The sequence below is a fragment of the Acetobacter lovaniensis genome, from assembly GCF_014207635.1.
Classification (GTDB): Bacteria; Pseudomonadota; Alphaproteobacteria; order Acetobacterales; family Acetobacteraceae; genus Acetobacter; species Acetobacter lovaniensis.
On sequence record NZ_JACHIE010000011.1, the window covers coordinates 1 to 86105 of the forward strand.

An 86105-nucleotide genomic window follows, 5' to 3' on the forward strand; every position below is an offset into this window, starting at 1 on the left:
CTGACCGCTCAACTGTCCAAGAGACCTTCCGTGTCATTTCATTTCTGCCTGTGGGTCAGGGTAATCGCTTCATGGAGGTCAAGCTGAGTCTGATTTCCAATGTTGGAAATTAAGCCCGTAGGCTCCTGCTCAGGGCGGTCTAGGTCATCAGGGGTGTAGTTGGCTGCTTGTGCGTCTGTGAGGGCGGGGTTCCAGTTTGCTCACTGCGCTCGCCTGTAGTTGGTCTGCTGCTCAGAAGGTGTGTTACGAAAACTCTTTATAAGGGAACACTTGTATGGGACTTTTCGTAACGTACCTTTTTACATGAATAATTGGCAGCAAATGAAGCCCCTGACGGGCTTCTGTGATGCTTGCGGAATACCGCAGTAGCTTATTTCGTATTTTGGTCTCTTATATAATACGAAATAAGTAAGGCAATGGACTCATACAAGTAAACATTCAGTCCAAAAGACCAAAAAGTTTACGAATCAAAGTGCTCCGTAACATTAGACTATTTCGTAAGTTTTTTTGACGTGAATAATGAGATTCTAATTGGCATTTACTCACAGCAACACGGCAATAACTTAGCAAATGAAGCCCGTAGGCGTCTGCTCAGGGCGGTCTAGGTGCTCAGGGGTGTAGTTGGCTGCTTGATGAGAGAAAGCCCTGTGTAGTTCCAGTTCTCACCACAACAAGCTCGCTTCGCTCTATCTTTGGATGCCTCGAACAAGCACAATCGGCTAGTAAGTGCGCGATCTCAAATCAGTGTAGTTTCATAAGGAATATAATATTAATATGATACATATAATAAATGGAACTACACTGATTTGAACAAAAAACGCCATTTCAGTGTAGTTCCATAAGGATCATCTACACGCCAAATCAGTGTAGTTAGAGAACATTTTTTCTGGTTCCAACTACACTGAAATAGTGACGCAAAAACACCTCAGATTATAAATAGAAATACAATGAGAAGCAGACCCCACCAAGATATGCTTCCCAATAAATAAACATATGAAAAGCCGATTGATTAGCTGGTCCTGTGGTGGGGTCTTCCAGCTAATTGGTCGGCTTTTCCATTTTGAAAGACTCCACCATGCGTCAAATAACTCTCGAAGAATACAACAGCCTCTCCACTCTTGAACAGAATTGGATCAAGAGCCACAACATCAACGTCATCTCCCCGATAAAAACAGTCAGCTTAGGGATATCCATAGGCACGCCATCTCATGACATTGAACCCGATGAGGTTCCGGTTGCGCCGAAGCCAACAGCCGAGGTCGAAAAGACATTCGATCCAGACGTGATCGACGCAATGAAGGACGGAGAGTTCATCCCGGCGGTTCGCTTGAGGATGCCAGAACGTACCGAAGAAGAGATCGAAAGGATCTGGGCGACTATCCGCATTCAGCTTTGGAAGGGCCAGACTCCTATCGTAGAGCGCGGTGGAAAGACAGTCGGCGGCAATGAGAAGTTCAGTGCAGCGATCTACTTCAACTCATACATCGGTCATAAGGCAAACCAGCACGCAAGTCTTAAAAAGACTGTCCGCTTCTACAATGACGTAGCGACATGGTTCAAAGAAGCAAACCGAGCAACGCGAAACCAGCATTGTAGGGCATGGCGTGACCAGTTCAAGAAGACCGTCAAAGAGGCAATCAAGACCTACAAGCCGGAACAGGTTCTCATCGGCAACATCGGCGAAAGCAATGTGAAGGGAAAAGGTCGCACAAATGATGACTATACGGCCATCGCCATACTGAAAACTGGTGAGATTTACTCAGTCATGTACGCGAAAGCTAAGTGGTACTACGTTTTCGAGATAGAGGCATTTGCGCCAAGACAGCGCAATGGAAGCATTCTAGTGGCCGATGGTCAGTACACAAGACACTTGCAGAAGCTGCCTATTTGGGGCGGATAACATTGAACACGCATATGGAACATCAGCAGGGCTGCTTGATCTTAGAAAGCCTTCTCAGATCATAATAGCTTCCCATGCGTCGCCATTACTGCCATTACGGATCATAAAGCGTTCCAAGGCGTTCAATGTGGCCTTCAAGCCGTCAATCTTATCCTGAGGGGCACCTGGGTCTTTATCCACTAGGATCAGACCCCCATTACCCACACGAACAACCGCGTTCACGCAGTTCCAAACCAAGATGTCATGATGGAAGTGAATGCGCTGCTCAAGCACCAGTCGCTTGAAGAACTTAGACGCATCATTCAATCCACCCATCGACTGGTTTATCTGGCTCACAGCGTCACGACCGAACTGATTTTGAATATTGGTCATCATCTGATGCCCATTCCATCTATCGAAGGCGGTTTCAATAACTCGATGGCTACGGAACTCCTTGAAGATCATTTCCTGTAGGACTTCATAGTCAATCGTATCACCGGGCATCGTCTCAAGTAGGCCGTCTTTCTCCCACATCGTGTATTTGGGCTTTGACCCAGACGCCACGAGACGGCTTGGACTGAAGAACCTCGGGTAGACGTAGTAGTGCTTGCGGAAGACGCCCTCAGCCTCTTTCTCAATGCGTTCATAGACATTCACCAAGGCGGTCATGTCCTCAGTCCAGCCCAAGTCCACTCCGATAATACAGGGGATGTCTTTGAACTGCTCTTCTGGAATGGTCAGGTCATTACAAGCCGCGACTTTCTCAGGGGCAAGCCACTTATCACTGCTCTGGTACCAGATATTCAGCAGTTTGGTGAATGTCTCAGCTTTGGTTTCAGGCCAGTTGCGAGTTCGCTCAATGGCGTTGGCAAACTTGGTGTGATTGATCGCAGAGGTCCACCAAGAGGGGTTGGCCTTGATCCATGTGTCTTCTGTGTAGAGGTCATCGCCCTTGTCGATTGTCCACACGCAAGCGAAGGTTTCATCATCATGAAAATCCCCTCTGAGGAGTTTCTTCATGTAGGTAGATTGTTGGAATCCAAAGTTGGAGAAATTCGTACCAGCGGTCGTGATGCCAACCATCAGGGATTGAGCGCGCTTATTAGAACCTGAACTCAGAACGTCCCATATTTCACTATCCGGGTGGGCATGGATTTCATCGACCAAGGCACAATGAATGTTCATGCCATCGAAGCTCTTTGAGTCCTTCGACAGAGACTTAAATGTCCCACCCTGTAGCTTTGTTGAAATCAGATATTCACGTTTACGGCGGACTTTAATATGTTGGATGATCTTCTTGTTTGCCGGGAATTCGACCTGACGCACAACGGAGTTAAAGATCAAGTTCGCTTGGTCTTTCTTTGTTGCCGCAACATAAACTTCCGGTTCCCATTCACCATCCATCGACAACATGAAGAGGCCAAATAAGCCCATCATTGCCGATTTGCCTGAGCCTCGTGGCACCTCAAGATATGTTACTTTGTATTGGCGTTTATCCTTGTATTGCCCCTCTTTATTTTTCCAGCCTAACAGCATGGAAAAGACCCATATTTGCCACGGGGCTAATATGAATGGAGTTCCGCCTTTATCGCCTTTTAAGTGGTAGAAGTGTCGGCAGAAGGCAAAAAATCTAAAGCCCGGATGTGGATCGAAATAATAGAGACAGTTGGGATCAGATAACTTCGCGCGTTCACGTGCAATGGCATTTTTAACGAACTGACATGCGGGTATCATCCCGCTTTCGACTTGCCTCGCATACCACCAGCAATCAAAGTCTTCTTCTTCGATTGTCTTTAGGTATGTATCCATTTTGTCAAAGTCTGATTGTGTCTCCCTTTCTGTTAAATCGAGTAACATTCCAACTCCTTACTAAATAAACGATATCGAATATTTAGTGGGAGACCCCAATGACTACGGTTGAGATTACTAAAGATAATGCCCGATGGACTGCTGGAACTGTTGTTCGAGTTAAGTCCGTGATTGCCAAGGCTCTTGTGAGTGCAAATGTTGCAAAGGTCATTTCCGTTGAAGACACGGATGAAGGGCTTTGGGTGAAGTGATGCTCTACAGCCTCGTAACCAATGACGTGACCAAATACCCCGGTGATGTGAATAGCCTGATCGACTTCGTTGGAAGCGCTGGCCCTTATCGTGACGCCATTATTGAGCAGATAGGTGATGCCAACACGTCAACCATTGAAAAGTATCTAGGCACACCTCTTGGTAAGCGTTCGTGTCGCTTTGTCATTTCACGCAATGCCAGTGAGTTATCGGATGGCTACCACAATTCATGGTTAAGAACAGGAACTGCTTTTACGTCCAATGGCATCTCGACAAACCAGTGGATTGAATTGCCTTGCCATGTTGAAAGCATTCAGAATGTCACGGTTTCGATCTGGGGCGGTGAGAATATTGCGCTTGTTGAGGGCCAGGACTTTTATGTCGATCTAAGCTGCAAATACCCCAAGATCATGTTGGGCTGGAATATGTCCATCATGGACGCATTCTACAAATACAAGAATATGATCGTGGACTTTACCGGTGGCCTCTATGAAGTCGATGGAACTGTTCCTGCGCCAATTCTGCTGGCAATCAACATGGCGACCAAGGGCTTCTTCGAAAATCCCGGTGATGGGGTATTCAACCCAATGGAAAATGGGATGAACTTTCTACTCAGGAACTACCAAGTTCCTGCGATTGGAGGTTGATATGGATGACCTTCACAATCCAGCCCCGATACTTGATGCCGTTGCGGTTATTCAACACCTACAAGCCAATCAGAAAACCTTTGCTCAAGTTGGTATGGGGGCTTCTCCGAAAAAGATCATTGATCAGACCACACCACAGAAAATCCAGCTTCCTTATTGCGGTATATCTGTTGAGTTCGGGGATGTGACACCCAATCCAGCAAACACCACAACAGTTCAGGTCTTGGAAGTCATAGTTGCCTGCACGTGTGTCTATCACGCGCCAACTGATCTCACTGGAGCTGGGCAGCAGATTATGTTCATGGATAATGGCCTGAAAGACCTCATGCACTGTCTCTACAACTGGCAACCAAGTCAGAAGAGATACCTCAATGGCTTTAGACTGGAACGCTTTGAGCGGCTCGGTGATCTGTCTCAGGATGCCTATGAAGTCTATGTCGCATACTTCACCATACCAATGCAGATTGACTACCTTGATGGGTATTTGTCACCTGAAATCCAATTACAAGAAATCCAAACTCGAATGATATTGAATAACGACAAAAATAACTCCGTATCTATTCAGAACATTCGAGGAAACTAAATACCAGTGACTTTAAGTCACCTCAAATATATTTTAGGAGATTATTATGGCTATAATTTCGGGAACTCCGACTAGCTATACCCGCCCTGGGGTTACTGTAAACCTTAATATCAATGATTCATCAACTGGCAGTAATGAATTTCTAGTTTTGGTTATGGGCAATGCGACATCGGGAACCACTATGTATGGTAAGACTGGGCCATACCTTTTTACGACACTTGACCAGTTGGCAACTGACTTCGGTAAAACTTCTGACATCTACACAATCATCGAACAGTATCAGCTAACAGACAGTTCCACGTCTCTATATGCAATCAACTTGATCGCCACCAATGAGAGCACCAGCACTGTCTCTAATGGCAACATCAAGAGTATCACAGCAAACCTGAACAGCACTGCAAGCGCATCTGATCCGGCGGGAACTGGTATCACGGCAACTGGTGGCTCTGGCACAGGGGCAACATTTGACGTTACCTCAACACCATCGGCTTCTAAGTTTTTGCCCGCTTCGGTTGCAATCAATAACCCCGGTACTGGTTATAAAGTCGGTGACACTTTGACGATTACAGGTGTTGGTACACTCACTGTTGCTACTGTCGATGAGACAACCATAACAGGTGTGACCGATGACGTTCTTATGGAACAGACCCTAGCTACAGTCGGCGATATAGAGTTCGACCTTGTCATAGGAACACTTAGCAGTGCGGCAGCAATTCAGGGCTGGCAGACATATGCTGAGAAAACTTGGTCAGCAACATCCGAGCTCTATGGCATCTACATCACTGCAAAGCAAGCAGCTTCCGCTAATGCGTTTATCACAGCGGCAGGGGATTTTACGTCAGCGGATAAAACCGTTGTCTTCCCATGCCCAATGTCTTTGTCTCCGGCTCGTTTGATTGGTCAGGCAGCAGCCGAGATTGCAACACGCACACAGATCAGTCCAAGCCTTCCGCTTCGTAGTTGGGCATTGGGAATTGGCGTAGTGCCATTGGCTGAACGTATGCCTCAGAGCGTTCTCGATACTCTCTTTGCGAATGGGTATTCTACGATCAGCTATGACAGAGCGGGTAATCCGACGATCCAGAGAACACGCATTGCGGCAACTCTGTCTTCAACTGGTGACGCGATCAATGACACCTCGTTGGAAACTCCATTCCAGAGCGCATATGCGGCAAAATATTTCCGCACTCAGTTGACCCCCTACACCTCAAGTCCACACATTCTAGTTGATGATGGTCTTGAGACACCGAGCATCTATATGACCAGTCCATCGGCAGTTAAGGGCACGATGGTTCATGCCTACCAAGACCTCGTTGATCTTGGGGTTTGCACTGACATCAAGAGCTTCACAGCATCATTGGCTGTTGAGAAGGACACTCAGGTTATTGGGCGTCTGAATATTCAGGCATCCGGCACACTGACATGGGGTCTCAATCAGATTGCACTCAATTTGAGCCTATCGAAATAATTTAGGAGATATTTATGGATCAGTTTTTGAAAGGCGCATTGAGCGCATACATTGACACTGTCTATTACCCAACTGCCGAATCAGTGTCCTATAAGGCACCATTTGAATCCAACATTCCCGCAGAGTCTAATCAAGGCCCACTGGCTAATGTGGTGACTTGGCACAAGGAAGCTGGAACGATCAATCTGACCGTTTTGCATTATTCGGGTTGTGACTATGTGGGAAATTTCAGCAAGCCCGGCGGTTACAACATCACGTTGAATGGCCGCTCTGGTAACTCAATCATCGCTAAGGGGTGCTGGCTCGTAGAAGCACCACAGCACGATCAGGTTAATGGCACGACCGAACTCTCATTCGGTACATTATCCATGCAGTTCGTAATGGCATCTTAAGCAAAAGCCCCGACTGGTAAGGCCGGGGCTTTTCCATGACTGGTTGGATTCCAATGTTGGAAGTTGACTAAAACATTAGTTCCTATTTTGTTCTGATATGAAGCAAGATGATGAACGCCGATTCGTACTGACAAGCAAAGTCCGTGCCTACAAGGGCTGGTCATTTAAGGCCACTTGTCCGAAGTGTCATGAGACGCGCTCTGTAGCACTGTCACAGGTGCCACAGGACATAACTATTCAGGCAGCTAAAGATCGGCTGAGATGTCACAAGCACCATATTCTAGGAAAATTTATATGTCTTTCTGACACTCAGAATCGAGACGTGTTTCATTTTTAATGTGAAGCCGATCTAATACAAACCTAACACAGCCCATATTTTCTTTGAAAGTTCGCTGTTATATAAACAACCTTATCGTAGTGTTAATTACTTGTAAGCGGTAGGTCTTCAGTTCAAATCTGAATGGGGGCACCATTCTTTCCCGTAAAAAAACTGTTCGCGCCTGACCTCTCAGGCATTTGCCACTGCTGGTAGAGCGGCAAGTGGCAGTGTGGGCAATATACCCCGCTTTTATACTGCACAGGCCACGGACCTGTTGTGCCGTTGACCTGCCCGGCAAGCACTGCCACCAGAGCGGCAGGTCTTATGTCATGACCCAACCATCCTGCCGGAGCGCCACACCCGCCAGATACAGGCTGCCACAGATCAGTACGCGTGAGGGTTGGGGGCTGGTTGCCGCATTGGCAGCCAGTGCGCTCAGCGCGCGGGCAAGCGTGGGGCCGGTATGGGCCTTGCCGCCTGATGCGTCCACAATAGCCTGCGCAGGCAGGGCCAGATGCTGCTCGGGCTCACAAATGGCCCACAGGTCATCCGCATAAGGCAAAATCGGACCGAGAAAGCCCGAGGCGTCCTTAGTCTGCTTCATCCCCACCAGTATGTGCAGGGGCTGGTCCTTCCAGCGGCCCAGTTCCTGCGCCAGAGCGGCACCGGCTCCGGGGTTGTGCCCTCCGTCGAGCCACAATTCCCATCCGGCGGGCAGCATGGCCGCCAGTTTGCCGTGCAGGCGCTGCATGCGGGCAGGCCATTGCACCTGCCCCACACCCTGCCATGCGGCCTGTGGCACATCCAGACCGGACAGGCGCAGAGCCTCCACCGCCAGACCGGCGTTTTCCATCTGCCACGGGCCGGTCAGGGCGGGCATAGGCAGCGCGAGCGTGCCTTTGGCATCGTTCAGGCACAGCCCGGCGAGTTTGTCCGCATTGCCCTGGGGGGGCTGGGGCGCAATCGTCCATTCCACGCCACGGCGGGCCAGAACAGCCCCCACAGCCTGCGCCTGTTCCTGCAAAACCTGCATGACCTCGGCAGGCTGGCAGCCCGTAACCGCTGGCACACCGGGTTTGAAAATACCCGCCTTTTCCCCCGCGATTGCTGCCAGAGAATCCCCCAGAAAAGCCTCATGATCGCGCGAGATGGAGGTCACAATGCAGGCTGCGGGGTGTTCCAGCACATTGGTAGCATCGTACCGCCCGCCAAGACCGACCTCAATAATGGCCAGTTCCGCCGGGTGGCGGGCAAACAGCATAAAGCCTGCGGCGGTCAGCACCTCGAACACGGTAATGGGGGCACCATTGTTGATGCGTTCGATTTCCTCCAGCGTGGCCACAAGTTCAGCTTCGCTGACCAGCTTGCCTGCCACACGGAACCGCTCGGTTACATCCACCAGATGCGGGGATGTCATGACATGCACACGCCACCCGGCTGCCTCGGCTATGGCGCGCAGGGTCGCACAGGTGCTGCCCTTGCCATTGGTACCGGCCACATGAATAACCGGCGGCAGCTTACGCTCCGGGTGCCCCAGACGGGCCAGCAGGACCTCCAGCCGCCCGAGGGAAAGGTCGATCAGCGCGGGGTAAAGATGGTTCAGCCTTTGCAGAACCTCCCCCGTGCGACCGGTAAATTCGGGTACCGGAGCTCTCTCCCCAGCCTGCACCTGACCCACGGAGGGACTTACTCGGCTGCCGCAGCAGGTGCTGCAACGGGCTTGGGCGGGGGAGCCTTGACATCGGCCGGAGCATGGGTGAGCAGGCCGATCAGACGCGACAGGGTTGCAGGCATATCCTTACGGGCCACAACCATGTCGAGCATACCGTGCTCAACCAGATATTCGGAACGCTGGAAGCCCTCGGGCAGTTTTTCGCGCACCGTGTCCTGAATAACGCGGGGGCCGGCAAAACCGATCAGGGCATTGGGCTCACCGATCTGCACATCCCCCAGCATGGCGAAGGAGGCCGTAACCCCACCCGTTGTCGGGTTGGTCAGCACCACAATGTACGGCAGGCCCGCATCACGCAGCATCTGCACCGCAACGGTTGTGCGGGGCATCTGCATCAGGCTCAGCACCCCTTCCTGCATGCGCGCGCCACCGGAGGCGGTAAACACCACCAGCGGAGATTTCTGCAGGATGGCCAGACGGGCAGCAGCCACAAACCGCTCACCAAAGGCGGCCCCCATGGTGCCAGCCATGAACTCGAACGCCATCACGCCCACAACGGCGTTATGCCCGCCAATGGTGCCATGCGCGACAACAAGGGACTCGTCCAGATGGCTCTTGGCGCGTGCATCCTTCAGGCGGTCGGTATATTTTTTCTGGTCCCGGAAGCCGAGCGGGTCCACGGGGGCCAATGGCAGTTCAATACGGGTGAACTCACCGTTGTCAAAGGTCCATGCCAGCCGGTCGTTCACCAGCACGCGCATGTGGTGCCCGCAATGGGGGCAGACATTCTGCGCCTTGCGCAGCTCCTTGGTCAGGACCATCTGGGAGCACGAATCACAGGTGGTCCACAGGTTATCCGGCACATCACGGCGCAGAAGACCGCGGATTTTAGGACGGACGTATTCGGTGATCCAGCTCATTTTGAACCCTGTGACTGCACGAGACTAACGATGCGGACCCAGCCCGCCTGCGTGGTTGCATTACGCGGGCGACGCCAATCTGCCAAGTGATTATGAAAAAACGAGGCCATATCCACGCAGGCGGGCACGCATTTGAACGTGCACCCCCTGCGCGTATGGATGTGGCTTACAGCGCGCCTTCAACCCATGCCTTGAGCTGGCTTTTGGGCAGTGCGCCAACCTTTGTGTCCACAACCTTGCCATCACGCACCAGCATAAGGGTGGGGATGGACCGCACACCGTAGGTGTTGGGGGTTACGGGGTTGTCGTCAATATTGACCTTGGCGACCGTCACCTTGCCCTGCATGTCCTTGCCGATTTCTTCCAGTGCCGGGCCGATCATTTTGCACGGGCCGCACCATTCGGCCCAGAAATCGACCAGAACAAGGCCAGACGCCTTGAGCACGTCAGCATCAAAGCTGGAATCGCTGACAGCAAGCGTATGTTCACTCATGACATGTTTTCCTTAACTACCGGGTGCCTGCGCATCCCATGCTGTCCTAGTTAACAGGTCTGCGGGCACTGCACAGAGTGTGCACCAGCAGACCGGGCTTAGCTAACACTTAAGGTGGCCTGCGCCGTGGTCAAGATGCCACGCCCGCGCAAGGTTGCGGAGCGTGCCTGTCCAGCAGGTGCTCCGGCAGCCGGTCGGCACGGGGCAGTTCGGTCCAGACCAGCACGCACACAACCTCCCGCCCCGGCCACAGCCCTTGCAGCAGGGCGCGGTACGCCGCCATCTGGCGCAGGTACAGCACCGGCGTCTGCTCCACCGTGGAGGGAGCGTGGCGACCACTTTTGTAATCGCACACAATAACCCGGTCAGGCATGACACACATGCGGTCCACCTGCCCCACAATAACCTGCCCGCCAGCAATACCCGCCAGCCGCTGCTCCGCCCGGGCATGGGGGGCAAACAGGTCCACCAGTGCGGGCATACGCAGCACTGCCACAATCTGTGCAGCAAGCCGGGCGGCCTCCGGCATGGACAACCCCGATGCCGGGCGGGCCAGCCAGTCCGTGGCAAGCTGCTCCTGCGCACTGGCAGGGTGGTCGGGCAGGAACTGCAAAAGCGCATGCACCAGATTCCCCCTGCGCAAGGCGGCCTCCCGCGCCCTGAGCGGGGTAATGGCCGCCACATCCAGCGGGGAACGCGCGGGGGGGAGCGGGCCAAGCATGGTATCATCCGGCCGACTTGGGGCCAGTGGCCGGGCCAGTGGTCCTTCCACCTCCGGCAGGCCGGGCCGCCAGTGTGGGGCCTGCCCCATCCAGCCGGGGAGCGGCGGGAGAACGGGTGCATCCTGCGCGGCAGACGCAACAGGGGCTGCGGGGGCGGACAGGCTGGCGGGGGCTGCGTGCTCCTCCAGCACCAAAATCCTGCCCGACCAGTCCCCCACGCTCCAGTCGCGCGGCTGGGCACCTGCGCGCTCAAAACCAAGGCGGCAGCACTCGTACCAGCTTTCTGGCGGTACGGTGCGACCGGGTTTCCAGCCACACACGATCAGCCTGTCCGCCGCGCGGGTCAGGGCCACGTAGAGCAGGCGGTTGTATTCCTCTATCGTCTTTTCACGCAGGGTTTCGTACAGGCTGCGGGTCAACCCGACCGACAGGGCGTTGCGCGGCACATAAATGGGCACCTGCACCCCTGTTTTTTTGTCCGTGCTCCAGAACAGCCTGTCCTCAAACCGGGGCAGGCCCACCGTATCGGGCAGAATAACCAGCCGGGCCTGCAACCCCTTGGAGCCATGCGCGGTCATGACCCGCACGGCATTGCCACCGGCCTCGGCCTCGCGCTTGACACTCTCCTGCGAATGTCTGAGCCAATGCACAAACCCCTGAAGAGAAGGTGGGTGCTGCTCCTGATAACGCAGCGCGGCGGAGAGCAGCTCGTCTATTGGTTCCGCGGCCTCTGGCCCCAGCCGCGCCAGCAGGCGTGCCCGCCCGCCCTGCTGGCCCAGAGCCGCGCACAGCAGTTCATACGGGGTAAGGTAATCCACCCGGCCAAACAGGGCGTTGAGCATCTGCCAGGCCTGCGTCCAGTCCGCCTGCTCCGCATGGCGCTCACGCAGGATGGTCCACAGAGGGGCACCGGGGGAGCGCCCTACGGCAAGGGCCATCAGGCTGTCATCGGACAGGCCACCCAGCGGGGAGGTCAGCACACAGGCCAGTGTCAGGTCATCCTGCGGGAGCAGGAGTGCAGCACACAGGGCCATAAGGTCCTGCACCGCAAGCTGGTCGGCAAGGCCCGTGCGCACCAGTGTAGCCACGGGAATGTTGTGCCCTTTAAGGGCGCGCACCAGCAGCGGCACAAAGGAGGAGCGGCGCGGCACCAGCACCAGCACGTCCGCCGGTGTCAGCGGTTTTTGCCCCGGTTGGGGGGGAGCTGCCAGTTCACGCGCAATGGTGCTGGCCAGCGCATCCGCCAGTTTTTGCCTTGGGCTCTGCCGGGTGGCGTTCACTGCGGCTGGTTCCCACGGGCTTATGCTGTCCTGCGCATCCTGTGCCTCCGCCAGAGGCCAGAGTTCCACCCGCCCCCCCTGACCGGGGCGGGCCGTAATGTGGCGCAGGGGGCGGCCCTGCTCCTCCGCCACGCCACGCGCGGCCTGTGGGTCGGCAAAAACCGCATCAACCAGTTGCAGGACCGGCGCTGTGGAACGGAAGGAGACGGTCAGTTCCGGCTCCCGCCAGGGCAGGTCCGCCGCCTGCGCGCGCTGTTTGAATGTAGCCCGCCAAGCCCGGAACTCGTCAGGGTCCGCGCCTTGAAAACGATAGATGGACTGTTTGTAGTCCCCCACGGCAAAAACCGTTCTGGGGCCTTCCTCCGCCGCGTGTGCACCTTCACCTGCAAAAAACTCTTCGGTCAGGTCCCCTGCAATGCGCCACTGTTGGGGGGAGGTATCCTGCACCTCGTCCAGCAGCAGGTGGTCTATGCCGCCATCGAGCTTGTACAGCACCCATGCGGCCCCCGGCTCACGCAGGAGCAGGAGTGTGCGGTGGATCAGGTCATCATACTCCATCTGGCCCTGCATGGCTTTGCGCTGGTCAAACATGCTGGCCACGGGAGCCGCCATTTTGAGCAGCGCCACACCAAGGCGGGCCAGCTGGCGGGCGTTCATGCCCTCCTCCACCGCCAGTATGCGCTCGGCCTCCTTTTGCAGCGCATCGGCCAGATCGGTATATTTTTCCGCAAGCTTGGCCGAGAGCAGGCCTCGGCTGCGCAGTTTGCCATCCTTGGTCAGCAACCCGTTGCGCCATACCTCCCATTGGGCCGCCCGCTCGGTGGGAGGCTGGGCCAACCAGTCCAGCAGGGCGAGTGCATTGGTCTTAGTTGTGGCTGATCCTTCCTCCGCCATGGCCCGCAGGCCCGCGCGCAGAGTAGGCTCGGCCGCAAACCCGGTGCAGGCGGCCAGTAGAAAAGCCTCATCGGGTTGCCTGAGCGCTGTTTCCGGCAAAGCCAGCACCCGGCACATGAGACCTTCCGCCTGTTCGGGGTGAGCGCTTACACGTGCACGCACGGCCTGTGCGTGCTCACTGCGCCGCAAGATACCCGCAAGGGCAATAAAATCTCCAAGCCCGATCTGCCCGGCCAGCGGAGCCACCGTGCTGGCGGGCTGCCCGCCCAGAACACTCTCCACACAGCCCTGCAACGCCAGAGCCGCGTCTGTTTCCTCCATGACCGTAAAATGCGGGTTCATGGCGGCTTCCAGCGGAAAACGCCGCAGGAGCGACTGGCAGAAGGCATGAATGGTGCCAATACGCATGCCACCGGGCAGGTCCAGCACCTCCGCAAACAGGGCGCGCGCCTTGCGCCGGGTCTGCTGGGTGCAGGGCACGGCCAGAGCGGCCAGTTCCGCATTCAGCCGGTCATCCGGCAGGGTCACCCACCGGCCAAGGCGGGTTTGCAGGCGAATGGCCATTTCCGCCGCGGCAGCCTTGGTAAAGGTCAGGCACAGAATGCGCGCAGGGTCGCTGCCGGGTACAACGTCACCCCCCGCTTCCACCCGTGGCAGCATCAGCCGGAGCAGGCGGTCTATCAGCAGTTTGGTTTTACCACTCCCTGCAGAAGCGGACACAAAAACCGATGCCGTGGGGTCGGACGCCATGGCCTGCTGCTGGTTGGCCTGCGCAATGGCGGCGTCCAGCGCGCCCTGAGCCGTATGGTAGGTCATGTTTCGGTCTCCATACGGCCGGTATTCCATTCCGGCACACGGGCCAGACGGGCATAATCGGCAAAGCGTGGTTCCTGCCCCGGATGGGGGTGGGAGAGATAGGGTTGTGTCGGCTGGTCATACGCAGCAATGCGCGCCAGCAGGCGCTGCCATGTCTGTTCGGCCAGATCAGTCAGATTGTCGTGCTCCTTGGAAGATACGGCCACCTCCTCCCCCGGTTCGGCCCCGCCGGTCAGACGCCAGTAGATCAGCCCGGCAATGTCGGCCACATTGGGAGCATCGGCAAAGCCCCCGCGCAGCAGCATGGCGGCCTCCAGCGGCAGTTGCGGGCTCCAGCCTGACAGAACATCGCGCATGGCTGGCAGCATGCCGGTTTTGTAGTCCTGCACAATCACACGCCCCTGCGCACCCAGTTCCACCCGGTCTGCCCGCCCGACAAGGCGGAACGGCCCCCCCGGAGCATCGGGGACCAGCACGCTGCCTGCAATTTCGGTCAGAATAGCCTGCGGCACGCCGTGGGTGGCGCGGCGCTGCTGCTCCGCATGGGCAACCCATGCGGCAATGCGCTCCAGCCGGGGTGCCCACCATGCCTGCAAAGCCGGGCGCAGGGCCTGTTCGGCCAGGCAGGTTTTGAACACCTCCGCCAGCTTGCGCTGGGCATCTACCGGCCAGTCCACACCGTGGGTTTTAACCCAGCGTTCCAGCGCGTCATGCACGATCATGCCGTAATCGGAGGCATCGGCCCCTTCCTCCAACTCGGGCAAAGGCTCAAGCCGCAGGATGTGCCGGGCGTAAATGGCGTAGGGGTCGCGCATCCATGTTTCTATTTCCGTCACGCTCAGGCGGCGGGGGCGCAGGGAGACATCCGGCGTGGGCCGGGGTGGGGCCACTGGCAGTGCTGGCCCCTGCGGCTGGTCCAGCCGTGCAAGCCAGGACAGAACCGGATGCTCGGGCACACTGCCCCCCCAGCCAGCCAGAAAAGCATCCAGCCGGGTTAACCAGCGCGCAGGCACCACAGGTGCGCCATCACGCCTGCGGGCGGAGGACAGAACAACCTGTTCCGCCGCAGCCGCCATGGCAAAAAAATCGTGTGCCGCCTGCCCCACCGCCTGCTCGGGCGGGGGCAGGCCAACCCGCTTGCGCATGGGACGGCTCATCCACGGCCCGGCATCGGGGGCGGGGGGCCACACCCCTTCGGACAGGCCACCCAGTATAACGGTTTCCGCTGTTTGCAGGCGCGCTTCAAACAGGCCCCAGATCAGCACCCGTGGGTGCAGGGCCTGCGGATTGTTGCCCCGGCGGGTAGCAACACGCTCCTGCGCCAGAACCGCCGTAAGCAGCCCGTCCAGCACGGCGGGCGGCTGGGGGGGCAGCAGGGCGGTCGCCAGCATAAGCTCGCTCAGCCGGGAGGCAAGCAGGCTGCCGTCCTCCCCTTTCCACAACCGGGCGGCGGCGGGTTCTTCCTCCGTGCTGGCAAGGCGTTCCACCGTGGCAATCAGGGCTTCGAGCAGGTCGGGCACGCTGGCCTGATGCCGCGCCCCTTCCCCCCCGGCCAGCACCGCACCTTCGGCCTGCTCCCAGCCCAGAACAGGGGCCAGACAATGGGCCAGACGCTCCATAAAGGCCGGCAGGGGTTCGGGGCCAAAGGGGCGGTCCGCGCTCTCGCCCTGCGTCATGCGCTGGCGGTCTTTTTCGCGCTTTGGTTCCAGCCTGTCCCTTACGGCAGCACAAAGCCCCGCAAACCCCGGAGCGGGAGAAGGACCACGCAGCACCACACGCTCGAGCAGGCGGGCCGAGGCACGGCAGACGCCCGGAGCCAGACCACACGCCACCAGCGGGTGCTTGAGCACGGATAAAAGAGCAACAGGCGCAAACTGGCTATCCACCATCTGCGCCACCAGCCGCAGCAGCACGGCGGGGGGCGTATCCGCCAGTGTGGCGCCTGCGCTGTCATCGGCCAGAATGCCCCATCGCTCCAGCTCTGTGGCCACGCGGGCCGCCAGCCCACGGTCGGGCGTGACAAGGGCCACGCGGTGGCCGGGCTGCTCGATGGCGTTACGCATGACCATGCTGATGGCCACGGCCTCTTCCTGCTGGTCTGCGGCCTCAAACCGGCTGACATGGGCCAGTGCGACCGGGCCGGGCTTTGCCCAGTCATCCAATGCTGCGGCAGGCAGCATCACGCGGGAAAGCACGGCCGCGCGTTCAGGCTCACCCCCTTGCGCGTTCCAGACCTGCACATCCTCCCGCCGGGCCTGCAATGCCGCGAGCAGGTGGCTCATGCCCGCCTGCGGGTGGCTGTCTGGCAGGGTGGCAAACACCTCCTCGGGCATGAGCGTGTCCAGCCCCGGCAATACGACCCTGCCCCCCGGACAGGACAGAATAGCCTGAAGCGCATTGGCCGTGGGGGCCATGGCATGCGTAAACCCGGCCGCCCAGAGCGGGGCGGCGTAACCCTGCTCCCCCATGTTCCGCCACAACCGCGCCTGTGCGCCCAGAAGGGCCACCTGCCGGGCCACGGGGTTGATCAGCCCCTGTTCCTGCAACCACACGGGCCATTGTGCGGTAACAATGTGCAGAAAACCCAGAATGGTCTGCCAGTGCTGGGCGTAATCCTCCTGCACGGCATCGGGCAGGCGCTCGAGCAGGTTGACGCCAGCCCATTCCGCCTCGTCCATCAGTTCAGCCAGAGCGCGGGCCAGCGGCCATGCCTGATCCAGCGTGGGGCGGGTGCCAAAGGCGTTATCCGCCTTTAAAACAAACAATGTCAGCACGGCCAGGCGGGTCATGGCTGGCACGGCGGGGGGGAGCGCCAGCGCCTCTGCCCCACCACAGGCGGACAGGCCCAGTTCGGTCTCGTCCAGAGCGCCTATGGGCATGATGCGGGGCAGGAGCATGCTGCGCCCATCCATACGCCGCAGGAAGGCCTCGGTTAACGCACGCGCGGCCCGGCGGCCGGGAAGCACAATGGTCCCCTCACCCATGGCCTCCGGGTCATGCCCGGCGGCCTCTATCCAGCGCGCCGCCAGATGGTCCAGAAAAGGCAGATGCGCTGGAATGGTTGCGAGCTTCATACCCCGGGCTCCAGCAGTGTGGCCGGTTGCGGGAGAAGGCGGTCCGCCCAACCAGCCAGAGTGGCATGGCGGTTTCCATCCGCTCCGACCGTCAGGGTAATATGCAGCGCATCGGGGGGGGTCATGTCCTCCAGCCGTTCGGGCCATTCCACCAGCATGACGCCCTCGCAGGCATCATCCCACCCCAGTTCGTCCAGTTCCTCCACACTGCCCAGACGCCACAGGTCAAAATGGTAGGCCGTGGCCGTGGGGGAGTCGTAGGCCTGCACCAGCGTATAGGTGGGGCTTGGCACCTCCATAGCCGGTGCGGCGCAGAAGCAGCGCAGAAACGCGCGTGCGAACACGCTCTTGCCCGCCCCCAGCGGACCAGACAGCAAAATGGCATCCCCCGCACGGGCAAGGCCTGCCAGAGTTCTGGCCAGTTGTGCCGTATCGGCTTCGGTTTTCAGCAACATGACCGATTCCTGCTCCTGCTTCCGTGGCGGGCTCTGGCCCGTGCGTCAGATCACGGGATGAGCTTTTCCATATCATGCCGGAAGCGGGAAGAGTGAAGCGCCGGATTTGTAAATTTTTTATAAACATAGAATTTGTTAGGGAATAGTAAATATAATTAAGATCAGAATTCATTATTATTAAAAAAATTACTTTCTATTACTTATTATTCGTCCCTCTGGGAACTTTCTTACCATATAGTCTTTATCCACAGGATGATATGTTTTTCCTCGATATGTCCGATTGAGCCATACGAAAACCACATATCTGTTATTACACAAATCATAAAAATAAAATGAATTTGTGTTTATTTTTTTAGAAAAACACGCAAGAGTATAGTCAGAGCCATACAATACAACCACAAGATGTATCCCTCCACACCTGCAGCTATGTGAGGCCAGTCATGCGCATTTTGTTTGCCGAGGACAAGTTTACCTCCAGTCGGGCCATTCTTTCGGCCCTGAAAAAAGCAGGTTTTGCCGCCGATCTCGCCAGATCTGGCCAGAACACCATAGAATTGCTGCGTCATTATGATTATGGGCTTGCCATTATTACCATGACGCTGCCGGACATGGATGGATACACCATTCTCAGCACCCTGCGCACACTCAAGATCACCACGCCTATTATCGTTCTTTCCAGCATTGATACACCAGACGCCAAGATACGGGCCTTTACGCTGGGCGCTGATGATTATCTGGCCGAACCATTTGAATCCGCCGAACTGATTGCCCGCGTACAGGCCATTCTACGCCGCTCCAACGGATACGCCCACCCGATTGCCCAGGTTGGCGCGCTGACCCTGAACCTGAACAACCACACGGTTACAGTGGCAAACCACCCCATTCACCTAACCGGCAAGGAATTTGCCATTCTGGAACTGCTGGTGCTGCGCAAGGGCATCGCCCAGACCAAGGAAACATTCCTCAACCACCTGTACGGTGGCCGGGATGAGCCAGACATCAAGATTATTGACGTCTTCATCTGCAAACTGCGTAAAAAACTTCAGGCCGTGGGGGCCGGAGACCTTATTTCCACCGTATGGGGCCGTGGGTACATTCTGCATGACCCGCTGGCACAACCCCAGACGCAGACACCGCCCATGCCCGCAACCCCATTGGTGCCCTCCGTTGCGCAGCACTCCAGACTGCCAGAACCCGCCCTGCTTCAGGCCGTCGGGGACTAGCGGCCTGCCTGCACCCGAACGCGCCTGCCCCTAGACGCCAGCATTCTTCAGGACCTGATTGTGGGGCACCAGGCATGGGCATGCCATAATGGCCCCGCCCCCCTGCCGAGTCCGGGGGCCTGTGCAATGGCGTCATGCACATACTGGCAGGACTGCCGGACCGCATCTGGCAGGGCGAGTCCCTGCGCCAGTGTTGTTGCCAGCGCGCTGGCCAGCGTACAGCCCGTGCCATGGGTGTGCCGGGTTGTAATGCGCTGCCCCACAAATTCGCGCGTTCCTGCCGTATCCAGCAGCACATCTACCAATATTTCCCCCGCCAGATGCCCGCCCTTGAGCAGAACAGCCGCCCCCGTATGCTGGTGCAGCCATAAGGCTGCGGCCTTCATATCCTCCACCGTATGAATGGTGAGCCCTGTCAGCTTTTCCGCTTCGGGCAGGTTGGGGGTAATCAGGGTTGCAAGAGGCAAAAGCGTTGTACGCAGGCAGCCCAGAGCATCCTCATCCAGCAGGGCAGCGCCCCCCTTGGCCACCATGACCGGGTCCACCACAACAACAAGATCAGGGGCATTCTGGCGAGTCCGGGCAATTTCTACCGCCACGGCCTGTGTTTGCACAATACCCCCCAGCATGCCGGTTTTAATGGCATCCACCCCCAGATCATCCACAACACAGCGGATCTGGTCGCGAATAAACTGTGGCGGCACAGGCAGAATATCCTGCACGCCCTGTGTGTTCTGGGCCGTCAGGGCTGTTATGGCGGTCATGGCATACCCTCCCAGCGCCGTAATGGTTTTGATGTCGGCCTGAATACCCGCCCCTCCGCCAGAGTCGCTCCCTGCTATGGACAGAACTCTCGGGCGCTGGGGGGCGGGGTAGGTCATGCAGGGGGCTTTCCGGCTTCAGGCTGGCTGGGTTGCTTTTTCCAGCACGGCACACATTTTGCTTACGGCCTCTTCCACAAGGGCGGCATCTTCCGCCTCGGCCATAACCCGCACCAGCGGTTCCGTGCCGCTACGGCGTAACAGCAGGCGACCCTGACCGGCCAATATACGTTCCACCTCATGCTGGCGTTCACGCACTTCATCCGTATCCAGCGGGCAGGCTCCGGCGTAACGGACATTACGCAGTTTTTGCGGGAAAGGCTGGAAAATGCGGCAGACCTCGCTCGCGGGGCGTCCGGATTCCACCAGCACGGCCAGAATCTGCAAGGCGGCAATCAGGCCATCACCCGTTGTGGCAAAGTCGGTCAGCACCATATGGCCCGACTGCTCGCCCCCCACATTTACCCCACGCTCCCGCATGCGTTCAACCACATGGCGATCGCCTACAGCGGTACGTTCAAGGCCCACACCCATTTTTTCCAGAAACCGTTCAAGCCCCATGTTGGACATAACCGTGGCCACCACGGCATTGCCCACCAGACGCCCTTCCGCTGTCCATGACCGGGCGATAAGGGCCAGAATCTGGTCCCCATCAATCAGACGCCCGGTTTCATCCGCGATCAGCACACGGTCGGCATCCCCGTCCAGGGCAATGCCAATATGTGCACCGTGCTGCACCACGGCCTTGCACAGGGCCTCGGGGTGGGTGGAGCCACACTGTTCGTTAATATTCACACCATTGGGCTCACACCCGATGCGAATGACCTCCGCCCCCAACTCCCACAGCGCTGTGGGGGCAACCCGGTAGGCCGAGCCATTGGCGCAGTCGATCACGATTTTCATGCCGTCCAGCCGCAACTTGCGGGGGAAGGAGGATTTGGCACTTTCAATATACCGGCCAGCGGCATCATTCAGGCGCGAGGCGCGGCCGATCTGGGCCGGGTCTGCCATGTCCGCATGCAGGTCGGTCACCATCAGGTTTTCAATCGTGCGCTCATCCTGATCGGAGAGCTTGAACCCATCGGGACCGAACAGTTTGATCCCGTTATCACCAAACGGATTATGGGAGGCGGAGATCATGACCCCCAGATCGGCCCGCAGGGAGCGGGTCAGCAGGGCAATGGCGGGGGTGGGCAACGGCCCAACCAGTGTGACATCCATGCCAGCGGACAAAAAGCCGGAAACCAGAGCACTCTCGATCATATAACCGGATAATCTGGTATCCTTGCCCAGCAGCACGCAGTGCCGGTGGTCCCCACGCCGAAAATGTAGCCCCGCCGCCTGCCCCAGCTTCTGGGCAATTTCCACCGTCATGGGCGCAATATTGGCAGTGCCGCGAATACCGTCTGTTCCAAAAAATCGCTTCATAATACTCATTCCATTCCGCAATCGGCAATGGACCTGAATACTCTGGCCGTTGCTGGCGGAAACTTCTGTCCTGTCCTGCTGCTCTTTCCTAAAACGGTTTTGGATTGGAAGAAACCGTGTTCAGGCCACAAAAAACATTTTTGGCGCACCATGCTTACCCACCCTGCACCCCCTGCCAGACCCGAACCCCCTGCGCCATGCTGGCCACAGCGTGCACCCGCAGCAACGGGTTGCCAAAGGGCATGGCCATAAGAGAGGCCGCCACCGTACCGCTATCGCGCAGGGCGGGGTCTGCCACACCTGTTAGCGTACCAATCATGCGTTTGCGCGAGAGAGCGCACACCACACGGCACCCCAGATTGGCCAGCAACAGAATACGGCGCAGCAGAACAACATTCTGTTCCTGCGTTTTGGCAAAGCCAAACCCCGGGTCCACCATCAGCCGCTCACGGGTAATGCCCGCTTCCACTGCGGCCTCCACCCTCTGCCCCAGTTCCCGCACCACATCGCAGGCCACATCGGTATAATGGGTGTGTTGCTCCATGGTCTGGGGGGTGCCGCGCATGTGCATGAGCACAACGCCACACTGCTGCTCTGCCAGCAAAGGCAGGGCAGCCGGGTCGTGCCCAAGGGCGGAAACATCATTGATCACGCACGCACCCGCAGCCAGAGCGCGCTCCATGACCAGACTGTTCCGCGTATCGACCGAAAGCAGCACATCGGGCATGCTCTGGCGCAGCCCCTCCAGCACCGGGCCAACCCGCTCCCACTCCTGCTGGGGAGAAACAACGGCGGCACCGGGGCGTGTACTTTCACCCCCAATGTCGAGCACACCGGCCCCATCACGCACCATCTGTTCGGCCGCCTGCAGGGCAGAACCTGCATGGTAGTGCTGGCCTGCACAGCTAAAGCTGTCTGGTGTTGTATTCAGGATTCCCATAACCAGCGGCCCCGCAGGCAACCCGGCATCGGGCACGGGAGAAACAAGGCGCTGCATCACGGGTAGCCACGCATGCGGCACAGCGCCCACAGGCACGGGGCCAGAAGCGCTATCCCCTTCAATCAGCAAGACGGCTGTAAACGCGGCGGTACTGTTCTGGAAGGGTAGGGCCACGCCTTGCCGTATGGCCTCCTGCGCCATTGGTCCAAACAGGAACCCCATGGGTTCAACCAGCCTGCGCCACATCACCTGATCCTTTTTTACTGTCCCCACCATACAGAAGAGGCGGCACCGGGTGCCGCCTCTTCTGCTTCATATCCGTTGGCTGCCAGACCCTGCCCTTAACCGGGCTGGGGCGCGGGAACAGCACCGCCATCTTCCGCCGGGGTGGGGGCTGGCGCTTCCCCCGTAACCTGCGGCACGGAGGCGCGGCGGTTAACCGGGCCATCATCCGCTTCTTCTGCCCGTTCAATTGGCTGGCCGCGCATAATCTGGCGGATTTCCTCACCTGTCAGGGTTTCGTATTCCAGCAGGGCTTCGGCCAGACGGTGCAGCTCGTCCACATGGTCATGCAGGTAATTGCGGGCCTGCACGTAGGCTTCATCAATCAGGCGTTTGACTTCAACATCAATATCGCGCGCCGTCTGTTCAGAAAAATTGCGGGCAGCCCCAAAGAAGCTGTTGCCCTGATCTTCATCCGCATAGGCGATCATGCCCAGCTTGTCGCTCATGCCCCATTCGGTCACCATGCTGCGGGCAACACGGGTGGCCATTTTAATGTCCCCCATTGCGCCGTTGCAGATGTTGTCCTTGCCGTAAACCACTTCCTCGGCAACACGCCCGCCCATGGCCACCACAAGGTGGGCAATGGCGTTCATCTTGCTCATGGAGAGCCGGTCATCCTCGGGCAGACGCATGACCATGCCAAGGGCACGCCCACGCGGGATAATGGTCGCCTTGTGAATGGGCTCGCTCTCGGGCACCAGCACGGCGGTAATGGCGTGCCCGGCCTCATGGTAGGCAGTGCGTTTTTTCTCGTCCTCGCTCATCACCAGCGAGCGACGTTCAACGCCCATCAGCACCTTGTCCTTGGCGTCTTCAAACTCGCGCATGGACACCGTGCGGCGGCCAAGGCGGGCAGCGGACAGGGCGGCCTCATTGACCAGATTGGCCAGATCCGCACCGGAAAAGCCGGGAGTGCCACGGGCAATAATGCGCGGGTCCACATCGGACGCCAGCGGCACCTTGCGCATATGCACCCGCAGGATTTTTTCACGCCCGCTTACATCGGGGTTGGGCACCACCACCTGCCGGTCAAACCGGCCGGGACGCAGCAATGCGGGGTCCAGCACGTCGGGGCGGTTGGTGGCGGCAATCAGGATCACGCCCTCATTGCTTTCAAACCCATCCATTTCCACCAGCATCTGGTTCAGGGTCTGTTCGCGCTCATCGTTACCGCCGCCCATGCCCGCACCACGATGGCGGCCAACGGCGTCGATTTCGTCAATGAAGATAATGCACGGTGCGGATTTTTTACCCTGTTCGAACATATCCCGCACACGGGAAGCACCAACACCGACAAACATTTCCACAAAGTCGGACCCGGAGATGGTGAAGAAAGGCACATTGGCCTCACCCGCAATGGCGCGGGCCAGCAGGGTCTTACCCGTGCCGGGGGGGCCAACCAGCAGCACACCTTTGGGGATTTTGCCGCCCAGCCGCGTGAACTTCTGCGGGTCCTTGAGGAAATCCACAATTTCCTGCAACTCGCCCTTGGCTTCATCAATCCCGGCCACGTCTTCAAACGTTACGCGGCCATGCTTTTCGGTCAGCATCTTGGCGCGGGACTTGCCAAAGCCCATGGCCCGGCCACCGGCCCCCTGCATCTGCCGCATCATGAACAGCCATGCCGCGACCAGCAGAATAATGGGCAGGGAGTTGAGGAAGTAGCGCAGCAGCGGGCTACCATCCTGCTCAAGCGGCTTGGCCACAACCTCCACCCCTTTGCCCACCATGCGCGAGACAAGGGAGGGGTCCAGAGGAGCATAGGTCTCAAACGCGGTGCCGTCGGTCAGCGTACCGGAAATATTGTGGTTCTGCATGACAACAGACCGGACATGCCCCGAATCAATATCGGCCACAAAATCGGAATATGCCAGTTGCTGGGCGGCATGCTGCGCCGTGCCCGGCTGGAACATGTTCACCAGTAACAGCAGCAGCAGGATAATGCTGACCCAAAGCGCCAGATTGCGACCTAAATTGTTCATCTTGCCCGAGTGTCCATACTTCTAGTGCGTAAAGCGCCGGAGTGTCCTGCCATCTTGCCCGGCGCCCGGGGAAAAAAGCAACCTTTGCTCTTATAAATGGGATGCCTGAACCATTTTCCTAGCCCACGGGTCCCACATAGTCCTTGTTGTGTACTTTTTTGCACCCGTACACACCCATTCCGGTTGCGGGAACAGGGGGTCTGAACTCAAAAAAAACATCTGCCCAGTCTGCCGTGCTGCACCACCCCAGATGCGGCACCGCAACCCGCTGCCCCTGCCACCACAACGCGGGCAGCCCGGTACAGAACAGGGCTGGCCACCCGGCACGGACCCTGCGCGCCAGCCCGTAACCGGCGGCCTCCACATATACCCCGCAACGCAGCAGGGCAGAAGGGGCGTGCAGCACAAAGCGGCCATCCCATACAACGCCGGGGCTGGCCGCTACCGGCGCACCAACACCGGCCTGTTCACGAATGAGAAACCACTCATCGCGCCATCTGGCAAGCCGGGTGCCAGCCAGTGTGCCCGCTCCCCCGTTTTTGCACAGCCGCGCTACGGCAGCCGGTGCGGGGGGGTACTGCTGCGCACCAACAGTGCGGATCAGCCCCGACAGGACGGCGGATTCGGGCAGGTTTTGCCCCAGCCCGACCCACCCATGAGGGTAAAATGCGCAGGTCTGCGCCAGTGCCATGGCCTGCGCCCTCTCACGCGCCATGCGCTGCGCGCCTGCATCCATGGCAAGGCACCAGAACTGCTCGGACAGGCCATTTTCCTGCAAGGCAAAGCGGACCCGCACGCGCTCGGCCCGCAGGTCCTGATTAGACGGGTCATCCACCCAGGCCAGCCCGGCCGCACGCAATGTCTGGCGCAGGGCCACGCGGGACACACCCAGTAATGGCCGTACCAGCCGCACATCCGGCGTGTAGCTGATCCAGCCCATGGCTGCCAGTCCATCCGGCCCGCTCCCCGCGTTAGAGCGCATCCATGCGGTTTCGGCCTGATCATCGGCCTGATGACCAAGGAGCAGGTCCACACAGCCAGCCTGCTGGCAGGCCTGCACCATGCGGGCATAGCGGGCCTTGCGCGCCCGTGCGGCCATGGCGGGGCCTTTGGTCAGGCCGGTCAGGGTTATCAGGCGGGCGGGCACGTCCATGGCGTGCAGGCGCTCCACCGTAAGCTGTGCCTCTGCCGCAGAGTCGGGGCGTAGCCCGTGGTCCACCACAAGGGCCAGCAGATTGCGCCGCCAGCGCCGGGCAAGCCATGCCAGCGCCAGACTGTCCCCCCCGCCAGAAACAGCCAGTGCGACCGGGGGGCTCCCCGGTGCATCCGCACCCCACGGGCCAAGGGTGTCCAGCAATGCCGCGAACCATTGCGGCGGAACCGGCTGGTCGGAAAAAACCGGGCGCTGTTCAAACCGGACCGGCAAGCCCCCTACCCCCGATAGTCCGGGGGTACGTGCTGGAACATCAGTTACAGCCACCCTTGCGCCCGTATATTTCCGCCGCACGGGCCACGCGTGGTGCGGGGGACGGGAACTCGTTATTCAGCTTGCCCAGTGCCTCACACGCGGATTTTTTATCCCCCAGCGCAAGGAGCGTGGCCGTTACACCCAGCAGGGCATCGGGTGCCCGAGCACTTTTGGGTGACTGGCGATATGCGTCGTAATACGCCACAGCAGACTGGCGGTACTGCTTCTGCCCGGCAAGGGACTGGGCCAGAAGGAACTGCGCATCCACCCTGAATGCCCCTTTGGCAGTTTTGAGGGCGGCCTCGGCATTGTCATAGGCGGTATCGTAATCCCGCTTTTGTAAGGCCGCCTTGCCAGCGCTCAGCAGAGCATCGGGCGTGTTGGGACGCGCCGCAGGCTCCGCAGGAGCGGCTGCGGGAGCTGCGCTGCCCCCCCCTGCCCCAGCCTGCGCGGCAAACTGGCTATCCGCCATCTGCTTGGACAGGGCGGCTGTTTTTTGCTGGAGGTCGTTGGTCAGCTGGTCAATCTCGCCACGCATATCGCGCTGCTGCTGCTCCAGCGTGTTGACCCGCTCCAGCAACTGGGAGACCAGATCCCCATTAACAGCCGATGACCCACCCGCAGAGGCAGATGGCGGGGGAAGTGCCCCGCCCTCGCCCTGAGAGGCCTGCATCTGGCTCATGGCCTGCTTGAGAGCAAGAATCTGGTCCTGAAGGGCAATGCCTTCCCGGCTGGTAACATCCTGTGCATGGCCCATGGGGCTGGCTGTGCCCATAAGCACGGCCACCAGACCCGAAAGCACCAGACCATGGCGGACAACGCGTACTGCTTTAACCCGGGACTTCATTGAAAACCTCACCCCATCGATAGGAAACGGGCAAGAATTCCATCATTCCGTCCCGCAAAACAAGACACGAAATACAAAACAGGCCGGGCGTTGAGGCCCGGCCTGTTTCGTTTAATCAGTCAGATTTCAGATAATGTCTGAAAATCTTACTTCACAGCCGTAATGGCGTTACGGTTCTGTGCCCATGCTTCTTCGGTGTCGCCCAGAGCGGTGGGACGGTCTTTACCGTAGGAGATGGTGGAGATGCGCGAAGAGGTCACGCCTTTTGCCACCAGATAGTCACGAGCGGCGTTTGCACGACGCTGGCCCAGAGCAATGTTGTATTCTTCAGTGCCGCGGTCATCGCAGTTGCCTGCAACTTCAACGTTCACCTGAGGATACTTTGCAAGCCAGTCAGCCTGCTTCTGCAGGGTGGTCTTGGCGTCAGCGCTCAGGCCGCTCTTGTTCAGGTCATAGAATACGCGGTCCCCCACGTTGGCGACCAGATCAGCTTCGCTGCCCGGCACCGGGCCAGACGGCTGAGTAGCCGCGCCGGTGGAAGCACCCGTGTTTGCATTTTCGTGCGCACAGGCTGACAGAAGAGCAACCATACCAAGCGCAGCAACAACTTTCAGTCTCATGTGTCGGATCCTGAGAATTAGCCTTAGGGCTATTCGGAGAAAAAGAAGTTAATAACCTTGTATCTCCGCGTATTCTTCTGCTCCCCTCCGAACCCTTCGAAGAGCCGACGAATTTTGGAGACCATTCCGCCGTAAGCCATAGCTTATGCGGCCGGTCAAGCATGTTCTCTGTTTCTCATACCAGCCATACCTTGACTGATACCCAAACAACACACCCCGGCCCTACGCACAATAACCCAAAACTACGGAATTATAAAGAAAATTACGGCGGAATTATGAAAACTTCTCCCGCCCCGAAGCCGGGCGGGAGAATAATCCCTCACCCGTTCAGGGGGGACCATGCCGGATCGGAGGCCCCTTCTGGCGTAGGAATAACACGGTCATTGAAGCCCGTAATATCGACCATGCCGATAATGGAGCTGAATCCGCTCCCACCCGCGCCGGCGCGGCTCTGGCGGCAATAGGCCAGCACACGCCCGTTGGGGCAGAAGCTCGGACTTTCCACCGTAAAGCCCTCGGTCATGATCCGCTCACCCGTGCCATCAGGCAGCATGACCCCGAGCGAGAACATACCACCGGCAATGCGGGTGAAGGCGATCAGGTCCCCGCGCGGGGACCATACAGGGTCGCCATAGGTGCCCTGCCCGTAGGAAATCCGCTGCGCGTTCCCCCCGCCTGCAGGCATGATGTAAAGTTGCGGGCTGCCGCCACGGTCCGAGTTGAACACGATCTGCGAGCCATCCGGGTTGTAGCACGGGCTGGTGTCAATCGCGCCCGAAGCCGTAAGCTGCCTGCGCGCACCCGACGCCAGATCAACCGAATACAGGTCCGACCCACCATTGCGGGTCACGGACAGCAGGACCGTGCGCCCATCGGGCGAGAAGCGTGGCGCGAATGAGATCCCCTGAAAATCACCCAGAATCTGCTGCCGACCGGTATTGAGATCAAACAGATACACCCGCGGCCGGTTATTGGCGTAGGACATGAAGGCAACCTGGTCCTTGACCGGGCTGAAACGGGGTGTCAGCGTCAGCCAGTTCCCAGCCGTGAGCATGCGGGCATTGGCGCCATCCTGATCCATAATGGCCAGCCGCGTACGCTGGCGCCCACGCGGGCCAGAGCGGGAGATAAAGGCGATGCGGGTATCAAAATACCCTTTCTCACCCAGCATCCGCTCGTAAATCACATCGCCCACAATATGGGCGATACGCCGCCAGTTGGCGGAGGATGTCGTGTAGGCCGTCCCCTGAATCTGCTGCTGGCTCAGCACGTCCCACAGCCGGATTTCCACCCGCACGGATGCGCCACTGCCCGTAACGCTCCCTGTCACCTGCGCATGCGCGCCAAGGCCCTTGGCGGTGGCAAAGTCGGGCTTTGCTGCGGCGGACGAACCAGGAATAACCTTGAACAGGCCCGTGTTGTTCAGATCGTTGGTCAGCACCTCGGCCATCTGCTGGCCAAGACCGCCCCCAAAATCGGGAATGATAATGGGAATAGGGGCCGTACGGGCCTGATCCACCGTAATTTCCGCTTCTGGCGCGGCTGTGGCGGCAAAAGCAGCCAGCGGAGTGGCCAGAATGCCCCCTGCGGCAACACTCGCGCCAAGCAGGGTGCGGCGGCGCAGCGCGCCCACCAGAGCATCTGCTTCCTGATCGGAAATAAGAGGCCGGGTACTCATCAGCATGTGTTTTCCTCCGTGTGGCCTGCTTTTAAGGCCTGAAGACAAATTTGAGTTGCCGGGGCTGCCCAAGAAGCTCCTTGGGAATCGGCAGTTGGGCGCATGTGGGGCTTAACACGGCCGCGCGGGCACGCTCGGCCAGAGCACGGTAGGACGCATCCGCGTCCATGCGCGCCTGTGTTTCCGGGGCGAACTGCACAATACGCGCCTCACCCGTTGCATCCACGGTTACAACCAGATGGGCCACAAAACTGGCATAGTCCTTGGCTGCCGTATCCTCCGAATAGCAACGGCGGACAGAGGCCCCAATGGCCTTTTGCTGCCCAACGCTCAGGCTGCCCGTAATGTTACTGCCCACGGGTGATCCACCCCCATTAGGCGCACCCCCGGCCAGCGGGTTGGCCCGCGCCTTGGGTGCGTGTGTCTGCTTCTGGTCCGAGCGGAAGGTATCCAGCGTTTCCAGCAGCGAATGTGTATCCGGCTCGCTCTTCCTGGCCTTGTTGGGCTGCGTCAGATGCGAGGGCACCACCACGTCCGGCAGCGTATCTGTCTGCTGCGTCATGGGCGATGGGGGTGCCACACTGGTAGACGGCTTGAGCGGCGCCGGGGGGGATGGGGGCGTCTTGACCGCCTCTGGCGAGGGTTCCTCCGCCTTGGGGGGCAGGGGCACATCCGGCAGCGGTTCAGCCTCCGCCTGAGGCGGGGGCGGCACAGCCTGAGGCGGTGGAGGCGGCGGCGGAGGCTCCTCGTTCGGCACGTTCTTGGGCGGCTCGGGTGTGGGTGGAGCATCCTGCACGGCGGGAGCAGGCGGACGCAGCTCATCCGCAGGCTTGTCAGCCTTGGCGGAGGGGCCTCCATCCTGCGCGTCTGATGGCTCGAATTCCATCTCGACCGTTGGCTGTGGCGGTTCTTCCGGCGGCTTTGGCGGCGGCAGGGAGATCAGCAGTGCCACAAGTGCTGCGATATGCGCCGCACCTGACACATAAAGAGACCGCCTGAGCAGAAGCTGATCAGACCGGCGTGGCCGTGCCATGGGCATCGTGTTCGTACCTCTCCACCCGACCGGATGGCTTATTGCCCGGAGCTGGCGGGTTGCTGCGCCAGCAGAGCCACATGTGTAAATCCACCTGCGGTAATCTGACCCATGACCTGCATGACCTGCCCATAATCAATATGGGCATCGCCACGCACAAAAATGCGGTGCTCGGAGTCATTATTCGCGGCGGCCTTGAGCTGGGCCACAAGCTGGTCCGCCGTGACCGGCGCATCCCCCAGAAAAAGGGACCCATCCGCCTTGATGGACACCGTAATCGGCTTTGTATCCGAGTTTACGGGCCGGGCATCGGTTTTGGGCAGATCAACATTCACGCCGCTGGTCATCATGGGAGATGTGACCATAAAGATGATCAGCAGCACCAGCATGACATCGACCATGGGCGTTACGTTAATATCGGCCATCGGACGCCTGCGGCGGCGCCCGCTTCCACCAGACGACATGGCCATGCTCAGACCCTTTCTTCAGACTGGCGGGAGAGAATGGCGGCAAACTCGGTGCCGAATCCTTCCAGACGGTCCTCAAACAGATCCATGCTGTTGCTGATCACGTTATAGGCCACATAGGCGGGTATGGCGGTCAGCAGGCCAATGGCGGTGGCAAACAGCGCCTCGGAAATACCGGGGGCCACAACGCTCAGGTTGGTGTTGTGTTCTGCCGCAATGGAGCTGAAGGAATGCATGATCCCCCACACCGTGCCAAACAGGCCCACAAACGGCGCAACCGGCCCCACGGTTGCCAGAAAGATCACCCAGCGGCGCAGGCGATCCATCTCACGCGTGATGGTAATGCCAATGGCGCGGTCCACGCGCTCCTTGACCCCGCCACGCACCAGATCCACCCCCGGAATACGGGCCGAACGCCGCCATTCCCCCATGGCGGCGCCAAACACGGCGGCCATCGGGCTTACGGGCTTTGCGCCATCGCTTTCGTACAGGTCATCAAGGCTGCCACCGGACCAGAACCGGTCCTCAAACCCCGAAGCCGCGCGATTGATCCGCCGGATTGTCACAAACTTGTCGATAATAATGGCCCAGACCATAATGGAGCATAAAAGCAGCCCCAGCATGACCAGCTTGACCACAAGCGAGGCGTTCATAAACAACGCCCAAACCGACAGGTCTCCCGCCGCGCTTACGCCGAGATTTGCCGCATCAACCGCACGATCCAATAATGCCTCCTGCCTCTGCACCCGTTGCGGGCCACCAGTCTCCGACTCGGGCGAGATTCCTCACGGCCCAACATTGCTGCTTCTTACTGTTTTCCGTAAAAAAGCAGAAGAGGCGCTTTTAGTCCTTTGGTGCCAACCGCGTCAGAAGATCATGCCATAACGGCGGAAATCGGGCAGGACGCCCATCTGCCGCACGCACACATGCCAGACCTACATCCACCTCGGCCGCAACATCGGCCCCACGGGTTACAATCTGTTCCAGACGGCAGCTTGCGGCGCGCAGGGATGTCAGCCGTGTTGTAACGGTCAGCACATCATCCAGCCGCAGGGGCATGCGGTAAGTCAGTCTGGCGTCACGCACCACAAACACAAGCCCGTAATCATGCAAAAGGCCCGAGGCAGGCATGCCGCAACTGCGAATGGCCTCGGTTCTCGCCCGCTCGGCAAATGCCAGATACCGGGCATGGTACACAATGCCCCCGGCATCCGTATCCTCATAATAAACACGAAAATCTATGGAGTGGCTGCTCATGGAGCTTCCTCATCATCCGCCAGAAAATCCATCTGCGGTCCGGCTGTATTTTCCGGCCGGGGAGGGGGCGTCAAGCCAAGATGCCGCCAGCCACGCTCGCCCAGCACACGGCCCCGGCTTGTGCGCAGGACCAGCCCTTCCTGAATAAGAAAAGGCTCGATCACATCTTCCAGCGTATCGCGCGATTCGGCCAGAGCCGCAGCCAGTGTTTCCACCCCAACAGGGCCACCGTGGTGATACTCTGCTATGCGTCGCAGGTAACGCCGGTCCATGCCGTCCAGCCCCAGACCGTCCACTTCCAGCCGGGTCAGGGCGGCATCGGCCACATCAACCTCAACCACCTGCCCCTCTGGCACGGAGAGGGAGGCAAAATCACGCACCCTGCGCAGCAGACGCCCTGCAATACGGGGTGTCCCCCGCGAGCGGCGCGCGATTTCCATAGCCCCGCCAGCGGACAGGGCAAACCCCAGCTTGTCCGCCCCACGCGCCACAATGCGCGCAAGCTCCTCCGGCGTGTAAAACACCAGACGGAGCGGAATGCCAAAGCGGTCACGCAAAGGTGTCGCCAGCAACCCGGCACGGGTGGTGGCCGCAACCAGCGTAAAGGGGGGCAGGTCAATCCGCACGGAACGCGCTGCCGGGCCTTCGCCAATAATCAGGTCGAGCTGGAAATCCTCCATGGCAGGGTAGAGAATTTCCTCAATCGCGGGCTGAAGACGGTGGATTTCGTCAATAAACAGCACATCCCGCGGTTGCAGGTTGGTCAGAATAGCCGCCAGATCACCCGCGCGCTGGATAACGGGGCCGGATGTAGCACGGAACCCCACCCCCAGTTCGCGCGCCACAATCTGGGCCAGTGTGGTTTTGCCCAGACCCGGCGGGCCATGCAGCAGAACATGGTCCAGCGCCTCCCCCCGGTTGCGGGCGGCATGAATAAAAACAGACAGATTTTCACGGCTGGCCTGCTGCCCCGTAAAGTCGGAGAGGGTTTGTGGCCGTAAGGCGGCCTCGCCCGCATCCTCGCCCTGCCGGGTCGCGTCAATCTCGCGCTCGGGGGTAAATTCGGGGCTCATCGGGCAAGGTCTTTCAGGCTGTCACGCAGCACCGTGTCCAGCGTGGCATCCGGCCCACTGGCGTCCATAATACGGCGCACAACGGGGGCTGCTTCCATACGGCGGAAGCCCAGACCTGCCAGCGCCATAAGGGCATCGGCCTCTATGCTGCCAACGGGCGTTGCCATGACAGGCACACTAAAGCCGCCCTTGCTGCCGGGCATTTTGCCTGCCTTGTCGCGCAGTTCGGTCAATATCCGCTCGGCCAGCCGTGCGCCCACGCCCGGCGCGCGCATAAGAGTGGCCTTGTCCGCCGTGCTCAGGGCCGCCACCAGATCGCTCGCGGAGAGGGCAGACAAAATACCCAGCGCCACCTTGGCCCCAACCCCCTGCACCCCCGTAAGCAGGCGGAACCACTCGCGCTCCGCACTTTCGGAAAAACCGTAGAGCAGAATGGCATCCTCACGCACTACGGTTTCGATCAGAATCCGCGCCTTTTCGGGTGGGTTGGGCAGGGCTGCCAGAGTGCGGGTGGACGCGGCAACCAGATAGCCCACACCGTTCACATCCACCACGCAACTGCCCAGATCCACCTGAATGACAAGTCCGCATAAAAACGCAATCATGCCATACGCACTCCGGCTGCAATGTGGCGGGCACTGGCCCTGTGGTGAGCATGGCAGATGGCCACGGCCAGTGCATCGGACGCATCCGCCCGTATGACCTCCACCCCCGGCAGGAGCCTGCGCACCATCATTTCCACCTGTTTTTTATCTGCCGAGCCAGTGCCAACCACCGCTTTTTTAACCGAGAGTGCGCCGTATTCGGCCACACTCAGCCCGGCAAGGGCGGGGGCCAGCAGGGCCACACCACGGGCATAGCCCAGCTTGAGCGTAGCTGTTCCGTTGCGGTTGACGTAGGTTTCCTCCACCGCCGCTTCTGCGGGCTGGAGGCGCTCTATCAGCCAGTGCAGATTATCGTGCAGGACCTTGAGCCTGTCTGGCACGCTATCCGCGCTATTGGTGGCGATGACGCCATTTTCCACATGCCGGAGCCTGTTGCCCTCAACATCAATCACGCCCCACCCTGTAAAGCGCAGGCCGGGATCAATGCCGAGCAGACGGACCACACTCAGGCCGACAGTTTTTCCGCCAGATCATCCGGCAGGTCAAAATTGGCATAAACGTTCTGGACATCATCATTGTCTTCCAGAACATCGAGGAACTTGAACAGACTCCGGGCCTTTTCCTCATCCAGTGTCACGGTGTTTTCAGGCCGCCAGTCCAGCTTGCCGCTTTCGGCCTCACCAAACCGGGCTTCCAGCCCGTCCTTGACCGCAAAGAAGGATTCGACCTCACACGTGATCTCATGCCCTGCGTCGGTCGAAACCACGTTTTCGGCCCCGGCCTCGATAGCCGCTTCGAGCATGTCATCTTCCGAAGCCGCGGAGACGGGGTAGGTAATCACCCCCAGCCTGCGGAACATGAAGGAGACGGAATTTGTTTCCCCCATGGAGCCGCCGCTTTTGGAAAATGCCGCGCGCACTTCCGATGCCGTGCGGTTACGGTTGTCCGTCAGGGCTTCCACAATAACCGCCACACCTGCGGGGCCGTAGCCTTCGTAGCGCATTTCTACGTAGTCATCGCCACCAGCACCGCCCGATGCCTTTTTGATCGCACGCTCAATGGTGTCCTTGGGCATGTTCACTTCACGCGCCGCAACAATGGCGGCGCGCAGGCGCGGGTTGGAGTTGGCCTCGGGCAGACCGGAGCGTGTGGCCACGGTCAACTCGCGAATGATCTTGCCAAACTGCTTGGCGCGCTTGGCGTCCTGCGCACCCTTACGGTGCATGATGTTCTTGAACTGGGAATGACCAGCCATATTCCTTACCTTACCTGTCCTGCCGCCGGGTGGGCCGTATTCAGCCTAGCTGCCCGTGACAATGCTTGTATTTTTTGCCCGATCCGCATGGGCACAGCGCGTTGCGGGGGGTTTCTCCCCAGCTGGACGGATCATCCGGCATAATGGCGCTGCCCCCGATGGGCACAGCCATTCCCGGCGAGGCACCCGGCGTAAGCCCGGTACCCGGTTCCGAGGCATACCCTGCAACTCCGGGATCGGCATGAATGGCCGCCGTGTCCGCAAAAGGGTCTTCCATCGGTGGAGGCGAGACCTCCACATGCGCCATGAGCGATGCAACGCGCAGGCGCATTTCCTCAAGCATGAAGGTAAAGAGCTGGAAGGCTTCATGCTTGTATTCGTTCAGCGGATCTTTCTGCCCGTATGCGCGCAGGCCAATACCCTGACGGAGCTGGTCCAGCGCGTGCAGGTGCTCCTTCCAGACCGCGTCATACGTTGTCAGCAATATCTGCTTTTCAATAAACCGCATCAGGTCGGGGCCAATATTGGCTGCCCGCGCGGCCTGGGACTGGGTGACCGCCTGACTGATCCGCTCGGCCACGCCCTCGGCGTCCATTCCGTCTTCACGCGCCCAGTCGGCAATTGGCAGATCAAGGCCAAACGTCTTGTGGACCTGCTGGGTCAGCCCCTCAACATCCCATTGCTCGGCAAAGGATTTTTCGGGAATGTGACGTGCAACCAGCATATCGGTCACATCGTCCTGCGCGTCGGCCACGATTGCGGATACGTCATCCTGCGCCATGAACTCGCGGCGCTGGGCATACACTTCCTTGCGCTGGTCGTTCATCACGTCATCATATTTGAGCGTGTTCTTGCGCATGTCGAAGTTACGGGACTCGACTTTTTTCTGCGCCCGTTCCAGCGCCTTGCTCAGCCATGGATGAACAATGGCCTCGCCTTCCTGCATGCCCATCTTCTGGAACATGCTGCCCATGCGGTCGGAGCCGAAAATCCGCATCAGGTCATCCTGAAGCGAAATAAAGAACTTGGAGTTCCCCGGGTCCCCCTGCCGTCCCGCGCGGCCACGGAGCTGGTTGTCGATCCGGCGGCTTTCGTGCCGTTCCGTGCCGATGACGTACAGCCCACCAGCCTCGCGCACCGTAGCGTGATCACGGATTACGCGGTCACGGATTTCCTGCTCCGCAGCGGCGCGTTCGGGCGTGTCTTCCATATCGCCAAGCTGCTGGGCGATCAGCATGTCCACATTGCCACCGAGTTTGATGTCCGTCCCGCGGCCAGCCATGTTGGTGGCAATGGTAATGGACCCCGGTGCGCCAGCCTGCGCCACAATCTTGGCCTCCATCTCATGGAAGCGGGCATTGAGCACGTGGTGGGGAATGTTCTCGCGTTTGAGCAGGGCAGACAGGGCCTCGCTCTTCTCAATCGAGGTTGTGCCCACCAGAATGGGCTGCTGGCGCTGGTGCACCTCGTTGATCAGCTTGACAACAGCAGCAAATTTTTCCGCCTCTGTCAGGTAAACCTCGTCGTCCCCATCCTTGCGGGCTACGGGGCGGTTGGTGGGAATGGCCACCACATCCAGATTATAGATTTCGGCAAATTCATCGGCTTCGGTCATGGCCGTGCCGGTCATGCCCGAAAGGCGGGGATAAAGACGGAAGAAGTTCTGGAAGGTAATGGAGGCCAGCGTCTGGTTTTCCTGCTGGACTTCCACATGTTCCTTGGCTTCGAGTGCCTGATGCAGACCATCGGAATACCGGCGGCCTTCCATCATGCGGCCGGTAAACTCGTCAATAATCACAACCTTGCCGTCACGCACGATGTAATCCACATCACGCGCGAACAGGGTATGCGCGCGCAGGGACTGCATGACATGATGCACAACGGCCACGTGGTGCAGGTCATACAGCCCGCCCTCATCCAGCACGCCTTCCTCACGCAGCAGCAGTTCCACCGCATCCGATCCGGCGTCGGTCAGGATGACCGTGCGGAATTTTTCATCTTTTTCGTATGCGGTTTCGTCCTGCACCAGCCGGGCGACAACACTATCCACCGAGCGATACAGGTCGGAACTGTCTTCCGCCGGGCCGGAGATAATGAGCGGGGTCCGCGCCTCGTCAATCAGGATCGAGTCCACCTCGTCCACAATGGCGTGGTGGAAGGGCCGCTGAACCATTTCGTTCAGCTGGTACTTCATGTTGTCGCGCAGGTAGTCGAACCCGAACTCATTGTTCGTGCCGTAGGTAATGTCCGCAGCATAGGCCTGACGGCGCTGCTCATCAGGCATGTTGGGCACGATAACGCCCGTGGTCAGCCCCAGAAATGTGTAAAGCTGCCCCATTTCCGCCGCATCGCGCGAGGCAAGATAGTCATTGACCGTGACCACGTGCACACCCTTGCCGGAAAGGGCGCTCAGATACACAGCCAGCGTTGCCACCAGCGTTTTGCCTTCCCCCGTGCGCATTTCCGCAATGCGGCCGGAGTGCAGGACCATGCCGCCGATCAGCTGCACGTCAAAATGGCGCATGCCCAGCACGCGGCGCGAGGCCTCGCGCGTGACGGCAAAGGCCTCGGGCAGCAGGTCATCCAGCGTGGCGCCTTTGGCCAGCCGCTCCCTGAACTCTATGGTTTTGGCTGCCAGGGCAGCATCATCCAGAGCCTGAATCTCAGGCTCCAGTGCGTTAATTTCCGACACACGGCGCTGGAATGCCTTGAGCGTCCGGTCATTGGCTGTGCCGAACAGGGCGCGGACGAAGCGTGAAAGCATGAACACCTTTCCAGAACAGTGCGGCCTTGCCCCCTCCCCCCTGACATCACCCCGCAAAAATGATGCGGGACAGGGCGAAAGACACAGGCGTTTTGCGTGGCTTGCCCTGCAAAATAGGGCCGGGCAGGGGTTCGGTCAACCAAGCTTACCGTCCATGCCCCATATCAGAACAAAACAGGGCTTGCCGGGGCGGGTAGCCTCCTTCATACATATCGAACTGTTTTTTACCGACTTTAAGGTTTTATCCTATGCGGTTTATTCCCTACGCGTTCGGGTTGGCAGCGACTGCCCTGCTCGGTTCCTCCATGCTGTGTGCTCCCTCCTTTGCGGCAGCACCAGCACCGGCGGCCTCCACGGCACCCGCACAGCCCACGGACCCGAACACGGTTGTGGCCACCGTTAACGGTGAAAAAATCACCGTTGCCGATGTGCAGAACGCCATGAGCACCATGCCGCCGCAGATGCGCCAGCTCCCCACCTCCCTGATCTACCCCATGCTGGTCAACCAGCTGGCAGACCAGAAGGCGATCCTGATTGCCGCACAGAAGGAAGGGCTGAACAAAAAGCCCGATACCCAGAAGCTGATGCAGACGGCAGCGGACAACGCCCTCCAGAACGCATGGCTGTCCCAGCAGGTGATGCCGCACCTGTCTGATGAGTCCATCAAGCAGTATTATAACGAAAACTACGTGGGCAAGCCTGCCGAGCAGGAAGTTCACGCACGCCATATTCTGGTCAAGACCGAAGCCGAAGCCAACGACGTTATCAAGAAACTGCAAGGTGGCGCGGACTTTGGTAAACTGGCAGCCGAAGTCTCGACCGACAAGGGCAGCGCCGCCCAGAATGGTGGTGACCTTGGCTGGTTCAAAAAGGGCGATATGATCCCCGCCTTCTCCGATGCTGCCTTTGCCATGAAGAAGGGCGAAATCAGCACCAAACCCGTGCAGAGCCAGTATGGCTTCCACGTTATTCAGGTGCTGGACACACGCACGGACCCGACCCCCACGCTTGACGCCGTGCATGACAAGATCCGTCAGGCCCTGATCCAGAAATACGTGCGTCAGGCCGTGGAAAAAGCCGCAGCCGGTGTCAAGATCGTGCGCTTTGACCCCACCACGGGCAAGCCGCTGGCCGATACGCCCGCAGCACCTAAAAAGTAAGATACTCAACCGGCAACAGCCCCGGCCCACTCCAGAAGACTCTGTGGTGGACCGGGGCTGACATCTACCAAGGATACCGCCAGATGGCGCAGTCTCTCCCCGTTTCTCCCCTTGCCCAGCCAATGCCTGAGCTTGGCATTGTTCGTGGGGTAAGGCTTGGCGCCATTGCGGCGGGTATTCGCTACAAGGGCCGGACCGATCTGGTACTGGCCGAATTCGCACCCGGCACCACTGTTGCCGGTGTGTTTACCAAATCCAAATGCCCCGGCGCGCCGGTGGACTGGTGCCGCGCCATTCTGCCCAGCGGGCAGGCCCGCGCGCTGGTGGTCAACGCTGGTAACGCTAATGTGTTCACCGGCCGCGCAGGCCGCCAGACATGCGAGGCCACGGCACAGGCCGCAGCCACAGTAACAGGCTGCTCGCCCGATGCCGTCTATCTGGCCTCCACCGGGGTTATTGGGGAAATCCTGCCCGCCGAGCGCATTACCAACGCCCTGCCCGCACTGCATGCCGCCCTGTCCGAAACCGGGTGGGAGGCTGCAGCACGCGGGATCATGACCACGGATACCTTCCCCAAAGCCGCCATCCGCAAAACACGGATCAACGGCACGGATGTGGTTATTCAGGGCATGGCCAAAGGCAGCGGCATGGTCGCGCCCGACATGGCCACCATGCTGTCCTTTGTTGCAACGGATGCGGCCCTGCCTGCCTCCGTGCTGCAAACCCTGCTGGGCACCGGGGTTAAAACCACCTTCAACTGCATTACGGTCGATTCCGATACATCCACATCGGACATGGTTCTGCTGTTTGCCACCGGTGCGGCGGGCAACGCCCCCGTAGCCGATACGGTGGACGCCCTGCATGACCCCGCTCTGGCCGATTTCAGGACCGCACTGAACGACCTGCTGCGCGAGCTTGCCCTGCTGGTCATCCGCGATGGGGAAGGTGCGACCAAGCTTATGACCATTACGGTCAGCGGAGCGGTATCGGACGAATCCGCCTGGCGTGTGGCCATGGCCATTGGCAATTCCCCACTGGTCAAGACCGCCATTGCGGGCGAAGACGCCAACTGGGGCCGTGTGGTCATGGCTGTTGGCAAATGCGGCGAACCTGCCGACCGGGACACGCTGAGCGTCTCCATTGGCGGTGTCTGCATTGCCCGGGATGGCACCGTCACCGAAGGGTATGACGAAACACCCGTGGTCGCCCACATGAAGGGGCAGGAGATTGATATTGCGGTTGATCTGGGACTTGGTCAGGGCACGGCCCGCACATGGAGCTGTGACCTGACACACGGCTATATCGACATCAACGGCTCGTATCGTAGCTGAGTGTCCCGTTTTTTACAGATGACCTGCCTTTTCGCGGCACATCAGGGAGCCTGACCATGGCCAGCATTACGCCTCCGCCCGGCTGGGGCGCCGCACCACAACCCGCCGGGTCCGGTGCCTGGAATACACAGCCGCCGCAGCCCGATGTCTGGGTTTACGCAGGATTCTGGTGGCGCGTCTGGGCGTTTTTGATCGACGCGGTCATCCTGAGCACGGCCGAATGTATTCTCGGCCTGTTCTTTGGCCCCAAAATTAACGTGGACTGGGAAGAACTGCCCATTCCCGACGCCTCCAGCCAGACGGTGGATGTGGTGAACATCGCCACAACATCGCTCCCGCATGCAAGCCCGGTTTCCGTCCTGATCCCGCACCTGCACGCGGGGTCGGAATGGCATACGTTCGGCATTGTGCTCAGCCTGCTGCCCATGGTGTACTGCGTCATGTTCGAAGCCTCCGCGTTCCGGGCGACACCGGGCAAGCGGCTGTTCGGGATGGAAGTGGTTACGCTTGAGGGGAAGCAGATTTCGCATCTGCGCGCATTGCTGCGGTTTGTCATCAAGGCGTTTCTGTCCTTTCCCCTGCTTTACATCGGGGTGCTGATGGTGGCGTTCACCCAGCGCAAACAGGGGCTGCATGACATGATGGCAGGCACACTGGTCCTGCGGCACACAAGACCCGCCCAGATTGCCCCTTTTTCACCCCACACCTAAGCCCACCCCCTGCCCGAATAACAGCGGAACCGGCTGCCGGTCTTGATACCGCCTGATTTGCCTCCTACCCTGCGGGTAACATCAGGCGCGTAGCGCAAAACCTCCAGACCGTTCAGCAAAGGACAGGGTAGGTCATGACCGCACAAAGCCGGGACCGGTTTTTCTTTTTTTCCTGGATTTCCAGAAGTTGCCTTGTGCTCCTACTCGGCTGGTGCCTGCTTCCCACCGCGCACGCTCTTGCTGACAGCCCTGCCACCGTGCAGACAGGCGGGCTAAGCCAGCAGGATGCCCAGCAACTGCTGGATGTGCTGAACGACCCGCAAAAGCGCGCCGAATTTTCCAGAACACTGACCCTTATGGCCAAAGGGCTCCCCGCGGCCCCTGCCAGTATGGCTTCTACCGTCACACCCGCGGTCATAGATAATTCCGTACACTCGGAACTTGATGATCTGGGCAACACAGCTACTGAATATGTGAGCAATTTTACCAGCCTGTTTACCGATCTGGGCTCTGTTGGCACATGGTTCCGCCATGAGGTGCAAAACCCCCAGTCCCGCCAGTCCCTGCTGGATTCCTTTGGCCGCGCCCTGCTGATTATTGCCCTGGCTCTTGTGGCCGAGCGGGCCACCAGCATTGGCCTGCGCAGGCCCCTGACCTCGGTCAAGAAAATGGCCGAAGCGCGGGAGGTCCGACAGGCGAAAGCCCGGACCATAAGCAGCGATGCGCCTGCCGAAACCGAAACGGAGGCAGATGCGGACAGCCCCACGGAGACGGACACGGACACGGACACGGACGCGGACACAACCCAAACCCGCGAAAAAGACCAGCGCCGCGGGAACGAAGTGCTCCGCTACCTTGTGCGCGTTCCCTACAATGCCATGCACTTCCTGCTCAAACTGCTGCCGGTAGGGATGTGTCTGCTGTTCAGCTACCTTGGCGCGGAGTTCCTGACCTCCACCGATCAGGCCCGTATAGTCGCACTCACGCTGGTTAACGCCTACGCCATTGCCCGTGGCCTGTACCTCGTTGTCGAGACCATTCTGGTCCCACGCTCCCCCGCGATCCGCCTGCTGCCCATGCCAGATGACACGGCCCGGCTGCTGACCCGGTGGTGGAACGTGCTGGTCGCCGCGCCGTCCGTTGTCATCTGCCTGTCCATTCTGGGACGGGAGTTTGATCTGGATACGCGCGGGGTAGAAGCCATGATGCGCGGCGTGGTGCTGGTCGAACACCTGCTGATTGCCGCCTTTATCTGGCGTATCCGCCATATTGTGGCCCGCGCACTCCAGCCCTCTCCGGGGCTGCGCAAAAATGCCCTGTGGGCGTTTGCGGGCACGCTGGCCAAGCTGTGGTGGGTGCCGGTCATTTTTCTGGACATGGCGTTGTGGTTTGTCTGGGCGGCCCACCTGAAGGGGGGATACCAGTGGATTCTGCACGGCACATTGCTGAACCTTCTGTGCCTGATTGTCTCCCGCATTCTCGCGCTACTGGTTTACGGGTTGCAGGACCGGCTGTTCCGCGTTGGGCCGGAATTGCAGGCCCAGTACCCTGACCTGCAGAAACGGGCGGATTTTTACTACCCGTTCGTACGCAAGATCATCACCATCGCCATTATCCTGACCACCGCGATCTGTATTGCGCAAGGCTGGAGCATTCCCACCTTTGACTTCTTCCTCCACTCAGCCCTTGGGCTGCGCCTGATTGGAGCGGCGGCCTGCCTGCTGATCGGCATGACTATTGCCGCAGTGGCGTGGGAGACGGTGAACAGTATGCTGAACAAGCAGATCTCGCGCTATTCGGCCAGCGCGCAGGAGGCCCGGGCGGCAAGACTGCGTACCGTACTGCCCATTATCCGCACGGTGCTGCTGACTGTGATTGTCATCTTTGTCGCGGTCACCACCCTCTCGCAGATCGGGATCAATGTGACGCCACTGCTGACAGGCGCAGGCATTCTGGGTGTCGGCCTGTCCTTTGGTTCGCAAAGCCTTGTCAAAGACGTGATCACCGGCTTTTTCATGCTGGCCGAAGACGCCATTCAGGTAGGAGACTGGGTAACGACAGGAGGCATTGCCGGCACGGTTGAACACCTTTCCATCCGTACCCTGCGTGTCCGGTCGTTTGACGGAGATCTGCATATCATTCCGTTCTCCTCTGTAACCTCCATTGCCAACACGGCGCGCGGCTTTAACCAGATTATCGTGCGCCAGACTCTGGATCTGAGCGAAGACACGGGCAAGGTCGTCAAGATCATGCAGAAAACCATTGAAGACATGCGCAAGGAAGAGACCTTCCGCCCCATCATCTTCTCTGATTATACCGATCTGGGTGTAGATAATTCGGATGGAAACGGCGCGGTACTGGTTGGTATTATCAAAACCGCGCCAATGATGAAGTGGAAGGTCCAGCGCGAGTTCTACCGCCGTATTGCCCTGCGCATGGCTGCCGCTGGCGTCAGGTTCTACACCTCCACCAGCTACTCCACCACGCCGCCCAACGTACCCATGCATATGGCGCTCGACGCCATGCCCCCCATGCCGCAAGGCGGCCCGGCAACTCCCAGCCCGGCCAGAACCCAACAACAGCCCGCGCAACAGCCTGCGGCCAACACGCAACCGCCCACCCACCCCAAAGCCGACGATTAAGAGGCCCATCCCATGTCCGAGCCCATGTTTACCAACACCCTTGCGGACACGATTATCCAGAGTCTGGAAACCCCTCTGGCGAAGGACGGCTTTGCCTTCCTTCAGGCACAGGCCATGCAGGCCGTGCTGGAGGCCGGAGGCCTGCGGGGATGGGAGGATTTTGCCGCAAGCTGGAACGATCTGGGCGTGGACCGTTACATGGCCGATGGCGGGCGCTACCGGCGCAGGCGCTACGCCACGTTCTCGCTGACACTGGACGCAGTGACACGCAAACCACACCAGCCCCACTACCAGAGCCGGGATTACAATACCCTCAATGGGGGCGTGGAGCGCTGGTTCAAACCCGTGCTGCCCGCCCTTGGCGAACACCCGGCACTTATGGCCATATTACGGCTGGCCCTGCGTGTGGTAACGGACCTGACCCCCGCAGAGCGCAGGCCCAACGCATGGCATACGGAAATACATCAGTTCCGTATTGAAGCCCGGCCAGATGCGCTCGGCCACCCAACGCCTGAAGGGCTGCACCGTGATGGCGTGGACTGGGTTTTTGTCGTGATGGTAAGGCGGGAGAACGTGGCACAGGGGGAAACATCCATCCACGACCTCAGCCACAAACAGGTTGGCAGCTTTACCCTGACCAACCCCATGGACACAGCCGTTGTGAATGACAACAGGGTTTACCATGGCGTAACCCCGGTACAGCCCGTGGACCCCAGCCGCCCGGCTTACCGCGATGTACTGGTCGTCACCCTCCGCCACGAATAGGCGGAACGGCGGCCCTGAACAGGCCGCCCTAGTATCCTGCGTAATAAATGGCGTGCAGCCCAAGGGCTACAAAGCCGATGACAAAAACCATTGCTCCCGCCATCTGGGACAATTCCTTGAACGTCATTCCCGAGTCATTGGCAGGCGGGGTAACGGGGTTCTGAACCGGAGCAGGGGTGTCTGGCCTGGAGGCAGGCAGCACATGCACCGGCTTGGCCAGCGCCTCGTGCGTCTGCGTGTGCACCGTGGCACCACCAGTCACGGCAGATGGCGTTCCATCCCCCTGCTGACCGGCCTGCACTGCGGAAGACTGCCCATCGTACAGAGGAGAGGCTCCGTCAACACGGCCTTGTGTTTCCTGCTCACTCATGATGCTGTTCTCCACGTAATTATCATGCAGACCGGAAAGGATCCTGTTTTTTCTTGATCCTGTCATGAAGGTTCGTCAAGCCATTCAGGGCATCTGCCCCACGGAGCCAGCACTGGACGGCACCAGACCAAACACGCCACATAGACCGGAGCTGATTTTTTGCTATGGAAACAGACATGAAACATATTCTTCTTTGTTCCGCCATGCTGGGGCTGGCCGCAGCACCCGCAATGGCCGCCCCCCACACAACAGCCCCTGCACAGGCCTCCACGGCTGCCGCCTCTTACCCCATGGCCACCTTTATGGGCTCATGGACCGTGCGCGCCGAGGTGCCAGCCTTTACGGTTGCAGGGAACAAGGCCATGGGCCCGGCCGCCCGGCTTTTGGTCACTGTCCCCGAAGTCTACGCCTCTAATATTGGTGAAAGCCGCTTCAGCCTTGCCCAGAAAACAGGTTCATCCTGGTCTGGCAGCCAGAATGGCACAACCATGACCATGACCCTGATCTCCCCCAACGCGGGGCATATCCTGATCACCAGCAAAAACGGGCACAAGGTGGACGTTCCCCTGTACCGCAACGACCCGTAAGCCACTGACTGGCCTGCGGGTCCGCCAGATCACGCCTCCCGCACGCTTTGATGGGCGGGAGGCGGGGCGCGCATCATGCGTTCACCGCGCCCTCTGGCGTCCAGTCCTTTAGAAAAGCCTCCAGTGCGGCATCGGCCTTGCCAACCTTGACCTCCAGCCGCACGTAAAGATTCCCCGCCTCCCTGCCCCCATGGGCCTGCACACCCTTGCCACGCAGGCGCAGCACGGTGCCGGTATCGGAGCCTGCGGGTACGTTCATCTTAACCGTGCCTGTGGGGGTTGGCACCATAATGGGACCGCCCAGCACTGCGGTTTTCAGGTCCACGGGCAGGGTTTCCCGCAGGTCGGAGCCTTCGCGCGTAAAGGTGGCGTCGGGCAGTACGGTCACCGTAATCAGCGCATCCCCTGCGGGGCCACCCTGCACGCCGGGCATGCCCTTGCCACGCAGGCGCAGAACCTTGCCATCCTCCATACCGGGGGGAATACGCACATCCAGCGTTGCGCCATCTGGCAGGTTCACGCGCGACGTGGCGCCATTCACCGCGTCCAGAAAACTGACATTCAGCGCAAAGGATCTGTCCGCCCCCTTGCGCGGGCCAGCACGGCGCGCGCGGGCACCCCCGCCAAACATGCCGCCGAACAGGTCGCTCAGGTCTTCTTCCTGAAAACCGCCCATGCCAGCGCCACCGGGGCGGAACCCGCCTGCACCGCCAAAGCCGCCGCCGCCAAAACCACCAGCCCCAAAACCGGGGTGGCGTTCCTGCCCCGAGGCATCAATCTCGCCCCGGTCAAAACGCGCGCGCTTGTCCGCGTCGGACAACAGGTCATTGGCCTGATTGAGCGCCTTGAACTCCTCTTCGGCCTTTTTATCGCCGGGGTTCAGGTCCGGATGATATTTTTTGGCCAGCTTGCGGTACGCCTTGCGGATGTCATCCTGACTGGCTGTTCTGGCAATACCTAATACTGAATACGGATCACGATCGCTCATGCAGCCGTCCCTTCCCCCATCCTGTTACCATTACCGGGCGGCATCCTGCGCCACCCACAGCCAGCCGCCGCCCCAGAGCATGCGTTCAGGCGGGGGGTACAAAAAGCCTCCCCCAAGACTGTTGTCATTATACAGAGTGTCTCCATACCACACTGCGCGCCTGCCCAAAGTGTGTTGGCTGCGCGCACCGTTTTTGCAACTATTATCCCTAATAATGGGAACGAGACTCCAAGCGGTCAATGGAGAGCCAGAGAAAGCCCCATGTACGCCCGACAGATAAACTGCACCACAAAAATGGAAACCGGGGCATGGCCTCTGTCCGGCTGGGCCTTTATTCTCTATAAAGTCGGAACCATAAGAGCGCCACACCAGACAGCAGCAGGCTGCTGGTTGCTCATAACGGATTGATTGGAGACCCCCGCATGGCTGACAGACCGCGCTTTTTTGATGATCTTGCAGGTGTTGCCGGAGGTGCCGTATCCGCGCTGACCGGTGTGCGTGAAGAAATGAACGCCATTGTCCGCAGCCGTGTGGACGAAGTGCTGACCAGCCTGCAGGTTGTCCGCCGTGAAGAATTTGAAGTCATGCGCGAACTGGCCGCACAGGCCCGCATTGGCCAGGAAGAAGCCGAACGCCGGCTGGCCGCACTGGAAACGCGGATAAAAGCACTGGAACAGCACCTGACCAGCACCCACAAGGGCGGCGCGCACTAAAAGACCACGCGCGCCCTTTGTCCCGTTTTTGTTTTTGACCGCAGGCACGGGAGTCATGCCATGCCAGCCCTGACAACCGGCTCCACCACCCCACCCACCAACCCGCTGGACCTGATGGAACAGGTCATTGCCGGGCATGGGTGGACCTTTGACCGCTGCACCCCGACCGAAATGGCGGCCGAAGCCCCGGCCAGATGGTGCGACTACGGATTGTTTTTTTCGTGGTCGGCCGAGCTGGGCACCATTCTGTTTACCTGCGCCTTTGACCTGCGCGTAAGCCCGGACATGCGGCTGGCCCTGTACGAGCTGATAGGGCTTGCCAACGAGCAGGTATGGGTCGGCCATTTTAGCGTCGATACGGAAGATGGGGTGCTGCTGTTCCGTCACGCCCTGCTCCTGCGTGGCACGGAAACCGCAACCGACATTTTTGAAGACATGATCGACATCGCCCTGACCGAGTGCGAGCGGTTTTATCCGGCCCTGCGCTTTTTCCTGACCGGTGGGTTGAGTGCGGCAGATGCACTGGCTTCGGCCATGCTGGACTGCCATGGAGAGGCATGAACATGACTGAGCGTTTTCCCCTTCCCTCCATCCTGCTTGTCGGGTGCGGCAAAATGGGTGGTGCCATGCTTGAAGGCTGGCTCAAGGCCGGGCTGGCCCCCTCCGTCATTATTGACCGCCACCTTGCAGACCTGCCAGCCCCCCACACGGTGGTGCAGAGCATACAGGATGTTCCCGCCAGCTTTACGCCGGACGTGATTATTGTTGCGGTTAAACCGCAGAAGGCCAACCCCGTGCTGGCCGAACTGGCCCAGCGTTTTGGGCAGGCAACGCTGCTTTCGGTCATGGCGGGGCGGACCATTGCCAGCCTGCACGACATCTATGTGCAGGCCAACCCGCAGGCCAACCCGGTTATTATCCGCTCCATGCCCAACACGCCCTGTGCGCTGGGGGCGGGCATGAGCGGGCTATATGCCCCCCCCAACGCCACAGCGGAACAGAAATCCCATTGTAATGCCCTGCTCTGTGCCGTGGGGGAAACCGTATGGGTGGCCGAGGAAGGGCTGATCGACTCCGTTGCTGCCATTTCCGGCAGTGGTCCGGCCTATGTGTTTTTAATGGCCGAACTGCTGGAAAAAGCAGGCGTGGAGCAGGGCTTGCCCGCCGATGTTGCCCGCAAGCTGGCCCGTGGCACCCTGTATGGCGCAGGCTGCATGCTGCATACTCTGCCGACCGATGCTCAGGAACTGCGCCGCAACGTAACCAGCCCCGGCGGCACCACGGCTGAAGCCTTAAAGGTGATGATGGCCCCGCAGGCATGGCCTGCAACCACCTCCGCCGCCATTGCCGCTGCCGTACACCGCGCAAGGGAACTGGCCAGCTAGCCTTTCCTGCTTTGTCGGCACCACTCCGCCAAGCCATTTACCGCTCATGCGACAGGTCTTTGATATGGATAATGACGACTTTGACACAGCCCTTGTCTCGGCAGCCCTGACACTGGCTCAGGACCGGGGCTGGAATTCCGTAACCGTGCTGGCAGCAGCGCGCGAGGCAGGGTTGCCCCTGCCTGAAGCCCGGCAGCGCTTCCCCCTCAAGGCCAGTATCCTGCTCCGTCTTGGCCGTATGGCCGATGATGTGGCGTTAGCGGACGACATGCTCTGTGGCACCGCGCGCGAGCGGCTGTTTGACCTGCTGATGCGCAGGCTGGATGTGTTCCAGCAGTATCGAGATGGATTGCAGTCCGTTTTGCGCTCCCTGCCCATGGACCCGGTCCTGACCCTGCTGCTCGGAGGGGCAACGGTGGAGAGCATGCGCTGGATGGCTGATGCCGCAGGCATAAACACCAATGGCGTGTCTGGCTTTGTGCACGTGAACATGCTGGTAGCCGTATGGACCCACACCCTGCGCGTCTGGGAAAAGGACGAAAGCCCCGATATGGGCAGCACCATGGCTGCTCTTGATCAGGCACTGGACAAGGCCGGGCGCTTTGGCCTGTTCCCCACCGGAGCGGACGCGAACACCCATCAGGACGGACTGGCCGACCTGGACGATGTGGCCGACATGGATGCAAGCTTTACGCAGGCCACAATATCAGCCCCGCGCGGCTAATTTTGCGACAAGCGGCCTTTACGACCGAACCCTGTTTGGCTTAAAAGGAGCGCAGGCAGTTCAGGCCATTGGGGCGTAGCCAAGCGGTAAGGCAGCGGATTTTGATTCCGCCACGCGGAGGTTCGAATCCTCCCGCCCCAGCCAGAACCTGTTTCCCCTCCGACAAACCAGTCGTTGCGGCCCTTCCCGGTCTTGTGGAAGGGTACGGTTGTCTTAACCTGTTCCACCACACGCCATGCCCCCACATCAGGCGGGCCATAGCGCATCCGTTTTTACCAATACGATATTTTTGATTAGCCCTGCGGGTGTGCATGCGCATTCATGCCTGAACAGAGTGCTTTTTAGTCCCGCCCTTTTTCTGCTCCCGGATACGACACAGTTTTTGCCATGCCTGATGCCCCTGCCCCTTCATCCTCCCTTTTGCGTCACCCCGGTCTGGCCGCCGTTATTGGCGCGCGGGCCTTGTCCGCCTTTGCCGGGCAGGTGCAGGCCGTCGCCGTTGGCTGGCAGGTTTATGCCCTCACCCATAGTGCCGCGGCCCTGGGGTTTGTGGGGCTGGCGCAGTTCCTGCCCATGGTGGCGTTTATCTTCCCTGCAGGGCATGCGGCAGACCAGCACAACCGCCAGCGCATTGTGCTCGCCTGCCAGAGCATAGAGCTTCTGGCGGCGGTGTTCATGGCCTATGCCTCTTTTACGCACCAGTTGAACGCCACCATGATTTACGGGCTGGTTGCCATATTTGGTACCTGCAAGGCGTTCGAAATGCCTGCCCAACAGACCTTCCTGCCCTCCATTGTGCCGCCAGCCCTGTTCCCCCGTGCCACAGCGCTCTCTGCTTCCCTCTTTCAGGTCGCAAGCATTGCCGGGCCATCTCTGGGCGGACTTTTGTACGGTCTGGGTGCGGGGGTTTGCTATTCGCTCTGTGCAATCAGCTTTGCCGTAGCAGCACTCGCAACCTGGTCCATGGTCATCACAAGCCCGGTCCGGCCACGGCAGCCAGCGACTCTGGCCGCTGTTTTTGGCGGTATTGCCTTCCTGCGGCGCAAACCCACCATGCTGGGTGCGATCTCGCTTGATCTGTTTGCCGTTCTTCTGGGCGGGGCCACGGCCATGCTGCCCATTTTTGCCACGGATATCCTGCATGCCGGGCCGTGGGGGCTTGGGCTGTTGCGGGCTGCCCCTGCCATTGGCGCCTTACTTGTTGCCGCGGTTCTGGCCCGCCATCCGCTGGGCCGACATGCCGGGCGGTGGATGTTTGCCGCCGTAGCCATTTTTGGCGTAGCGACCATTCTGTTCGGTTTTTCGCACTCCATAGCCGTATCCGTGCTGATGCTGGCCATTCTGGGCGGGGCGGATGTGGTGAGCGTTATGGTCCGTGGCGCACTGGTCCAGCTTGGCACACCGGACGAAATGCGCGGCCGCGTATCTGCCGTGAACATGCTTTTTATCGGGTCATCCAACCAGTTGGGCGAATTTGAAAGCGGGATGCTGGCTGCTGTTATGGGCCCGGTTGCCGCCGTTGTGCTGGGAGGCATTGGCACACTGGTTGTAACAGGCATATGGATGGGTCTGTTCCCCGGCCTGCGCAAGCTGGACAGGCTGGAAGATATTACAACCGATACAGTATAAACCCCGAACAATAAAAAAAAGCCGCACCAAAAGACCGGTGCGGCTCCTTGCATGACCACCGGCCCCTAAAGGCCGGTATGGCTTTGGTGTTCAGACAGCTTTTTTAAGATTGGGGCTGGCTTTAAACCGCACCGTTTTACCAGCCTTGACCTTGACCGGCTCACCCGTGCGGGGGTTAAGCGCCTTGCGGGCCTTGGTTTTGCGGACTGTAAACGTGCCAAAGGACGGCAGGGTAAACCCACCCTCACGCTTGAGTTCGACAACAATAGCATCAATAAGGTCATTCGCTGCCTGATTGGCGGCAACCCCTGTGCAGTTGATCGAATCCTGAATCACTGCTGCAATAAAGGCCTTGCTCATAGAGTTACTGGCTCCCTCTCAGACAGAATTTTGTACATGACAATTATTGAACGGATATGCCTAAAAGGCTTTAACGGCTTGTAATCACATTTCTTAAAAATTACCAACATAAAAATATATCTTTTTTCGATTCCTCCCGATGGGAACAGCAGAAACAGAATCTGTGTCTTTACAGACACACACCTCCCACCCGCCCACAGGCACGGTGTGCTGGCTGTGCATACCGAAAAACCCGCACTATTCCCTCAAGCTGTTACAAAACTCCCTTATACTATTACATAATTCCTAACCATAAATAACATGACAACTGGCAGAACACATTCAATGACTCAGATCATTTCTTGTGCGGATAAAAGCGACACCTCTGGCCTGATGCAACAACCACAGAGCCACAGTGTTTGCATATGACGATTTATTTTTGAAAATACCATTTATAAATAATGAAGTTTCTTCAATCATAGGCACCGGAACTCCATGCCATGGCCGGTTACGCAAGCAGATGCCTACATCTTTTTTTTTCGGCAATATACCTGTCCCCGTTTTTTCCGGGGATTCCGAACTTTGTAAATGATGGAGTCCGCCAAAGTTAACTTAATATTAACGGGAACAATTCGGTCAGAATTTATGGCATGATGCAAAAAACTGTCCGTGCATTTATTGCCCTTATCTGATCATAATACAGGCATAGTCTGCTCCATAAGCCAGATACAGAACGGATATGATGCTGTTATTGTGGCAAACAGAGTTCATGAGGTGCAACCATGCGTTTTTCCCTCCTTTTACTGTCTGCTCTTGGTCTGGCGACGCCTGCTCTGGCAGCGGATCTTCCCGTTACCGCGGAATTTGCCGCACAGCCAGCCTTCGCCCCCGCATACCATGCCATGAGCACCCTGCCCCCGTGGGTCTCGGCGTTAAAGGCGACCTCGGTCCCGGTTGAAAAAACAAGCATTGATGGCAAGCCCTACCTGCTGGGGCACCTGTGCAAACCCCATGACTGTGCGGACTACCAGATGGAGGTGCTCTTTACCCCAGATGGCCATAAGGCATGGGGGTTCCTGTCTGTTGTCACCAATGGCGCCTTGTACCAGATGCCACTGGGTGAACCATCTGCCCCCATTCTGGCGGCACTCAGGGCCGCTTATGCGACCAACAACCCCGAACATCCCGGCTGCAATAGCCCTGCCGCTGGAAAAACAGGCCAGCCAACCCCATAAAGCAGGGTATGACTTTTTTTCAGGATGACCTTTTCCCGCGCCGGACTGTGGCGCCACACGCTGTGGTGCCACCAGAGTTGTGGGAAAAACTGGCGCGTTCCGCGTTCAGGCAGCGTTTTCATCTCAATGCGCAGGATAGGGCGTATCTGCGGGAAAAAGGTTTGCCGCTGGTGCTGGAGCATGGGCAGGATTTCATAGCCCGCCGCCTGGCCCCGGCAGCACCACTCAAAGACGGACGGCAGACACCGTGGAAGGGACACCCGGTTTTTGTAGCCCAGCATGCCACGGGAACGTGCTGCCGCTCCTGTCTGGCCAAATGGCATGCGCTGCCATCCGGCCGCCAGCTGAATGAAGCGGAACAGGACTATATTCTCAGCGTACTGGCCCACTGGCTGGCAGGGGAACTGGCACGGCCGGACACACCGCAACCAGCCCGCAAAACCCGTAAACCTGCCGCCCTCCGGCTCAGGGGGTAGAGGGCTGACGGTCCATTAACAGGGATGTCACCGCCTTTTTGAAGGGAGCGAACCTGTCCGCCATACGCAGACACCCTTCACGGATCTGGCGGAAGGGAGGGCCATCATGGGTATAGAGCGAGGCAATCCCGTTTGTGCCCGCAAACAGTAGCGCCGTTGCCTTGCGGTGCTGGCGCTCAAATGCGCGCAGGGCCGCGGGGTTGCCTGCATCCCCATTATTCGCAACCGCTGCCAGCACCTGCCGGGCCAGTATGTCCTGCCCTTTCAGGCCCAGATTAAACCCGTGTGCCGTAATCGGGTGCATGCCAACCGCTGCATCCCCCACCAGTGCCAGCCTGCGGGCTGTAAACCTGTGCGCGTAAACGCCTTTGAGCGGATACACATGCCGGGTGCTGACAAGCCGCATGGCCCCAAGCCGGTTACCTACACGGCGCATGATTTCGGCATTAAATGCCTCACGCGGCATATGGACCAGTGCCTCAATCTCCTGCGGGGGCAGGGTCAGCACAAGGGAGGAGGCCATGCCGTTAACGGGCAGCAGGGCGATTGTCTGCCCCTCATCAAACCACTGGAGCGCAACATTATGGTGGGGGGATTCGTGCGCCATGCGGCAGACCATCATGGACCTGCCAAAATCGTGCACAATTGCGCCAATCCCAGCCCGCTGCCGGGTGGGGGAAAACCGCCCGTCTGCCGCAACAACCAGTTTTGCATTCACCTGCCCGCCCGTGTGGTGGACCGCCGCGTAATCCTGCCCCTGCCGGATGGTCTGCACCGCCGTGCCGGGCTGGAGAGTAATGTTGGGCATATACTGTGCCGCAGCAAACAGGCCGCGACGGATCTGGTTGTTGGAAACCAGCCAGCCCAGCGCATCCACCCCTTCGCCCCGCGTGTCAAACGTGAGCGGGTGCCGGAAACTGCCTGTTTCAATCCGTGCTTCCTTGAGCGGGCAAACAACCGCCTGCGGAATGTGAGCCCATGCGCCGGTCTGTTCAAGCAGGCGGACAGAGTGATGGGTCAGGGCAATTTCGCGCCCGTCAAAGCCGGGTTCGGACCAGATATCAAGCGGAGCGCGTTCCAGAACGGTTACCGAAAGACCACCACGCGCCATAAGAAGAGCCGTGGCCAGCCCGACCGGACCACCACCAATAACGGCAACGTCTGTCTGCTGTATGTCGGACATGGGTTAGTCCTTGTCTGCGCCAAAGGTTACGGGCTGGCCGTGCCAGCGCGCGGTAAACAGGGCGGGGTCGGCTCGCTTGGGTGTAGGCTGTGCACCATCTGGCGTACCCACAAACAAAAAGCCCGCCAGCCGACTCAACCCCAGCTCGGCCGCCAGAACGGCGTCCTCCACCAGTGCGCCGGAAACCCATACGCCACCAAAACCCGTTGCATACAGGGCGTTGAGAATGTTCATGGCCCCTGCGGCCACGCACATTTCCTGCTCCCAGAGCGGAATTTTATGCTCGGGCTGCAGGTGCATGCCCAGAGCAATAATCATGGGCATGGAGGCAAAACGGGTGCGGCGTTTTTCAATTTTGGCAGCGGGGGCTTCTGGCTCCACGCGCGCCATGCTGGCCACAATACGCTCGGCCAGAGCAGGGCGGTCCTGCCCCTCGATCACAACATAACGCCATGGCTGAACCCGACCATGGTCGGGTGCGCGCATGGCCGTGCCCAGAATAGCCATCAACTGCTCGGGCGAAGGAGCCGGGTCCCGCAGCCGGTCGGTAGAGGCGCGGGAGAGAAGCATGTCCATAGGCGTCATGATCTGGTGCCTTTGTTGCAAAAGGGGGCGTTAAGCCGCGTTATTGTGGGAACGCCGGAAGCGGGCCACCCCCCATGAGGTGCAGGTGAAAATGCGGGACTTCCTGCCCCGAATTGGTGCCTGCGTTGGTAATCAGCCTGTAGCCGTTTTCTTCCAGCCCCAGAGTGTGGGCAATCTGCCCGGCTGCGCGCATGACCCCGGCAATTTCTTCCGCCGGAGCGGTCTTGCTGAAATCCATGAACGAGACATACGGCTTTTTGGGAATAATCAGCACATGCACCGGGGCTTTGGGAGCAATGTCCTCAAAGGCCAGTACCCAGTCGTTTTCAAAAACGGGTTTGCACGGGATTTCACCACGCAGGATCTTCGCAAAAATATTCTGCTGGTCGTAAGGGCCTTTGCCGGTCACAGCCATGGTCGGTCAGTCCTGTTCTGTTGCGTCTGATGCGGTTGCGCCGGATGGGGGCAGCGACACTTTGGGGCGGGAAGCTTTTTCGGCAATGCCGCTTGTGCCTTCACGCCGGGCCAGTTCGGCCCAGACCTCATCTGGCGTAATGCCTGCATTCACCCACATGACAATCAGGTGGTACAGCACATCGGCACTTTCCCCCACCAGCAGGCTGGTGCGGCCTGCCACGGCTTCGATCAGGCATTCCACTGCTTCCTCACCAAACTTCTGCGCGATCTTGTAGGTACCGCGTGAGAGCAGGCGAGCCGAATGGCTTACTGCGGGGTCCGCGTTCTTGCGGCTTTGCACAACGTCATACAGCCGGTTGAGCACAAAAGCATCTGCCCCATTGGACAGCGGGGGGAGCTTGCGGGTTTCTGCCACCTTGGTTTTTTTAGCCTTGACGGTTTTGGTCTCGGCTTTGGCAGTGGCTTTTGACGGAGCTTTTTTGATCATGACGTCTGACTGACCTGAAAAGGAGCGGGGGAAGGACGAACCGGCAGTCCGGCCTGGGTCAAAGCCTGTTTGACCTGAGAAACGGTAAACTGCCCAAAATGGAAAACACTGGCGGCCAGCAACCCTGTTGCCCCGGCCCGGGCTCCTTCCACAAAATGGTCGAGCGTGCCAACACCACCAGAAGCCACAATAGGCAGGCGCACCGCCTGTGTTGCCGCGCGCAGCAGGTCCAGATCAAACCCGCTGCCCGTGCCATCACGGTCCATGGATGTCAGCAGGATTTCACCCGCGCCGCGCTCGGCAGCCTGTCTGCACCAGTCTATGGCGTTCATGCCCGTTGGGGTGCGGCCACCATGGGTAAAGACCTCCCACGTGCCCGGTGCGGTCTGGCGGGCATCCACCGCAACCACAACACACTGGCTGCCAAACTTGCGCGCGGCCTCGTTAATCAGTTCGGGGCGGGTCACGGCGGCCGAGTTCATGGCGCATTTGTCTGCCCCGGCCAGCAGCAGACGGCGCATGTCGTCCGTGGTGCGCACCCCCCCACCCACGGTCAGGGGCAGGAAGATTTTTTCTGCAGTACGGCTCACCACATCCAGAATGGTATCGCGGTTTTCGTGGCTGGCGGTAATGTCCAGAAAAGTCAGTTCATCGGCTCCGGCGGCATCGTACACCGCTGCCTGCTCAACCGGGTCGCCCGCATCACGCAGGGCAACAAAGTTGACCCCCTTGACCACCCGGCCATTTTTTACGTCCAGACAGGGAATAACGCGTAGCTTCAGCATCCGCTCAGCACTCGCAGGGCTTGTGAGGGTGATACGCGGCCATCATACAGCGCGCGACCAACAATAACACCTTCTATGCCCGGTGTGGTGTTGGCCGCCTCGCGCAGAGCTGCAAGGTGGTCAAGGCTGCCCACACCCCCGCTGGCAATAACGGGAATGGATACGGTGTTGGCCAGCGCTACGGTCTGCTCAATATCCAGCCCTTCGAGCATGCCGTCCCGGCTGATTTCGGTAAAGATGATTGCGCCAACCCCTGCATCCTGCATCCGCAGGGCAAGGTCGGTTGCCTGCATGTCCGACACTTCCGCCCAGCCCTCGGTCGCCACCAGACCGGAGCGCGCATCAATCCCGGCCACAATACGGCCGGGGAAGGCACGGCAGGCCTCGCGCACCAGAGCGGGGTTCTTGACCGCGACCGAACCCAGAATAACGCGGGTAATCCCCGCCTCCAGCCATGCGGCAATGGCGGCCATATCCCGCAGGCCACCGCCAAGCTGAACCGACACATGGGCGGCGTCCAGAATGGAACGCACAGCCTGTGTGTTAGCCGATGCCCCGGCAAACGCACCGTTCAGATCCACCACATGCAGCCATTCAAACCCTGCATCCTGCCATGCCGTGGCCTGTGCGCCGGGGTTATCGGAATAAACGGTTGCGTCGTCCATTTCCCCACGGCGCAGGCGCACACACGCGCCATCCTTCAGGTCAATGGCGGGGTAGAGGGTCAGCGGGCGGGAGGGCGTGGATGTGGTCATGGCGTGTGGCTGGCTTCTTGTTCGTTACGGGTCTTGGTGGACTGTAAAGGCAGGGTATCATCGAGGCATTTGGTAAGGAACAGCCCCGATACAAGCTCATCCCCCACCCGGGCGTAAAACGGGTGCTTGCCCCATATGTGGAACCCGGTCTTTTCAAAAAGTGCAATGGCTGCGGTCTGTGTCTGCAACACATCCACATTCAGCACCCGGAAGCCCATGTTGCGTGCGGCATTTTCCACCTCCCGCAACAAGGCTGCCCCCAGCCCCCGCCTGCGTGCGTACGGTGCAACAAACAGGTGGGCAAGGGTAATGCACATGGCCTGCAATTCGTTATTGCGGGGGGCGCGAATAAGCTGGGCCCCGCCAACAATAACCCCATCCAGCCGGATGGCGAACAGCATGCGCTCGGGCACCAGCAGCAGACCGCGGAAATAACGCTCAAGCACCTGCCGGCCCTGTGGCTGCAACCAGCCAAACCCGCCGCCATCCAGAATGGCGGCATCCACGGACTCGCACAAAGCCTGAAGGTCATCTTCCTCCAGCGACAGAATGCGCTGGACGCGGGTTACGCGGGACATCAGAACGTCGCTTCCGGTTGCCAGGCTAAAAAGTTCGCCAGAATCTTCAGCCCCACGGTCTGGCTTTTTTCCACGTGAAACTGTGTGCCTGCCACATTATTGCGGCAGACAATGGCTGGCACGCTGCCGCCATAATCCGCACTGGCCAGCAGCACATCATCCGTGGTGTTGCGCAGGGCGTAAGAGTGTACAAAATAGCCATGCGGGGCTGGGCCCAGCCCCTGGGTCAGCGGGTGGGACTGGTGGAGTTCCAGTTCATTCCAGCCCATTTGCGGCAGGCGCAGACCGGGGGCTTCCATAGGGGCGATTTCCCCCGCGATCCAGCCAAAACCTTCGGTTACACCATGCTCAAGCCCGCGTTCGGCCATAAGCTGCATGCCAACGCAGATTCCCAAAAACGGCGTGCCTTTTGCCACAGCCTGCAAAATGGCGTCCTTTAAACCCGCAATGGCCTCCAGCCCCTGCGCGCAGTCCGCAAATGCGCCCTGACCGGGCAGGATAATACGGTCCGCGCGCCGGACCTCGCCCGGTTCGTTGGTAATGATCACCGAAGCGTCAAGGCCGGAAAGCTCGGCTGCGCGCAGGGCGGCCCGGGCGGCAGAGGCCAGATTGCCCCCTTCGTAATCGACAACAGCAATGGAGAGAGGCTGGGCCATAAAACCCTCCTGGTTCTGATCGTGCGGAAAACCGTGCCACTCCCCCGCACCGGGGCAAAAAACACGGCTGGTTGTCTGTTGGGACGGGACCATGCTCTGGCCAGAACATGGCGGAATCACACCCGCCGCCGGTTGGTTTACAGGACGCCTTTGGTCGACGGAATGGCCCCAAGGGCGCGCGGGTCCGGCTCTACTGCCATACGGAGTGCGCGGGCAAGAGCCTTGAACGCTGCCTCGGCAATATGGTGGCAGTTTTTACCGGCCCGCTGGTTCAGGTGCAGGGTGAGCATGGCGGACATGGCAAACGCCCGAAAAAACTCTTCCACCAGTTCCGTATCCAGCTCGCCAATGCGGTCCCGGTCAAAGGAGGCCTCAAACGTCAGGAACGGACGGCCAGAAAGATCGACCACTGCCTCGCACAACGCTTCGTCCAGCGGTACAAGAGCCGAGCCAAACCGGCGCACGCCGCGCTTGTCGCCCAGCGCCTGCCGCATGGCCTGCCCCAGAGCAATGCCCGTATCCTCCACCGTATGGTGGCCATCTATATGCAGGTCACCCTTGACCGTTATATCCAGATCAAACAGGCCATGCTTGGCCAGGGCGGTCAGCATGTGGTCAAAAAAGCCGATACCGGTTTCAACCCGAGCCTTGCCAGTCCCGTCCAGAGTCAGGGCAATGGCAATATCGGTTTCGCTGGTAACGCGGTGAACTGTGGCGTGGCGCGATGTTGTCATGGTCCCAGCTTATAGCCCAAGACCGGGCACAATGCCATTCCGCCGACTGGGCGGTATTTCAGGCTTCGGGCACAAGCTCTTCCAGCTCCTTCAGCCACAGGGTTGCGTTGCCATCGGATGGGGCGCGCCAGTCCCCACGGGGGGAGAGGCTCCCCCCCGCCATGACCTTGGGGCCATTGGGCATGGCCGAGCGCTTGAACTGGCTGGTGGTAAAAAACCGGAACATAAAGACCTCCAGCCATTTACGAATAACCGGCAGGCCGTAGCTTTTGTGGTCATGCGGCATAAAGCCCGGCGGCCAGGCGCCTTGCCCGGCATCACGCCAGACCTGTTCAGCCATAAAGGCAATGCGCGCGGGACCAAAGCCGTGGCGCAGCACGTAATAAAGCGTGAAGTCATGCAGGGCATATGGCCCGATTGTGTCTTCCGTGCTCTGGCTGGCACCCGCCGTTGCGGGGATCAGCTCGGGGGAAATCTCGGTTGCCAGCACGGTGCGCAGCACGGTACAGACATCCGCCGGGAAATGCCCCGAGGCAATACACCAGCGGATAAGGTGCTGTATAAGGGTTTTGGGCAGGCCAGCATTCACGTTGTAATGCGCCATCTGGTCCCCCACGCCGTAGGTACACCACCCCAGCGCCAGTTCCGACAGATCACCCGTGCCAAGAACAATACCGTTGTGCTGGTTGGCCAGACGGAACAGAAAATCCGTGCGCAGCCCGGCCTGCACATTTTCAAACGTAATGTCATGCACGGGCTCCCCTCTGGCAAAGGGGTGGTCCATGGTCTGGAGCATAAGGGTTGCGGCAGGCCGGATGTCCAGCGTTGCCTGCGTAATGCCCAGATGCTCCATCAAGGCATGCGCGCTGGCCAGTGTCTGCTCCGTGGTGCCAAAGCCGGGCATGGTATAGCCCCGTATGGCCGTGCGAGGCCAGCCCAGTTCGTCCGCCGTGCGTACCGCCACCAGCAGGGCGTGGGTGGAATCCAACCCGCCAGATACGCCAATAACCATGCCCGCAGCCCGGCAGCTTTTAAGCCGCTGCTTGAGAGCCGAAACCTGAATGGTAAAGGCCTCAAAGCAATCCTGCTCCAGCCGCGCCGGGTCCGCTGGCACAAAGGGAAAACGCGAGAGCGGGCGCAGCAGACCCAGGTCAGAGACCGGGGGGGCCAGCGTAAACCCTATGGAACGCCAGAGGGCTTGGGCCGGGCCAGCCATGGCGGCGCAGTCGGCAAAGGAGCCAACCTGTGCGCGCTCATGGCGGAGCAATGTAAGGTCAATATCCGCCACAACGGCTTGAGCGCCTGTGGGAAAACGCTCACTTTCGGCCAGCAGCACGCCATTTTCAAAAATGGCGGTCTGGCCATCCCATGCCAGATCCGTGGTGGATTCGCCCTCACCCGCCGCGGCATACAGGTAGGCCGCCACACACCGCGCAGACTGGGAGAGGCAGAGTAAACTGCGGGTACGGGCCTTGCCCACGGTAATGTCGCTTGCAGACAGGTTGGCCAGCACGGTGGCCCCGGCCATGGCCTGCGCTGTGGAAGGCGGATTGGGGACCCACAGATCCTCACAGATTTCCACACCAAGGCAAAAACCCGGCACGTCATGCGCGGTAAACAGCAGGTCCACACCAAAGGGAACATCCTGCCCGCCAAGGTGCATACTCTGCCCACGCACGGCAGCCCCCGGAGCGAAGTGCCGTTTTTCGTAAAACTCGCGATAATTGGGCAGATAACTTTTGGGCACCACGCCAAGAATACGCCCCCTGTGCAGCACTACTGCACAATTATACAGACTGTTCCTGTGACCCAGAGGAGCCCCAACCACTAACACGGGCAGCAGGTCCGTCGTGGCCTGCGCCAGTTCCACCAGCGCGTTTTCCACCCCGCGCTGGAGCGTGCTGTGCTGGAGCAGGTCCTCAATGGAATAGCCGCTCAGTCCGAGTTCGGGGAAAACGCACAAGCCTACCCCCTGCTGGGCGCAGGTGCGGGCCGTGGCCAGAATCTGGTCCCTGTTGGCATACGGGTCTGCAAGGGTAACGGGCGCCGTGCAGGCCGCCACGCGCACAAATCCATGATGGTACAGAGATCGGAATAAGGACGTCGTCACGGCTTTCCTTCCTTGCTGCGAGGAGCACTGTCCTGTCTAGCAGGCAGGCAAACCGACCGCCAAGGGCTGGTAAAGCGCTGCTCCATGACAGGTGCGTGCAGTTGCATGCAAAAAAAGCGCCTTTCTTGCATTTTCCCTCTTGCACAATTGAGCGCTCCCCCATAAAAGAAGGCCATCCAATGCGGGCGTAGCTCAGGGGTAGAGCACAACCTTGCCAAGGTTGGGGTCGTGGGTTCGAATCCCATCGCCCGCTCCAGATTTTCCAAGGAAAATCAGGCGGTTAAAGACGTTCCTTCGGGACCGTTTTTTGTTTACAGTGTGCCGTAGCACAGGAATGTAAGCATTTTGTAAGCAGCCCGGAGCAAATCGGGGGTGGCTACGGCGTAGCGTGCCGAATCCCGTGGCACACATCGTCAGGATGTTCGGGCGGGTGATGTTCATAAGTAGAACAGCGCTCTTGAACGAGATGCCGGCTAACAAGAGTATGGCAAAGGCCGTCATGCCTGTGCTCCTGGCCGTTTCGCGATGCTCGTGACCCATGCATGCAGGGCGGAGGCCTCGTCTGGCAATGCCAGCTTCAGTCGGCTACGGGCGAAATCCAGCGTGACGAACGCGGTGATGTCAGCGATCGAGAAGGCATTGCCCGCGACATAGGGTACATCGCGCAGCCGGGTGTCCAGATCGGCCATGAAATCGGCCAGCCTCTGACGGCCGCGCGCGGTAAGCTCGGGGATTTGCGCATAGCCGTGTGGTCCGACCAGTGCGCGGCCCGACAGTCCCGGCAGGCTGTTCCGTACGGCTTCCATCGCGGCAAGATAGCCGTCGATCTCCATGCGCCGGTCCCACATGCCGATGATGGCGCGTTGTTCTCGCGTCGCGCCCATCAGAGGGGGATCGGGATGCAACTCCTCCAGATAACGGCAGATGACGGGCACCTCGCTGATCGCGGTGCCGTCGTCCAGTTCCAGGACGGGAACGGTGCAGGAGGGGTTAAGGAGGCGGAACGTGGGCGCGAACTGCTCGTGCTTCGCCAGATCAACTGTAACGATAGGAATCGTCAGCCCTTTCTCGGCGATGAAGAAGCGCACACGCCGTGGATTGGGGGCGGTGGGGTAGTCGTAAAGCTTCATGGCAATGCTGCGCGCGGGTGATGAGAGGGCGGAGACTCCGACTGTTCCCGGATGGTCGCGAGCATGCGGCGGCGGATCAGGCCGCTGACCGGGCGGATCAGATACCAATAGGGCGTGAAGCGACGCCTGGCCCGGTCCATGGCGCAAAACACGCGGGTTTCCGTCACCAGCAACTGGGTACCGTGTGGTCCCGGCTGGATGGAGAAGCCCAGAGCGAGCTTGCAGACGTCATCATGGCAAGGGGTGAGAAAAGCGTCCGTTGTGGGAATGTCGCACAATCCGTAATCCGCCCGCCAGAACGCGCCGACGAGGCCGTAGACCAGGGCGGCATCGCCTCGCCGTTCCAGCAGCGTGAAGTCGGTGAGGTCCAGATTCCGTTGCCGCGCATGGCCTAACAGCCGGGCGGGCATTTCGCGCAGGCGGATGGCGGCACGAACCAGCGGATCGTCCTGATTCCGCCATGCAGCCACCGCGTTCATGATGCGACTGGCCGGGGCGGAGATATCGACACTGTGTCGCTCGCTGAAATCGAAGCGCGGGATGAATTCGTCCAATAGGTTCATCATGCTTCCATTTCTCTTCGGCGAGGTGGTACATTAGCGCACTATGCCACAAGAGCATTTTGCACCGCAGCGCGGATATTGCGATGGCTTCATGGCGAAGGCAGAGAGTAACGTCATAATATATCGTGAACGAATTATTGTTGCAGACTTGAAAGCACAATGACTGGATTTTGGCAGGTCATGCCGAAGGTCTTCAAAAAATCGGGATAGACAGAAAATGTCGGTTCGGCGACCACCTCTCGATCTGCGGGAATTGCTGTTCGTGCGTGTCATCGCGAGGGAGGGAAGTATCCATGGAGCCGCACGGGCGCTGGGAGGCAAACAATCTGCCGTAAGCCGGTCCTTGCGGTTACTGGAAGAGCGACTTGGCGTCTCCCTTTTTCGACGCACGTCGAGCGGTGCCCGGCTCACCCCGGCGGGAGTTGCCTTTCTGCGAGAGGCTGAGAAGTTGCTCGATGGAACAGTCGGACTGTACGAGCGCACGCGGCGTTGGAGCCGGGGCGAGACCGGCGTCATCTCCGTGGGCGTCCAGGGCAGCATCCCACCCGGCCGGATCTCGGCGATACTGGAGTCGTACAGCCTTGCGCAACCCGGTATCTCCTTCACTTATCGGGATAATGCGAAAAAAGAACTGTTCCAGGCCCTGGAACAGGAGGAGATCGACCTCGCGATAATGACGCTGCCCCTGCCCGGCAGCATGGTGGCCACCGTCCCGCTCTGGAGCGATCGTGTCGTTGCGATCATGTCGGCCGAACATCCGATCGCACAGGTCGGAACCGCGTCATGGGCTGAGTTGCATGATGGAATCTTTCTGATCGGCAAGGATGATACCGGCGAGGAACTGCTCGCGCTCTTGATGCGCAAGATGCGGCAGGCGGGATTCGTGCCGGTGACACGTCAGGAGGCGGTCAGAAGCCTGCGGGTCGTCGCATTGGCAGCGAATGGCAGCGGCATCGCTCTGTTGCCGGATGCCTGGCTGGGTTTTCTGCCCGCTGCCATCCGGGAGCGGATCGCGGTAGTGGAAGTCATCGACGGGGACGGATTTTCCCACTTCGCCTATGGCGCGGCTTGGCACCGTGAGCGCTGCCCACCGGCCGCGAGGACAGTCATCCGTTTTCTGGAGCAGCAGGCGACTGCGTTTTAACGGGTGCCCGCCGTGGCTCCTGCCGGAGCTTTCGGAACGCGCGGTCGGAGGTGATAAAGCCACGGATCATGTGCGGTACGAGACGGGCCGGATCGACGGACTGGCCGTTCTGGCTGACCAGGGCAGCATAAGCGACGAGATCGCGATGCAGGTCCGCAGGCAGGTCCACGGTGACACGGACCGGCTTCTCGTCGGGAATTTCGGTGATGCGCAGCTTCGTCATGGAGCCGGTTCCTTTGGGTGCCAGGGTTTCAGGACAAGGTCGCGATTCAGGATAAGCGTGAACGGCAGGCCCGGGCGGTCTGTCAGCGTCGGCTGAATATTCAGGCTGCGATCAATCAGCCGGTTGCCGACCATAGAAAACCCGTTGCTCGCGCCGGAGCGGATGGCCTGCATCAGGTTGTTCTCGTTCCATGACGTCCCGGCCTCGGAGCCCACGCTGAGGAGGGTCGTGACGAGGGCCGCCTTGAACAGTTGCCCCCAATGATTGTTCACCTCATCGGACAGGCCAGACTGGCCGATGGCGTCGCCACCGGGCAGCTTTTCCAGGACGAGGCTTTCGCCATTCGGATAGATCAGCCGCGTCCAGATGATCTGGGTGCGCTGCTGCCCGAAGGAAATGCCGCTGTTATAGGCTCCGAACAGGGTGCTACCCTGCGGGACGAGCAAGAACCGGCCTGTCGGACTGTCATAGACGTTCTGGGTCACATGCCCCACGATCTGGCCGGGCAGATCGGAACTGATCTTCGTGTTCAGCGCGCCGGCAATGACGGTCCCGGCCTGGAGCATATAGGGCGAGGCGGGAGATACGATCCGGTCCGGGCTGACCGTCGCGCGATCCGGCTGACCTGCCAGAAAGGCGCGATTGCCGGTCTGCTGGTCGGGGCCGGTCGGTGATGCCTGTGCTCCGGGAGCGGTGGCCATGACCGGAATCGTCTGCGCAGCCTGGCCCTCCCGCGCCTCGATCTGCGCGAAGAGCCTGCTGGTGCGTGCCGCCTCGATCTCCTGATCGCCACGCCGGTCTCCCATGCCGGAAACCGGTCCCGCGCGACCGTTCCGCTGTGCATCGAGGATCGGCTTGCCGAGATCGCCGGGCAAAGGCGGCCCGAGTTTCGGGGTGGCGGTATAGTCATTGGGGAGTGCGGCCAGCCCGTCGGCCGAGGGGCGGGTGTCGGTGTCCTGTGCCCCCTGGAGCGGCCCCTTCTGCGCACCATTTTGCAGCGCGTAGCCCAGCGCAAGACCGATCGCGAGCATCCCCGCACCACCCAGCGTCCAGATGACGGGGCGCGAGAGCCGGACCACCGGCGGACGCTGCGCGCGCAGCCGCAGATCGGGAGAGGGCGGCGGGGATGATGGTCCTGTTCCGCTTCCGCTTGTGGTGGCTCCCGTATTCCCTTCCGGGCGCTCTTCCGCGCCGCTCATGACTTCCTGCCATCCGTGCGCACGATCCGTACCCGCTGCTCGGAATGCCTGTCGCCCAGCCGCAATTCGGCGGCGGCAAACAGGCGATCGACGATCATCCAGTTCTGCCGGACGCGGTAGTTCACCAATTCCGGCCCGCCATCGGCCCCCAACACGAACAGCGGCGGCAGTTCGCCCTGCCCGATACCGGACGGAAACGCGATATAGACCTTGTGGCCATCGTCAAACGCCCGGCTGGGCAGCCAGGGCGGCGTGCCACCTTTCACCGGCTGAATAGCGTAACGGAAATTCAGCGCATTCAGATCCAGCCCCGCATCCACCGGGGCTGCATCATCGGCGTCGCTGTCCTGCCGATGCAGGGCAATCAGGTCGTCCTCGGGATAATCCCAGGACACCGACGCCATATAGGTCGTGGGTGTCGCCCGCAGTTCGGCAAGGTAGCTCCTCCGGTCGGTATTGACGATCAGATTGGTGATGAGATCCGGTCGCGTCGGCTTGACCAGGATATGCACGCGCCTGGTCGTGCCCGCGCCACTGGTGGTATCGCCGACGATCCAGCGCACGGTATCACCCACCGCGACCGGGCCGGTACCCACCAGTTTTTCACCCGGCTGGAGCATAACGTCGGTGATCTCGCCGGGCGAAGCATAGACCTGATAGAGCGCTCCCGCGCTGTAGGGGTAAACCTGCACCGCGTTCACGTAACCGGCCCGCGTCGGCTGGATGCGAGCGGCAAGATTGGCCTGGGTCACGCGCACGGTAGGGTCAGCCGCCTCGGGCACGACATGGGTACGCCGTAAGGGCGGAAGCGGCTTGAGCTGGCCCGGCAGCGGGAGTGGCTGTGGCACCTCCGCCACCCGCACAGGCTTCGGCGGATCAGGCAGGAGCGTGGCCTGGGCCGCGTCGTCATATCGTATGACGGGTGGATGGTACTGTTGCGCGCAACCCGCCAGGGGCAGGGTTAGCAACGGCAAAGCACGAAGAGCGCGACGGATCATTGCCCGAGTTCCTTCGACCAGTTGATGGCAGAGACGTAGATTCCAAGCGGGTTTTTCCGAAGATGATCAGCGTCGCGCGGCGTGCGCAGAACAACCGACACGATGGCGGTCCAGCGTTCGGTGCCGGTGAACGCGCCGTCACGGTAATGGCGCTCGGTCCAGGCGACGCGGAAGCTGGCGGGCGAGGCCCGGATTACCGAAGCGATGTCCAGCTCGACCTGCTCGTGCCCGATCCGCGAAAACGGATCATTCAGGCGGGCATAATCGTTCAGCGCCACGGCACCAGAAACGCTGGTGAAATTATAGGCGCGCAGCCAGTTATGCCGGACCACGACGGCATCGGATGACAGGGAGCGCACGTCGTGGACGAACTGTGCCAGATACCAGGCAATCTGCGGATCAGCGGGCATGTAGCCGGACGTCGCCGGCGCCACGACCTGCGCCTGACCGAGCGTGTCGACCTGCACGACCCACGGCGTGATGGTGCCGCGCGCGGACTGCCAGACCAGCCCGGCCCCGAGACCTGCGGACAGGAACAGGGAACCGAACGCCATCAACCGCCAGTTGCGGGCCTGCACACGGGCCGAGCCGATGCGCTCATCCCAGATCTGTGCGGCTTTCTGGTAGGGCGTGACGGGCTCGGGCGTGGTCCCGTAGCGTGTTGTGGAGCGACGGAACATCATTCTTTCTCCGAGAGATCGATGGACGTGGACCCGCCCCCGCCATCGGCGGAGCGGATGATATGGGCGGCCTCGGCAGCATGGGTGGCGGCGTTGCGGCGCTTCATCTTTCGCGCCCAGCGGGGCGGCTTGCCGTCGGAGCCGTCGCCGCCATCGGGGCCGCCGCCAGGGTTACCGCTACCGGCAGGCCCGGTACCGGGATCACCTCCGCCGCCGGACGGGCCTGAAGATCCACCGTCACCCGATGGCCTATCGCCTTCTCCGCCGGCGCCCATCGCACCGGCGGCCCAGCGTCCGCCAGCAGAGTAGCTTTCCTTCAACGAGGATGTTGCCGCGCCGACCTTGTTCTTCACGGCGTTCATCGCAGCACCACCAGCGGCGCGACCGACATTGCCAGCCGCCGACGCCATGCCCGCCGCGCCGGTCTGTCCGGCTGCTCCCATGGAGTAGGCTGTCGTGGCGGCACCTGCGACGGCAGCCCCGCCGCGCGCTGCCGCGGCCGTCGCACCAAGCGCGGCAGCGCCCCCAGACGCCAGGGCAGCGGGCGCGGCAACAGCCGCAGCACCCATCGCGCCCACCGCCATTGCGGTTCCGGCCGCTGCCCCGGCACCAAGCTGCGGGGCACCGGAGATCAGCCCATTGGCGAGAGAGCCGCCGAAAATGGCGAGACCCACGATGCAGAGCGACGCCAGAACAACGGACAGCGCCTGGCCGATGGTGGGCGCACTATCATCGTAGGACGTCGTGAACTGCCTGAACAGCACGGAGGCGATGGCGGAAATGACCGCCAGCACCATGATCTTCACACCGGACGATACGACATTGCCCAGCGCCTTCTCGGCCAGGAAAGCGGTGCGATTGAACAGGGCGAACGGGATCAGCACGAAACCGGCTAGGCTGGTCAGCTTGAACTCGACGATCGCCACGAAGAGTTGCACCGCGAGAATGAAGAAGGCCGCCAGCACGATGAACCAGCACAGGACCAGGACGAGGATCTGCACGATGCTGGCCAGCGCACCGAACGAAAACGCCAGTTTACTCGCCGCATCCAGAAGCGGTTGCGCGGCATCGAGCCCGGTCGCCGCCAGTCGGCCGGGGTGCATGAAGTCCGCAATTGCCAGCGTGCCGCCGCCGGCCTTGAGACCGAGGGCCGCGAAACTGTTGAAAACGATCCCCGACAGGCCGCTGAAATGGTCGATGATGAAGGCAAAGAAGCCGATATACAGCGTCTTCTTCACGAGACGCTGGACGATGTCCTCGTCGGCCGCCCACGCCCAGAACAGCCCCGCCAGCACGATGTCCAGCACCGAGAGCGAACCCGCGAGCGACACCACGCTTCCCCGGACCAGACCGAAACCGCTGTCGATCGTGGTCTCGAAGGTATTCAGGAAGCCGTCGATGATGCCGACATTGTCGCTCGCCATTGCTCAATATCCAGAACTTGGGATGGCGACGGCCTGGGGAACATAGGCGTCATACTGCGAGAAATGCTGATATTGGGCTTCCGCACCGGCCTCGTTCGCCGCCTGTCGCGCCCGTTCGAGGTCCGCGGCCCGGCCATTAGCCGCGAGTTCGGCCTGGATGTCGGAAAGCTGGCGAGACTGAAGCGCGAGAAGCTGGTTTCCCGCCTGTGCGGCCTGTAGCGCCCCGGCCGAACTCTGGCTCGCCGAGACCAGTTGCGTCATGGCCGAGCTGTCGCTCGGGATATTTCCTACCACCCGCGCCTGAAGCTTCAGGGCATCCTCGAACCCACCCACGGAATTCTGCCACCGCGTCTGCGCCTGACTGAACAGGGCGCTGTCTGACATGCCTGACGATAACGATGTGTATGACTGCTGGTACTGCTGCTCAACGGACTGGACGCTGTATGCGATATTCTGCGCCTGCGCGAGCAACGCCGTCGTCTGGGAAATCGTCGATTGCAGCGTCGACAGTGTCGAAAGCGGGAGGCTCGCCAGATTGCGACCCTGATTGACCAGCATCTGCGCCTGATTGGCCAGTGACGTGATCTGGTTGTCGATCTGCTGGAGCGTGCGCGCCGCGATCAGCACGTTCTCGACATGGTTCGCGCCATCATACACCGCCCATTGGGCATGGGCGGATTGAGAAGCAGAAACCGTAAAAGCAACGACCATAACGGCAGGAATCAGACGATATCTCACGGCACCTCCCCTTCCCGCAGAAGATCAGCCGCCCACATGACATCACGCGCCTCGAACCAGGCGGGCAGGAACCCAACCCGCCCGTGCTCCGCCAGCACCCGATCGATCAGCCTGTGGTCGTCCTTGCCGGAGGCCGCGCACAGCGCCAGGGCGACAGGGCCGAGCCCCAGTTCGAACAGCCGGTTCCCCCGCTGGGTCTGGCAGTAATATTCCCGCTTGGATGCCGCGCGGGCGATGATGGCGATCTGCCGGTCATTCAGCCCGAAGTCGCGATAGATGGCCGCGATCTGTGGCTCGATCGCCCGTTCGTTGGGCAGGAAGATCCGGGTCGGGCAGCTTTCCACCACGGCAGGCGCAATGCGGGAATTGGCGATATCGGACAGCGACTGGGTGGCGAAAATCACCGATGCGTTCTTCTTGCGCAGCGTCTTTAGCCACTCTCGGAGCTGGCCGGCAAAGTCCCCGTCATCCAGCACCAGCCAGCCTTCGTCGATGACCAGCAGCGTCGGCCTCCCGTCCAGTCGCCCTTCGATGCGGTGGAACAGGTACGACAGAACGAATGATGCCGCGCTGGAGCCGATCAGCCCTTCGGTCTCGAACACCACGACATCGGCGTCACCCAGACGTTCGGCGTCTGCATCGAGCAGGCGGCCATAAGGACCACCGAGGCAGTATGGGGCCAGAGCCTGCTTCAAAGCGTTGGATTGAAGCAGTGCTACCAGCCCGGACAATGTACGTTCCGGCACAGGCGACGATGCCAGGGAATTCAGCGCCGACCAGAGGTGAGACTTCACCTCGGGGGTCAGCGTTACCCCTTCACCGACAAGGATCTGCCCCAGCCATTCACTGGCCCATTTGCGCTCGTCGGGATCGTCAATCTGTGCCAGCGGCTGAAGGGAAACGGCGGAATGCCCATCGCCCTCGTCCGTCAGCCCGCCTCCAAGATCGTGCCAGTCCCCGTCCATCGCCATCGTCGCCGCACGCATGGACCCGCCGAAATCGAAGGCAAAAATCTGCGATCCCGCATAACGCCGGAACTGGAGCGCCATCAGCGCTAGCAGGACAGATTTGCCAGCTCCTGTCGGTCCTGCGATCAGCGTGTGGCCGACATCGCCGACATGGAGCGAGAAACGAAACGGTGTAGCGCCCGCCGTCCTGCCGTAGAAAAGAGGCGGGGCGTTGAAGTGGGTGTCGCGCTCCGGTCCAGCCCACACCGCTGACAGCGGAATCATATGCGCCAGGTTCAACGTCGAGACGGGTGGCTGGCGCACATTGGCATAGATATGGCCGGGAAGAGAGCCGAGCCATGCCTCCACGGCGTTGAGGCTTTCCGCCATGCAAGTGAAGTCGCGGCCCTGGATGATCTTTTCGACCAAACGGAGTTTTTCTGTAGCGATGGAAGCGGAACCATCCCAGACCGTTACCGTGGCGGTGATGTAGGCCTGCCCGACGTCATCAGCACCGAGGGACTGCAAGGCAAGGTCCGCATCCGCCGCCTTGTTGGCGGCGTCGTTATCCACCAGAACCGACGCCTCGTTGGTCATCACCTCCCGAACAATCGCCGTAATGCTCTTGCGCTTTGCGAACCACTGGCGACGGATTTTTATCAGCACTTTCGTCGCATCCGTCTTGTCCAGCAGGATCGCGCGGGTGGACCAGCGATAGGGCATCGCCAGCCGGTTCAGGTCATCCAGGATTCCGGGAAAGGTCCGCGACGGGAAACCGGTGATCGTCAGCGTTTTCAGGAAGGCATCGCCGAGTTTTGGCTCCAACCCGCCCGAAAGCGGCTGATCGACCAGCAGCGCGTCAAGATGCATAGGGATTTCCGGCACCCGGACACGCTGGTTCCGCGTCGAAATGGTCGAATGTAAATAGGTCAGCGTCTCACCGTCATTGAGCCAGGTGGCCTCGGGCATGAAACCGTCCAGCAACGCCAGCATCCGGTCGGAGCGATCCACGAACGCATGGAGCATGCCGTGTGGGTCCGGCCCTTCGCGCTCCCTGCCCTCGAACAGGAACCGGGCAGCGCGATCAGATGATTCCGCCGGTGGCAGCCAGACAAGGGTCAGAAAATACCGGCTCACGAAATGTGCGCCCTCATCCTCGAACTGCTCACGCCGTTCCAGATCGACCATGTGCGAGGCGGCATCCGGAAAATCGCTCTCGGGATAGAGTGTGGCCGGGACGCGCTGCGCCTCGACGAACACCGCCCATCCGGAGCCCAGACGGCGGAGATTACTGTTGAGCCGTGCGGTGACACCGACCAGTTCGGCGGGCGTGGCGCTGTCCATATCGGGGCCACGGATGCGCGCCGTGCGCTGGAAACTGCCGTCCTTGTTCAGGACCACACCCTTTTCGACCAGCGCGGCCCAGGGCAGGAAATCAGATAGAAGGGCACTGCGATTACGGTACTCGCCAAGGGACATCATGGCCGATCTCCCCTATGCCCGCAGCCAGGCGGGATAGCGGAGATGCCGCCGCCCGACCTCGGTGAACAGCGGATCGCGTTTCGCGCCCCAGAGCGCCAGCCCGTGGCCGACGATCCAGAAGGCGGCCCCGATCAGCCAGAGACGCAGGCCGAGTGTTATGGCCGCCGCCAGCGTGCCATTGGCGATGGCCACGGCACGGGGAGCGCCACCCAACAGGATCGGGTCGGTCAGGGAGCGATGCACCGGGACATGAAAGCCCGGCACCGCGTCATCGTCGTATCCCGCCATCAGATCAGCGCCCCGCCCGAGAAGGAGAAGAACGACAGGAAGAAGCTGGACGCCGCAAAAGCGATCGACAGGCCGAAGACGATCTGGATCAGGCGGCGGAACCCACCCGATGTTTCCCCGAACGCCAGGGTCAGACCCGTGACCGTGATGATGATCACCGAGATAATCTTGGCGACCGGTCCCTGCACGGATTGCAGGATCTCGTTCAGGGGCGTTTCCCACGGCATGTCCGACCCGGACGCCAGGGCCGAGGAACACCATGCGACCGAAAGCAGCAACATGGCGGAAATGGCGGGCGCGTGCCGACGCACGCGGATTATGGCATGGGTCATTGGGAATCTCCCGAATTCTGGAAGGGATGAATGCGATAGGCGCCGGTGGCGGGATCGAGCCCGTCCACGGTGGCGAGTTCGGAGAGCCGGCGGGCATTGCCTCGCCCGGACAGGACAGCGATCACGTCGATGGTGTCCGCGATCATGGCGCGTGGCACCGTTACCACCGCTTCCTGGATCAGTTGTTCGAGACGGTAGAGAGCGGCGAGCACTGATCCCGCATGCAGCGTACCGATGCCGCCCGGATGGCCGGTGCCCCATGCCTTGACCAGATCAAGGGCTTCGGCACCACGCACCTCACCGATGGGAATACGGTCGGGACGCAGGCGCAGACCGGACCGGACGAGATCCGACAGCGTGATGACCCCTTCGCGGGTCCGCAGGGCAATGAGATTGGGCGCCATGCATTGCAACTCGCGCGTGTCCTCGATCAGGACGACGCGATCGCCGGTTTTCGCGACCTCGGCCAGCAGGGCGTTGACCAGCGTGGTCTTGCCCGTGGATGTGCCGCCTGCGACCAGGATGTTCTTCCGTTCCGAAACAGCGCGGCGCAGAGACACCGCCAGCCCTTCTGTCATGATCCCGGCGGCGACATAGTCATCGAGGGTGAACACCGCGACGGCGGGCTTGCGGATCGCGAAACTGGGGGCCGTCACCACGGGCGGCAGCAATCCCTCGAACCGTTCGCCGGTTGGCAACTCGGCCGAGACACGGGGCGCACCCTCATGCACCTCAGCCCCGACGTGGTGTGCAACCAGACGCACGATGCGCTCGGCGTCGGCAGGTGTGATGGTTTCGCCCGTGTTGGCCATGCCCTCTGACAGCCGATCGATCCACAGCCGCCCATCGGGATTAAGCATGACCTCGACCACAGAGGGATCGGCAAGGTGCCGGGCAATCGCCGGCCCCATCGCTGTGCGCAGCATGGACACGCCGCGCACTCTGGCCCCTTCATGGATGACGGAAACCGACATGACCTTCCCCCGTATGGGCCGCACGCGACGGACGAACAGCGACGGGGATCATTAAGAAAGGCTGGAAACAGCGCGTTTCAACAAGAATTCAGAGGTCGTAGAACGGCGGCGAAACACAGGGCAAAAATACTTGCGGGGTGCGGATTTTACGCCTCCGGTTCATCCCGTGCGCCGGGGTCCAAAACATCCTCCGGGATTTCCTGCTGGAGTCTTGGCCCCTGGGCCAGCCTACGGCCGAGGGCGGCGACAAAATTATCGTAGCGCACCCCGGCCTGCGCGCGCGCCGCCTTCGCGGCCGGTTCGGGCAGCGGCGGGGTCGTGGTCAGCCAGAAACGGATGAACAGCGCTAGTGTCTCCACCGTGATGCCGATATCGCGCTCCAGCCGCGCGAGACGTCGGTCCTGCCGGTCGAGGCGCTTCGATGTAGCAGCCTCGCGGCGCTCTTCCCCGTCGGGCGAGAGGAAGGAAGCAACGGCGGCCTCGACGATCAGCGACATCGGCTGCGCGCGTCGCGCGGCATAGGCAGATAGGGTCTTCATCACATCGGGATCGAGATAGACGGAGATCTGGGCCTTCTTTTTCGGTATCGCCATGTCTGCCTCACAGTCCAAGCTCATCGCCACGGTCGAGCGACGCCTGCCGGGCGATGCCGCGCCTGAGATCGTTCATCCGGTTGTTGCGGGGCGCGATGTCGTCGAACTCATCGACCGGATCGGGCGTGAACTCGTTCTCCATCGGCTCCTTTTTCTCGACAGTGCCTTCGTCCAGTTCGGGCTGATGGCGTCGGGCGGACTGCTTCGGGTCTTCTTCCTCATCGTCCCCTGTCCGCGTTTCGGCCGCCGCATCGGGTGCCGGCGGCCTGGGCGGCAGGGGACGGCTACTCCAGTCGTCCGGGCACCCATCCTTCGGGGGCGTAGGCTTTGGCGGCGGCAGAATGCGTTCCTGGAAGCGCGCATCCTCGAAGTAACGGGCCTTCTTCGCACGGATCGGATAGAGGCCGGAGGCCATGACGATCTCATCCGCTGGCGGGAGCTGCATGACTTCTCCCGCCGTCAGCAGCGGGCGTGCCGTCTCCGAGCGCGAAACCATCAGATGGCCCAGCCAGGGCGAAAGACGGTGGCCCGCGTAGTTCTTCATCGCCTTCATCTCGGTGGCGGTCCCGAGCGCGTCGGAGACACGTTTTGCCGTCCGTTCGTCGTTGGTGGCGAAGCTCACCCGGACATGACAGCTGTCGAGGATCGAATTGTTCGGCCCGTAGGCCCGCTCGATCTGGTTGAGGGACTGGGCGATCAGGAAGCTCTTGATCCGGTAGCCCGCCATGAAGGCCAGCGCCGATTCAAAGAAATCCAGCCGCCCGAGGGCCGGGAATTCGTCGAGCATCAGCAGCACACGTCGCCGCCGCGCCGCGGCATCAAGGTCTTCCGTCAGGCGCCGGCCGATCTGGTTCAGCACCAGACGGATCAGTGGCTTGGTGCGGCTGATGTCCGACGGCGGCACGGTCAGGTAGAGCGTCACCGGGCGATCGGCGCCGACAATGTCGGCGATGCGCCATTCGCAGCGCCGCGTCACTTCCGCGACCACTGGATCGCGATAGAGGCCGAGGAAGGACATGGCGGTGGACAGCACACCCGAGCGCTCGTTGGGGGATTTGTTCAGCAACTCGCGCGCGGCCGAGGCCACGACGGGATGCGGACCGGCGTCACCGAGATGCTTCGTCCGCATCATCGCTGACAGCGTGGTGGCGATGGGGCGCTTCGGGTCCGACAGGAAATTGGCGACACCGGCCAGGGTCTTGTCGGGCTCGGCGTAGAGGACGTGCAGGATGGCGCCGACCAGCAGGGAGTGCGAAGTCTTCTCCCAATGGTTGCGCTTCTCCAGGCTGCCCTCCGGGTCGACGAGGATATCGGCGACGTTCTGGGCATCACGGACTTCCCACTCCCCACGCCGGATCTCCAGCAACGGGTTGTAGGCCGCGGAGGCTGCATTGGTTGGATCGAACAGCACGACGTGGCCGAAACGGGCGCGGAATCCCGCCGTCAGTTCCCAGTTCTCACCCTTGATGTCGTGGACGATGGCCGAACCGGGCCAGGTCAGGAGCGTGGGGATGACCATGCCGACACCCTTGCCGCTGCGCGTTGGTGCAAAGGTCAGGACGTGCTCTGGCCCGTCATGCCGCAGGTACTCTCGACGATAGCGGCCTAGTACCACGCCGTCGGGGTCAAGCAAACCGGCCTGGGCGATCTCCTTGGCGTCAGCCCAACGGGCCGAGCCATATGTCTCGATCCGCTTCGCCTCGCGCGCCCGCCAGACCGAGAGGCCGATCGCAGTAAGCGCAGCCAGGATGCCGCCCGACGCGGCGATATAGGCACCCCGTGCGAAGACCTCCGGCGCATAGGCGTCATACGCATACCACCACCAGAAGAACGCGGGCGGCAAGTAGAATGGAAACCGCAGGATTATGAACCAGGGTCGCCCGAGTTCGGCCTGGAAGGCCAGCTTCCAAGCGATCCATTCGGTCGCAGCCCACATGGTCAGCAGGATGATCGCCAAGACGACGATGATCTGCCCCCAAAGAATCTTGGTGCCCGACATCGGGAGCCCTCCCTTTTAGAGGAGGAAGGAACGGCGGATTCCTGCGTTCAAGTGCTTTTAAGCGTTGTTCGCAGCCGGGCAAACCAGAGCGAAAAAATACTTGCGCTGTGCGGACAAGGTCCGCCCAGCCGATCCTGGGACACACCGGTAGCAGGCGATTCGGACATAGGGCTGAGCTTCAAAAGCACGGTGACGGCAATGACAATGAGGAATGGACGATCGGCAGCGCAGCCTGCCTTCGGATGGAAAATATGTGAAAAATCATAGTATTATTGCACAAAGAGACTTTTCATTTCTCTGGGAAAGAATAACAGAGTGCTGTGCCTTGTGAAGGCCGTGTTGGCCGGCGCCTGAAATGCTGCGACTTCATTAACCAATACTCTGTTGGTTTCCAAAATTCTTGTTGAATTGACGGATATACATCGCGAAGGTGCTGTGCGCACGTGTGCTTACGGAGGGTGACACGGGGATATCCCATGTGTTATTCTGAAATCGGCGTGTCGAAACGCTTTTTGCAACTGGGCGGCCTCCTATGTCGGGTGGCCTGCCGAATAGAACACCCGGACCTATGGTCCTGCGGTGAACAGCCTTGGCTGTTCTCAGCAGGGGAATAGGCAGGAGGTGGCTACGCCCAGTGCAAAACACCTTTCGACCCGCCCGACGCCAGGCGGGTAACGGGGAGTCACGCCCTCAATTCGCTTCCGTCGTCGTCATGTCGTGCGAGGCGGAGAGCGGATTGGCGATAGAAAAAGATGACGAAATTTCCAATGCGTGTTGTGCGTCAGACATGGCAGACGCCTTGATCCGTTCCTTCGGATGGAGTGGAGCGTGGAACAAAGCTCATGCGCATGTGTTGCGATGTGTTGAGGCGGGTCATAGAGACAGCGCGCAATTCTGGATGAATGTACGAAATATCGTGGATCACCTCACGACGTTGGGGCCGCAGGACCGTGACTTAATTCACTGAACGGTCATAGAAAGTATTCGGAGATGGACATCGATTCTGAGGATCAGATAGTCAAATTCTGGATAAAACAGCATCTTCGCGCGCGGTTTGGCAGCATTATCAATGAGGCCGTTCCTGATGCACTTCTATGTCTTCTTCATGGATCGAACGCGTGTACAGATTTTGAAATTACTGATGATCGGCCGGATCCTGACGGACCGACATCTACCGCACAGGAAGGTTAGTGTGGGATTCAAACGCCATGGTTGGCGACAACGGTGAAATGACATAGACAGAAGAGAACATCGGACATCATGCAGGTGAGGTCTTCGGCCTCTGTCTCTCCATGGGAAAGGACTGAAAATGCGCATCAGCGGCATATCTTCGATTATCGGCAATGCGACACAATCCTCATCAGGAGCCGCAACAGAAAAGACAGGAATTCTGCAATCTTCGTCCCTTGACTTCAGCAACATTTCCGCATCGAACCTGCAAGACGTGAATGCAGAACTTTATGATCAGGGGAAAATTACTCTCCGTCAAAGCGGTGAACTCTCACTACTGGACGGATGGGCACTCCAAGGCGTCAATGGCGGCCAGCTTCGCCAGTCATCCACCGGCAATCTCAATGCCTATTCCTTGCTTGATACAATGATCAACTATCAGGAAACGAACGGCATCGGCGATGTGAAAGATACGGTTGCGTCCCTCAAGGCATTGCGCAGCACTCTCGCAGAGTACGATACGAACAATCAGAATAAAACGACAGTCGTCGCGTGAGATTTCTTTATCCGCAGGGATATCGGATCGTGTGAAGTGCCTAAAGTTCGTGGTTGATAGCAAGTTCTATGCTGGCCGCTGCGCGCGGCAAACGGACGGTCGTAGTCGCGCCCCGGCCGCCGGAATATCCATTCAGTTCTTCGTTAATCGGACATCCTGTGTCGGCGACGCAAGCCAGGCCGCCAGTTGCCTGACCATAGATCGTGCGACGCGGCCTGCCCCCAGCAGGGTGGCGCATGCGGGGCCGCACCAGGATCCATAACCCAGCAGCCAGAGACGTGGCTCCCTGACGGCCTGCTGTCCGTTAACGCGAATCAGCCCGTCCGGCTCGATCACGTCGAGCGGCGCAAATGCGGAGAGCGCGGGTCGGAAGCCGGTACACCAGATGATCGCGTCGATGGCTTCTTCCCGCCCGTCGGGCCAGACGACGCCCGTTGCGGTCATACGTACAAACGGGCGCACCGCGTGGAGCACGCCTCGCTCCATGGCGGCGCGCACAGGTGGTACCATGACGATATCGCCAAAACCGCCGGCAGGCATGGCCGACGGGCCGCCGAGAACGCGAGCGGTCGCCCGCTCGAACAGAACCCGTCCATCCACGTCATCGGGCAAGAAGACGGGGTCATGCAGCGTGACCCATGTTGCCTGGGCGACAAGCGACATCTCCGCCAGGATCTGCGCCCCGGAATTGCCGCCTCCCACCACAAGCACACGCCGGCCAGCAAAGGGCGCGGCATTCCGGTAATGGCTGGAATGGAGTTGCGTCGCGCCAAAGAGGTCATGCCCCGCGACATCGGGAATGAAAGGGGCTGACCACGTACCGGTCGCCCCGATAACCGCACGGCTGAGGAAATCACCTGTGTTCGTCCGGACATTCAGGAGTTTTCCTTCCGCGCGCTCCACGCGATCGACCGATACGGGGCGGTGGATCGGCGGCGCATAGCGCGCCTCATACCGGTACAGATAGTCCAGCACCTCGTCGCGGGTGGGGTAGCTGCCATCGGGCGTGTCGGGCATCGGCCAGCCGGGCAGTGAACTGTAGGACGCGGGTGAAAACAGATGCAGGGAGTCCCAGCCGTGGACCCATGCCCCTCCCGCCTGCGTCCCGTTGTCCAGAATGACGTAGGTCAGCCCGGTCCGGCGCAGGAAATAGGACGCGGCGAGCGCTGCCTGACCGCCGCCCACGATCACGACATCGAACGGTTCCGCCATTGCCCGGCTCACAGACTTTCCGGGAGACGAAATTCCGCCTTGCGTTCACTGTAGCGATCCACGAGGTAGTCGGCCCGGTCGCGCAAAAGCCATGTGAACTTCACCAACTCTTCCATGACATCCACCATCCGGTCATAGAGGGGGGACGGCTTCATCCGGTCATCGTCACCGAACTGCGTATAGGCCATTGGCACGCTGGACTGGTTGGGGATGGTAAACATCCGCATCCACCGGCCCAGCACCCGCAGGGCATTGACGGAATTGAAGCTCTGCGATCCGCCCGAGACCTGCATGACCGCCAGCGTGCGGCCCTGCGTCGGGCGGATCGAGCCTTCGGTGAGGGGCAACCAGTCGATCTGGTTTTTGAATACTGCCGTCATGTTGCCGTGCCGTTCAGGGCTGCACCAGACCTGGCCTTCCGACCAGATTGAGAGGTCCCGCAGTTCCTGCACTTTCGGATGGGTCGCAGGCACGGAATCCGCTACCGGCAGGCCGGTCGGGTCGAACACCCGTGTCTCGGCCCCCAGCACCTTCAGGATGCGTTCTGCCTCAAGCACCAGCAACCGGCTGAAGGATCGGGGACGCAAAGAGCCGAAGAGCAGAAGGATACGCGGCGGATGGTCCACACGCGGTTGCGGTTCCAGCCGCGCGAGATCGACCCGTTCAAGATATTCGGGGTGGAGGGCCGGCAAGTCAGGTTCAGTCATTGTGATATCGGTCCATTCGTGCATTACAGGTGGCTGATCCAGGGCAGCCACAGGGCCAACGCCGCGAGCGTGACCAGCAGGACAGGCGGGGTGATCGCCAGTCCGACTTTCATATACTGCCCCCATGTGACCCGATGCTTCTTGGATGCCAGCACATGCAGCCATAGCAACGTGGCGAGACTGCCGATCGGGGTGAATTTGGGGCCGAGGTCACAGCCGATGACATTGGCATAGACCATCAGGTCGCGAGTCAGCGGTGTGATGTCGTGAGCCTGCTGGATCGCCAGCGCCCCCACCAGCACGCTCGGCATGTTGTTCATGACCGACGAGAGAAGGGCCGCCAGAAAGCCGGTGCCGATCGTGGCCGTGAATGTTCCCTGATGGCCGAGCCAGACCAGCGCGGTCGCGAGATAGTCAGTCAGCCCGGCATTGCGCAGGCCATACACCACCAGATACATGCCCAGCGAGAAGATCACGATCTGCCACGGCGCGCCGCGCAGCACTGTACGGACCGGAATGACGTGTCCCCGCCCGGCGACGATCAGGAGAGCCCCAGCCGCAAGACCTGCCACGATGCAGACTGGGATATGGAACGGGGCGGTCAGGAAATACGCGGCCAGGACCAGCGCCAGCAATGGGAACGCGGCGCGGAACACGGCATGATCCCGGATCGCCGTGGCCGGGGCGGGGAGTTCGGCCACGGGATAAGTCGCCGGTACCTGCCGCCGGTACCGCAGCCAAAGCACCGCCAGCGTCGCGCCCAGCGCCACCAGATCGACAGGGACCATGATCGCGGCATAGCGATCGAACGCAATGCCAAAGAAATTGGCGCTGACGATGTTCACCAGGTTGGAGATGACAAGCGGCAGGCTGGTGGTATCCGCGACGAAGCCAGTGGCGATAATAAAGGCCAGCGCCGCAGCAGGACTGAGGCGAAGCTGCGTGAGGATGGCGATGACAATGGGCGTGAGCAGCAAGGCCGCGCCGTCATTGGCGAACACAGCCGCAATGGCCGCTCCCAGCACCACGATCAGCGGGAATAGCGTCCGGCCTCGCCCCTTGCCCCAGCGCACGACGTGCAGGGCGGCCCAATGGAAGAACCCGGCCTCATCCAGCAACAGCGAGATGACGATCAGCGCGATAAAGGTGAAGGTCGCGTCCCAGACGATGTGCCAGACGACAGGAATGTCGTGCCAGTGGATCACGCCAGCCGCCAGGGCCACGGCGGCACCTGTCATGGCGCTCCAGCCGATGCCCAGCCCCCGAGGCTGCCAGATGACAAAAACCAGCGTGGCAACGAAAAGCAGAAGAGCCAGCATCAGGAGATCCGCTTTCCGGATTCATCGACGATCTTCTCGCCGTCCTCTTTGACGAAAGCGCCTCGCTGCGGGTTGGGCAGGATGTCCAGTACCGCCTCGGACGGACGGCAGAGCGCAACACCGAGCGGGGTGACGACGATCGGCCGGTTCATCAGGATTGGATGCGCCATCATGGCGTCGATCAGGTCGTCATCGGTCAGGGATGGATTGTCGAGGCCAAGCGCATCATAGGGCGTGCCCTTGCGCCGCAGGAGATCGCGAACCGAGATTCCCATGCGCGTGATGAGACTGACCAGTTCGGCGCGCGATGGCGGAGTTTTGAGGTATTCGATGATGGTCGGCTCGATCCCGGCATTGCGGATCAGGGCAAGTGTATTGCGCGATGTGCCGCAATCCGGGTTGTGATAGATCGTAACGCCGGTTGTCTCGGTGCCAATGTCGCGCAATTTCGTCACCAGACTGGCAGTCTCAAGCTTGGCGATCGGCAACGCGACAAGCAGGGAAATACGATTCTTCAGACCCTTGAACGCCGAGACGAACGCGCGTTCCCGGTCGGCATCGGTTCCCGAAACACTACTCGGATCGGGAATGCCCCAATGGGCCGTGATGGGTTTTCCTGGCCATACCGGACAGACTTCTCCTGCGGCGTCATCGCAGACGGTAAAAACGAAATCCATAACGGGAGCGTTCGCAACAGCGAACTCATCCCAGGGCTTGGAACGCAGCCCCTCGGTCGGGTAGTCGAAGCTCGTCAGTACTTTCAAGGCGAGAGGATTGACCTGCCCCTTGGGATGGCTTCCGGCGGAGAAGACTCTGAAATGGCCGGCACCATCCTTGCGCAGGATGCTCTCGGCCAAGATTGAACGTGCGGAATTACCCGTACACAGAAACAAGACATTGAAGACGCGATCGGTCATTGGGGGGCTCACTCGGATGGGCAGCAGGAGGACAGTTCTGCAACCAGTGGCTCACAGAGTTCGGGGCTTCGCCCGCAGCAGTCCTTGACGAGAAACAGCATCAGTTCCCGCAGGCGCGGCAGGCAGGCACGATAGACAATCACACGGCTATGGCGCTGCGAGGTCAGCAGGCCAGCCCGCGTCAGGGTGGCGAGATGGGCCGAGATCGTGTTCTGCGGGACATTGAGATGCCGCGCGACGTCTCCGGCCGGCAGCCCGTCCGGTTCGTGGCGCACCAGCAGGCGGAAGATTTCCAGTCGCGTGGATTGCGACAGTGCGCTCAGGGCTGATAGGCTCGATTCGGTATCCATATATCCTTACTCACGGATATATGGAATATTGTCAAACCCCTTTCGCCCGATGGACCGTTCCTGTCGCCGGATTGCTCAGCGTCATTGCCGATTTCCGACTGGCTGCTTTCCCGACATCGGCCATTCATCATTCTCTATTCCACTGATGGCGGGCCGGCGGGACCGCGCATCACACGGACGCTCGACGATGCCGCCGTCAAGCTTGGGCCTTTGCCTGCCATGATCGCCGATCGGGTGCGTCGCTGCACCCGCCGCGTTGATCGGTGCGTCCAACGTTTTCGGGCTGGCCGTCGCTGCCGCGATCAGCCTGTTCGGCCTGGGCTCGGGCGCTGCGCTCGCGATCGTCGTGGGTGTGCTCGTCGAGGTCCCGGTTATGCTTTCGGTCGTTGGACTCGTGAAGCGCACGCGACTCTGGTATGAGGTGCGTTCAGCCGTCTGAGGGTGCGGCTGACGGGGTCACCTCGGCGAGGGTTTCGAGCAGCGGGCAGCCGCTATTGTCGCCGCGTTCGCAGGCCTGCACCGCCCTCGTCAGCACGCTCGCCATCCGTTCGAGGTCGGCAAGCTTCGAGCGCACTTCTGCCAGATGGTCCTTTGCCAGATCGTGCGCTTGCTGGCACGACTGCGCGCCACCCTCAGCCAGCGTCAAAAACGTCCGGATCGCCTCGATCGAGAAGCCGAGTTCACGGGCTCGGCGAACGAAGCTCAGACGGCGCACGTCGCCTGCACCGTAATGGCGATAACGCCCGCGTCGGATCGGGACAGGAAGCACGCCGATCCGCTCATAATAGCGGATCGTCTCGATGTTGCAGCCGGTTTGGCGTGAGAGTTCGCCGATCGGTATCGTTTCTGAAGCCGGCATGAAGATTCCGCTTGAGTCTGTAGTTGCTACAGATGGTATCGCTCGGTTCGGTCACGCACAAGGATTCGTATGTCGCAACCTCTTCAACCCCGCCCCAAGGGTATCGGTGCCGCCTCCCTCACACTCGGCGGGATTGCGGCGGCATTCGCCGTCGCCTCGTGTTGCGCGCTCCCGATCCTGCTCACGTCAGCCGGACTCGGCGTCGCCTGGCTTTCCGGCATCGCGGTCGCAACTGCGCCCTTCCGCACGCCGCTTCTGATCGTCGGCGCGCTGTTCCTCCTGTTCGGTGCGGTCTTGCTCGGGCGGCAGCAGGTTGCGGCATCGCGTTGCGGACCGGACGGTGTCTGCACGCCGCCGGCGGTCCGGATATTCACCTTTGCTGGCCTGCTGGTCGGCGTCGTGCTGCTCTATCTTGGCTACCGTTATGCCTGACGCCGCGATCGAACTGCGCTCCACGCTCACCTGTCCACATTGTGGGCATCAGGCGACCGAGACCATGCCGACCAATGCGTGCCAGTTCTTCTACGACTGCAAGGGTTGCGGTATGGTGCTCAAGCCCAAGCCGGGCGATTGCTGCGTATTTTGTTCCTATGGAACCGTGTCGTGTCCGCCGGTCCAGGCCGACGGCAAGGATAGCTGCTGCCGTTGATTGGCAAGCCACCGCAAATCAGCGGCGTAGCACCTCAACCGCAATCAGCTTGATCCTGGGCCACAACAACGTCAGCCAGCACCATCATCGCGGTCGCGATGCCCAAGCGGAGTTATTATCGCTGGATCGAGCGTGGCGTGCTCGACGGTTGTCTGGCGACCCTGATCGGGGAAGTGGCCCGCCACAGCGCGCTGCAAGCCCGGCTTCGTCACGCTGCTCCATTCCATTTCGCCCCTGCGGGTGCAGCCCGCCGCTTCTGCGGGCCTCTCGGCTCGCTCTCGTCGCCCACCCCCGCCTCGCGGGAGGTTCATGGGGCTTTTTGGGCAGGGCCGGTGGCAGCGATGATTTTTTCTTCCGACCGCCGTTTGGGACTGGACTGTCAGGATATGTCGCCAGCAACTTCCTGTCCCTCGGCGCGTCTATCTTCAATCCAGGGGAATTTAACTGTCCTTATCGCTACGACGACTACAGTCCGAGCCCCCGGTTCCGGGTGAAGCTCCAGTCGATCCCGCCATCGTCGCGTGCGACGCCGGAGACGTGCTGGCCCCGCTGCTTCTCCAGCGACGGAGTCCATGGTACAAGCTGGAACTGGAGCCCATCATCGATCATCGCATAGCGGCCGGAGGCCAACGTCATGCGTTGACGATACGTGCCGGTGACATACTCACCCGAGGCCGACTGGCTGAACGCCCGGCCTGTCTCGCCGGCGAGCTGCTCTCCGACTTCCCGGACCTCGCGGTCCCTGAGTTTCCCGATCAGGTTGCGCGCAAGGACCACCCCCTGCGTCCGACGTTCGGCAAGACCCTGCTCAATCAGTTGCTCGGTCCGCCGCTCCATCGCCTCGCGCACTTCGGCACCGAAGCCACTCTGGCCTAGCGCCGCGGGATCGCGCGCCACTGCTTGCCGGTCGAGCCAGGTGGCCCCTCGCGCCGTCACCTGATCCTCAATCGACAGGTCAGAACGAACAGCCAGAGCAACGCGACGCTGCCCTTTCCTGTCATCGAAGGCGCGAAGCTCCACAACCGATCCCATGCTGCCATCACCGGTCGCATCGAGATCGGGAAAGCGGATATGATGCGTGCGGCCATCCACCCCGTCGATGACGGCGTAGGCAGTGCCTTTCAGTTCATCGTCCAGCCCGCGATCGACCAGCCTGCCGATGACGGGAACATCAAGGCTTTCACCCCCCAGCACATAGCTCGACGCGCTCCGCTCGATGCCGCGCTCGGTCAGGGAGCGGTGGATACGCTTGATGATGTCGCCGCGCTCCCCGAGTTCGCGGAGCGTCACCTCGGCGGATTCATCCAGCATCCATTGTCCCTGACCGACCTGATGGGCGAGGCCAAGCCCTTCCAGGCTGCGCAGGCGCCCGACCTTCAGGGCCTCGAACGGATCAGGCTGCCGATCCGGCGCTGGCGCCATGTCGATGATGCCGTTGCGGCCCGCGTCGCGGGCAAGTTGCCGGTCAAGCTGGGTCCAGTGCTCGGCATCGACCTGGCGTTCGAGTGCGCGGTGAATTTCGACGTCATTGCGCGGCCCGAGTTCCTGCGTCACCAGATCCTGGGCGCGGGCGCGCAGGCCCTCGCGGATGTAATCGCGGGAGATCACGAGATCGCTGCCATCTTCGGCCACGCCGCGCACGAGGATATGGACATGGGGGTGCTGGGTGTTCCAGTGGTCCACCCCCACCCAGTCCAGTTTTGTGCCGAGGTCTTTCTCCATCTGCCCGACCAGCTCGCGGGCATAGCCCTTGAGGTCGGCCATGTCGGGCGCGTCCTCGGGTGAGACGATGAAACGGAAATGGTGACGGTCGTCCTCGCAGCGCTCGGCGAACGCCTTCGGGTCAGCATCGTCGATGCCAGGACCGAAGAGCCGCGCCTTTTCGCCGTCCTTCGTGACCCCTTCCCGGCGCAGGTAACGCAGATGGGCGGCGAGTGGCGCCTTGCGCCCGCTGTGGCGCACGACACGGGCCTTGACGGTCACGCGGCGGGCACGGCTGGTCAGCAGACGATTGGCCCTGGCTGCTGCGACGCGGCCACGCCCGAAGGACGAGCGGGAACCGCCGCCGCTGCGGCCCGATCGGAACCCACCGCCTCCGGCACGCTGGGCCGAGGCGAGGGCCTGGGCGACGAAGGGCTTGAGCCGCTGGGCGCGCGGCGAGCGGATGCGGCCCAGACGGGGCTGGAAATCATTCTCGCGGGCCATTGGCGCCCCGAATGTGCGAAAAAGGCCGGTGCAACAAGGAAAAGTAGGGTCGGAAAACATTGGAGGAGAGAGAGAAACATTGTGTAGGAAAGGTAAAAACGCTGGAAAACCAACACCCCAACCGAGGCGCAATGTGCGCCCTTTTATCTCGCCTCTTCTTTGCCCAGACCCAGTGCGCCCCCTGATCCCTGCTACGATCCCTCATGAGAAACGCTGGACCACGCCAGACCACGATGATGCGCTGACCTGCGACCGGCTGCGAATGGGCGGTAAGCAGAGGCGGATTCGGCATGGTCATGGTGCCGGCTCCCTGTCAGAAACCGTCACGAACAGGCCAGCGGAGTGCGGTGCAATAGGCGACAGATCGCGTGCGGTGATGTTGGCAGACGCATCGTTCGCGAGTGCGATAAAGATCGGCGCGCGCCTCCATGCCAGGGGATCGGGATGCACCGCCAGAAGCGGTATTGTGTCACCGTTCTGGCCGAGAAGAGGCAGAAGACCGGCGACATAGGCGAGTGTTTCGGGCGGCAACGGGCGATGCCGATCGCGGAAGTCCTCGTAGCGTCCCGGTCCGGCATTATAGGCTGCGAGATGGGGTGGTTGCCGTCCTCCCCGCACGGCATCGCAATGTGCCAGAATGGTCGTTGGAAGAAACGACTGCGCGAAAGGACGGCAGATGAAGG

83 protein-coding genes, 2 tRNA genes and 2 pseudogenes are annotated in these 86105 nt (G+C 60.4%); 27 read left to right on the forward strand and 60 right to left on the reverse strand.

Annotation, left to right across the window (positions count from 1 at the left end; all coding sequences use genetic code 11):
• Window positions 1-1075 precede the first annotated feature (1075 nt).
• Complete coding sequence (locus HNR55_RS11670) at window positions 1076-1900, forward strand: hypothetical protein (protein ID WP_166115632.1); 825 nt, start codon at window positions 1076-1078, stop codon at window positions 1898-1900.
• A gap of 54 nt (window positions 1901-1954) precedes the next feature.
• On the opposite strand, the gene HNR55_RS11675 is transcribed toward HNR55_RS11670, so the two are convergent.
• Window positions 1955-3736 (reverse strand): terminase large subunit, encoded by a 1782-nt coding sequence (locus tag HNR55_RS11675; protein WP_166115634.1) that lies wholly within the window; start codon window positions 3734-3736, stop codon window positions 1955-1957.
• A 50-nt stretch (window positions 3737-3786) separates the two neighbouring features.
• On the opposite strand from HNR55_RS11675, the gene HNR55_RS11680 reads away from it, so the two are divergent.
• The 5 genes from HNR55_RS11680 to HNR55_RS11700 are packed head-to-tail and all read left to right on the forward strand — an operon-like array spanning window position 3787 to window position 7029.
• Entirely contained in the window at window positions 3787-3939 is a 153-nt protein-coding gene (locus tag HNR55_RS11680; RefSeq protein ID WP_166115636.1) for a hypothetical protein, read from the forward strand.
• Complete coding sequence (locus HNR55_RS11685) at window positions 3927-4586, forward strand: hypothetical protein (protein ID WP_166115638.1); 660 nt, start codon at window positions 3927-3929, stop codon at window positions 4584-4586. The genes HNR55_RS11680 and HNR55_RS11685 overlap by 13 nt, the downstream gene beginning before the upstream one ends.
• Window position 4587: 1 nt before the next feature.
• On the forward strand, window positions 4588-5169 hold the full coding sequence (locus HNR55_RS11690) for a hypothetical protein (RefSeq protein ID WP_166115640.1): 582 nt from the start codon (window positions 4588-4590) through the stop codon (window positions 5167-5169).
• A 46-nt stretch (window positions 5170-5215) separates the two neighbouring features.
• Complete coding sequence (locus HNR55_RS11695) at window positions 5216-6637, forward strand: hypothetical protein (RefSeq protein ID WP_166115642.1); 1422 nt, start codon at window positions 5216-5218, stop codon at window positions 6635-6637.
• A 14-nt stretch (window positions 6638-6651) separates the two neighbouring features.
• Complete coding sequence (locus HNR55_RS11700) at window positions 6652-7029, forward strand: phage tail tube protein (RefSeq protein WP_166115645.1); 378 nt, start codon at window positions 6652-6654, stop codon at window positions 7027-7029.
• Window positions 7030-7670: 641 nt separating this feature from the next.
• Here the strand turns inward: HNR55_RS11700 and HNR55_RS11705 are convergent.
• The 6 genes from HNR55_RS11705 to tsaE form a co-directional block, all read right to left on the reverse strand.
• Window positions 7671-9017 carry a bifunctional folylpolyglutamate synthase/dihydrofolate synthase gene (locus HNR55_RS11705; RefSeq protein WP_166115726.1) on the reverse strand — a complete coding sequence of 449 codons (1347 nt, stop codon included), beginning with the start codon at window positions 9015-9017 and terminating at the stop codon, window positions 7671-7673.
• A gap of 17 nt (window positions 9018-9034) precedes the next feature.
• Window positions 9035-9940: an acetyl-CoA carboxylase, carboxyltransferase subunit beta gene (gene accD, locus HNR55_RS11710; RefSeq protein WP_086647063.1), complete on the reverse strand. Its 906-nt coding sequence runs from the start codon at window positions 9938-9940 to the stop codon at window positions 9035-9037.
• Between the two features lie 166 nt (window positions 9941-10106).
• On the reverse strand, window positions 10107-10433 hold the full coding sequence (gene trxA, locus HNR55_RS11715; protein ID WP_059022710.1) for a thioredoxin TrxA: 327 nt from the start codon (window positions 10431-10433) through the stop codon (window positions 10107-10109).
• A gap of 130 nt (window positions 10434-10563) precedes the next feature.
• Window positions 10564-14145, reverse strand: coding sequence for a double-strand break repair helicase AddA (addA, locus tag HNR55_RS11720; RefSeq protein WP_166115647.1), 3582 nt, complete (start codon window positions 14143-14145; stop codon window positions 10564-10566).
• Window positions 14142-17219, reverse strand: a complete 3078-nt coding sequence (addB, locus tag HNR55_RS11725) for a double-strand break repair protein AddB (RefSeq protein WP_166115649.1) — start codon at window positions 17217-17219, stop codon at window positions 14142-14144. The genes addA and addB overlap by 4 nt, the downstream gene beginning before the upstream one ends.
• Window positions 17216-17674 carry a tRNA (adenosine(37)-N6)-threonylcarbamoyltransferase complex ATPase subunit type 1 TsaE gene (gene tsaE / locus HNR55_RS11730; RefSeq protein ID WP_166115651.1) on the reverse strand — a complete coding sequence of 153 codons (459 nt, stop codon included), beginning with the start codon at window positions 17672-17674 and terminating at the stop codon, window positions 17216-17218. The genes addB and tsaE overlap by 4 nt, the downstream gene beginning before the upstream one ends.
• Before the next feature lie 440 nt (window positions 17675-18114).
• Here tsaE and HNR55_RS11735 point away from each other — a divergent pair, with 440 nt between their 5' ends.
• A complete protein-coding gene (locus HNR55_RS11735) occupies window positions 18115-18897 on the forward strand; it encodes a response regulator transcription factor (RefSeq protein WP_166115653.1) in 783 nt (260 codons plus the stop codon).
• Between the two features lie 47 nt (window positions 18898-18944).
• Here HNR55_RS11735 and thiD read toward each other — a convergent pair whose 3' ends face one another.
• From thiD to secA, 17 genes are all read right to left on the reverse strand, one after another.
• Entirely contained in the window at window positions 18945-19778 is an 834-nt protein-coding gene (gene thiD, locus HNR55_RS11740; protein ID WP_166115655.1) for a bifunctional hydroxymethylpyrimidine kinase/phosphomethylpyrimidine kinase, read from the reverse strand.
• A gap of 18 nt (window positions 19779-19796) precedes the next feature.
• Window positions 19797-21155, reverse strand: coding sequence for a phosphoglucosamine mutase (gene glmM / locus HNR55_RS11745; protein ID WP_166115657.1), 1359 nt, complete (start codon window positions 21153-21155; stop codon window positions 19797-19799).
• A gap of 145 nt (window positions 21156-21300) precedes the next feature.
• Window positions 21301-22362, reverse strand: coding sequence for a dihydropteroate synthase (gene folP, locus HNR55_RS11750; RefSeq protein ID WP_242005575.1), 1062 nt, complete (start codon window positions 22360-22362; stop codon window positions 21301-21303).
• A gap of 65 nt (window positions 22363-22427) precedes the next feature.
• A complete protein-coding gene (gene ftsH / locus HNR55_RS11755) occupies window positions 22428-24353 on the reverse strand; it encodes an ATP-dependent zinc metalloprotease FtsH (RefSeq protein ID WP_166115659.1) in 1926 nt (641 codons plus the stop codon).
• A gap of 118 nt (window positions 24354-24471) precedes the next feature.
• Entirely contained in the window at window positions 24472-25833 is a 1362-nt protein-coding gene (gene tilS / locus HNR55_RS11760) for a tRNA lysidine(34) synthetase TilS (RefSeq protein WP_253545609.1), read from the reverse strand.
• Entirely contained in the window at window positions 25820-26668 is an 849-nt protein-coding gene (locus tag HNR55_RS11765; protein ID WP_373318161.1) for a tol-pal system YbgF family protein, read from the reverse strand. Before HNR55_RS11765 ends, tilS begins: the two co-directional genes overlap by 14 nt.
• A 146-nt stretch (window positions 26669-26814) precedes the next feature.
• The gene (pal, locus tag HNR55_RS11770) at window positions 26815-27288 is read right to left on the reverse strand and encodes a peptidoglycan-associated lipoprotein Pal (RefSeq protein ID WP_166115661.1); all 474 of its coding nucleotides are present in this window, start codon (window positions 27286-27288) and stop codon (window positions 26815-26817) included.
• Window positions 27289-27607: 319 nt separating this feature from the next.
• On the reverse strand, window positions 27608-28972 hold the full coding sequence (gene tolB / locus HNR55_RS11775; RefSeq protein ID WP_166115663.1) for a Tol-Pal system beta propeller repeat protein TolB: 1365 nt from the start codon (window positions 28970-28972) through the stop codon (window positions 27608-27610).
• A 25-nt stretch (window positions 28973-28997) separates the two neighbouring features.
• Complete coding sequence (locus tag HNR55_RS11780; RefSeq protein WP_184382703.1) at window positions 28998-30005, reverse strand: energy transducer TonB; 1008 nt, start codon at window positions 30003-30005, stop codon at window positions 28998-29000.
• Window positions 30006-30037: 32 nt separating this feature from the next.
• A complete protein-coding gene (tolR, locus tag HNR55_RS11785) occupies window positions 30038-30469 on the reverse strand; it encodes a protein TolR (protein WP_166115665.1) in 432 nt (143 codons plus the stop codon).
• A gap of 2 nt (window positions 30470-30471) precedes the next feature.
• Window positions 30472-31212: a protein TolQ gene (gene tolQ, locus HNR55_RS11790; RefSeq protein ID WP_025826892.1), complete on the reverse strand. Its 741-nt coding sequence runs from the start codon at window positions 31210-31212 to the stop codon at window positions 30472-30474.
• 97 nt (window positions 31213-31309) lie between these two features.
• The gene (gene ybgC, locus HNR55_RS11795; protein WP_166115667.1) at window positions 31310-31723 is read right to left on the reverse strand and encodes a tol-pal system-associated acyl-CoA thioesterase; all 414 of its coding nucleotides are present in this window, start codon (window positions 31721-31723) and stop codon (window positions 31310-31312) included.
• Window positions 31720-32796, reverse strand: coding sequence for a Holliday junction branch migration DNA helicase RuvB (gene ruvB, locus HNR55_RS11800; RefSeq protein WP_166115669.1), 1077 nt, complete (start codon window positions 32794-32796; stop codon window positions 31720-31722). Before ruvB ends, ybgC begins: the two co-directional genes overlap by 4 nt.
• Window positions 32793-33401, reverse strand: coding sequence for a Holliday junction branch migration protein RuvA (ruvA, locus tag HNR55_RS11805; protein WP_166115671.1), 609 nt, complete (start codon window positions 33399-33401; stop codon window positions 32793-32795). Before ruvA ends, ruvB begins: the two co-directional genes overlap by 4 nt.
• On the reverse strand, window positions 33398-33904 hold the full coding sequence (ruvC, locus tag HNR55_RS11810) for a crossover junction endodeoxyribonuclease RuvC (protein WP_166115674.1): 507 nt from the start codon (window positions 33902-33904) through the stop codon (window positions 33398-33400). Before ruvC ends, ruvA begins: the two co-directional genes overlap by 4 nt.
• Before the next feature lie 2 nt (window positions 33905-33906).
• Entirely contained in the window at window positions 33907-34656 is a 750-nt protein-coding gene (locus HNR55_RS11815) for a YebC/PmpR family DNA-binding transcriptional regulator (RefSeq protein WP_166115676.1), read from the reverse strand.
• A gap of 40 nt (window positions 34657-34696) precedes the next feature.
• Window positions 34697-37420, reverse strand: a complete 2724-nt coding sequence (gene secA / locus HNR55_RS11820; RefSeq protein ID WP_166115678.1) for a preprotein translocase subunit SecA — start codon at window positions 37418-37420, stop codon at window positions 34697-34699.
• 248 nt (window positions 37421-37668) lie between these two features.
• Between secA and HNR55_RS11825 the strand changes: the two genes are divergently transcribed.
• The 5 genes from HNR55_RS11825 to HNR55_RS11845 all read left to right on the forward strand — a co-directional run bounded on the left by HNR55_RS11825 (window position 37669) and on the right by HNR55_RS11845 (window position 44028).
• A complete protein-coding gene (locus tag HNR55_RS11825) occupies window positions 37669-38580 on the forward strand; it encodes a peptidylprolyl isomerase (protein WP_166115680.1) in 912 nt (303 codons plus the stop codon).
• Window positions 38581-38663: 83 nt separating this feature from the next.
• The gene (gene argJ, locus HNR55_RS11830; protein ID WP_166115682.1) at window positions 38664-39911 is read left to right on the forward strand and encodes a bifunctional glutamate N-acetyltransferase/amino-acid acetyltransferase ArgJ; all 1248 of its coding nucleotides are present in this window, start codon (window positions 38664-38666) and stop codon (window positions 39909-39911) included.
• A 56-nt stretch (window positions 39912-39967) separates the two neighbouring features.
• Window positions 39968-40621 (forward strand): RDD family protein, encoded by a 654-nt coding sequence (locus tag HNR55_RS11835; protein ID WP_166115684.1) that lies wholly within the window; start codon window positions 39968-39970, stop codon window positions 40619-40621.
• Window positions 40622-40755: 134 nt separating this feature from the next.
• The gene (locus HNR55_RS11840) at window positions 40756-43263 is read left to right on the forward strand and encodes a mechanosensitive ion channel domain-containing protein (protein ID WP_166115686.1); all 2508 of its coding nucleotides are present in this window, start codon (window positions 40756-40758) and stop codon (window positions 43261-43263) included.
• Between the two features lie 12 nt (window positions 43264-43275).
• Window positions 43276-44028, forward strand: a complete 753-nt coding sequence (locus tag HNR55_RS11845) for a 2OG-Fe dioxygenase family protein (protein WP_242005576.1) — start codon at window positions 43276-43278, stop codon at window positions 44026-44028.
• Between the two features lie 28 nt (window positions 44029-44056).
• On the opposite strand, the gene HNR55_RS11850 is transcribed toward HNR55_RS11845, so the two are convergent.
• On the reverse strand, window positions 44057-44398 hold the full coding sequence (locus HNR55_RS11850) for a hypothetical protein (protein ID WP_166115630.1): 342 nt from the start codon (window positions 44396-44398) through the stop codon (window positions 44057-44059).
• A 176-nt stretch (window positions 44399-44574) separates the two neighbouring features.
• Between HNR55_RS11850 and HNR55_RS11855 the strand changes: the two genes are divergently transcribed.
• The gene (locus tag HNR55_RS11855) at window positions 44575-44985 is read left to right on the forward strand and encodes a hypothetical protein (protein WP_166115689.1); all 411 of its coding nucleotides are present in this window, start codon (window positions 44575-44577) and stop codon (window positions 44983-44985) included.
• A 73-nt stretch (window positions 44986-45058) separates the two neighbouring features.
• Here HNR55_RS11855 and HNR55_RS11860 read toward each other — a convergent pair whose 3' ends face one another.
• Window positions 45059-45973, reverse strand: a complete 915-nt coding sequence (locus HNR55_RS11860; protein WP_166115691.1) for a DnaJ C-terminal domain-containing protein — start codon at window positions 45971-45973, stop codon at window positions 45059-45061.
• Window positions 45974-46395: 422 nt separating this feature from the next.
• Between HNR55_RS11860 and HNR55_RS11865 the strand changes: the two genes are divergently transcribed.
• The 6 genes from HNR55_RS11865 to HNR55_RS11890 all read left to right on the forward strand — a co-directional run bounded on the left by HNR55_RS11865 (window position 46396) and on the right by HNR55_RS11890 (window position 50424).
• Complete coding sequence (locus tag HNR55_RS11865) at window positions 46396-46686, forward strand: accessory factor UbiK family protein (RefSeq protein WP_166115693.1); 291 nt, start codon at window positions 46396-46398, stop codon at window positions 46684-46686.
• A gap of 60 nt (window positions 46687-46746) precedes the next feature.
• Window positions 46747-47247 (forward strand): type III secretion system chaperone family protein, encoded by a 501-nt coding sequence (locus HNR55_RS11870; protein WP_086646539.1) that lies wholly within the window; start codon window positions 46747-46749, stop codon window positions 47245-47247.
• Between the two features lie 2 nt (window positions 47248-47249).
• Complete coding sequence (gene proC / locus HNR55_RS11875) at window positions 47250-48071, forward strand: pyrroline-5-carboxylate reductase (RefSeq protein WP_166115695.1); 822 nt, start codon at window positions 47250-47252, stop codon at window positions 48069-48071.
• A gap of 64 nt (window positions 48072-48135) precedes the next feature.
• Window positions 48136-48795: a TetR family transcriptional regulator gene (locus HNR55_RS11880; RefSeq protein WP_166115697.1), complete on the forward strand. Its 660-nt coding sequence runs from the start codon at window positions 48136-48138 to the stop codon at window positions 48793-48795.
• 69 nt (window positions 48796-48864) lie between these two features.
• Window positions 48865-48939: transfer RNA gene (locus HNR55_RS11885), tRNA-Gln, on the forward strand.
• A gap of 243 nt (window positions 48940-49182) precedes the next feature.
• Window positions 49183-50424 carry an MFS transporter gene (locus HNR55_RS11890; RefSeq protein ID WP_166115699.1) on the forward strand — a complete coding sequence of 414 codons (1242 nt, stop codon included), beginning with the start codon at window positions 49183-49185 and terminating at the stop codon, window positions 50422-50424.
• A gap of 90 nt (window positions 50425-50514) precedes the next feature.
• Here HNR55_RS11890 and HNR55_RS11895 read toward each other — a convergent pair whose 3' ends face one another.
• Complete coding sequence (locus tag HNR55_RS11895) at window positions 50515-50784, reverse strand: HU family DNA-binding protein (RefSeq protein WP_025826862.1); 270 nt, start codon at window positions 50782-50784, stop codon at window positions 50515-50517.
• A 761-nt stretch (window positions 50785-51545) separates the two neighbouring features.
• Between HNR55_RS11895 and HNR55_RS11900 the strand changes: the two genes are divergently transcribed.
• Both HNR55_RS11900 and HNR55_RS11905 read left to right on the forward strand, forming a co-directional pair.
• A complete protein-coding gene (locus tag HNR55_RS11900; RefSeq protein ID WP_166115701.1) occupies window positions 51546-51998 on the forward strand; it encodes an Ivy family c-type lysozyme inhibitor in 453 nt (150 codons plus the stop codon).
• 8 nt (window positions 51999-52006) lie between these two features.
• A complete protein-coding gene (locus HNR55_RS11905) occupies window positions 52007-52474 on the forward strand; it encodes a DUF4186 domain-containing protein (protein WP_166115703.1) in 468 nt (155 codons plus the stop codon).
• Here HNR55_RS11905 and ubiM read toward each other — a convergent pair.
• From ubiM to HNR55_RS11950, 9 genes and pseudogenes are all read right to left on the reverse strand, one after another.
• Window positions 52464-53657, reverse strand: a complete 1194-nt coding sequence (ubiM, locus tag HNR55_RS11910; RefSeq protein ID WP_166115705.1) for a 5-demethoxyubiquinol-8 5-hydroxylase UbiM — start codon at window positions 53655-53657, stop codon at window positions 52464-52466. The two genes, HNR55_RS11905 and ubiM, sit on opposite strands and share 11 nt — an antisense overlap.
• Before the next feature lie 3 nt (window positions 53658-53660).
• The gene (locus HNR55_RS11915; protein ID WP_166115708.1) at window positions 53661-54242 is read right to left on the reverse strand and encodes a nitroreductase family protein; all 582 of its coding nucleotides are present in this window, start codon (window positions 54240-54242) and stop codon (window positions 53661-53663) included.
• Between the two features lie 40 nt (window positions 54243-54282).
• Window positions 54283-54657 (reverse strand): histidine triad nucleotide-binding protein, encoded by a 375-nt coding sequence (locus HNR55_RS11920; RefSeq protein ID WP_086646532.1) that lies wholly within the window; start codon window positions 54655-54657, stop codon window positions 54283-54285.
• A gap of 6 nt (window positions 54658-54663) precedes the next feature.
• Entirely contained in the window at window positions 54664-55146 is a 483-nt protein-coding gene (locus HNR55_RS11925; protein WP_166115710.1) for a phosphoribosyl-ATP diphosphatase, read from the reverse strand.
• Window positions 55143-55931: an imidazole glycerol phosphate synthase subunit HisF gene (hisF, locus tag HNR55_RS11930; protein WP_166115712.1), complete on the reverse strand. Its 789-nt coding sequence runs from the start codon at window positions 55929-55931 to the stop codon at window positions 55143-55145. The genes HNR55_RS11925 and hisF overlap by 4 nt, the downstream gene beginning before the upstream one ends.
• Window positions 55925-57264, reverse strand: a pseudogene (hisA, locus tag HNR55_RS17300) (1-(5-phosphoribosyl)-5-[(5-phosphoribosylamino)methylideneamino]imidazole-4-carboxamide isomerase). The gene hisF and the pseudogene hisA overlap by 7 nt, the downstream one beginning before the upstream one ends.
• The gene (gene hisH, locus HNR55_RS11940; RefSeq protein ID WP_166115714.1) at window positions 57264-57920 is read right to left on the reverse strand and encodes an imidazole glycerol phosphate synthase subunit HisH; all 657 of its coding nucleotides are present in this window, start codon (window positions 57918-57920) and stop codon (window positions 57264-57266) included. The pseudogene hisA and the gene hisH overlap by 1 nt, the downstream one beginning before the upstream one ends.
• A 137-nt stretch (window positions 57921-58057) precedes the next feature.
• Window positions 58058-58654, reverse strand: a complete 597-nt coding sequence (gene hisB, locus HNR55_RS11945; RefSeq protein ID WP_166115716.1) for an imidazoleglycerol-phosphate dehydratase HisB — start codon at window positions 58652-58654, stop codon at window positions 58058-58060.
• 58 nt (window positions 58655-58712) lie between these two features.
• Window positions 58713-60764, reverse strand: coding sequence for an NAD(+) synthase (locus HNR55_RS11950; RefSeq protein WP_166115718.1), 2052 nt, complete (start codon window positions 60762-60764; stop codon window positions 58713-58715).
• A 181-nt stretch (window positions 60765-60945) separates the two neighbouring features.
• Between HNR55_RS11950 and HNR55_RS11955 the strand changes: the two genes are divergently transcribed.
• A tRNA-Gly gene (locus HNR55_RS11955) sits at window positions 60946-61020 on the forward strand.
• Between the two features lie 241 nt (window positions 61021-61261).
• Here the strand turns inward: HNR55_RS11955 and HNR55_RS11960 are convergent.
• Window positions 61262-61894: a glutathione S-transferase family protein gene (locus HNR55_RS11960; RefSeq protein ID WP_010516374.1), complete on the reverse strand. Its 633-nt coding sequence runs from the start codon at window positions 61892-61894 to the stop codon at window positions 61262-61264.
• Window positions 61891-62460, reverse strand: coding sequence for a hypothetical protein (locus HNR55_RS11965; protein ID WP_010516376.1), 570 nt, complete (start codon window positions 62458-62460; stop codon window positions 61891-61893). Before HNR55_RS11965 ends, HNR55_RS11960 begins: the two co-directional genes overlap by 4 nt.
• 214 nt (window positions 62461-62674) lie before the next feature.
• Here HNR55_RS11965 and HNR55_RS11970 point away from each other — a divergent pair, with 214 nt between their 5' ends.
• The gene (locus HNR55_RS11970) at window positions 62675-63601 is read left to right on the forward strand and encodes a LysR family transcriptional regulator (protein WP_010516378.1); all 927 of its coding nucleotides are present in this window, start codon (window positions 62675-62677) and stop codon (window positions 63599-63601) included.
• On the opposite strand, the gene HNR55_RS11975 is transcribed toward HNR55_RS11970, so the two are convergent.
• The 12 genes from HNR55_RS11975 to HNR55_RS12030 form a co-directional block, all read right to left on the reverse strand.
• Window positions 63564-63824: a DUF2274 domain-containing protein gene (locus tag HNR55_RS11975; RefSeq protein WP_010516380.1), complete on the reverse strand. Its 261-nt coding sequence runs from the start codon at window positions 63822-63824 to the stop codon at window positions 63564-63566. The genes HNR55_RS11970 and HNR55_RS11975 overlap by 38 nt on opposite strands.
• Window positions 63821-65023, reverse strand: coding sequence for a TrbI/VirB10 family protein (locus HNR55_RS11980; protein ID WP_010516382.1), 1203 nt, complete (start codon window positions 65021-65023; stop codon window positions 63821-63823). The genes HNR55_RS11975 and HNR55_RS11980 overlap by 4 nt, the downstream gene beginning before the upstream one ends.
• Window positions 65020-66021, reverse strand: coding sequence for a P-type conjugative transfer protein TrbG (gene trbG, locus HNR55_RS11985; protein ID WP_029329730.1), 1002 nt, complete (start codon window positions 66019-66021; stop codon window positions 65020-65022). Before trbG ends, HNR55_RS11980 begins: the two co-directional genes overlap by 4 nt.
• Window positions 66018-66701 (reverse strand): conjugal transfer protein TrbF, encoded by a 684-nt coding sequence (gene trbF / locus HNR55_RS11990; protein WP_010516386.1) that lies wholly within the window; start codon window positions 66699-66701, stop codon window positions 66018-66020. Before trbF ends, trbG begins: the two co-directional genes overlap by 4 nt.
• On the reverse strand, window positions 66701-68125 hold the full coding sequence (gene trbL, locus HNR55_RS11995) for a P-type conjugative transfer protein TrbL (protein ID WP_062497110.1): 1425 nt from the start codon (window positions 68123-68125) through the stop codon (window positions 66701-66703). Before trbL ends, trbF begins: the two co-directional genes overlap by 1 nt.
• Window positions 68126-68128: 3 nt before the next feature.
• Entirely contained in the window at window positions 68129-68836 is a 708-nt protein-coding gene (gene trbJ, locus HNR55_RS12000) for a P-type conjugative transfer protein TrbJ (protein ID WP_077814490.1), read from the reverse strand.
• Window positions 68837-68859: 23 nt separating this feature from the next.
• Entirely contained in the window at window positions 68860-71292 is a 2433-nt protein-coding gene (gene trbE / locus HNR55_RS12005; protein WP_110912913.1) for a conjugal transfer protein TrbE, read from the reverse strand.
• A 12-nt stretch (window positions 71293-71304) separates the two neighbouring features.
• Window positions 71305-71580, reverse strand: a complete 276-nt coding sequence (locus HNR55_RS12010; RefSeq protein WP_062497114.1) for a VirB3 family type IV secretion system protein — start codon at window positions 71578-71580, stop codon at window positions 71305-71307.
• On the reverse strand, window positions 71580-71912 hold the full coding sequence (locus tag HNR55_RS12015; protein ID WP_035444205.1) for a TrbC/VirB2 family protein: 333 nt from the start codon (window positions 71910-71912) through the stop codon (window positions 71580-71582). Before HNR55_RS12015 ends, HNR55_RS12010 begins: the two co-directional genes overlap by 1 nt.
• The gene (gene trbB / locus HNR55_RS12020; RefSeq protein WP_031241578.1) at window positions 71909-72838 is read right to left on the reverse strand and encodes a P-type conjugative transfer ATPase TrbB; all 930 of its coding nucleotides are present in this window, start codon (window positions 72836-72838) and stop codon (window positions 71909-71911) included. The genes HNR55_RS12015 and trbB overlap by 4 nt, the downstream gene beginning before the upstream one ends.
• Window positions 72839-73032: 194 nt before the next feature.
• On the reverse strand, window positions 73033-73479 hold the full coding sequence (locus HNR55_RS12025) for a hypothetical protein (protein WP_023979799.1): 447 nt from the start codon (window positions 73477-73479) through the stop codon (window positions 73033-73035).
• A gap of 7 nt (window positions 73480-73486) precedes the next feature.
• Window positions 73487-75478 carry a conjugal transfer protein TraG gene (locus tag HNR55_RS12030; RefSeq protein ID WP_166115721.1) on the reverse strand — a complete coding sequence of 664 codons (1992 nt, stop codon included), beginning with the start codon at window positions 75476-75478 and terminating at the stop codon, window positions 73487-73489.
• A 1309-nt stretch (window positions 75479-76787) separates the two neighbouring features.
• Between HNR55_RS12030 and HNR55_RS12035 the strand changes: the two genes are divergently transcribed.
• Entirely contained in the window at window positions 76788-77204 is a 417-nt protein-coding gene (locus tag HNR55_RS12035) for a hypothetical protein (protein WP_062497118.1), read from the forward strand.
• Window positions 77205-77336: 132 nt separating this feature from the next.
• Here HNR55_RS12035 and HNR55_RS12040 read toward each other — a convergent pair whose 3' ends face one another.
• The 6 genes and pseudogenes from HNR55_RS12040 to HNR55_RS12060 form a co-directional block, all read right to left on the reverse strand.
• Entirely contained in the window at window positions 77337-78416 is a 1080-nt protein-coding gene (locus tag HNR55_RS12040; RefSeq protein ID WP_166115724.1) for an ArsO family NAD(P)H-dependent flavin-containing monooxygenase, read from the reverse strand.
• 8 nt (window positions 78417-78424) lie between these two features.
• Complete coding sequence (gene arsH, locus HNR55_RS12045) at window positions 78425-79123, reverse strand: arsenical resistance protein ArsH (protein ID WP_062497199.1); 699 nt, start codon at window positions 79121-79123, stop codon at window positions 78425-78427.
• A 23-nt stretch (window positions 79124-79146) separates the two neighbouring features.
• Window positions 79147-80442 (reverse strand): arsenic transporter, encoded by a 1296-nt coding sequence (locus tag HNR55_RS12050; protein WP_062497122.1) that lies wholly within the window; start codon window positions 80440-80442, stop codon window positions 79147-79149.
• On the reverse strand, window positions 80442-80879 hold the full coding sequence (gene arsC / locus HNR55_RS17015; RefSeq protein ID WP_231100611.1) for an arsenate reductase (glutaredoxin): 438 nt from the start codon (window positions 80877-80879) through the stop codon (window positions 80442-80444). Before arsC ends, HNR55_RS12050 begins: the two co-directional genes overlap by 1 nt.
• A 141-nt stretch (window positions 80880-81020) precedes the next feature.
• Window positions 81021-81359: pseudogene (locus HNR55_RS17020) on the reverse strand (arsenate reductase ArsC); the annotation flags it as partial.
• 8 nt (window positions 81360-81367) lie between these two features.
• Complete coding sequence (locus HNR55_RS12060) at window positions 81368-81709, reverse strand: ArsR/SmtB family transcription factor (RefSeq protein ID WP_062497124.1); 342 nt, start codon at window positions 81707-81709, stop codon at window positions 81368-81370.
• Window positions 81710-81965: 256 nt separating this feature from the next.
• On the opposite strand from HNR55_RS12060, the gene HNR55_RS12065 reads away from it, so the two are divergent.
• The gene (locus tag HNR55_RS12065; protein WP_062497126.1) at window positions 81966-82148 is read left to right on the forward strand and encodes a hypothetical protein; all 183 of its coding nucleotides are present in this window, start codon (window positions 81966-81968) and stop codon (window positions 82146-82148) included.
• Here the strand turns inward: HNR55_RS12065 and HNR55_RS12070 are convergent.
• Window positions 82137-82568 (reverse strand): MerR family transcriptional regulator, encoded by a 432-nt coding sequence (locus HNR55_RS12070; RefSeq protein ID WP_062497128.1) that lies wholly within the window; start codon window positions 82566-82568, stop codon window positions 82137-82139. The two genes, HNR55_RS12065 and HNR55_RS12070, sit on opposite strands and share 12 nt — an antisense overlap.
• Window positions 82569-82637: 69 nt before the next feature.
• Between HNR55_RS12070 and HNR55_RS12075 the strand changes: the two genes are divergently transcribed.
• Together HNR55_RS12075 and HNR55_RS17195 are read left to right on the forward strand one after the other, a co-directional pair.
• Entirely contained in the window at window positions 82638-83000 is a 363-nt protein-coding gene (locus HNR55_RS12075; protein WP_062497130.1) for a mercuric reductase, read from the forward strand.
• Window positions 82993-83217 (forward strand): GDCCVxC domain-containing (seleno)protein, encoded by a 225-nt coding sequence (locus HNR55_RS17195; RefSeq protein ID WP_081107315.1) that lies wholly within the window; start codon window positions 82993-82995, stop codon window positions 83215-83217. Before HNR55_RS12075 ends, HNR55_RS17195 begins: the two co-directional genes overlap by 8 nt.
• A 71-nt stretch (window positions 83218-83288) precedes the next feature.
• On the opposite strand, the gene HNR55_RS12080 is transcribed toward HNR55_RS17195, so the two are convergent.
• From HNR55_RS12080 to HNR55_RS12090, 3 genes are all read right to left on the reverse strand, one after another.
• Window positions 83289-83429, reverse strand: coding sequence for a hypothetical protein (locus tag HNR55_RS12080; protein ID WP_155723214.1), 141 nt, complete (start codon window positions 83427-83429; stop codon window positions 83289-83291).
• A 253-nt stretch (window positions 83430-83682) separates the two neighbouring features.
• Complete coding sequence (locus tag HNR55_RS12085; RefSeq protein ID WP_010666219.1) at window positions 83683-85422, reverse strand: relaxase/mobilization nuclease domain-containing protein; 1740 nt, start codon at window positions 85420-85422, stop codon at window positions 83683-83685.
• A 294-nt stretch (window positions 85423-85716) separates the two neighbouring features.
• A partial coding sequence (locus HNR55_RS12090) for a lytic transglycosylase domain-containing protein (RefSeq protein WP_260400916.1) occupies window positions 85717-86105 on the reverse strand: 389 nt, incomplete at its 5' end.

Bases quoted from the DNA above. Each gene is read 5' to 3' on its own strand.
- HNR55_RS11670 (WP_166115632.1), top strand. From the start codon at position 1,076: ATGCGTCAAATAACTCTCGAAGAATACAACAGCCTCTCCACTCTTGAA.
- HNR55_RS11675 (WP_166115634.1), bottom strand. From the start codon at position 3,736: ATGTTACTCGATTTAACAGAAAGGGAGACACAATCAGACTTTGACAAA.
- HNR55_RS11680 (WP_166115636.1), top strand. From the start codon at position 3,787: ATGACTACGGTTGAGATTACTAAAGATAATGCCCGATGGACTGCTGGA.
- HNR55_RS11690 (WP_166115640.1), top strand. From the start codon at position 4,588: ATGGATGACCTTCACAATCCAGCCCCGATACTTGATGCCGTTGCGGTT.
- HNR55_RS11695 (WP_166115642.1), top strand. From the start codon at position 5,216: ATGGCTATAATTTCGGGAACTCCGACTAGCTATACCCGCCCTGGGGTT.
- HNR55_RS11700 (WP_166115645.1), top strand. From the start codon at position 6,652: ATGGATCAGTTTTTGAAAGGCGCATTGAGCGCATACATTGACACTGTC.
- accD (WP_086647063.1), bottom strand. From the start codon at position 9,940: ATGAGCTGGATCACCGAATACGTCCGTCCTAAAATCCGCGGTCTTCTG.
- trxA (WP_059022710.1), bottom strand. From the start codon at position 10,433: ATGAGTGAACATACGCTTGCTGTCAGCGATTCCAGCTTTGATGCTGAC.
- addA (WP_166115647.1), bottom strand. From the start codon at position 14,145: ATGACCTACCATACGGCTCAGGGCGCGCTGGACGCCGCCATTGCGCAG.
- addB (WP_166115649.1), bottom strand. From the start codon at position 17,219: ATGAAGCTCGCAACCATTCCAGCGCATCTGCCTTTTCTGGACCATCTG.
- tsaE (WP_166115651.1), bottom strand. From the start codon at position 17,674: ATGTTGCTGAAAACCGAAGCCGATACGGCACAACTGGCCAGAACTCTG.
- HNR55_RS11735 (WP_166115653.1), top strand. From the start codon at position 18,115: ATGCGCATTTTGTTTGCCGAGGACAAGTTTACCTCCAGTCGGGCCATT.
- thiD (WP_166115655.1), bottom strand. From the start codon at position 19,778: ATGACCTACCCCGCCCCCCAGCGCCCGAGAGTTCTGTCCATAGCAGGG.
- glmM (WP_166115657.1), bottom strand. From the start codon at position 21,155: ATGAGTATTATGAAGCGATTTTTTGGAACAGACGGTATTCGCGGCACT.
- folP (WP_242005575.1), bottom strand. From the start codon at position 22,362: ATGGTGGGGACAGTAAAAAAGGATCAGGTGATGTGGCGCAGGCTGGTT.
- ftsH (WP_166115659.1), bottom strand. From the start codon at position 24,353: ATGAACAATTTAGGTCGCAATCTGGCGCTTTGGGTCAGCATTATCCTG.
- HNR55_RS11765 (WP_373318161.1), bottom strand. From the start codon at position 26,668: ATGAAGTCCCGGGTTAAAGCAGTACGCGTTGTCCGCCATGGTCTGGTG.
- pal (WP_166115661.1), bottom strand. From the start codon at position 27,288: ATGAGACTGAAAGTTGTTGCTGCGCTTGGTATGGTTGCTCTTCTGTCA.
- tolB (WP_166115663.1), bottom strand. From the start codon at position 28,972: ATGCTGATGAGTACCCGGCCTCTTATTTCCGATCAGGAAGCAGATGCT.
- HNR55_RS11780 (WP_184382703.1), bottom strand. From the start codon at position 30,005: ATGCCCATGGCACGGCCACGCCGGTCTGATCAGCTTCTGCTCAGGCGG.
- tolR (WP_166115665.1), bottom strand. From the start codon at position 30,469: ATGGCCATGTCGTCTGGTGGAAGCGGGCGCCGCCGCAGGCGTCCGATG.
- ybgC (WP_166115667.1), bottom strand. From the start codon at position 31,723: ATGAGCAGCCACTCCATAGATTTTCGTGTTTATTATGAGGATACGGAT.
- ruvB (WP_166115669.1), bottom strand. From the start codon at position 32,796: ATGAGCCCCGAATTTACCCCCGAGCGCGAGATTGACGCGACCCGGCAG.
- ruvA (WP_166115671.1), bottom strand. From the start codon at position 33,401: ATGATTGCGTTTTTATGCGGACTTGTCATTCAGGTGGATCTGGGCAGT.
- HNR55_RS11815 (WP_166115676.1), bottom strand. From the start codon at position 34,656: ATGGCTGGTCATTCCCAGTTCAAGAACATCATGCACCGTAAGGGTGCG.
- secA (WP_166115678.1), bottom strand. From the start codon at position 37,420: ATGCTTTCACGCTTCGTCCGCGCCCTGTTCGGCACAGCCAATGACCGG.
- HNR55_RS11825 (WP_166115680.1), top strand. From the start codon at position 37,669: ATGCGGTTTATTCCCTACGCGTTCGGGTTGGCAGCGACTGCCCTGCTC.
- argJ (WP_166115682.1), top strand. From the start codon at position 38,664: ATGGCGCAGTCTCTCCCCGTTTCTCCCCTTGCCCAGCCAATGCCTGAG.
- HNR55_RS11835 (WP_166115684.1), top strand. From the start codon at position 39,968: ATGGCCAGCATTACGCCTCCGCCCGGCTGGGGCGCCGCACCACAACCC.
- HNR55_RS11840 (WP_166115686.1), top strand. From the start codon at position 40,756: ATGACCGCACAAAGCCGGGACCGGTTTTTCTTTTTTTCCTGGATTTCC.
- HNR55_RS11845 (WP_242005576.1), top strand. From the start codon at position 43,276: ATGTCCGAGCCCATGTTTACCAACACCCTTGCGGACACGATTATCCAG.
- HNR55_RS11850 (WP_166115630.1), bottom strand. From the start codon at position 44,398: ATGAGTGAGCAGGAAACACAAGGCCGTGTTGACGGAGCCTCTCCTCTG.
- HNR55_RS11855 (WP_166115689.1), top strand. From the start codon at position 44,575: ATGAAACATATTCTTCTTTGTTCCGCCATGCTGGGGCTGGCCGCAGCA.
- HNR55_RS11860 (WP_166115691.1), bottom strand. From the start codon at position 45,973: ATGAGCGATCGTGATCCGTATTCAGTATTAGGTATTGCCAGAACAGCC.
- HNR55_RS11865 (WP_166115693.1), top strand. From the start codon at position 46,396: ATGGCTGACAGACCGCGCTTTTTTGATGATCTTGCAGGTGTTGCCGGA.
- HNR55_RS11870 (WP_086646539.1), top strand. From the start codon at position 46,747: ATGCCAGCCCTGACAACCGGCTCCACCACCCCACCCACCAACCCGCTG.
- proC (WP_166115695.1), top strand. From the start codon at position 47,250: ATGACTGAGCGTTTTCCCCTTCCCTCCATCCTGCTTGTCGGGTGCGGC.
- HNR55_RS11880 (WP_166115697.1), top strand. From the start codon at position 48,136: ATGGATAATGACGACTTTGACACAGCCCTTGTCTCGGCAGCCCTGACA.
- HNR55_RS11890 (WP_166115699.1), top strand. From the start codon at position 49,183: ATGCCTGATGCCCCTGCCCCTTCATCCTCCCTTTTGCGTCACCCCGGT.
- HNR55_RS11895 (WP_025826862.1), bottom strand. From the start codon at position 50,784: ATGAGCAAGGCCTTTATTGCAGCAGTGATTCAGGATTCGATCAACTGC.
- HNR55_RS11900 (WP_166115701.1), top strand. From the start codon at position 51,546: ATGCGTTTTTCCCTCCTTTTACTGTCTGCTCTTGGTCTGGCGACGCCT.
- HNR55_RS11905 (WP_166115703.1), top strand. From the start codon at position 52,007: ATGACTTTTTTTCAGGATGACCTTTTCCCGCGCCGGACTGTGGCGCCA.
- ubiM (WP_166115705.1), bottom strand. From the start codon at position 53,657: ATGTCCGACATACAGCAGACAGACGTTGCCGTTATTGGTGGTGGTCCG.
- HNR55_RS11915 (WP_166115708.1), bottom strand. From the start codon at position 54,242: ATGACGCCTATGGACATGCTTCTCTCCCGCGCCTCTACCGACCGGCTG.
- HNR55_RS11920 (WP_086646532.1), bottom strand. From the start codon at position 54,657: ATGGCTGTGACCGGCAAAGGCCCTTACGACCAGCAGAATATTTTTGCG.
- HNR55_RS11925 (WP_166115710.1), bottom strand. From the start codon at position 55,146: ATGATCAAAAAAGCTCCGTCAAAAGCCACTGCCAAAGCCGAGACCAAA.
- hisF (WP_166115712.1), bottom strand. From the start codon at position 55,931: ATGCTGAAGCTACGCGTTATTCCCTGTCTGGACGTAAAAAATGGCCGG.
- hisH (WP_166115714.1), bottom strand. From the start codon at position 57,920: ATGGCCCAGCCTCTCTCCATTGCTGTTGTCGATTACGAAGGGGGCAAT.
- hisB (WP_166115716.1), bottom strand. From the start codon at position 58,654: ATGACAACATCGCGCCACGCCACAGTTCACCGCGTTACCAGCGAAACC.
- HNR55_RS11960 (WP_010516374.1), bottom strand. From the start codon at position 61,894: ATGAAGCTTTACGACTACCCCACCGCCCCCAATCCACGGCGTGTGCGC.
- HNR55_RS11965 (WP_010516376.1), bottom strand. From the start codon at position 62,460: ATGATGAACCTATTGGACGAATTCATCCCGCGCTTCGATTTCAGCGAG.
- HNR55_RS11970 (WP_010516378.1), top strand. From the start codon at position 62,675: ATGTCGGTTCGGCGACCACCTCTCGATCTGCGGGAATTGCTGTTCGTG.
- HNR55_RS11975 (WP_010516380.1), bottom strand. From the start codon at position 63,824: ATGACGAAGCTGCGCATCACCGAAATTCCCGACGAGAAGCCGGTCCGT.
- HNR55_RS11980 (WP_010516382.1), bottom strand. From the start codon at position 65,023: ATGAGCGGCGCGGAAGAGCGCCCGGAAGGGAATACGGGAGCCACCACA.
- trbG (WP_029329730.1), bottom strand. From the start codon at position 66,021: ATGATCCGTCGCGCTCTTCGTGCTTTGCCGTTGCTAACCCTGCCCCTG.
- trbF (WP_010516386.1), bottom strand. From the start codon at position 66,701: ATGTTCCGTCGCTCCACAACACGCTACGGGACCACGCCCGAGCCCGTC.
- trbL (WP_062497110.1), bottom strand. From the start codon at position 68,125: ATGGCGAGCGACAATGTCGGCATCATCGACGGCTTCCTGAATACCTTC.
- trbJ (WP_077814490.1), bottom strand. From the start codon at position 68,836: ATGGTCGTTGCTTTTACGGTTTCTGCTTCTCAATCCGCCCATGCCCAA.
- trbE (WP_110912913.1), bottom strand. From the start codon at position 71,292: ATGATGTCCCTTGGCGAGTACCGTAATCGCAGTGCCCTTCTATCTGAT.
- HNR55_RS12010 (WP_062497114.1), bottom strand. From the start codon at position 71,580: ATGGCGGGATACGACGATGACGCGGTGCCGGGCTTTCATGTCCCGGTG.
- HNR55_RS12015 (WP_035444205.1), bottom strand. From the start codon at position 71,912: ATGACCCATGCCATAATCCGCGTGCGTCGGCACGCGCCCGCCATTTCC.
- trbB (WP_031241578.1), bottom strand. From the start codon at position 72,838: ATGCTGCGCACAGCGATGGGGCCGGCGATTGCCCGGCACCTTGCCGAT.
- HNR55_RS12025 (WP_023979799.1), bottom strand. From the start codon at position 73,479: ATGGCGATACCGAAAAAGAAGGCCCAGATCTCCGTCTATCTCGATCCC.
- HNR55_RS12030 (WP_166115721.1), bottom strand. From the start codon at position 75,478: ATGTCGGGCACCAAGATTCTTTGGGGGCAGATCATCGTCGTCTTGGCG.
- HNR55_RS12035 (WP_062497118.1), top strand. From the start codon at position 76,788: ATGCGCATCAGCGGCATATCTTCGATTATCGGCAATGCGACACAATCC.
- HNR55_RS12040 (WP_166115724.1), bottom strand. From the start codon at position 78,416: ATGGCGGAACCGTTCGATGTCGTGATCGTGGGCGGCGGTCAGGCAGCG.
- arsH (WP_062497199.1), bottom strand. From the start codon at position 79,123: ATGACTGAACCTGACTTGCCGGCCCTCCACCCCGAATATCTTGAACGG.
- HNR55_RS12050 (WP_062497122.1), bottom strand. From the start codon at position 80,442: ATGCTGGCTCTTCTGCTTTTCGTTGCCACGCTGGTTTTTGTCATCTGG.
- HNR55_RS12060 (WP_062497124.1), bottom strand. From the start codon at position 81,709: ATGGATACCGAATCGAGCCTATCAGCCCTGAGCGCACTGTCGCAATCC.
- HNR55_RS12070 (WP_062497128.1), bottom strand. From the start codon at position 82,568: ATGCCGGCTTCAGAAACGATACCGATCGGCGAACTCTCACGCCAAACC.
- HNR55_RS12075 (WP_062497130.1), top strand. From the start codon at position 82,638: ATGTCGCAACCTCTTCAACCCCGCCCCAAGGGTATCGGTGCCGCCTCC.
- HNR55_RS17195 (WP_081107315.1), top strand. From the start codon at position 82,993: ATGCCTGACGCCGCGATCGAACTGCGCTCCACGCTCACCTGTCCACAT.
- HNR55_RS12085 (WP_010666219.1), bottom strand. From the start codon at position 85,422: ATGGCCCGCGAGAATGATTTCCAGCCCCGTCTGGGCCGCATCCGCTCG.